Below are 114241 nucleotides of genomic sequence, written 5' to 3'. Positions count from 1 at the left end.
CGCCGCTCGCCGGGCTCGGTCGTCACGTCGAGCAGGCCGAGGCCGTCGTGGTCGACGCCGTCGAGGCCGCGGAACCGCGTGCCGAGCACCTGCAGCCCCGCGCACACCCCGAACACCACCGCGCCGCGCGACAGCGCCCGCCAGTGCTTGCGCAGGTGTGCGGCGGCCAGTGCCTGTGCGCCGTCCTCGCCGCCGCCGAGCAGGTACAAGTCCACTGTGGACGGTACCGGCTCGCCGAGCCCGGCCGGGACCACCTCGGCCTCGTACCCGCGCCACCGCAGCCGCTGGCAGAGCACCTGCGCGTTGCCCGTGTCGCCGTAGGTGCCGAGCACCTCCGGCAGCAGCAGTCCGATGCGGACGACCGAGTCACGCACCGGGCAACCTGCCGACCAGCTCGCGGAACGCCGTGTAGTTGGCGACCAGCTCGACGCCGCCGGGCGGCAGCGCGTCGATCGCCGCCACCGGGTCCGGCTCGGCCCAGTGCGCGACCTCGGCGTAGCAGAGCCGCACGGCCAGGTCGGCACTGCGCTCGCCGGTGACGACCACCTGCCGCCCGCGCAGGCGCTCGAAGTGGACGTCCCAGAGCCAGGACAGGTCGCGGCCGTCGGCCTCCTGGGCGTTGACCGCGACCACGACCGGGGTGTCCTCGTCCAGCACGCGCAGCGTTTCCGCCCAGCCGGCCGGGTTCTTCGCCAGCATCAGCCGCACGGAGTGCCGCGACCGGCGGATCGTCCGGTAGCGGCCGCCGATGTCGGTGATCGTGCGCAGCCGGGCCGCGGCGGTGTGCGGCGGCACGCCGAGCCGGTGCGCCGCCGCCATCGCGAACGCCGCGTTCGCGCGGTTCGCGTCGCCGGGCAGCCGCAGGTCCAGGTCGACCTGGCGGCCGCCCGGCGTGCGGACGAGGTCGCCGTCGAGGGTCCAGCCGGGCTCCGGGCGGGCCAGCCCGCAGCCGCAGTGCCAGCTCCCGCCGCGGGTTTCGACGCGGCCGTCGCAGCGCGGGCACGCCGTCGAGTCGCCGGTCCACCGGCGGCCCGTGCCGACCCACAGCGGCTTCGCGGCCGCGCTCGCCGCGGACGCGACCAGCACGTCGTCGCAGTTCGCGACGACCACCGTGCCGGGCAGCGCGGCGATCGCGGCCCGCAGGTCGCGCTCGGTCGCGCGGACCTCGCCGACGCGGTCGAGCTGGTCGCGGCTGAGGTTGAGCAGCACGAGCACCGCGGGCTGGAGCTGTTCGGCGACCCACGGCACGTACGTTTCGTCCACTTCGAGCACCGCGTACGGCGCGTCCGGGCGGGCGGCCAGCGCGGCGAGGATCCCGTCGGGCATGTTCGCGCCGTCGCTGTTCGCGGCGACCTCGGCCAGCGCCGCCAGCGCCCGGGTGAGCATGAGCGACGTCGTCGTCTTGCCGTTGGTGCCGGTGACGAGCACGACCGTGCGCTCCCGGCCGAGCCGGCGCAGGGCACGCGGGTCGAGCGCCAGCGTGACGCGGCCGCCGATCACGCCGCCGCGGCCGAGACCCGAGCTGCGCGACAGCCAGGCGGTCAGCCGCCCGGCGGCCACGGACGCGCGGGTGCGGAAGGGGTTTCGGGCGGTCATCGGTGCGGATGGTGCCCGCCGGGCGCTGTGAGGACCCTGAGTCCGTGGCCCGCGTCTCGCCCCTGAGCGCTCAGAGCGTGACGACGACCTTGCCGTGGACGTGCCGCGCGGCCTGCAGCGCGACGGCGTCGCGAATCCGCTCGACCGGGAAGACCTCGGCGATCGGCACGGTGAGCTGCCCGGCGACGATCGCGTCGGTGATCTTCTTCAGGGCACCCGGTTCCGCGTCGGCGCCGCCGGTCGCGCGCACGCCGCCCGGCGGGGTCGGGCCCGCGGCGATCGTCGAGATGCGCTCGGGCGGCACGCCGAGGGCCAGCGCGGCCTCGGCCGTCTCGGTGCCGTAGAGGTCCGTCGCCGCGGTGATGCCCCGGACGCGGTCCGCCAGACCGGGACCGTAGGTGACGGGCTCGGCGCCGAGCTTCCGGAGGAACTCGAACGTGCCTTCCGAGGCGGTGCCGATGACGGTGGCTCCGGCGAGCTTCGCGAGCTGGACGGCGAAGATGCCCACGCCCCCGGCGGCCCCGCCGACCAGGAGGGTGTCGCCGGACCGCAGGCCGACGGCGGCCAGCGCGGCGACCGCGGAGGAACCGGCGACCGCCAGCGTGCTCGCGACCTCGTCGCTGATCCCGGACGGCGTCGGGTAGAGCGCGTCGGGTGCCGGGACGGGCACCTTGACGACCACGTGGTCGGCGACGGCCCGGGCTAGCACGCCGCCGAACACGCGGTCGCCCGCGGTGAAGCCGGTGGCACCGGGCCCGACCTCGTCGACGACGCCCGCGAAGTCGTACCCGAACCCGGACGGCAGCGTGATGCCGAACCGCGCCGCCGCCTCGGGCCGCGCGGCGAGGCCCCAGTCCATGGGGTTGAGCCCGGCGGCCGTGACGCGGACGCGCACCTCGCCCGGCCCGGCGTGCGGTTCCGGGACTTCGCGCAGCTCCAGCACTTCGGGACCACCGAACTTCTCGTAGACGACTGCGCGGCTCATGGGACCTCCTGAGGTGAGTGATGAGACTTGGTCCCATCACCGTACACCCATGACGGGACCAAGTGCCGTAAACTGGGTCGCATGGCCCGCTGGCAACCGAACGCGCGAGAGCGGCTGAGCCGAGCCGCCCTCGACCTGTTCGCCGAGCGCGGCTACGAGAACACCACGGTGATCGACATCGCCCAGCGCGCCGGCCTGACGAAGAGCACGTTCTTCCGGCACTTCCAGGACAAGCGCGAAGTGCTCTTCGGCGGCGGCACGATGGCCGAGCTGCTCGCCAAGGCGATCGCCGACGCGCAGGGCGCGGCGAACCCGCTCGAGGCGGTGGGCCACGCCATCGCCGCCGCCGGCCGGGAGATCTTCACGCCGGAGCACCGCGAGTTCAGCGCCCTCCGGCGGTCGGTGATCACCGCCAACCCGGAGCTGCGCGAGCGCGAGGCCCTGAAGGGGCTGGCACTCACGGCCGCGATGACCGACGCGCTCAAGGCGCGCGGCTTCGCCGAGCTGACCGCCTGCGTCGCCGCCGAACTGGGCGCGCTCGCCATGAAAATCGCACTCGAACGGTGGCTGGACACGGCCGGTGCCGACTTCGGCGAAACCGCGCGCCAAGCCCTCGCGGAAGTGCGCACCGCGGCTCGGTATTCGTGACCCGCACCCTCGCCCGACGGCCCACCAGGCGCCGCGAATGACTCATTCGGGACGCCTGAGGTCCCGAATGAGTCATTCGCGACGTCGGGCGGTGCGCACCGCGGCCCGGTATTCGTAATCCTGAGAAACTGTTCAGGTCCGTGAATGCGCATTCACGGACCTGAACGACAACGTTGTCGAACTTGTCGAACGCGCCTGGTCCGCGCCGCGCAACCGCCATTGGTAGGGAACTTAACCATCGGAGGTTGTACCAATTAGCGTGCGCAAGCACTCGCATTGTTCCGAGTTATTCCAAGATCTTCCGAAGATTCATCGGAGGTGTTACCGTCCAACCCCACCCAGCGGAAATGCGTACCGCTGAGCGGACACCGGGACGTCCAACGGAGGGCAACGTGGCACCGGAGCGCGGGCTGGAATCAAGCGGCACTCTCGAACGCGGGCTCGCGGTGCTCGAGCACGTGGGCCGGCACCAGGAGATTTCCACCAATGCGATCGCGCGGCAACTGGGGCTTTCCCGCAGTGCCGCCTACCGCATCGTCGGCACCCTGAAGAACCTCGAGTACCTCGAAGCCGACCAGGTCACCGGCCGCGTGCGGCTGGGGACGCGGCTCGTCGAGCTCGGCGCCCGCGCCATGGCGGCGACCGACCTGCACCGCTGCGCGCCGCGGTACCTCGCGTCGCTCGCGGAACGTTCGGGCGAGACCACCTACCTCGCCGTGCCGGACAACGACACCATGGTCTACGTCGCCACCGAACGCAGCGCCAGCGCCGTGACGCTCGCCTGCCGCCTCGGCACGCGACGGCCGCAGCACGCGACGTCGCTCGGGAAGGCCTGGCTCGCCGCGCTGCCGGAAGCCGACCGCGCCGAGCGCGTCCGGCGGATGAAGCTGGATCCGTTGACGCTCAAGACGATCAGCGACCCGCACCGGCTGCTGGACGAGCTCGCGCGGACCAGCCGTCGTGGCTGGGCGATCGACGAGGTCGAGAACGAGCCGGACGTCGGGTGCGTGGCCGCCGCCGTCCGCGACCACTCGGGACGGCCGATCGCCGCCATCAGCATCGCCGGGCCCGCGCCGCGCGTGCTGCGCCGCCTCGACGAGCTCGGCGCGTCCGTCGCCGGGACGGCCGCCGCCCTTTCGCTGCGCCTCGGCTACGTCCGGGGGCAGCGGGTATGACCTGGCTCCAGGACTACCAGCCGGCGGGCGGGCTGTGGCTGTCCGCGCTGCTCGCCGCGCTGCCGATCGTGGTGCTGCTGGTCGCGCTCGGCGTGGTCCGCTTCTCCGCGCACCTTTCGGCCGCGCTCGCGCTGGTCACCGCGCTCGGCGTCGCGCTGCTGCTGTACCGGATGCCGGCCGCGCTGGCGTTCGACTCCGCGGCGATGGGCGTGCTGTTCGGCGTGTGGTCGGTGGCCTGGATCGCGTTCCACGCGGTGTACTTCCACAACGTCACGGTCGCCACCGGCCGGTTCGACAGCATCAAGCGGGTGCTGGCCGGGTTCAGCGAGGACCGGCGGCTGCAGGCGCTGCTCATCGCGTTCGCGTTCGGCGCGCTGCTCGAAGGCGTCGCGGGTGGCGGGTCGCCGATCGCGATCACCGCGGCGATGATGGCCGCGCTCGGGTTCCCGCCGGTGAAGGCCGTCGTGCTGGCGCTGCTGGCGAACACCGCGCCGGTGGCGTTCGGCGGGCTCGGCAACCCGCTGATCGTGCTGGGCAGGCTGACCGCGCCGATCATGCACCTCAAGCAGGACCAGGCGACCGAGCTGTTCTCGGCGATGGTCGGGCGGCAGGTGCCGGTGCTGGCGCTGATCATCCCGGCGTTCCTGGTCGTGGTGCTGGCGGGCTGGAAGCGCATGCTCGAGGTGTGGCCGGCGGTGCTGACGGCCGGGCTCGCGTTCGCCGCCATGCAGTTCGTGGCGTCGAACTACATCAGCGCCAGCCTGGTCGACGTCCTCGCCGCGCTCACCGCGATGGCCGCGCTGTGGGTCCTGACGCGGTTCTGGCAGCCCGCGACGGTGTGGCGGTTCGACGGCGAAGAAAGCGCTGTCAAGAGTCTCGGAGCGGCGCAGGCCGAGCGTGGCGCGCTGTACGCGTGGATGCCGTACGTCATCCTGATCCTGGCGATCTTCCTGTCCCGGATCGGCACGATCTTCAAGAACCTGCCGGCGTGGCTCGACCTCACGAAGCTGCTGCACAAGGCGGACTGGGTGTTCGCGTGGCCGGGGCTGCACAACCACGTCGTCCAGCACCCGCCGATCACGGCGAAGAACGCGCCCTACGCGGCGACGTTCACGGTGGACTTCCTGTTCTCGCCGGGCACGGTGGCGTTGCTCGCGGCGGTGATCGCCGGGTTCGCGATGGGCGCGCGGCCGGCGTTGCTGCTCAAGACGTACTGGTCGACGCTGGTCCAGATGCGCTGGGCGCTGGCGACGATCTTCATGATCCTGGCGATCGCGTTCGTGATGAACTACTCGGGCGCGACGCAGACGCTGGGCCTGGCCTTGGCGACGACGGGCGCGGTGTTCCCGCTGTTCTCGGCGTACATCGGCTGGCTGGGCGTGTTCCTGACGGGTTCGGACGCGTCGACGAACAGCCTGTTCGGCCCGATGCAGGTGATCTCGGCGCAGCAGCTGAACCTGAACCCGATCCTGGCGGGCGCGACGAACACGTCGGGCGGCGTGATGGGCAAGATGATCTCGCCGCAGAACCTGTCGATCGGCGCGACGGCGATCGGCCAGAGCGGCAAGGAGGGCTCGCTGCTGCGGCAGACGTTCCTGTGGTCCCTGCTGCTGACGGCGGTGGTCGGCGTGATCTCACTCCTGCAGGCGACGATCCTGACGGCGATGATCCCGTCGCCCTAGGCTGGGCGGCATGAGTGCACCTCTGGCGTCGTTCGGGTACGAGCTGGGCCTGCTGAAACGAGTCCGGCGGTCGGGCTGGTGGCACGCGGGCGTCCGCGACCCGGAGTCGGTGGGCGAGCACAGCTTGCGAGCGGCCCAGCTGGCGGCGTTGCTCGCGGTCGAGGAGGGCGCGTCTCCGGAGCGAGCGGCGTTCCTGGCGTTGTGGCACGACACGCAGGAGACGCGCACGGGCGACCTGCCCCTGACGGCTGTCGATTACCTGCGGAAGCCTGAGCCGCGGGAGATCACCGCCGACCAGACGGCTGCGTTGCCTTCGCGGTCACGCGAGCTGGTGCGCGCGGCTGTGGACGAGTACGAGACGCGGGAGTCGGCGGAAGCGTTGTGCGCCAAGGACGCGGACAAGCTGGAGATGCTGCTGCAGGCGTTGGAGTACCGCGACGTCGGGGTGCGGCGGGTGGACGAGTGGATCGAGTCGGCGCGGAAGGGGCTCACGACGGAGACGGCGCGGAAGATCGCAGAGGCGGCCTTGACGCTGTCACCGATGTCCTGGCGGGACCGCTAGCCGCTCACCGCGGTGGCGCGGTTCAGGAGCAGCTCCCGCTCCCGCGCGTTCTCCGTCATCTCCGCCGCGCGCCGGAACTCCTTCTCCGCCTCCGCCAGCCGCCCCAGCTTCTGCAGCAGATCGCCTCGGACGCTCGGCAGCAGGTGGTAGTCCTTCAACGCCGGGTCCCCTGCCACGGCATCGACGACCTCCAACCCGGCAGCGGGCCCGTAAGCCATCGCCACCGCCACCCCGCGGTTCAGCTCGATCACCGGCGACGGCTGGAGCTTGCCCAGCCCCTCGTACAACGCCGCGATCCGCGCCCAGTCCGTCTCCTCCGCCGTCCGGGCGCGCGCGTGGCAAGCCGCGATCGCCGCCTGTGCCGAATACGGCCCGTACGCTCCCTCCGCGATCTGCTCCGACAGCGTCAACGCCGCCAAGCCGTGCTGGATCAGCAGGCGGTCCCAGCGCGATCGGTCCTGGTCCAGCAGCAGCACCGGCTCGCCGTTGGGCTTCGTGCGGGCCTTCGCGCGGGAGGCCTGCAGCTCCATCAACGCGACCAGGCCGTGGACCTCCGACTCGCCCGGCATCAGCCCGGCCAGGACGCGGCCGAGCCGCATCGCCTCCTCGCACAGCGCCGGGCGCATCCAGTCGTCGCCGCGCGTGGCCGAATAACCCTCGTTGAACACCAGGTAGATGACCTCGAGCACGGACGACAACCGGGCGACGCGCTCGTCGCCCTCCGGCACCTCGAACGGGACCTTCGCCGCCGACAACGCCTTCTTCGCCCGGACGATCCGCTGCGCGATCGTCGACTCGCGCACCAGGAACGCGCGCGCGATCTCGTCCGTCGTCAGGCCACCCAGCATGCGCAGCGTCAACGCCACCCGCGCCTGGGTGTTCAGCACCGGGTGGCAGGCGACGAACAGCAGGCGCAGCACGTCGTCTTCGATGTGGTCGTCGAGGCCCGCGTCGAAGTCGGGCAGGACGCCGTCGCCGAGCCGCTGGTCGCGGCCGACCTCCTCGAGCTTCTCCGCGTACCGCTCGTTGCGGCGGAACTGGTCGACCGCGCGGCGCTTGGCGATCGTCATCAGCCACGCGCCGGGGTTGCGCGGCACGCCGGACTCCGGCCACTGCTCCAGCGCCGCGACCAGGGCGTCCTGCGCCAGCTCCTCGGCGAGACCGACGTCGCCGCGAGCCATCCGGGCCAGGCCCGCGATGAGCCGCGGCGACTCGATCCGCCAAACCGCTTCGACCGTGCTCCGGGTGTCCGCAACCGTCACCCGGCCATCAGACAGGGTGCGACGACGCGGTGCAACCCACTACCCGGCGATCGTGCGAATCTCCATCACGCCACCGTTGGCCTCCGGGTTCGGGGCCTGTTTCATCAGCTCCACGATCTCCTCGAGCGACTCGCCGTTGAGCACCCAGAACCCGGCGACGAGCCCTTCGTCTCGGCGAAGGGGCCGTCGATGACCTTCGGCTCGGCTTCGCCTTCGAAGACGACGCGCACCCCTTCGGCGCTCGACGTGAGCCCCTCGGCGAGCACGATCCGGCCCTCGTCCAGCAGCCGCTCGTTGAACTTCGCCATCTCGGCCAGCTCCCGCGCGCTGGGCTGGAACCCCGGCGCCTCGGACTCGGGGCTGGCCTTGACCATCACCAGGAAGCGCATCAGGACTCCTGACCGCTCTGCGCGCGCAGCCGGCCCTCCAGCTCCTCGACCTCGGGCGTCATGTTCTCGAAGTCGGCCGCCTCGGCGACGCGCCGGATCTCGACGACGCCGTGCTCGCCGTCGGTGTTCGGCATCCGCTTGACCCACTCGATGCACTCTTCGCGGTCGCGGCACTGCAGGATCCAGAACCCGCCGACGAGCTCCTTCGACTCGGTGAACGGCCCGTCGACGACCTTCGGGGTCTCCTTGCCGTCGAAGATGACCCGCGCCCCCTCCGCGCTCGGGGTCAGGCCCTCACCGGCGAGGAGGACGCCGGCCTTGACCATCTCCTCGTTGAACTTCCCCATCTCGGCCAGCAGCTCGGCGCTCGGGGCCTTGGCCTCGGAACCTTCGTTGCCCGTGACGATCACCATGAACCGCACAGCGGTCTCCCTTCGCTCGTTTCCTGCCTACGCGTCGAACGGCCGCGCCCCGGATCGACAGCGTCCCCGAAAAAACTCTGGCGCGGGAAAAGTAGCAGCTCAGGGTCGCTCCGGGTGGACAATTCGGACAGGGGAGAATCGACGTCCGTGGCGGTTCTCCCCGACGACCTCTCCTCCGCGCTCGACGACGAGCTGGCCCGGCACCCGGTGCCACGGCTGACGCAGTCCGTCGAGCGGCTCAGCACGCGCTACCGCCAGGGTGACGCGGCTGCTTCGCCGATCCTCAGCTCCGAAGCCGACGTCGCCGCGTACGCGGGCTACCGGATGCCTGCGACCTACGCCGCCGTACACGCTGTGCTCGCCGAAGCCGCTTCGCGCGCTCCGGGCTTCGAGCCGCGTACGCAGGTCGACGTGGGCGGCGGCACCGGTGCGGCGGTCTGGGCCGCGGCGGACGTCTGGCCGTCGCTGGCCCGGTGCACGGTCGTGGAGCAGGTCGCGAGCGCCATCGGGCTCGGCAAGCGGCTCGCCGCGGAGGCGTCACTGCCCGCGGTGCGGGATGCGGAGTGGCGACGCGGGTTCGTCGACCCGGCCGCGCCGCCGCCGGAGGCCGACCTCGTGACGCTGTCGTACGTGCTCGGCGAGCTGCCGGAAGTGACGCGCCCCGACGTCGTGCGCTGGTTGGCGGCGAAGGCCGAAGCGGTCGCGCTGATCGAGCCCGGCACGCCAGCGGGTTACGAGCGGATCCGCGCGGCGCGGGCGCAGCTGATCGAGCTGGGCCTGCACGTCGTGGCGCCGTGCCCGCACGACGGCGCGTGCCCCATCGAGCCCGGCAAGGACTGGTGCCACTTCGCCGCGCGGCTCCCGCGGTCCGGGCTGCACCGCAGGCTGAAGGCGGGCACTCTCGGGTTCGAGGACGAGAAGTTCGCGTACGTCGTCGCGGGCCGGTTCACGCCGGAGCGGCCGGACGCCCGGATCATCCGGCACCCGAAGAAGCACAAGGGCTGGGTCGCGCTCGACCTGTGCACGGCTTCGGACGGGCTGAAGCCTGGCGTCGCGGTCTCGAAGAAGCAGGGCCCGCGCTACAAGGCCGCCCGGGACGCCGAATGGGGCGACGGCTGGTCGAATTCCTGATCCGCTGGCACGCTCGACGTCCATGGGACGCGTGATCGCGGAAATCAGCATGTCGGCGGACGGGATCGTGGCCGGGCCGGACACCGGGCCCGAGCACCGGCTCGGCCGGGACGGCGACCTCCTGCACGAGTGGATGTTCGAGGGCACCGAAGCCGACGCCGAGGTCGCCGCCCGCCTCTTCGCGGGCACCGGCGCGTTCGTGCTCGGCCGCGCGATGTTCGACGTCGGCGTCGACCCGTGGGGCGACGACGGCACCTTCAAGAAACCCTGCTTCGTCGTCACCCACCGGCCCGCCGAGCCGCTGGTGAAGGGCCCGACGACGTTCACCTTCGTCACTGACGGCCTGGAAAGCGCGCTGCGGCAGGCGAAAACCGCCGCCGGGGACGACGACGTGCGGATCATGGGCGGCGGCACGCTGATGCGCGAGTTCCTGCACGCCGGGCTGGTCGACGAGCTGCGCCTGCACGTCGTCCCGGTGCTGTTCGGCGCCGGAGTGCGGCTGTTCGACGGGGCCGTTGGCGAGCACGTGCGGCTGGAGCGCACCGACGTCGAGGAGACGCCGAACGCGACGCACCTGACCTTCCGGGTACTGCGTTAGGGCATGTGCACCGTGCGCAGGAACGCCGCCAGCCGCCACGGCCGGCGGCCGCCGACGCGGACCTTGCCGCTCGCCACCGCCTTCAGCGGGGAGATCCGGCCGAACATCATCGGCACCAGCACGGCCGGGTCGAACGTCAGCCGGACGTCGGCCGTGCCGTCGGGTTCCTCCACCCGCAGGCCGCCGTGCTGCAGGACCATCACCACCGGCGCGGTGTAGTCCGAGCGGAACTCCACCGCGATCCGGCGCGGCGACGGCGTCGCGTAGTCCAGCAGCTTGCCGACGTCGTTGCGGACCATGCCGACGAAGAACAGTTCCAGGAACCGGCCCTCGTTCGCCGGGTCGATGCGCCACGGCCGCCCGCTCGCGCGGGCGATGTCGCTGCCGTGGATTTCGAGCTCGTTGACCAGGTGGGCGAGCATGCCCGCGACCGGGATGCGGCTGCCGCCGAGCCACCAGATCGGCTTCTCCGGGTCGTAGTCGCGGCTCACCTGCAGCACTTCCGCGATGTCCGCGCGCAGCCGTTCGGCCAGGCGGTGCGGGTCGCGTTCGGGGTAGGCGGTCATCGCGACGGCGTTCATCGCCGACACCGTCTCGATGTTCGCCGACGCCATCGGCTCTTCCAGCTCCGGGAGCGGCAGCGGGCCGCCGTCGCCCTTCACCATGGCGGTGTAGACGAGCGCGATCCAGCCGACGTGCGCGGCGGTTTCGACCACCGACCAGTCTCCGACGGCCTTCGCGTGCGGGTCCGGCGCGTTCTCGACGGCGTCCGCGAACCGGTCGCCGGCCTCCGCGAAGGCCGCTCGCACCGCATCCCACTGCGCAGGCTGGATCGTCATGGCTTCGACGGTAAGGCGCCGGTGGCCCGTCCCGGATCTCTTCGGCTGCCTTCTTCGCCGGTATGTTCGCCGCATGGTCCGGCTCCTGCCCCGGTCGACCCGGGTGCGGGTCGCCCTCTTCGCCGCGCTCGCCGCGGCGCTCGTGCTCGGCCTCGGGTCGTACTGGTTCGTGAACGCCCTGCGCGACGGCCTCGAAAACAGCGCCAGGGCACGCGCGAGCGACAAGGTCGACGCCCTGCTCGCGCTGCTGAACGCCGGGGTCGCGCCCGCCGACGTGCCGCGGCGGTACGCCAAGGGCGGCGGGTACATGATCAGCGCGGAAGCGGCGAACCGCTGCTCGACCGGGCTCGAGAAGCAGTTCCCCGAGAGCGAGCCGGTGCAGGTGTACGGGCCGGACTGCGTCATCGTGCTGCCGTTCGGCCTGGCCGGGCAGCAGTACAGCGGCGCGCCGACGGCCGACGGCCGCCACTACGTCGCCGCGGCCGAGCAGCTCGACCCGGTCGGCCTCGACACGATCGACACCGCGCAGCGGCTGCTGTGGGGCGGGGTGCCCGCGGCCGCGCTGCTCGTCGGCGGCGTCGCCTGGCTCGCGGTCCGACGGTCGCTGCGCGCGGTGGGCGCCATCCGCGCCGAAGTCGACGGCGTGCGCGCGGGCGATCTCGGCCGCCGCGTCCCGGTGCCCGACTCCGGCGACGAGATCACCGAACTGGCCGTGACGATGAACCAGATGCTCGCCCGGCTCGACCAGTCCGTGCGGCGGCAGAGCCAGTTCACCGCGGACGCGTCGCACGAGCTGCGGACGCCGCTCGCGTCGATGCGCACGCAGCTCGAGGTGCAGCTGGCCCACCCGGACCGGCTCGACTGGCGCCGCAGCTACGAAAACGCCGTGCTCGACGTGACGCGGATGGAGGCGCTGGCCGCCGACCTGCTGCTGCTCAGCAAGCTGGACGCGGACCAGCCCGTCGGGCGGGAGCCAGTGGCGCTGGCGGACCTGGTGACCGGGCACGTCGCCGCGCGGCTCCCCCGCGACGACGTCGAAGTGCGTACGGAGATCGAGGCCACGCCGGTGGTGCGTGGGCACGCGGGACGGCTGGAGCGGGTGCTGCGCAACCTCGTCGACAACGCCGAGCGGCACGCGAAGAGCCGCGTGACGATCACGCTCACTGACACCGTGCTGGCGGTCGAGGACGACGGCCCCGGCATCCCGGCCGGGCAACGCGAGCGCGTCTTCGACCGGTTCGTGCGGCTCGACGACGACCGCGCGCGCGAAGACGACGGCGGCTCGGGCCTCGGCCTGGCGATCGCCGCCGAGATCGCGCGGACGCACGGCGGCACCCTGCGCGTCGCCGACAGCGTGTCCGGTGCCCGCCTGGAGCTGCGGCTTCCCCTTGCCTGAAGGCTTCTTCAGCTTCCTTAAGCTCCGGTTCAGCGTGGCCGCACGAGCATCCCGCCATGCTGATCGCTCTCGCGCCCGCTCCGGCGCGCACGCGCCTCCGGGCGCCCTACGTCGTCGCGGGGGTCGCCTTCGCCGGGTACGCCGCCTGGTCGCTGCAGCGGCTCCGGACGTTCGACGCGAGCGGCTTCGACCTGGGGATCTTCGAGCAGGCGGTGCGGTCCTACGCGCACGGGCACTGGCCGATGTCGGACCTGCTCGGGCCGGGCGCGCCGACGCTCGGCGACCACTTCCACCCGATCCTCGCGCTGCTCGCGCCGTTCTACTTGCTCTGGCCGTCGCCGGGAACCCTGCTGCTCGCTCAGGCCTTCCTGCTCGCGCTTTCGGCCGTGCCGGTGACGCGCTGCGCGTCGCAGGTGCTCGGGGCTCGCCGCGGCGCGGTCGTGGGTGCCGGGTACGCGCTGTCGTGGGGACTGCTGTCCGCGGTGAACTTCGACTTCCACGAGATCTGCTTCGCCGTGCCGATGCTGGCGTTCACCGCGGAACACCTGCTGCGCGAACGGTGGCGCGCGGCGGTCTGGTGCGCGCTGCCGCTGGTGCTCGTCAAGGAGGATCTGCCGCTGACGCTCGCCGCGGTCGGGCTGGTGCTGGTGCTCAACCGGCAGCGGCGGCTCGGCTGGGCGGTGGTCGGCTTCGGCGTCGCGACGTCGGCGTTGCTGTTCCTGGTCGTGCTGCCCGCGCTGAACCCTTCGGGCGCGTACGCGCACAACGGCGGCTTCAACCCCTTCGGCGGCTCGATCGTGAAGGTGTCGATGCTGCTGGCCTTGGTCACGCCGACGGCGTTCGCGGCGTTGCGTTCGCCGCTGCTCCTCCTGGCGGTGCCGACGCTGCTTTGGCGGCTGGTCTCGGCGAACGACCGCTACTGGGGCATGGGCTACCACTACAGCGCGGTGCTGATGCCGATCGTCTTCATCGCGGGCGTGGCCGGGGCCCGGGGATCGCGGCTCGGACGGCTGCTCCCGGCGTTCGCGCTGGTGGCCGGGCTCGGTTCGGTCGGACTGCAGGCGGCGCACCTGACGGACGGGCTCTGGACGCCGTCGCAGCGAGCGGGCATCGACGCGGTGCTGGCCCGGATCCCGGACGGCGCCACGGTGCTGGCGTCCAACCGGCTGGCCCCGCGGCTGACGTCCCGCTGCACGGTGCTGTTCTTCGACGGCGAGTCGCCGTCGCGGCCGGAGTGGGTGGTGGTCGCGAAGCCGGAAACGTCCTGGCCGACCACGCTGGAGTCGAAGGCTTACGCGGCGGCCGAGCTGGAGCGGACGGGGTACGTGCGCGTCGACGGGACGGACTCCGTCGTGCTGCTCCACCGTGCGTAGAGAACACCGCAGCGGTAACCGGCCAGTCGGGGGGCGTGCCGGCCGGTTACCGCCGCAGTGAGGAAGAGGGGACCCCGCGCCAGGAATGACGCGCGGCCCCACGCTTCACCCGATCGAGTGACGAGCTGCGGTAAGCGGTCGTGAGTGTTTAGGGCGGTTAGAACCGCCCTAAACACTCACGACGAGGTGCGGCAGGGCGGTCAGGACGGGTCGGCGAGGATGCCGTTCACGTACGTGCCCGGGTGCGTTGCCGCGTCCTGGCGCAGCACCGGCAGGTCCGACGGCCAGTCCGCGGTCAGCGCCCGCGTCTGGCCCGGCGGGATCGTGTTCAGCTTGGTCGGCGTCCATGACTTCCCACCCTCGGCCGGGGTGAGCACGGTGATGGTCGCCGTCGCCGTCATGCCCGGCGTGACCTCGTTGTACTTCACGCCGTTGTCGACGCGCGGCAGGTGGTAGACCGGCCCGAACGTCGGGTCGTCCGGGCCGACGAGGTCGACGCCCGGCACGCCGTACAGCCCGCACGTGTGGTTCGAAACGTTCTTGTAGGTCAACGGGACGTCGAACTGGCCCGGCGCGTCGCTCTTCTCGGCCGGTTTGCCCAGCGAGAGCGACAAATCCGCGGTCGTGCAGCGCGGCGTCTTCGCGGCGGCGGGAGCGGCAGCCGCCGGTCGTGGCGCCGCCGCGGCCGATGAACAAGCCGCGAGCGCGAACGCCCCCGCCACCGCCGCGACCCCGATCGTGATGCGTTTGCCGAGCATGACGTTCCTCCCTGCGTCGAAGATCGAACTCACAGGGAAGATGCCCAGCGCCCGCCCGGGGATGCGCCGGAATGGGGTCAGTCACCCGAAAGCAACCCCATCGGGATTCGCACGTCAAAAGAATCAACTGCGGCCGAAACACACGAACGGCATCAAGGGTTCGGCCCGCGCCGCGTCCGCCAGCGCCCGGGCCGGGGACGTTCCCGCGGACAGTGCCCGGTGGTAGGCCAGCATGACCCCGCCCGCCGTCCGGTCGTCGACCCGGGCGACGCTCGAGACGACCGTCCGGCTCCCGCCGTAGAGCAGGGCCGCGGTGAAGCCCAGCACCTCGTCGCCCGCGCGGACCACGGCCTGGCCGACGTCGCACGAGGACAGCACCACGTGCTCCGGCGCCGTCGAAAGCTGTTGCACGTCGTAGGCCATCAGCGGCCCGTCGGCCAGGTTGAGCCGCGAGAACAGCACGTTCTCCTGCTCGTGGTGGCCGTGCGCGGCGAAGTGCGCCAGGCGGCAGCCGTCGAACGCCTTGAGCGTCGCCGAAACCGTCGCGTCCGGGCCGGTCAGTACTTCGGCGTCCGGGTACAGCGGCGCGAGCCGGGCGACCTCGGCGTCCGCGTGCCGCAGGTCCGAACCCGCGACCAGCAGGGGCGCTCCACGCGCGCGGCGGGGACGTCGGCCCGCGGCGAGCCAGGCCGACGACGACGGCGTGACCGTCACCGGGCGGCCCCGCACCGTCGGCAGCAGGCCCCACGGGATGGCCGACAGCGCGCCGGTCGGCACGACGACGACGTCGAGGTCGCCGAGCCGGGACGCCAGCGGGGCCAGCAGGATCGTGTCCAGCGCGGTGACCTGCGTCCGCACCGACCGGCGGATGACCTGGTCGAGCCGGGGCGGCAGCTGGCGACCGCACAAGGCGTCGAGGTCGCTGTGCAGCCGCGCGACCGGCTCCGCGACGGCCGCCGCCGGCCCGAGCTTCCACCAGCGCCACGCGGTGGTCCGCGATCACCTGCGCGCACAGGCTCCCGTGGTCGGCGAGGAAGCACACCATCGCGCTGCCGGTCGCCGCGAGCTCGTCGCCGATCTCGCCGAGCTTCGCCTCCGGGTGGTCTTCGTCGGTGCCTTCGGCCTGCCAGCCTTTCGCGCGGATTTCCCGTTCGAGCGCGGCGCACCGCCGGACGGCCTGGGCGTCCGGCTTCCCGGACAGCTCGCCCGCGCGGATCTGCATCGAGAGGAACCGCAGTTCCGCGACGGCGTCGACGACCTGCGGGTGCGACGGCGGCCGCACCGGCCGGAACCGGAACGCCTGGGCGCGCGACCGGTCGAGCCACCGGAAGACGACGCCGGGCGAGCGCTGGGCGAGCGCCGCGGCGAGGCCCGCGTCGGCGAGTTCCTTGCCGAGCGACGTCGTGCCGGTCTGCAGGTCGATGCTGCCGAACCGGCCGCGGTGCCGCCGCAGCAGCGTCAACCCGGTGCGGGCGTTGGTGAAGGTGACGCGCCGGTTGCCGCTCGCGGCCCCGAGTTCGGCCAGCGCGAGCCGCCGCACGAGGCGGTTTTCCAGCGGCGCGGTCCGGCGGTCGCGGGGCGCGATCCCGGCGCGGGCGGTGTCGAGGTCGCCGAGGGCGATCCGGGCGCGCGCGGCGAGCAGTGCGGCGATTTCGGCGTCGTTGCGCAGGCCGAGCCCGGTGAGCCGGTCGGCGAGCGCGGTCGCTTCGGCGGCGACGCGGGCGATCCGCCGTCCGGCTGCGAAGTCCGCGCGCAGCACGGTCAACTGCGCGACGGCGGCCCAGGTTTCGTTGCCCCGCCGGCGAAACCGGCGTTCGGCGCGCCCGGCCCAGCTGCGCGCGGCCGACGGCTCCCCGCTCGCCAGCGCGGCGAGCGCGCGGGTCAGCTCGGCTTCGGCGTGTTCCTGGTTCATCCGCAGCCGCGGGAACTGTTCGAGCGCGGCATCGAGCTCGGCGGCGGCTTCCTGCGGCAGCCCGGCGGCGAGCAGGGCCCGCGCCTTGTCGACGGCCAGCACGGGCAGCATCCCGACACTCTGCGCGGCGTAGAACCGGCTCGCCGCGTCGAAGTCGCGCAGGGCACCGGGGATGTCGCCGGTGAGGATGCGCGCCTGCCCGCGGCCGTGGGCGGCCTTCGCGAAGATCCGTTCGAGGCCTTCTTCGGAGGCTTGCCCGGCGCTGATTTGCTCGCACTGGTCGAGATCGGCGAGGGCGAGCCGGACGCGCCCGGCGTACTGGTGCAGCATGGCGCGGTTGAGCAGCGTCCTGGCGAGCACGACGAACTCGCCCGCCTGCCGCAGCAGCGGGATGGCCTCGTCGAAGCACCGGAGGGCTTCGTCCATCCGGCCGATCAGGATGAAGACGAGCCCGCGTTGCTGGCGCAGGATCCCGCGCCCGGCGTCCGAGACGAGGGCGTCGGCTTCATCGAGCAACGCGAGCCCGCGGGCGCTGTTGCCGAGCGCGGTTTCGACGGCGGCGTAGGTGCCGAGCACGCGCGTGGCGAGGTCGGGCCAGCCGGGCCATTCGGGCGGCGGCTGTTTCGCGGGCAGGCCGAGCAGTTTCGCGGCGGAGCGGATGAGGCGGCTGCCGACGACGGGCTGGCCGTCGTTGGTCGCCGCGACGGCACGCCGGTGCAGGTCGCGGACCCGGTCTTCGACCTTCGGGGACGCGACCACGGGCTGCCCTCCCGGCCGGAGCCGTCCCCCTCGGCCGAGAAGGACGTCCCGGATCGTACCTCCGGACCGGGCGAATCAGGCACCTCACGTTTTCAGCTCAGCCCGCGCGAGCTGAAGGGGACGTTCCTCTCATGTGACGCGCTGAAGGGCCCTTTCCTCGCATGTGATGCCAGCAAAGTCCCCTTCAGCCCAGCCGGTCAGAGCTCCGATGGCCGGGGTGCTCACCGTCCTCGTCCGGCCCACGGTCCGCACCAGGACCTGCACCATCCCGTGCGGCACTCCGCTCACCGCGAACCGCCCTTCGGCATCCGACGTCGTCGTCAGCGGCCCGGTCGCCGTGCGCACCTCGATCGGGTGCTCGGCGGGCGGCGTCAGCCAGCCGTCCAGCCGCATCGACCCGCCCGGCTCCGGGCTCACGTTCACCATGATCGTCAGGCTCTCGCTGTCGAACGTGATCAACCGACCCTGCTCGGCCGCGCTGCGGGCGACCGGCAGCCCCTCCTGTTCGCGGATCCGCATCACCTCGAGGTCGACGTCCTCCAGCTGGATCGCGAACCGGATCTGGTCCACCAGCGTGGCGGGCATCGGGTCGGCGTCTTCCCACAGTTCGCGCAGTCCGGCCAGCAGCCGGAAGTCGAGCTCGTCCAGCGGCTCGTTCGCGCCGGGTGGTTCGACGGTGGTCACAGCCAATCTCCTTCGCCGTTGGCGAGTAGCTGCTCGCGCAGGCGCGCGAGGCAGCGTCCCCTGGTCGGGCCGATACTCCCCCTCGGCATGCCCAGCCGGGCGCCGACTTCGGCGTAGTCCGGCCGGTGCACGAACGCCACGATCCGCAGCAGGCTGCGGCAGCGTTCGGGCAGGTTGTCCACCGCGCGCCACAACCTCGCGCGCTGGTCGTCGCGCAGCACCCCCTCCTCGGGTGCCGGCGACGCTTCGGCCAGCCGCTCCGGGAAGCTCCGGCAGCGGCCGTTCGACCTGGCGTTTTTCCCCAGTCCGCCAGGCCTCCCGCTTGGTGACGGTGATCAGCCAGCCGGTCAGCGCGACCGGTGAGCGGATCTCCGCGAACGCGCCGAGCAGCCGCAGCCACGCCGTCTGCACGACGTCGCCCGCCTGGTCGGCGTCCAGCCCCTGGTCGCGCGCCACCTGCCAGAGCAGCGGCGTGAGCAGGGCGACGAGCTCGTCCAGCGCCGCGCGGTCGCCCTCCCGCGCGGCGTCGAACAGGGCCGCGACGCGGCCGTGGTCGGTCTTGGCCGCGTTCACAGCAGGCCCAGCGTCGTCCAGGCGCGCTTGACGACCGTCTCGCGGTCGACGGTGCCCAGGTCCCCGGCCTGGGCCAGGTACTTGCCGATTTCCGCAGCGGCCAGCGGCGCCGCGAACGACGTCCCGTCCCAGACCGCGAAGCCGGCGCTGTAGTCGTCCGGGTCGAACGAGCTGCGGCCGTGGTCGGGCACCTCGTGGTCGGCGGCCGCGGTGCCGCGGACGTCGGCCGGGTAGGTGCTGACGACGCCGGCGCCGGTCGCCCAGCAGCGCACCCACGGCCCTTCGTTGGAGAACAGCGCCTTGGTCCCGGTGACGTCGGGGTTGAGCGCGCCGACGCTGATCAGCTGCGGGCCGCTGCCGTCGCCGAGCGGCTGGTCGGCGAACGCGGCCGGGTAGAAGCGGCGGGTGGTGGCGTCGTTGCCCGCGGCCGCGACGACGACCACCCCGAGGCCGAGCAGTTCGGCGATGACCGAGCCGAACAGCCCGGTGTAGGCGAGGTCGGCGGGGTTTTCCTCGTAGTAGCCCAGCGAAAGCGAGACGACGTCGACCATGTCGTCGGGCCGGTTGTCCGCCTGCGCGCGCCGGACGCGGTCGGCGAGCAGGTGCAGCGCGAGCAGGACGTCGCCTTCGTACGCGACGCCGTCGCTGTGCACGACGCGGATCGCGAGCGTGTCGGCTTCGGGGCAGGCCTGCCGGATGATGCCGGCGATGAACAGGCCGTGCCCGGTGTCGGTGTCGACGTCGCCGATCAGCGGCTGCCCGGTCGTCGGCGCGTCCCAGTAGTCGGTGAGCAGCTGGGTCGGCAGGGTGCTGCCGGAGTCGATCTCGGCCTGGAGGATCGCCGCCTGGATGTCCGGGGCGACGGCCAGCCCGACGCCGGCGGGCGGTGGCGCGCTGCGGTCGGTCATCCCGAACCACCGGTGCGGGCCGATCCCGGTGTCGAGCACGGCGATCACCGGACGCCGGTGTTCCGGCTTCTCGCTGCGGTGGGGCGGGTCGGCGGCGAGCGTCACCGGGATCCGGTTGGCGCCGCGCGTACGCCCGTACGAGCTGCCCGCGCCGAAGCCGCTGGTCTCCCAGGGCGTGCCGCCGAGGCCGCTCGTTTCCCACGGCACGCCGCCGAACACCGGCGTCGTGAACAGCAGGTGCTCGACGGAGATCGCGGCGGCGACCTCGCGCTCGAGCTTCGCCCCGCTCACCCGCGGCGCGCAGCAGCTGCAGGGCCTTCCAGCAGTCGACGGCCACCGGGTCGGAGTCTTCCCGGACGTGCAGCACTGCCCGCACGGGCAGGTCGCCGAGCTCCCGGACGCGCTCGGCCTGCTCGCCGCGTTCGGCCGGAGCGGCGTAGATGCCGATGCGCTGGAGGACGTCGTTGATCGAGTTCAGCGTCGCCTGGTCGCGCGCGAACCGGCCGGGGATGAGGAACACGCCCGGCCGGTAGACGGTCGTGCGCGGGACCGGCTGCCCGGCCACGACGACGGCCGTCGCCGGGTCGAGCACGCGCGCGCCGTGCCGGTCGAGCAACTGTCTCGGCGGGGCCGGGAGCTCGTTGAGCGTGCTCGCGTCCTCCGCCGCCACTTCCGCGGTCTCGTCCCGCACGAACCTGACGACCATGGGGTCCACCCTCCTGCTGCCTCAGCCCCCGCGTGATCACTGCTGGCACCCGGGAAAGACCGGGCGGCCGGAACTGGGATACGACACGGACGTCACGAATGCATAACGTCGACGGCAAACGGGTGACGACGTATCTGGCGGCCCCACCTCACCCACTTGGCCGTGAAAAGTCACGAGGGAGATCGCCATGGCTCTGCTCCGGTCGGGCACGCAGGAGGCCGTCTTCACCCCGGACCCCGCGACCGGCGGCGGCAGCCTCACGATGCCCCTCGACCTGCCGCCGGGCCCCGGCGACCGCGCGCCCGCGCTGGCGCTGCGCTACACGACGGGCGCGGCGAACGGCCCGTTCGGCGCCGGGTTCGCGCTGCCGCTGCCGCACGTCCGGTCGGTGGCCGGGCACCCGAAGTCCGGCACTGAAGACAGGCTCGTTCGCCAGGACGACGGCGTCGTGCTGACCACCCGATCGGGGCTCCGGCACTTCTTCGGCCGCGGCGACGGCTGGTACCTCGACCGGACCGAAGACGCGTTCGGCAACACCACGGCGTTCGGCTGGGCGCACCACAGCGGGCAGGCGTACCTGGCGAGCGTGGCCTACGGACCGTACGAAGTGGACTTCGGCTACGAGCCGCGGCCGGACGTGCTGCGCTGGGGCCGCGGCGGCACGCTCGTCACGACGGAGCTGCGGTGCGCCCGGATCGACCTGCGCGTGCCGGGCGACGCGCGCCCGCTCGTCCGGCGGTGGAGCCTCGGCTACGGCACCGACGACGTGACCGGCGCGTCCCTGCTGACGTCCGTCGCGCTCACCGGGTTCGACGCGCACGGCGCCGAAGCGGCCGCGCCAGTGCTGCGGCTGGCCTACGCCCGCACGGAACCCCCGCCCTCGCGCCGGGTCCAGCTGGCCGCGAAGGCGTGTTCGGGCGGCAGTGTGCTGCTGCTCGACGACGGCGCGGTGCCGTACTACTCGCTGGCAGAGCTGCCGCGCACGGGACGGCTGAGCGAGATCGACAACGGGCTCGGGCTGCGCACGTCGATCGAGTACGCAGTGGTCGAGACGGTCACGGTGGTCCGGCGCGTCACGGCGCAGACCGGCGTGACGGAGTTCGAGTACCACGACGGCTTCTCCCGCGTCGTCCAGGACGAGGTGGGCGACGAGCACGCGCCGACGTTGCGGACGGTGCGCTGGTTCGACGACGGCGTCCTGCGACGGGCGGAGACCTACGGCCTCGACGGCTCCCCGGAAGCGGACAGGCCGTACCGCCGGGTCGAACACACGCGTCGTCCACAATGGACACGCACGGTGACGACGGAGTTCGAGCGCCGCGAGACACCCGTGTCGGTCACCACGACCGAGACCGCGTTCGACGCGGCGGGAAACCCGACGCGTGAGGTGGAGACGACGGAGCGGTCGGGGCACGAGCCGGAGGTGCGCGAGACGCGCACGACGTACGCGACCGACCCGGACCACCGGTTCGCGGCGCTGCCCGCGCGGGTCCGCACGGTCGACGGGGCCGGGAAAGTCTTGTCGGACACCCTTTTCCGCTACGACGAACGCCCCGACGGCAGCGCGGGCGCGCACGGCCTGCTGACGGCGCGGGAGGAGCTGGTGCTGACCGACGCGCTCGCCGCGGACGTCTACGGCGCGCACCTGCCGGACTTCCGGCACCACGGGTACCACCGCCGTCCGGGCGAGGACGGCTGGTGGGCGACGACGTTCCACGGCAGGCTCGACACGGTCACCGGGCTGCGCACGACGACGACCGGGCCGCTCGGCCACACGCACGAGGTGCGCTACTCGGCCGACCGCTGTTTCGCCGAGGTGGCCACCGATCCGCTCGGGAACGTGACGGTGACGCGGCACGACGTCCGAACCGGGCGGGTGTGCGAAGTGACCGACCCGGCGGGCGCGGTGACGACGGTGACGCACGATCCGTTGGGGCGTCCGGAAACCGTCGTGCGGCCGGGCGACACGGCGGACCTGCCGACGGTGCGCCACCACTACGGCCCGGCGCGGGTCACCACGGAGCAGCGGGCGGTGTCGGGCGAGTCGGAGGTGCTGGTCACGACCGAGCTGCGCGACGGCGCGGGGCGGTTGCTGGAGAGACGGCACGCGGAACTGCTCGGCGACGTCGTCGAGGAGCAGTACGAGTACTGCGCGCGTGGGTTCGTTTCCCTTGTCCGGCAGGCATTTCGCGCGGGCGGCCCGCGTCCGGCACCCACTGAGTTCCACTACGACGCATTGGGCCGCCCACTTGCGGCGACGGCGACGGACCCGGCGCCGTCCGGGACCTGGGACCTGCTCGGGCGGGAGCTGCGCGAGGTGGGCGGGGTGGTGCACGTCCGGGACGCGGCGGGGAACCCGGTGGAGTCGCGGACGCCGGGCGGGCACACGGTGTTCCGGGTGCACGACGCGCTCGACCGGGTGGTGGCGATCCTGGTCGACGACCCGGGCGGGATGCCGGTGACGACGTTCACCTACCACGACGGCGGGCTCCCGGTGCCGATCGGCGCGGGGCCGCACAGCTGCGGGCGGCTGGTGCGCGTCGCGGACGAGTCGGGGGTGACGCTGTTCGGGTACGACGCGCTGGGCCGCCCGGCGGAGAAGCGCTGGCGGCCCGCACATGTGGCGGTCGAGTACCGCCTCGACGTGGTGCGCCGAGCCGACGGCCAGCTGTCGGAGGTGGTGTACCCGGACGCGGGCGACGGGCGGCTGACGGTCCGGCACCAGTACGACGAGGTGGGGAGGCTGGTGAGCGTGCCGGGCTACGTCGAGGCGGTGCACTACGACGTCCGCGGCCACCGCACGGCGGTCCGCTACGCGAACGGCGTCGTCGAGCACTTCGCACCGGGCCACGGGATCATCGGCCCGCGCGGGCTGCGTCGCGAGATTTCCCCAGGACGGGTCCCGGAAAGGCGATCGGGAAGCGAGATCCGCGACGCGTTCGGGAGGTTGCGAGGGGTCCACGGCGACGACGGGGTCAACGCGCTGTACGGCTACGACCACACCGGCCGCCGGGTCCGAACGCTGGTGACGGAGGGGCCGAGCATCCACGAGGTGCTGACCCCGGACGAGCTGTACGCCATCGAGGACGGCGAGCTGGTGGTCGTGGTGGCTGGTTCGGTCCGGCAGTACGCGGACGGCAGGCGCCGCTACCTCCACTTCGACGACGCGGGTGAGGTGGCTTTGGTGACCGACGAGCAGGGTGAGCTGGTCACCTCTCCCTGACCCGAGCGCCCCAATGTGGCCTTCGGTGCGTGAGACGCAACCAAGGCGGCCTTCGGTGCGTGAGACGCAACCAAGGCCGCCTTGGGGCGCTCGGGTCAGTCCAGGACTGCCAGGTCCAGGCGGCTGAGCCGGTCCGGGTCGGCGAGGATGTCGATCTCCACGATCCGGCCCCCCGCCACCGTGAACCCGAGCACCGAGAACGGGCGCCCCTCGCGCGTCGCGACCACTCCCGCCGCGCCGTTGACCAGCGCCCGCCGCACCACTCCGCCGCCCGCTCCCAGCCGGGAGAACGTCAGTGCCTGGTTCGCCACCGCCGCCGCGCCGCGGACCTCGACCGAGTCGTCCGGGCCGCGGTCCGCGCGCAGCACCACCTCGGGGTCGAGGACCGAGACCAGTGCCTCGAAGTCGCCGCCGCGGGCTGCCGCCAGGAACGCGTCGACCACCTCTCGCTGGCGGGCCAGGTCCGGGTCGGGTGCCACCGGCGCGCCCTGCACTCGCCTTCGCGCGCGGCTCGCCAGCTGCCGCGTCGCCGCTTCCGAGCGGCCGACGATCGGGGCGATCTCCTCGAACGGCATCGCGAACATGTCCCGCAGCACGAACGCCAGCCGCTCGGCCGGGGTGAGCGTGTCGAGCACGACCAGCAGCGCCAGCCCGACCGAGTCCGCCATCAGCGCCTCGTCCTCGGGGCCGGCCTCCTCACGGCTGACGATCGGGTCCGGCACGAAGACGTCCAGCGGCTCCTCGCGCCGGGCCTTGCGCGACCGCAGCATGTCGAGGCACACCCGCCCGACGACGGTCGTCAGCCAGCCCGCCAGGTTCTCGACGGCGCCGGCGTCGCTCCGGCTCAGCCGCAACCACGCCTCCTGCACGGCGTCCTCGGCCTCGGTCAGCGACCCCAGCATCCGGTAGGCGACGCCCCGCAGGTGCTCGCGGTGGTTCTCGAAGCGCAATGCCAGGAAGTCGTCGTCCACGGGGTGCCGTCCTTCGTTCTCGTGCCGTCACCACCTTGACGGATCCCGCGCGGGAGATGTGACACGACCAACGGCGGACCTCACTGGGCCAGTTCGCGCCGCACCCTCGCCGGGTCGATGTCGACGGCGAACCACGTGCCCGGCTGCTCGCTCGGCTCGCTCCACGCCACCGACACCCACAGCTCGGCGTAGTCGCCGCGCTCGACCGCGGGCAGCTGCCACGTGATCGTGGTCCCGGTCAGCTCGACGGCGTCGTCGGCCAGCTGACCGGACCAGTACGGCGGCACGTGCTGCCCGGCCCGCGAGCAGTGGCGCAGCGTTTCGACGTCGGGGCCGCCGACGCTCACCACGGCGTCGGCGTTCTCGACCGTGAAAGCGTCCAGTCGCTCGCCGGTGCTCGGGCCGCCCTCGGCGTCCCCGGGCACGCCGGTCAGTTCGGCCTGGACGACGAACTCGTCCAGCGATTCCCTGGCCAGCACCCGGAAGATGGTGGTTTCGCGGGTGACCGGCGGGAACCCGTCGGGCAGGCGCGGCACGCTGGGCCCGGCGAGGACGTCAAGCCGCACGGCCCGGTGCCGCCACCGGCTGAGCCGCGCGCCGGAGCCGAGACCCCAGGTCAGCTCCGGGCGCGCGGGCACGTCCCAGCCGGCGACCCGCACCGCGAACCGCACTTGCCCGAGCGGGGTGACGACGTCGAGCGCCCGCGGCGGCACCGCCCGCGAAAGCACATCGGTGTCCAGCATGCAGACATCCTTACCCCCGCATTGCGAAGGCGAAAACGCCGCACGCGAACGTCACCCGTCCGTGGACGTCAGAACCCGGCGGTGCCGTTCGGCGTGCCGAGCCCGGTCGGTCCGTCGTACCCGGCACCCGCCGTGCAGAGGTACGTCCCGCCGCAGCTGCCGTTCGAGCCCGACGTGACGTCGTTCAGCCCGTCCGTGTGCGCGTACGGGTAGGACCCCGACGTCACCGAGTTCCCCGCCAGCGCGTAGACGCTCGCCACCACCGGGGAAGACAGGCTCGTGCCGCCGACCTGGATCCAGCCGTCCGCGCCCTGGGCGAGGCCGAGCGACAGCAGCAGGTCGCAGAACGACGAGCTGCCGCAGCTGTTGTACGTGTCGTAGACGCCGAGCCCGGTCGCCGGGTCCGCGACGGCCGAGACGTCCGCGACCGTCCTTTTCGCACACCCGGTGTCGTGCTGCCACGCCGGTTTCGGCTCCAGCGCCGAACACCCGCTGCCGCTGCCCTTCCACGTCGTTTCCGCCCAGCCGCGCGCGGTCCCGGTCGCCTTCTTCAACGTCGTGCCGCCCACCGCCGTGACGTACGGGGACGACGCGGGCCAGCTGACGCCGTAACCGGAGTCGCCGGACGACGCCGTGACCGCGATGCCCGGGTGGTTCAGGTGCGCGTCCGCGGCGAGGATCGTCGAGTCCTCGGTACCGCCGTAGCTGTTGGAGATCGCCGCGACGCCGGGGGTCGCCGCGGCCGTGTCGACCGCCGTCATCAGCGGGTCGGAGTCCGGGGAATTCGCTTCCACCAACAGGATCTTGCAGTCGGGGCAGGTCGCCGACACGGCGTCGAGGTCGAGGCTGATCTCCATCGCCCAGCCGTAGTCCGGCGCGGGCAGCGGGCTCGCCGCGCCGTTCTGGTTGACCTTCTTGAAGCAGCCGTTGGCCGTCGTGCACGGCGGAAGTCCCCGTGCGGCACGGAATTTCGCGAGGTCGGCCTCCGCGGTCGGCGCGTCCATCGCGTCCACGATGGCGACCGTGCGGCCGTTCGCGTGCAGGCCGCCGAGGTGGTAGGCCGCTTGGATTTCGGCCGGCCCGTAGCCGACCGGGGTCGAGGTGAGCAGCGGGCCGGAGCCCTTCGGTGAGCGGACCGCCTTGCCGAGGCAGTGGAACTTGCCGGAGGTGGCACAGCCGAAGTCGGCGAACGCCTTCAGCGGTGCGGCTTCGGCGGGCGCCGCGACGGCCACCGAAAGCGGGGCCGCCACGAGGGAAAGGGTGATGAGGGATCGGAACAGCCGCGAACGCGCCATGCTACTCCTCGGTAGGGGACCGGGTGTGGCACGGGATCGTCGCATGTCACCCGGTCGTGGTCACCCGCTCGAAGGATGTTTCTCGGTTCAGTCATTCGCCCACCGCACGCCAAACCGGATCATCAGTCACAGAACGCCTCACCCGAACGCGTTATTGGTCCAGACAAGTGTTACCGAAAAGTGATCGAAGCACCGCTGACCGGGAGCTACTTTGTTGTGACTCGCAACAAATGCTCGTGGATCCCCAACGGCGGAGGTGTCACGGCGTGAACCGGACCTTGGACAAGCTTCGACGACGCGGCCCGAGGCTCGCGTTCGTCGCGACGGCGCTGCTGGTGGCGGCCGGGCTGAGCGCCCCCGCCGCCCTCGCGGCCGACGACTACACCCAGAGCGTCACCCAGCTCAGCTCGACGCAGGTGCAGCTCAACTTCATCCCGACGACGCCCGCGCTGTACGTGGACGTCCACTACACCGGCGTGCCCGGCCTCGGCCAGCAGAACGTCCGGATGACGAACTCCTCCGGCACCTGGCGCACCACCGTCGGCGGCCTGAGCAGCGGCAACGTGCTCGACTACTGGTTCACCTACGAGAAGAGCGGGCCGCAGTACGACACCCCGCACTTCAGCTACACCGTCGGCGGCGGCTCGACTGCGGTCGCGGCGCCGACGTTCAGCCCGCCCGGCGGCACGTACTCGAGCGCGCAGACGGTGACGATCAGCAGCGCCACCGCGGGCGCGACCATCCGGTACACAGTGGACGGATCGACGCCGACGGCGTCCTCGACGCTCTACAGTGGACCGATCAGCGTGCCGAACTCCCGCACGGTCAACGCGATCGCGCTCAAGTCCGGGATGACGACCTCACCGGTGTCGAGCGCGAGCTACACGATCGGCACCCAGGCGGGCTGCCCGACGCAGTCCGACACGCCGAACTTCGGGCCCAACGTGCGGATCTTCGACCCGAGCATGTCCGCGGCCACGATCCAGGCGCAGCTCGACACGGACTTCACCAACCAGAAGGACACGCTCACCGCGCAGTTCGCCGAGCGCCGCGTCGCCCACCTGTTCAAGCCGGGCACGTACGGCGTGCACGACAACGTGGGCTTCTACACCTCGGTGGCGGGCCTCGGCCAGAACCCCGGCGACGTCGTGATCAACGGCGACATCACCGTGGACGCCTTCAACGCCTCCGACAACGGCGTCGCGCTGCAGAACTTCTGGCGCTCGGCGGAGAACATGGCGGTCAACCCCTCCAGCGGCAACGACCGCTGGGCGGTGGCGCAGGCCGCGCCGTTCCGCCGGATGGACATCCGCGGCGGGCTGCAGCTGTACCCGGCGAGCTACGGCTACGCCAGCGGCGGCTACATCGCCGACTCGAAGGTGTCCGGCCAGGCCGCGTCGGTTTCGCAGCAGCAGTGGTACACCCGCGACTCCGCGCTGGGCAGCTGGAACGGCGGCGTGTGGAACATGGTCTTCTCCGGCACCAGCGGCGCGCCGGCGAACACGTTCCCGAACCCGCCGGAGACGACGCTGGCCACGACGCCGGTCTCCCGCGACGTCCCGTACCTCTACGTCGACGGCACCGGCAAGTACCGCGTGTTCCTGCCTTCGTTGCGCACCAACGCGTCCGGGCCGAGCTGGGCCAGCGGCAGCACGCCCGGAACGTCCGCGCCGATGAGCCAGTTCTACGTCGTCAAGTCCGGTGACACGGCCGCGTCGATCAACAACGCGCTCGCCGCGGGCTGCAACCTGTTCTTCACGCCGGGCATCTACCACCTGAACCAGACGCTCAACGTGACCCGCGCGAACACGACGATCCTCGGCATCGGCTACCCGACGCTGGTGCCCGACAACGGCGTCAACGCGATGCAGGTGTCCGATGTGGACGGAGTGCGGCTCAAGGGCCTGCTCTTCGACGCGGGCACGACGAACTCGCAGGCGCTGCTCACGGTCGGCCAGTCCGGCTCGTCGGCGAACCACGCGGCGAACCCGACGACGGTCCAGGACGTCTTCTTCCGGATCGGCGGCCAGATCGCGGGCAAGGCGACGAACAGCCTGATCGTCAACAGCGCCAACACGATCATCGACCACATCTGGGCGTGGCGGGCCGACCACGGCAACGCGGGCACGGTCGGCTGGACCGTGAACACGGCCGACACGGGTCTCGTGGTGAACGGCGCGAACGTGCTGGCCACCGGCCTGTTCGTCGAGCACTACCAGAAGTACCAGGTGATCTGGAACGGCCAGGGCGGCCGGACGATCTTCTTCCAGAACGAGATGCCCTACGACGTGCCGAACCAGGCGTCGTGGAACGCGCCGTCCGGGGTCGCGGGGTATGCCGCCTACAAGGTCGCGTCGAACGTGACGTCCCACGAAGCGTGGGGCCTCGGGAGCTACTGCTTCTTCGACACGAACCCGGCGGTGTCCAGTTATCACGCGTTCGAGGTGCCGAACACGAGCGGTGTCCGGTTCCACAGCCTGCTGACGGTGTCGCTCAACTACCGCGGCACGATCACGCACGTCATCAACGACACGGGCGGCGTCACGCCTTCGGGCACGGTGCCGGTCAACGTGGTGAACTACCCGTAACGCGGGTACTCGGCGGCCCCGCACCGGACCCGACCCCGGTGCGGGGCCGCCGCGCGTCACGCGATGTGCAACACGGCGTCGGTGCCGCCGAGCAGGTTCTCGTCGAGCGGGAAGTAGCCCTGTTCGGGCCGGGTGTCGGTGCGCTTCCGGCCGGAACCGGGGTCGGGCCCGGTGGTCAGCGCCCAAGTCTTCGTGTCGCGCTGGAGCAGGCCTTCGTAGGTGTCATCGGCGGGTTCGCCGAGCCCGATGGCTTCGCTGTGGCCGAGGCTTCCGGCGATGAAGGCGTAGCGGTCGCCGAGCAGCGACGCGACGATCGCGCCCGCGCTCACCCATTCGAGGTTCGCGTACGGACTTCGCCAGGTGCTCGTGCGCCGCTGCAGGTGGCTGTTGTGCGAGAACACCAGCGTCGGCCCGCGCCGGGCTTCGAGTTCGCGGATCTCCAGGAGGTTCTGGGCCATCAGCGCGTCGCGCGTGCTGGACAGGCGGCTGATCCGCTCGTCGCGCTCGCCGGGCTGGGCCGACTGCTTGTGGTAGCGCAGCAGGTCGAGCCCGGCGGTGAGGTGGATCTTCGCCCGCTGCCACGCGGTGCGGGACGTCGTCGCGATCAGTTCCGGGGCGCGGGCGTAGAGCCGGGTAAGCAGGTCGTCCGCGAGCACGCGCAGCCGGTCGGCCTCCGGCGTGCCGCCCGGCGACTGTGCCGCGTCGAGGACGGCCTCCTGGCGGCTCCAGCGTTCGTCGTCCCCGGCCAGGCCCGCGATGTCGAGGTCGAGCCCGAGGTAGTCGCGGGCGTGCTCGAGGTAGGTCCGCGGGCTCGGCACGGTCATCATCTCCAGCGGCGGGTCGAAGCCGTGGAAGGCCAGCGGTTCGGCGGCGTTCTCGTTGTACTCCCGCATCCAGGCGACGAGCTCCCGGTTGGCGTCCAGGGTGCCGAAGGTGTGCGAGAAGCCGTCGCGCAGCACGTCGTCGAGCTCGCCTGTGCCGTCGCGGACGAAGTCGTCGACCGCGAGGGCGGCGACGCGGTCGGTCTCCAGGGCGATCGACCGGAAGCCGCGCTCGGCGAGTCGCGCGAAGAGGTCGTTCCGGAGCCGGGCGAACGCCGGTTCCAGGTGGGTCGGCTCGCCGAAGGCCAGCAGTTCGGCGGTGAAGTCGGTGATGTCCATGTGGTTGAATCGTATCGTTGAAGACTCGGTTGAGACTTTGCCGAAGTGAGGTCGTCCGTCATGCGCCCCGCCGATCTCGCCCGTGAACACGGTATCTCGACGCAGGCGGTGCGCAACTACGAGCGCGACGGCTTCCTCCCGCCCGCCGCCCGCACCGAGGCCGGCTACCGGGTTTACACCGAGGTGCACGCGGCGGCGCTCCGCGCGTTCCTCGCCTTGGTGGCGGCGTACGGCCACGCGACGGCGGGCGGCGTGATGGTCGCCCTCCACGCCGACGACCTCGACCGCGCACTGACGCTCGTCGACCGCGGCCACGCCCAGCTGCTGCGCGACCGCGAGACCCTGGCGGCGGTCCGCACGGCGATCGGCGACCTGACGTCGGCGCCGGAGTCGCGCCCGGCCGGGCCGGACAGCATCGGCGAGCTGGCCCACCGCCTCGGCGTCACGGCGGCGACGGTCCGGGCGTGGGAGCGCGCCGGAATCCTGGCCCCGGCCCGCGACCCGGCCACGGGCTACCGCGTGTTCTCCGCGGCGGACATCCGCGACGCGGAGCTGACGCACCTGCTGCGCCGCGGCGGCTACCCGCTCGAGCACATCGCGACGGTGGTCGGCCAGGTCCGCACGGCGGGCGGCACTTCGTCGCTGGTCAAGGCATTGGAGACGTGGCGGGAGCGGCTCACGGCGCGCGGCGTGGCGATGCTCGACGCGGCGGGCGTGCTCAGCGAGTACTTGCGAGTGCGGCGTCCACCACCCGCTCGATGAAGGCGTCGTCGAGCGGTTCGCGCGACAGCAACCGGCGGTAGAAGAGCGGGCCGAGGAAGAGGTCGACCGCGAACTCCCGGGTGGTCTCCCCGCGTTCGACGGCCCGCGCGACGGCGTCGTGCACGGGTTTCCGCCGCTGAGCGGTGAATTCGGCGAGCACGGCGGCGAGTTCCGGGTCGCGCTCGGCGGCGTCGATCAGGCCGGGGATGAGCGCGGACGTCGGCGCGGTGTGCAGGATGCGGTCGAGGTCGTGGGCGAAGGCGACGAGGTCACCGCGCAGGCTGCCGGTGTCCGACGGCGCGGCCGGGGGCACGATCGACTCGACGGCCGCCCGGAGCACCGCGTGCTTGTCGGGCCACTGCCGGTAGATCGTCGTCTTCGCCGCGCCCGAGCGGGCGGCGATCGCCTCGACGGTCGCCCCGGCGAACCCGTGCTCGACCAGCAGCTCGACGGCCGCGTCGAGGATCGCCCGCCGCGAGCGGGCCACGCGTGGATCAGCCACCACCGCACCTCCTTGCGAGGAGTCTAGCACTTTCGCTACGCTACGGTAGCGTAGCGAAACTCGTCGGGAAGGGACCTCTCATGAAGTTCGGCATCGAGCTCCCCACCGCCACGTCCGGGATGATGCACCCGGTCCCGTTCGCCGGGCCGCGGGACCTGGTCGACCTCGCGATCGAGGCCGAGCAGCTCGGCTACCACGACGCGGGCGGCAACGACCACCTGTCCACAATGGACTTCGTCCGGCGGGCGTGGCCCGACCCGCCCGACCTCTACGAGCCGTTGATCGTGCTGGCACAGGTGGCGGCGAAGACGTCGGTGCTGCGGCTGACCACCGGCATCATGGTGCTGCCGCTGCGCGACCCGGTGCTGCTGGCGAAGCAGGTGGCCACGCTCGACCAGCTGAGCGGCGGCCGCGTGACGCTGGGTGTCGCGGTGGGCGGCTATCGGGACGAGTTCGAAGCCGTCGCGCCGGACCTCCATCACGCCGACCGCGCGCGGCTCACGCGGGAGCGGATCGAGGCGTTGCGTCTCTTGTGGACCGAGCGGAACGCTTCCTACCACGGCGAATACGTCCACTTCGAGAACGTCGAGTCGTACCCGAAGCCGCTCCAGAGCCCACTGCCGATCTACTCGGGCGGCAATGTGGACGGTTCGCTGCGCCGCGCGGCCGAGCTGGGCGACGGCTGGCTGCCGGCCAAGATGAGCCCGTCGGGCATCGCAGCCGGGCGGGCGAAGCTGGCGGAGTACGCGCGCGCGGCGGGCCGCGACCCGGCGACGATCACGACGGCGCTGCAGTCGGTGGTCTGCCTGGGCCCGACGCGCGAGGCGGCGCGGGAGACGTTCCGGAACTCGTCGTTCGACCTGTTCCGGACGTCGCTGGCGAAGACGATGACCAAGGGCGTCGACCAGGACGCGTACTTCGCGATGAACCTGATCGGCACGCCGGACGAGGTGTGCGAGAAGGTCGCGGCCTACGCGGGCGCGGGGGTCGAGCACCTGACGGCGTTGCTGTTCGTCGGCAACACGGTCGAGGAGATGCGGGCGCAGATCCGGCTGTTCGCGAAGGAGGTGCTGCCCGCGTTCGCGTGATCAGCGTTTGTGCAGCCGGTCGTATTCGAGCGCGGCCGAGTGCTGGGTGCGCACGGGCAGAGATTTTTCCTTGTCCTCGTCGTCTGTTTCGTGCAGCCCGAGCTGCACGGCCAGCCGGATCTGCTCGCGGTTGTCGCGCACGACGGCGGAGAAGAAGTCGTCGATCCGCGGGTCGACGAGGACTTCGAGCAGCACGCGGAACGAGGTGTCCACGACGGTGCGCACGATCTCGTCGTGGAAGGGCAGCCGCTTGAGCTTCCCGAGCTGCGGATCGGCGGCGATCTTCTCGGCGATGATCGTGCGCAGCTCGTCCTTGTTGGCGTCGAGTGACTTGGCCAGGTTTTCCGGGTAGTTCCCGGTTTCCAGGACTTTGACGACCTCGTCGAGCACCGCGATGGTCACCGGCTGCTTGATGGCCTTGACGATGGGCTCGGAGAGCTTGTCGACAAGCCGATAGGTGAACTGCTCCCCGACGGCCCGGTCCGCGGCCCGCCCGACCCGGATGAGCAGCAGGAGAACGGCGATGAACTTGTGCGCGACCATCCCGGGATGGGCGACGGGGATCATGGCGAAGAGCTCATACCAGTTCCGCACGAGGAACCGCTTGGCCCACCGCCGTTTCCGCCACCGCCAGAGGAACTCGAGGAGGAAGACACCGCAGATCCCGCAGTCGACGTAGAAGATGACGAGACCGGCCTCCCGACCGGGCGGACTCAGCAGCATGAACCCCAGCAACCCGACCGACCCGGCGGCGAGCAGCAGCATGACCCAGTCATCGGCCCGCACGTTCCCGGGCAGAATCCCACTGTTCAGCTCCGGCTCGCGAGCATCGCGAAGGGTGACCATGGCCCCAGGATGGCACGCACCGCGCTGATCAGCCGGTTCGCCGCCCCGCGGAGAGCCGCCTCGTCCGGATCGCGAAGAGCGCCGTGCACGTCGCCGCCGAGATCAGCAAGGCTCCTGCCGAGGCGAGCCACCACGGCCAGTCGTGGGTCCACAGATCATCCGGCGGCCCGCTCTGCTGGAGATCCACGGTGGCGGCTCCGGCGGCGTACCCCCACCGAGCCGGGGCCAGCCAGGACAGCTGGGCCAGGACGGGCCGCCCGGCCACCGGGATCATCCCGCCGCACAGCACGAGTTGTGACATCACCGTCACGACGAGCACGGGCGTCGTCTGCTCGGTCGAGCGCACCAGTGCCGAGCCGAGCAGGCTGAACAGGCACGAGGCCAGGGCCGTCAACCAGACCGCGACGCCGAGTTCGACGACCGGGCGCGGCAGCAGGACCGCGGAAGCCGGCCCCGGCTTGACCGTCGTGACGACGCCGACGAGCACCGCGGACTGCACGCCGGCGACCAGCGTGAACACGCCGGCCTTGGCGAGCGCGTATGCGCCGGGTCGGAGGCCGACGGCCCGTTCGCGGAGGAAGATCGCCCGTTCGGTGATGGCTTCCTTCGCCGACGCCGCCGCACCCATGAACGCCGCGCCCACGAAGACCAGCACGAGCATCTGCGCGGCCTCCGCCGGGTGGTCCGGCACGGACCGCCGCAGCCCTTCGTGGCCGGGCACCGCCAGGGCGAGCACCGCCAAGACGACCGGGACGAGCAGGAGGAACAAGGCGTACCCGGGATCGGCCAGGATGAGCCGAAGGTGCCGGGCACCCAGCGTGCCGACCTGGTGCCCCAATCCGGCGTGGACCGGCGGCGGCTCGGTGGCCGCTTCGGGCGCCGACTCCGGCCCCACCGCGGGCGGCTGGTGCGGTGGTGCCTTCCCCGAAACCACCCGGTGGAAGATGTCCGCCCAGTCGGCGGTGCCGAACCGCGCCCGCAGTTCCGCCGGCCGTCCGCTGAACACCGGGACCCCGCCCGGCGCCAGCAACAGCACGAGGTCACAACCGTCGAGGTGGGTGACGTTGTGGGTCACCACCACGACCGTCCGGCCGGCGTCGGCGAGCTCGCGCAACCGGCCCATGATCTGCCGGTCGAGCGCCGGGTCCAAGCCGGAGGTCGGCTCGTCCAGCATCAGCAGCGACGGTGCGGTCAACAGCTCGAGCGCGATCGACACCCGCTTGCGCTGCCCGCCGGACAGCCGGTGGATGGGCGTGCGCTCGTGTCCGGTGAGCCCGACTTCGGTCAGCGTCGCGGCTACCCGGCGACGGCGATCCGCCGCGCCGGTGTCCTCGGGCAGCCGCAACCTCGCCGCGTAAGACAGGGCACTGCGTGCGGTCAAGCGCGTGTGGACGACATCGTCCTGCGGTACGACCCCGACGCGCCGCGCGACGGCCGACCGCTGCCGGTGCATGTCGTAGCCGTCGTAGGTGATGCGCCCGCTCGTCGGCGCGACCTCGCCCGACAGCACCTTGAGCAGGGTCGACTTGCCCGCGCCGGACGGTCCGACGACGGCGACCAGTTGCCCGGGCCGCAGGTCGAGCGAGACACCCGAGAGCAAGGACCGGCCGCCGACCGCGAACCCGACGTCGTCGGCCACGAGCCGGGTCCGCCCGCCGCCGACGGTGACGAGGGTGTCCCCGTCGACCCGGAATTCGGTGGCTCCGATCGTGATCCGGTCGCCGTCGCCGATCGGTGCCCGCCCGGCGACCGGAACGCCGTTGACCAGCGTCGGGTTCCGGCTGCCCAGGTCTCGCGACCATCGGCGAAGATTTCGAGCTGCATCTTCAGGGAAGAGTCGACCGCGTTGTCGTCGATGCCCGCGGTGGCGGTGAACCGGCGGAAACCCTTCGAGATGTTGTACTCGACGCCTTGGGCGCTCGTCCCGTAGTACACGTCGGCGCCCACTGCGTGCAGGTAGTTCTTCCCGGCGATGTTCGTGTTCTGGACGTCGTTGCTCCAGTCACCGGCCGCGACGTGGACGGAGTCGAGGTAGACGACCTGGGCCTGGCGCGCCACGGTGAGCGTCACCGTGTCACCGATCGCGGCCCCGGCCGCCGGGTCCTGCGCGATCACGGTGCCGTCGGCGGCCGTCGCATCGATCTTGTCCACAGTGGTCACCTGGATGCCCGGCAGCGCGTCCTGGGCGTCCGCGAGCTTCTTGCCCACGACCCCGGGCATCACGCTGGGTTTCGCCGTCGCCGTCACGGACGGCGAGTTCGCCGCGGACACGGGTGCGGCGACGGCGGAGGTCGTCGGCGGGGCGATCGCCGACGGCGTGGTGCCGCCGCGCGCCGGCCGGAAGGCGAACCAGCCACCGGCCAACAGGGCCAGGACGACGACCAGGGTCAGCACGACCCGGCCCTTACGGCGGCGTTTGCGCGGAGCCACATCCACTCCGGCGCTCGTGCTCGGAGACGCGGTCACGACGGGCCTGCGCGGCGGAGGCGGCGCAGTGCCGAACACGGTTTCCGCGCCCAGGCCCGTTTCGTTGAGGGGCACCGGGGGTGGCGGCGACGTGAGCGGCAGGACGAGTGGTTGGTTCATCAGCTCCAGGACGAGCCCGTCGAGGATCGTCGCGACCTGCTGGGCGGTCTCGGGCCGTTCGGACGGTCGTTTCGCCATCATCCAGGCGAGCACGTCCCACAGTTGGTCGGGCACGCCGGCCGGTCGGCCCGGCATCGCGCTCTCGTGCGACCGGATCACCGCGAACGTCGACTGCCCGGCGAACGGGGTGACCCCGCAGCACAGCTCGTACAGCAGGATGCCGAGCGAGTACAGGTCCGACGCGGGTGTCGCTTCGAGGCCCTTGCCCAGTTCCGGAGCGAGGTACTGCGGAGTTCCGACCAGCAGCGACCGGCGCCCCAGGTCGGTGGCCGTCGCCAGCCGCGAGATGCCGAAATCCGTCAGCCGCGGCACAGTGCCGTCCATCAGGACGTTCTCGGGCTTGACGTCGCGGTGCACCACCCCGGCCTGGTGGACGGCCGCGAGCGCCGCCGCCACCCCCGCCCCGATGCGCGCGACTTCGGCCGGCAGCAAGGTCTTCTCGGCGTTGAGGCGGGCACGCAGGTCCCCGCCGCCGACCAGATCCATCACGATCGCGACGGTCTCCCCCTCGACGACCAGGTCGTGCACGCCGACGAGGTTCGGGTGGCGCAGTCCGACCAGAATGGACCGTTCCTGCAGGAACCTGGCTACCAGCTCGGGGTCTTCCACGAGCTCGTCCCGCAGCACCTTGAAGGCGTAGGTCCGCCCTTCTTCGTCGGAACCGGCGAAGACCCGCCCCATCGCACCCGTACCGAGCAGGTCGCCCAGCCGGTACCGGCTGCCCAACGGCTTCTCCATGTCCAGACCTCCAAAGATTCAGTCTTCGGGCTTTTTCCCGAAGAATTCGTCGAAACCGGCAAAGAGCCGCCACGCGAACGGCGGGAGGTTCATGAGTGCCCGGGTGACCCCGGCGCGGTTCCGGAGTTCGGCCTGCCAGCCGAGGGATTCACCGATCCGTCGGTCGGCCTCGACGACGAGCGGAACCGCCGTTCGCTTGTGGCCGGTCATCGCGAGGGCGATGCCGAGGTCGAGCTGGGTCCGCATGGTGTCCGGGTGGTGCGGCCCGATCGAGTTCCGCTGGTTTTCCAGCAGGTCGCGCAGGATCGCGACGGCTTCGTCGTACTGCTTGAGCTGACCGTGTGCCTGCGCGGTCGAATAGCGCAGCCAGTGGTGCAAGGGGTGGTGCTCGCCGAAGACGTCGCGGACCGGCTCGTCCAGTTCCGCGAATTCCCGCAAAGCCCGCTTCGGACGGCCGCGGGTGACAGACGTGCGCGCACACCGCACGCCGGCCGCCAGAGCCAGCGGGCTCCTCTTCCCCAGCAGCCCGGCCAAGCTGTCATGAGCGGACCGCAACTGCGCTTCCAGCGCGTCCCAGTTCTCGTCACGCACCTTGAGTTCGATGAGCTCCAGCGACATTTCGGCCTCGGCGTGCACACCGATCGCCTCCAGCCGCAGGGGGTGGCGTTCGTGGTCCGGAGTGTCGTGCTCACGGATGATCGCTTCGGCGATCGTCCGCGCCTGTTTGAGGTCGCCGGTGATGATCCGGAGCCGGGCCAGTTCAAGCCGGGCTCGCGGGTCCGCGTCCCTGGTGCCGAGGAGCTCGATCGCGTCGCGGAAACGTCCGCGCATCCGCTTCGCGACGGCCATGGAGACCCGCGCTTCGGCCTTTTCCCCCTCCGGCAACGATTCCGGGACGACGTCCGGCCACACGGGGTCCGCGTCGGCGTACCGGCCCAGCTGGTCGAGCGCACGAGCGCACACGAGCCGCGCCCGGAACGCGTCCTCCGAATCCACGAGTGGACGGCAGACCTCGACGGCCTTGGCGAAGTCGCCCGCGTCGACCAGTGCCGCGCCGGCGGCCACCAGGTCGGCCGCGGCCACGCCGTCCACCGCGAGGATCCGGTTCGCCGCGTCCCGGGCGGCCACGATGTCGCCCTGACCGCGGAACCAGTCGAGCCCGGCCCGCAGCAACCGGGCTCGCTGGTCCGCGGGCACGCAGTCGTGCCGGGCCAGTGCCGCGGCGTGCTGGTGGAACCGATCGGCGCCGCCTGACAGAGCGAGCACGGCCGACGCGGTCTCGCGGGTCAGGGCGTCGTCGAGGCCCGCGGCCTCGCGAACCAGCGCGTGGACGTCCCACTCCGTGCCGAGGTTCGTCAGCAGCGCACGCCGGCTGAGCTCGGCCACCGCATCAGCGACGTTGTCCTCCGGCAGGACGCGCCGCACCAGATCCGGTGGCACGGGCGCACGGGACAGCGCGGCCGCGATCCGGAGGATCCGCCGCGCGGTCGGCGTGCATTCGCCGATCGCTCGCCGCAGAACGTCCGCGGCGGCGGTCGGCATCGAATCGAGGGCATCGGCGAAGCCGACCGCGCCCCGCCGGTCGCGGTACGCCGTGACCACGCTCGTGAGGACGATCGGGTGACCACCGCACCGTTCGACCAGCCGCCGCACGGCCGCGAGTTCCTCCGGGTCGGCGGACCCGACGATCTCCGTGTACAGCGCGGAAGCTTCGTCTTCGGACAAACCCCCCAGCTCGACGACCGGCGCGGCCCAGTCCGGATTGCCGGACCTCGTGGTGAGCACGGTCCGGACGTACGACGTCGGCATGACGAGCTGGTCCAGCACGTCGGCGGGCAACTCCGACGGCACGTCGTCGATGATCCACAGCTGCGGTTCGCGAGCGGCTTCGATGCGCCGGGCGACGACGGCGCGAACCTGGTCCGGCGGCAGGTCACCGACGTCGGCGCCGAGGTCGTCGGCGATCGCGCGGAGCTGCCCGTGGAACCTCGCGAGAGCCCCGACGGGGTCGTCCTCTCCGAACAGGCCCAGCCACCGCACCCCGCCGGGGAAGGCGTCCCGGAAGAGAAACGCGTACTGCTCGGCCAAGCTGGTCTTCCCGAGACCGGCGAAACCCCGCACGACGGCCAGTGCCGCCGACGTCCTCGGCGTCGTGGCCGGCAGTTCGCGGGCGTGCAAGGCGCTGTGGATCGCCCAGAGCTGCCGGTACCGGCCGACGAACCGCCGCGGCCGCAACAGCCGGGGCAGCAACGGTGCCGTGCTGCGCACCGCGCCCAGCGGAGTGGTCGCGGCCCGGACCATCTCGGCCACCCGCTCGACGGTTTTCGCGCGTTCCCGGTCGTTCCGCGGCCGGCCGGCGTAGGCGGCGTCCTCGAGCTCGATCGGGGCGATGTGGTTGCCATCGGACTCGGGGTTGACGACGAGCACCCGCCGCCGGGGGTCTCCCAGGCGCTGCGCCGCGAGGAACGCCGATGTCAGTTCCCATTGGCACGCGTACCGGGTCGGGAACCGGCGTGAGTAGTAGGCGAGCAGCACTTTCGACCCGGCGAGCGCGGCGTCGAGCTTCTCGGTGATTCCTTCGAACCGCTCGATCTCCCGGTCGCGGAAGACCCGGAGGCCGGCTGCCTCGAGGGCGTCCTGCAGCGCGTTCACCTCGACGCTGTCCGCCCAGGTGAAGCTGAGGAAGATGTCGTAGGACCCGGTCACGCCGCACCTCCCGCGCTGGTGAATTCGTCCAGCCAGCTGATCCGGTGGAAGCCGAACGCGTCGGCGGCCGCCCGAGGTGACGAAAACGCTTCCTCCGGCTCCGCGCGCAGAACCAGCTCCCCGCTGACGTTGTGGATCGAGAGCGGCACCGTCACGCGCGCGCCTCCGGGATTCCCGAGCGGGAGTTCGAGCCTGGCGCCGTCCCATGTGGACACGACGAGGAGTCCGGTCGGCCCGGCTGTCGGGAAATCCGCCATGACGACCAACCGGACGAGCTGCCGGACCTGCCGCAGGTCGGCGGACACCGATCGGCTGCGTACAGCCAGGAGCGGGGTTCGTGTCGCCGACGTTCCGGAGCCGAGGAAGGCGGACCGGTCGTCGGCCAGTTCGTAGGTGCAGGCCAGTGCGGGCGCCGTCGCCGTGCACACCGCCTCGACAGTCAGCGAGCCGATCGCGCTCTGCAGGCGGTCCAGCGTCACCGCCGGAGTCTTCGGCCCCAGCTGCAGGCGGCTGCCGGAGCGGCACCGGACCACTGGTCGCCCCGGGCGGCCGGTGCGGTGGACCGGTGGTGAGGGCCGCGTGTCCGGCACTACCGGCGTAAGGGTGAGGTCCAAGGACACGGCACCGGGCGCCGGGCGCGTCGCCGCGTGGCGCCGTCGGAGGAAGGGCAGGTCGGTGCGCGGTGCTGCCCGGCTGGGCGTGGTGAAGTCGAGTGTCATCGGATGACTCCGTAGTCCTCGGCGAGCGCCGCGATGCCGGACCGGTAGCCCTCGCCGAGCACCTTGAACTTCCAGCCGCCGTTGTGCCGGTAGACCTCGCCCAGCGCCAACGCCGTCTCGCCGTCGAGCGCGGGCGCGAGGTTCTCCGACCGGACCAGTTCGCGGTCGTCCCGGGGATCGAGCCCGCGCAGGGTCAGCGACCGGAGCCGGCCGAGCCCACGGCGCAGGCCGTTGCCTTCGTTGACGTACAGCACCGCGACGATCCGCGAGACTTCGCCGGGTACGTCCGCGAACACGACTTCGACCTGGTCATCGTCGTCTCCGGCCATCGCCACCGATCGGCTCGGCTCGGTCAGCTGGTTGAAGAAGACGAAATGCTCCGCCGACGGGGCCCGGCGTGCGTGGTCACAGAGGATCGCGGCCACGACCAGGCTCTCGGCGAGAGCCGGCTCCGGGCCCACCTCCCAGCGCACACCGAGGACGACGCCGGGCAGATCCGGGATTTCGCGGGTGAGCTCGACGTTCGAGCCACGTTTCAAAGCAGCCATCACAGGTCCAGATCGGAGTTCGAGAACTTCGTGCGGAGGAAGATCTCCTGGGTGCGCAGGGCGTCCGTGGCGTGGACACGCTCGGCGTCCCGCACCGAGATCACCTCGTCGAGCAGCGATTCGAGCTGCTCGATCAGCGACGCGGACGGCCCGACCGCGGTGTCGTCCAGGCGGAGGAAGGTGTCCAAGGTCGTCGGCAAGTGATCGGTCACGATTCCCGCGACCGCCACCCGCGTGCGGATGTCCGACGCCTTGTCCTCGCCGGCCAGTTCGGTCAGCACGTCGGTGATCTCCCGCGCGGTGACCACAGCGGACGGCGGCAGCCGACCCGAGCGCGCGTTCACGAACCGGATCAGCGACGCCAGTTCGGTCCGCAACGCCTCGGGCGTGTAGTCGGGCGGGGACTCGGCGGGCGCCGGGCCGGGCCCCTCCCTGCGCAACCAGGCCATCGGTTCACCCCGCGCCCTCGTGCCGCCGGGTGCGCTCGAGGTACGGCTTGGCCCGGTCGAGCTGGCCCTGCAGCGCCGCCACCGTGTCCGCCATCGAGTCCGTCGCCTGGGCCCGGAACGTGTCCAGCGCGTCCATGGTCGCGAAGACGTTGTCGAACGCCGCTTGCAGTTTCCCGATCTCGATCGTGGCGGAGGCCGCCTGCTGGTTGATCTCGGCGCCCTGCTGCCGGAGCTGCCGGGAGGTCGCCTCGATCAGGTCCGACGTCGTCGCGTTGAGGGCCGTGACCTGCTGCAGGACGAGCTTCTGCCGGGCCAGCGCCTGCGAGACGATGACCGCCGTGCGCAATGCCGAAATGGTGGTCGTCTGCGCCCGGTCGACCCCCTTGATCAGCTCGACGTTGTTGCGGCGGACCAGGTCGAGGGCCATGTACCCCTGCACGGCGACCGCCATCTGGGTCAGGATGTCCTGCCGTCGCTGCCGGACGCCGAACAGCGCGTCGGACTTGAGGGTGTCCGCCTCCTCGGCCCGCCCGAGCGCCTCGAGGTCCGCGACCTTGCGCTCGATCTCGGCGTCGAGCGCACCGGCGAGCTCGTTGTACTCGGTGAGCTTGCCCATCGCGGCCCAGAGGTTTGCCTTCTCCGTGTCGATGCTCGCGTTGTCCTTGCGGAGCCGTCCTGGCCGGAGTCGAGCGACCGGATGATGGCGTCGATGTGCGACTGCGCGGTCTGATACTTGGCGAAGTAGCGGTCGACGCGGTCACCGCCGGGGAGGAACTTCAGCAGCTTGCGCACGCCCTTGAGGTCGGCCCGGTTCGGGTCGAGTTCGGTGATGGTCGCGCGCAGGTCGATGAGCGTCGCGGACACGCGGGTCTGCGCGTCGTCGCGGTGCCCGCCTCGGCCCGGCAGCTTGGCGGCGGGCCGGTCGAGCATCCGGTTCGACATCCCCGCCGTCGCCCGCATGTCCCGGTCGCCCATCGAGGTGATGCCTTGGATCCGCTGGGCGTACGCCGGGGAGTGGAAGTCCAGTTCGGCCAGCTCCGCGACGAACGCGCGGGCCTTCTGCCGCAGCTCCGCGCGTTTCGCGGGGTCCATCGGCACGGCGCCGGCCGCCTCCTGCTGCTCGACGACCCGGACCGGGGCCGGTGGCGCGAGGAACAATCCGCTCCCGGACGGCTGCGCCGCGACCGGCGTCGACGGTGGCCCGCCGAGCTCGAGATCCGACATCGGAACACCTCCTGGGTTCTGGGTCGTCGACGCGTTCAGAGGTGCCGGGACACGGTGGGCAGGAGGTCACGGAAGGTCCGGCCGGTCGCCGCCGCCCCGATGGCGGTCATCGCCCAGCCGTCGGGCTCTCGGGTGAGCTTCGCCATGATCTGCGCGGTGTGCCTGCCCGATCCCGAGAGGTCGTACCGGGCGATCTCGCCCTCGTTGGTTTCGTCCACGAGCCGGCAGTACGCGTTCTCGATCTGGGAGAAGTCCTGACCGGTGAAGGAGTTGACGGTGAAGACGATGGTGGTGACCTGGACGGGTACCCGCCCGAGGTCGACGCGGATCGACTCGTCGTCGCCTTCCCCCTCGCCCGTGAGGTTGTCACCGGTGTGCCGCACCGAGCCGTCGGTGCTGGTCAGCTGCTTGAACCAGACCTGGTCGACGAGCCGGTCACCGGCGTCGAAGAGCAGAGCGGAGGCATCGAGGTCGATGGTCTGCGGCCGGCTGCCGAACAAACCGCGCTTCCGCATCGCGTCCCAGCCGAGCCCCATCCGGACGCGCGTGAGCGTGTGCCCGTTCGATTTGGTCAGCGAGACGCGCTCGCCCTTGCTCAGTGTCACGGTCATTTCAAAGTCCTTTCATCGAGGGAAGAGCGGTGGTCAGTGGGCCGAGGTGAGCCGGGGCGAGCCCGCAGCGAGGTCCGTGGCCGGTGGTTTGCCCCGGGACAGCCGCCGGTTGCGGACGACCGAGGACACCAGCGCCGTGCCGATGAACCCGACGCCGACCAGCCCGGTGACGATCTCCGGCACCTCGTACCGGATGGTGCACAGCAGCAGCACGGCCAGGGCGCCGATCGCCCACTGCGCACCGTGTTCGAGATAGGCGTACTCGTTGAGCGTCCCGTTGCGCACCAGGAACACCGTCATCGCACGGATGTAGGCCGCGCCGATGCCGAGACCGATCGCGATGACGACCGGATCGGACGTGATGGCGAACGCCCCGATGACGCCGTCGAAGCTGAAACTCGCGTCCATCACCTCGAGGTAGAGGAACAGCGCGAAAGCCGCTTTGCCGGCGACGACCACCGCACCGCCGCGCCGGCCACCGCCGTCGCCCGCCACGGGCTGGTCCGGGTCGAATAGCTCGCTCAGCCCGCTCACCAAGAGGTAGGTGATCAAGCCGAGTGCGCCGGAGACGAGCACGCTCACGGGCTTTCCCGCCGGCGCGAGGAAGTCCGCGGCCAGCAAGAGGGCACCGGCCGCGACGACCACGGAAACCTGCTTCAGCCGGCCGATCCGCGCGAGCGGGCGTTCCAGCCACGAAAGCCAGGTGAGTTCTCGCTCCTCGAAGATGTAGTTCAGGAAGAGCATCAGGAGGAAAACGCCGCCGAACGCGGCGATCGCCGGGTGCGCCTCGTGCAGGACGGACGCGTAGGTGCCGGGCGTGTGGATGTCGCCGCCCGCCATGGCGAGCCGGTAGGCCTCACCAGGCGACAGCTTCGCAGTCACGCAGACCACCACGACCGGGAACAGCAGCCGCATCCCGACGACCGCGACGAGGATGCCGACGGTCAGGAACAGCCGCTGCCACTTCCGGCTCATCCGCCCCAGCACGCCGGCGTTCACCACCGCGTTGTCGAAGGAGAGCGAAATTTCCAGGACCGCGAGCACGGCGACGACGGCCAGGCCGAGCGTCCCGCCGTAGAGGAAGGCCAGTACCAGACCGGCCGCCGTGATCGCGAACGAACCACCGAATGTCTTCAGCAACATTTCACATCCGTATCCCGTGCGTTCCATCCGGCGGTTGCGCCGGTCAGGCGGCGTGGATCCCGTAGTCCTTGGCGATACCGGCCAGACCCGAGGTGTAGCCCTGACCGACGGCCCGGAACTTCCAGTCGCCGCCGTTGCGGTAGAGCTCCCCGAAGACCATCGCGGTTTCGGTGGACGCGTCCTCCGAAAGGTCGTACCGCGCCAATTCGGCGCCATCAGCCTGGTTCACGACGCGGATGAACGCGTTGCGCACCTGTCCGAACGCCTGACCGCGGGATTCCGCCTCGTAGATGGAAACCGGGAACACGATCTTGTCGACCTCGGCCGGCAGGCCCGCGAGGTCGACGGTGATCTGCTCGTCGTCCCCGTCGCCGCCGCCCGTGAGGTTGTCACCCGTGTGCCGCACCGCACCGTCCGGCGTGGCCAGGTTGTTGAAGAACACGAAGTGCTTGTCGGACAAGGCGTTTCCGTCCGCTCCGAGCGCGATGGCGCTCGCGTCCAGGTCGAACTCCTCACCGCTGGTGGTGCGCTCGTCCCAGCCGAGGCCGACGGTGACCGCACTCAGGCCGGGCGCCTCCTTGGTCAGCGAAACGTTGCCACCCTTGCTCAGGCTCACGCCCATTTTTCCTCCTCGGTGCCGATGCGCGATGCACTGCTGGTCTCGCGGAAATGCGCGACGACCACCGATGTCGGCAGAAGAATAGTTTCCGTTACCACCGGGAAGAGTGCTGTCTTCTTTCCGGGATCCGCCGATCGGAGACGGACACCAGGCAGTCGCCAGGCGTCGGCGCGGTGTTACCGGCACCGCACCGCTTAACCGGATCGTCACCATTTTCGAATGGTGACCGCAAACCAGACGAGTCCCCTATTCGGTTGCCGCCGGACAGCCGGGCCGAACTGTCGTGTTTTTGTCGCTTATTCGCCGAGACGGTTTCGGCGCCGATGCGGCATCGTGGGAGAAGCGGACCGCGACGAGGAGGAGCATGACGCGCACACCGCACGGCACACCCGCGGCGGCCGCCGACGACGCGGCGACGGGAGGCGGGCGGACCGGCGGTTCACCTCGCCGGCTGCCAGCCCACGCCGTAGGACCGCGCGGGGTGGAGGTCGCGGAACCCCGTGCGCACCTCACCCGAGGCGTCGAGGAAGAGCGGCTTCCGCGCCGGCAGCGGATCCCCGGCGTCCTTGGAGAAGTCGCCGTCGATGCGCCAGACGCGCTGAGGTGGCTCCCGCCGGTCGAACCGGATGTTGAGATCGAAGCTCTCGCAGGGGAATTCCGGCGTGCAGCAGTAGAAGGGGGCAGGCAGCTCGGCCAGCCGGATGCGGAAGAAGAACTCGTGCTGGTCGCCGGCGTCCAGGGGCCGAGGCGGCCGGAGGCTGAACGCGACCCGGCTGGAGCTGACCATCCGCACGGAATGCACTTCGCCACCCGCGACGACATCGATTCCGAGGCCGGAGAGGTCCGCGCGCCCGGTAGTGCTGGCGGGCCGGGCGAGGGAGATGGCGTGCTCGATGTCGGTGAGCCCGGCGACGTGGCTGACGACCTCGCGGGTCTCGAACACCTCGGCGGCGGCGCCGGTGAGGGTCAACCGGACCGCCAGCGCCGACGTGTGCCACGGACCGTCCGCGCCGGCGGCCGACCATCCCCCGAACGGTGCCGGCACCCCGTACGCGGCCTCCGCGATCAGGTAGATGACATCGTCGGCCCGGCGCTGCATCGTGCGAACGTTGCGGTCGGCTCCCGAGCCCAGCAACTCGAGCCGCCGGGTGTAGCGCTCGTTGGCGGCGGTGCCGAAACCCAGGACGATCCGCGCGGTTTCCCGCTGCGATTCAGGCAGCTTTTCGATCAAGCGGCGAAGCGTCTCGACAACCTTGGCACGGACAGTTCCCGGGCTGTCTTCCTCTCGGACACCGCATACTTCGCGCAACTGTTCACCGGCGACGTCGGGGACGCTCTTCGCTTGGACACCCAGCCCCTTCCGAAGCTGTTTCAGCTCCGCTGAGAGCGCTTTGATCTTCGCTTCGGCCGCCTGCCCAGCCAAGCCGCCACCTCCGTCTTGGTCGTTGCCGGGGAAGTCTACTCACCTCTCCTGGCCACCACGACGTCGTCGTCCGTTTCTCCGCCGTTTCCGAAACCGGGAAACAGTGCACGTCGAAGCGCTCGGCGCGGTTTTCCCTTGAGGGGCAACAGGAAACGTCTGCCTTCTTCGAATTTCTCCGGTGATGCTGGTGACGTCGAAATCCTTCGGCGACCAAGGAACTCGCGGCACGGAAATGCCGGCGAGTGCGATCCGGAAAGGTGGACGCGATGCACACGCACCTCATCATCGTGCTCAACCAGCTGGTCTCCCTGCTGGGCTGACCGGAACAGGCCGGCGGGCCCGGGCCGCCGGCCGACCTTCCCACTGTTCCCCCGACACAGGATGATGTACCGATGCCGGACTTCGGAGCGGAATTGAAACGACGACGCACGTCGCTTGGCATGTCTCTGACCGGGCTCGCCGCGGCCGCCCACTTCACCAAGGGCTACTTGAGCAAGGTGGAGAACGGCAAAGCCCGGGTCAACCGCGACCTCGCCAAGGCCTGCGACCTCGCCCTGAACGCCAACGGCGAACTGCTCGCCCTGGTCGCGGAGCCGGTGCGTCGGAACGCCGGTGGCATCGTCGGACTGCCGGACGCCGGCCGGTACTTCGTCGGCCGCGAAGCCGAGCTCGACGCCCTTTCCGCGCGGCTGCTGAGCCTGGACGACGCCCCGGTCGGCGTGGTGCACGGCATGGCCGGCGCCGGTAAGACGGCACTCGCCGTCGCCGCCGCCAGGCGGGTCGCGAACGCCTTTCCCGATGGCTGTCTCTTCTTCGACCTCCGGGGCCACACCCCGGGAGCCGCCGAGCTTTCGCCCGGCGAGGCCCTGCGCCGGCTGCTGCGGCTGCTGGACGTCTCGGCCGACCAGTTCCCCGCCGACGAGGACGGCCTGGGCAACCTCGTCCGCGACCAGCTGCGCGGGCGGCGGATGGTCCTCGTGCTCGACAACGTCCGGTCCGCCCAACAGATCCGCGCGATCGTCCCCGGCGAGACGTCGTCCCGGATCCTGGTGACGAGCCGGGGGCGGCTGCCCGCCCTCGACGACGCCTGGCACTTCCCGGTCGACGTGCTGCCGCTCGGCGACGCCGTGCGCCTGCTCCGGTCCGTCGCCGGTGACCACGCTCCGGCTGACGACGGCGTGGCGACCGAGATCGCCCGGCACTGCGGGCGGCTCCCGCTCGCGGTGCGCATCGTCGCCGCCCGGTTCGTCGCCGGTGGTTGGACAGCGGCCGGGCTGCGCGACCGGCTCGCCGACGAGACGACCCGGCTCGCTGCCCTGGATGACGGCGAACGCAGCGTCGCCACCGCGTTCGCCGTCTCCTACGCGTCACTGCCCGCCGACCAGCGACGGCTCTTGGGGCTGCTCGCGCTCCACCCCGCGACCGCGGCGGAGACGGCGGCGGTCGAGGCACTCGCCGGTCTCGGTCCCGGCGCGGCGGACCGGCTGGTCGATCGGTTGCACGACGCCCACCTGGTCGTCCGCGACGAACGGGGCTACGTGGAGCTCCACGACTTGATGCGCACGTTCGCCGCCGAGCACGCTCTTCCCGAGGTCGAGCCGGATGATCGTGAACCGGCCGTGCACAGGCTCGTGGACCACGTCCTCGCAACGGCGGTGGCCGCCGACGAACTCGCCGAGCCCTACCGATTCCGCCCGGTCACCGGCTTGGCCGCGCCGTCCTCGGTTCCCTTCACGGACGCCGACGGCGCACTCGCCTGGCTGTCCGCCCAGTGGCCGACGCTCGGGGAGATCGTCGATCTGGCGGCCCGGCACCGAATCCACGACCGGTGCTGGCAGCTCGCGTTCGTCCTCCGCGCGTTCTTCTTCCGCGAGAAGCTGTTCGAGCCGTGGATCCGGACGCACGAGCGCGCCCTCGAAGCCGCGCGAGCCGCCGGCGACCTGAGCGCGACCGGGATGATCCTCAACAACCTGGGCATGGCGCACATCGAGGCGGGCCGGAGCGACGACGCGATCCGTTTTCATCAGCAGGCGCAGGAGCAGTTCGCGCTGGCCAGCGACGACCGGGGCGCGATCGACGCACTGTCCAGCCTGGCCTGGGCCCGCCTGTACCGCGGCGAAGCGGAGTCGACGGTGGCCGATCTGACCACGGTGCTGGCGGTCTACCGGCGGACCGGGCGCACCCGGAACGTGGTGATCGCGCTCCGCGGCATCGCCCTCGCCTCGGCGGCGTTGGACCGGTTCGAGGCAGCCATCGCCGCGGCCCGCGAGGCGACGTCCCTCGCTCAGTTGCCGGTCGACCAGGCGATGTCGGTCAACGGTGAGGCGTGGGTGCACTTCCGGGCGGGCCAGTGGGCCGACGCCGAGCGCCGCTACCGCCTCGCGGCGGAGATCGCGGACGACGCAGGGAGCGAGTACGAGCGTGCGCGGGCGTTGACAGGTTTGGGAAACACGGCCGCCGGGCGCGGCGACCGGCAGGCGGCGGCTCACTGGTGGGCGGAGGCCGCCGAGTATCGGGTCACGCTCAACCCCGCCGTCCTCGGCGAGGCCGATTACCGGAACCGGCTGGCGAAGTGAGCCGTCAGGCTTCCAGGTGCTCGACCAGCTTGGCCAGCTGGTCGGCGTACCCCCGCACGAAGTCCGGCGACGCCGGATCCGTCCCGGTCAGCCCTTCGACCACGTGCGGCAACGTCACCGGGGCCATCGCCGCCGCCATCAGCAGGACCGTGAAGGACGGCGGGTCGATCCACTCCGGCAGGCGTCCCTCGGCCTTCAGCGCCTCGATCCGCTCCACCGTCGGCGTCAGGCGCTGCGCTCGCGGGCCGTGGTCCGGGTCCGATTCCGGGCCCTCGTACTCCAGACCGGACCACGCCACCAGGCGCATGCCGTCGCGGTTCGTCGCGCCCTCCAGCGCCAGGCGCCGCAGCTGCTCCGACAGCGGCATCTCCGGGGCGACCAGCTCACGCTGCCGCTCCGCCCACTTCTCCGACATCGCCTTGTACAGGCCCTCTTTGCCGTCGAAGTAGTAGGAAATCAGCTGCTGGTTCACGCCTGCCCGCGCGGCGATCGACGCGATCCGCGCGCCCGCGTACCCCTTCGCCGCGAACTCCGCGCCCGCCGCCTCGAGGATCAGGCGGCGGGTGCGTTCCGGATCCCGTTGCCGCTCTTGGGGCTTCGGCGAACGGCGGGGCTTCGACGCGGTCACGCCGCGACTATACGTCAGCCAACTGGTTGACTCTGCCGCACAGATGGTTGAACCGCCGTCAGCGCGAGGGCCAGCACCAGCACGCCCGAGCTGACCGCGAGCGCCCCCGCCGTCGCCGCCGCGTAGCCGCTTTCCAGGCGGGCGAAGAACACCGTGCCGGACAACGCGATGCCGGTCGCCGTGCCGAGCTGGACCGTCGTGTTCACGACGCCCGACGCCGCTCCGGCCCGCTCCGGTGGGATCGCCGACATCGACGCCGTGAACAGCGCGTTCAGCGCCGCGCCCATGCCGAGCCCGACGGCGATCACCGGTGCCAGCAGCACCCAGCCGGTCAACGCCGGACCCAGCCACGGCACCAGGACCGCGATCGCGGCCAGCCCGGCCAGCAGCACCCCGACCGCCGCCGCGGTAAACGCCCGGCCGAACCGGGCGGCGAGGTTCATGCTCAGGACGTTGCCCGCGACGATGCCGAGCGTCGACGGCGCGAACGTCACGGCCGCCTCCCACGGCGAGAACCCGAGGCCGAGCTGCAGGTGCAGCGTCAGCACGAAGAACACGCCGACCCCGGTGTTCACGCAGAGCAGCACGGCCTGGCTCCCGGCGAGGCACCGCAGCAGGTCCGGCGGGACCAGCGGTTCGCCGCCGCGGCGGAACCGCGCCCGCTGGTGCAGCGCGAACACGCCGAACAGCGGGATCGCCGCCACCAGCAGCGCGAGAGTCCACCACGGCCAGCCCAGCTCGCGGCCCTGCACGAGCGGGTAGAAGACGGCGAACAGCGCGGCGGTCAGCAGGGCGAGCCCGACGGCGTCCATGCGGTGCCGGAAGAAGCCCGGCCGGCTCGGCATGGTGACGAGCGCACCGGCCAGTGCGAGCAGCCCGATGGGCAGGTTCACCAGGAAGATCGCCCGCCAGCCGGTGCCGAAGAGGTCGGCTTCGGTCAGCGCGCCGCCCAGCAGCGGGCCGGCGAGCCCGCCGACCGGGAACGCCGCCGCGTACCAGGTCATCGCCTTCGGCCGCTCGCGCTCGCCGAACTCCGCGTGGATGAACGAGAGGACCTGCGGCACCATCAGCCCGGACCCGACGCCTTGGGCGACCCGCGCGGCGATCAGCACGCCGACGTGCCCGGAGAGGCCCGCGACCAGCGAGGCGGCCGTGAAGACGACCATGCCCGCGACGAACAGCTTCTTCGTCCCGTGGCGGTCGCCGAGGCGCCCGCCGGTGATCAGCGTGACGGCGAACCCCAGCGCGTAGCCCGCCGAAATCCACTGCAGCGCGGCTTCGCCGGTGCCCAGCTCGCGCTGAATGGTCGGCAGCGCCACCGCGACGATCTGGTTGTCGATCATGTCCACGAGCACCGCCAGCACGGCGACCGCCAGCGCCCACCACCTGAGTCTCTCCATGGGCCGATAATCAATCAGTCATACGACTGTGTCAACCACCTGTTTGATTGTGCGCATGCCGAAGCCGCGAGGTGCCTCGAGTCGGCTCAGCCTTCGAGGACCTCGCGCAGCTTCTTCGCGAAGGCTTCGGGCTGCCCGGCGTAGCCGAACTCGCCGCCCATGAAGCCGCCGTGGTGGCTGGGGAACACGACTGCTTCCTGCCCGAGCGCGGCGGCGGTGGCGAGGGCGGTCCGCCCGGTCATGACGTCGAGCGACTCTTCCCCGACGCCGACGACGATCCGTGTCGGCACCTTCGCGAGCGCGTCGACGTCGAGCCGGTAGGCGGTGACGGCCAAGGAGCGTTCGGTCATCAGCGGGTCGTCGCGGCGGCCGTCGTCTTCGGTGGGCATGCCGAACTGGGCGGGGTCGGCCGGAGGCAGCGCGAAGTAGTCGTCGGTGAACTCGCCCTTCCACGACGTCATCGCGATGAAGGCGGCCATCCCGGCGCCGAAACCGTTGGCCTGGTAGGCATCCCGGACGCCTTTCCCGGCGCGTTCGGCGGCCGCGGCATCGGGCAGCAGCCCGACCAGCGGCGGCTCGTGGGCGACGAACGTGCTGACGGACTCGGGGTGCGCGGTGACGAGCGCGAACCCGGCGATGGCGCCGCCGCTGCTGCCGAACACCTCGACGGGCCCGGCACCGAGGGCTTCGATGACGGCGTGGATGTCGCCGGCCTGGACGGTGGGGACGTGGTCCTCGCGCCCGTCTTTGCGGATGCTGCGCCCGAGGCCGCGCGGGTCGTAGGTGACGACGGTGCGTTCGGGGAAGAAGGAAGCGAGGGTGCGGAAGCCGGAGGCGTCCATCGGCTGCCCGATCATGAGCAGGGGCGGCCGCGGGCTGTCGGCGGGGGCCGGGCCGTGGACGTCGTAGACGATGTCGGCCTCGGGTGTTTCGAGGGTGTGCGTGGTGGTCATGGGTCCCTCCCAGGGTTTCCTCGGGAGGGTAGCCCGGGGGACCGACAGTTCCGGGGTGGTCGCGCGCCGTGGTGCCGAGCCACGTCGGCGGGGGTTATGAGGCCCCGCTGGCTGCCGAGCCGCGCGCGTGGGGTGGCCGGCCGGACTCGCACCGGCTTGTCCCGGGGTCACAGCCCGGGGCCTCGTCTCCTTCGGCATCGGCCACAGTGGAAGACGTGGGTGTCGAACCCACCGAGGCGATCGCGCAAGGATCACCCGCGCTCCGGCGCGTCCCCCGTGGTGGTGCGTAGCGCGTCCGGGAGTCGAACCCGGGTCCCCCGGGTGAAAACCGGGGATCCGTACCGCTGGACCAACGCGCCGTGTGCTGCCACGTGCCCCCGGCAGGAGTCGAACCTGCGACCTGCGGCTTCGGAGACCGCCACTCTGTCCACTGAGCTACAAGGGCGCACCCGCGTCGCCCGCATCGAGTGCGGCCGAGACAGGCGCAGGAAAAAAGCATTCACAATGACGAACCCGCTCGCCGCTTTCGTTCGCCTGAAACAGATCTTCCCCGCCACCCACCGACGCCGCAACGCATTTTTCACCTGACCGGGCGAGGGGCGTAACGCCGCGGGTCACAGCGCGATAACGAGGGACAGACCCGGAGCAGGAGCAGGAGAGATCGCGTGGAAACACAGTGCCGAGGCCCGATCGACGTGTCCAAGGTCGCGGGGTTCGCCACGGGCACCGCCGACCCGGACGACCTTCGCCGCGCCGTCGTCGCCTCACCCGGCTTCGCGCGCGCTGACAAGGAAGAACAGGACGCGCTGCTGCGGATCATCCTCAGAGTCGGTACCAGTGCGGAGTGACGCGGTGCGCCGGTGGCTCGTCCGGGCCACCGTGCTCGCCGTGGTGGTTTACGTGCTCTTCCACCTCAAGCAGATCGGGAACCTGGCCGGGCTGTGGCTGAGCGGCAAGACGACGGGCGACACGGTGGTCGCCGGGTTGTCGGCGCGCGCGTGGGGGCGGATCGGCAAGGTCATGCAGTACGTCGCCGGTTTCACGGTGGTCCTCGACATCATCGGCGCGGAGCGGCTGACAGCCAAGAGCGACGCCTTGACCAGGCGACGCCAAGAATTGCTGACACAAGCAGCTAAAACGGTCAAGGCATTTCCCGTCGCCACCCTTCGGAAAAAGCTCAGCGACAGCATCGTTTTCGAGCAAAGAAACTACGTTCCCCAGGCAGCCGAAACCATGCTTCCTTCCGAGGTGAAGGTCGCCCAGAGCCGCCCACCTCGGCTGGCGGCGCCGTTCCGGCAGCCCGAAGTCGACGCCTGGCACGCGTCGACCCTGGCCGAGCTGCCGAACGTCCACCAGTGCGCGAAAAGCCGCGGAAAACCGGGCGACCCGGCGTGCGGCGAGCACCGGGATTTCGTCTCCGCCGCGGTGGACGAGTTCCTGCGGGAACGTCTCCCGGCTGAGGAGTGGTCGAAGACCGCCGAACGCAAGAGCCTCGACGTTCGCCGGGGGCTCCTCTGGTTCTTGGCCTTCCTCCTGCTGGTCCCGCCGGTGTACGTGGGGTTTCTCGGCTTGACGGACCAAGCGGCGAAGGCCTCCGGCTTCCTCCTGCTCGGCGCCATCGCGTCCGGCCTGATCGCCATCGGCACCGCCAATGCGGCGGAGGAGACACCTGGCGGGAGCGGCTTCTTCCGAGCGGGCCTGTGGCTTCGGACGGCACCGATCGCGGGCCTGCTCCGGCTGTTCGCGAAAGGGCTGGCGAAGGCACCCGGCAGCCAGGTGAAGTGGTTCGCGGTGCGCTTGGCGCTGGTGGGATTCGGCCTGGACCTGCTCGCGTCCTAGTCCTCGCCGAGCTGCAGCACCACGACGAACCGTTCCCGATCCCGCCCGGCGACAACCCCGTCGAACGTGCACCGCGTGACGGGCCACCACGAGTCCTCTTCACCAGGGTCCTGGTTGGCCCACCACTCCGCGTCGTCCGCGAGCAGGGAGACCACCTCCCGGGCCACCTGCCGGGCCCGCTCGTCGCCGAGCAGGTCGTAGCTGTAGACGAGACTGCCCGCCGTCAGCCTGGCGAGCTTCCGCTCCGCGACCTCGCGCGGAACGGGCCGAAGCCCCTCCTCGACTTCGGCGAGCGAGACGGCCCGAGAGCGCGGGTCGATGTGTTCCGCCCACGCCTGCTCACCGACGGCCGCCAGCGCGTGGACGTGCTCCGCCAAGGTCGTCGAGGTGTGCTCGCCGGAAACGGCGAACACCTCCGGCGGGTGGTTCAGCTCGGCGACGTCGTTCATCCGATGAGGGCCTCCGTGATCTGGCGGGTGGTCTGCGCGGCGACGCGCGGGTTGACGGCGGCATAGCAGGTATAGGCGGTCAACCCGGTGGCCAAGGCCCAGCCGCGGCCGCGAGTCCAGGTGGCGTCGTCCACATCGAGCGCGGCGCGGAAGGTGGCTCGCGTGCCGGGTGACAGGAGGGTGTAGGCGACGATCAGGTCGCACGCCGGGTCGCCGACCCCGAACTCGCCGAAGTCGATGACGGCGCTGAGGTGGCCGGCGGTGGTCAGCAGGTTGCCGGTGTGGAAGTCGCCGTGGCACCAGCGCGACGGACCGTCCGGGGCGGCGAGGGCCGCGTCCCACAGAGCGGTCAACGCGGCGGTGTCGAACGCGTCGCCGGTCTTCGCGATGGCGGACCGCGTCGCCGCGTCACGGGCGGCCAGCGGGCGGCCGATGAGGTCCGCGGCCGGTTCGGCGTCGAACGCGTGGAGCGCGGTCAGGAACTCGGCGAGCGTCTCGGCGGCCTCGTGCGAGCCGGACAGGGCGTCGACGGTCGCCACTTCGCCGTCCAGCCAGCGCGACACCGCCCACGGCCACGGGTAGCCGAAGTCCGGTTCCCCCACCCCGACGAGTTCGGGAACGGCCAGCGGCAGACGCGGAGCCAGGCGTGGCAACCACTCCGCTTCTTTCGCCGCTTGCGCGATCGCACCGGCGTGCCGCGGCAGCCGGACGGCCAGCTGCTCGCCCAGTCGGAAGATGACGTGGTCCGAGCCCGCCGGGCTGTGCGGACGCAGCGGCAGCCCGGCCCACTGCGGGAACTGGGTGTCGACCAGACGCCTCGCCAGCGCGGCATCGATCGCCGGGCTGGTGTCGACGGTCAATGCGGCTCCCGCGGATCGGGGTGACGAGCTCATGCTGTCGGCAACGTGCCACGGCAGCCGCGGTTCGATCAACCGGATTACCGGCCGGGACCCGGGTACACCCTTGAAGAGCCGCCAAGGGGGCTCGAACCCCTGACCTTCTGTTTACAAGACAGATGCTCTACCAGCTGAGCTATAGCGGCCTGGCACCGAAGCGCCGCTCACAGTGTATCGGGCCCGCCTCAAACCAGCGGTCCAGGCCACTATGGAGCAACGTGGTGGACGCCACTCCATGATCCGTGCAACGGTCGGAGTACCCGCGTCGATGGTCCGGGCGAGAGAGCGAGGAGGTGGATGGATCATGAAGATCAACGAGCGCACCAACGGGGGCAAGTCGACCAGATGGCCCCTCCTCGAACCTCCCGCGCAACGACCTCGCACGCACCGCCCGAATCTCCTCAAGCGACGTCCGTGGCACGTTCTCGAAGCTCCGACCGGTGAGCTGCCCGCCGTCGACGCCGAGGAGGCCATGGGGCCTCAGCTGCCCGATGAGGCCACCGTCAACTTCGTGCTGGACCTGAGCCTGCGCATCGGTGAGGTGCAGATGGCCAGCGGTGCCGGCGCCTCGGACGTCACCGCGACCATCCTCGCCATCGCGTCCGCGCTCGGGTTGCCGCACTGCGAGGTCGACGTCATCTTCACCTCGATCACCGTCACCTGTCACCGGGGCACCGACCTCTCGCCCGTCACCGCTCTTCGGGTCGTGCGGAGCCGGAGTCTCGACTACACCCGGCTCACCGAGACCGAAAAGCTCGTGCGGAAGATCGTGCGCGGGCACATGGGGGCCGAGCAGGCGCAGACCGAACTGGAGCGGATCACCTCCGCGCCGCACCCCTATCCCCGCTGGGTCGCGACGCTGTCCTGGGGCGGGGTCGCCGCCTTCATCACCATCCTGCTCGGCGGCGGCATCGATATCGCGCTCGTCGCCTTCGTCATCAGCGGGGTCATCGACCGGATCGGGCGCTGGGTCAACCGGTACTCGCTGCCGTTCTTCTTCCAGCAGGTCATCGGGGGCCTGGTCGCGACGCTCTCCGCGATGGCCATCGTCAGCAGCGACATGCTGACCACCAACAAACCGACGCTCGTGGTCGCCGCCGCCGTCACCGTGCTGCTGTCCGGGCTCTCCACCGTCTCCGCCGTTCAAGACGCCATCACCGGTTACAACGTCACCGCCGCCGGGCGCACCATGGAAACCGTCCTCATGTCGGCCGGGCTGATCTCCGGGGTCGTGCTCGCCCTGCGGATCGCCGTCATGCTCGGCCTGCCGCGGACGCCGCTGCCCGAGGCGCCGACGTCGACCGCGCTGCAGCTGCCGATGGTCGTGCTCGGCGGGGCCGGCGCCTCCGCCTGCTTCGCCCTCGCCAGCTACTCCAAGATGCGGGCGATGCTGGTCGCGGCGGCCGCCGGGGGCATCGGCGCCGCCGTCTACGGGTCGCTCATGCTCGCCCGGCTCGACGGCGTCAGCTCGTCCGCCATCGCCGCGACGCTCGTCGGGTTCTGCGGTGGTGTGCTCGCCCGACGACTCGGCGTTACTCCACTGGTGGTCGCCGTGTCCGGGATCACTCCGCTGCTTCCGGGCCTCTCGACCTACCGTGGTCTGTATCAGATCGGGGTCGAGCCCAGCGGGAACATCTCGACGCTCATGACGGCCGTCGCGATCGGGCTTGCGCTGGCAGCGGGCGTGGTACTCGGGGAATGGCTCGCCCAGCCGGTGCGGACCGGCCTGGGCAGGCTCGAGCGGCGGTTCGCCGGACCGCGCATGGCTGGTCCGCTCGAACCGACCGAACGAAGCTTGGAGTAACCCGACGGTCACCGGCTGTTCATCGCTCACGCGATAGGGTTTCACTCTGGGGCCGCGACCCAGGACGCGAGGAGCAGCAGCTGTGAGTGACCAGAAGGAGAACGGAAGCCAGGCCGACTTCGTCGTGGTGGCGAACCGGCTACCGGTGGACCTCGAACGCACGGCCGACGGCGAGCGCCGCTGGACGGCCAGCCCGGGCGGGCTCGTCTCCGCGCTCGAGCCGTTCCTGCGCTCCCGCAAGGGCGCCTGGGTGGGCTGGCCGGGCGTCCCGGACGTCGACGTCGACGAGTTCGACGACGACGGCTTGGTCCTGCACCCCGTCTCGCTGAGCGCCGACGAGGTCCGCGACTACTACGAGGGCTTCTCCAACGCGACGCTCTGGCCGCTCTACCACGACGTCGTCGAGCGCCCGGTGTTCGACCGGGCGTGGTGGAACAGCTACGTCAAGGTGAACCGCCGCTTCGCGCAGGCCAGCGCGGACGTCGCCGCGCACGGCGCGACCGTGTGGATCCAGGACTACCAGCTGCAGCTGGTGCCGGCGATGCTGCGCGAGCTGAGACCGGACCTCCGCATCGGCTTCTTCCTGCACATCCCCTTCCCGCCGGTCGAGCTGTTCATGCAGATGCCGTGGCGGGCCGCGATCATCCGCGGCCTGACCGGCGCGGACCTGGTCGGCTTCCACCGCCCCGGCGGGGCGCAGAACTTCCTCTGGCTGTGCCGCCAGCTGATCGGCCTCGAGTCGACGCGCGGCGCGGTCGGTGTCCGGTCGCGGCCGGGCACCATGCAGGTCGGTGACCGGACCGTCCGGGTCGGCGCGTTCCCCATCTCGATCGACGCCGCCGGGCTCGACAACCTCGCCCGCACGAAGGGCGTCCAGGAGCGCGCCGCGCAGCTGCGGCGCGACCTCGGCAACCCCAAGACGGTCCTGCTCGGCGTCGACCGGCTGGACTACACGAAGGGCATCGACCTGCGGCTGCAGGCGCTGCACGAGCTGCTGCACGAGGGCCGCCTCCAGCCGGACGACGTCACGTTCGTCCAGCTCGCCACCCCCAGCCGTGAGCGCGTCGAGCACTACCAGCGGATGCGCGGCGAGATCGAGCAGATGGTCGGCCGGATCAACGGCGAGTTCTCCCGCGTCGGCCACCCGGTCGTGCACTATTTGCACCAATCGGTGGACCGCACCGAGCTGGCCGCCTTCTTCTCGGCTGCCGACGTCATGGTCGTGACGCCGCTGCGTGACGGCATGAACCTCGTCTGCAAGGAATACGTCGCCGCGCGGCACGACCTGGGCGGGGCGCTGGTGCTGTCGGAGTTCGCCGGCGCGGCCGCCGAGCTCTCTAGCGCATTCCTCGTCAACCCCCACGACCTGGACGGGGTGAAGGATGCTCTAGTGGCTGCCATTACCCTCGACCCGGCAGAGGGCCGTCGCCGGATGCGCGCCATGCGTCGCCAGGTCCTCACTCATGACGTCGATCGATGGGCGCGCTCGTTCCTCCAAGCTCTGGGTGCCGAAGCGGTCGACTGACATAGTCCCCGACCCATGCACGAGCTCCTGAGGAGGAGTGTTGACTGCCGAGGCCCTGCCCGCCGAGCTACGGCGCGCGATCGTGCAGATCGCCCGTACTCCGCGTCTGCTGGTCGCCTGCGATTACGACGGCACGCTGGCACCCATCACGCTCAACCCGGACGAGGCACGCCCGCTGCCCGAGTCCGTCGGGGCCCTCAGATCGCTCGCCGGTCTGCACGAGACCACCACCGCGGTCATCTCCGGCCGCGCGCTTCGGGACCTCGCCACGCTCTCGCGGCTGCCGTCCGAGGTGAACCTCGTCGGCAGCCACGGCTCGGAGTTCGACATCGGCTTCATCCACGCCCTCGACGAGAAGGCGCGGGACCTGCACCGGCGCCTCGAGTCGGAGCTGGAGCAGCTCGTGCTCGACGTCCCGGGCGTGTCGCTGGAGGTCAAGCCGGCCAGCATCGCGGTGCACGTGCGCCGCGCCGAGCACGAGGCCGGGCGCCGCGTGCTCGCGGCCGTCCACTCCGGACCGTCCAAATGGGAGGGCGTGTCGACGACCGACGGCAAGGAGGTCGTCGAGCTCGCGGTCGTCCAGACGGACAAGGGCCGCGCGCTGGACATCCTGCGCCACCAGGTCGGGGCCACCGCGGCGATCTTCCTCGGCGACGACGTCACCGACGAGAAGGCCTTCGCCCGCCTCTCCGGCCCGGACCTGGGCATCAAGGTCGGTGACGGCGAGACGCTCGCGGGCTTCCGCGTGCCGGACACCGTCGACGTCGCGCTCGTGCTGGGCTTCCTGCTGGAGGAGCGGCGCAACTGGCTGTACGGCGAGTCCGCGCCGCCGATCGAGCGGTTGTCGATGCTGGCCAACGAGCGCTCGGTCGCGCTGCTGACGCCGGACGCCAAGCTGACCTGGCTCTGCCACCCCGGGCCAGACGCGCCCGCGGTGTTCGCCGACCTGCTCGGCGGCGAGGGCGCGGGCCACTTCTCGATCAAGCCGCACCGCAACGGCCTCCCGCTCGGCCAGCGCTACCTGCCGAACACGATGACGGTCGAGACGCGCTGGTCGCGCCTGCTCGTCACCGACTACCTCGAGCCGGAGAGCCCGCAGCACCGCACCGACCTGGTCCGCGTCGTCTCCGGCGAGGCGATGGCCGACGTCACGTTCGCGCCGCGCCCCGAGTTCGGCGGCGTCCCGGTGAAGCTGGAGGTCACCGAGGGCGGCCTGAAGGTGCTCGGCACGTCGGAGCCGTTCGTGCTGTACTCGCCGGGCGTCGAGTGGACCATCACCTCCGACGGCCTGCACGACACCGCGACGGCGCTGGTCCAGCCGACGCCCACCCAGCCGGTCGTGCTGGAGCTGCGCTGCGGCACGACGGACCTCGGCGAACACGAACTGTCCGAAGTGGAACGTCGCGACCGCGCGGGCCGCTACTGGAGCGAGTGGACGTCGAAGCTGCAGCTGCCGAAGGTGCAGACCGACCTGGTGCTGCGCTCGGCGCTGACCCTGCGCGGCCTGGTCAACACCGACACCGGCGGTGTGCTGGCGGCGGCGACGTCGTCGCTGCCGGAGGAGATCGGCGGCGTCCGCAACTGGGACTACCGCTACTGCTGGATCCGCGACGCGGCGATGACGGTGCGGGAGCTCGTGCACCTCGGCTCGCTCGAGGAGGCCGAGGGGTACCTCAAGTGGCTGCACGGCGTGCTCGCCACGCTGGCCGGCCCGGAGCGCCTGCACCCGCTGTACACGCTCGCGGGCAGCGTCATCGGCGCCGAGGCGGTCATCGAGTCGCTGCCCGGCTACGCCGGTTCGCGCCCGGTCCGCGTCGGCAACCTGGCGAACCACCAGGTGCAGCTGGACGTCTTCGGCCCGGTCGTCGAGCTGGTCGGCACCCTCGCCGCGGCCCGCCACGATCTGCGCGACGAGGACTGGCAGCTGGTCCGCGCGATGGCCGAAGCCGTCACGCGGCGCTGGAACGAGCCGGACCACGGGATCTGGGAGGAGCGGCACGTGCCGCGCCACCGGGTCTACTCGCGGGTCATGTGCTGGGTGACGATCGACCGCGCGATCAAGCTGGGCGAGCAGTACGGCCGCGAGATCCCTGGCAACTGGCCGGGCCTGCGCGACGAGATCAAGCACGACGTCCTCACGCACGGCTGGAACGACGAGGTCCAGGCCTTCACCACGGCCTACGACGGCACGGACCTGGACGCGGCGTCGTTGTTCGTCGGGCTCACCGGGCTGATCGACCCGGCCGACGAGCGCTTCCAGCAGACGGTGACCGCGATCGAGGCGGAGCTGCGCAGTGGGTCCACTGTGTACCGTTACCGCCGCGACGACGGGCTGCCCGGTGGCGAGGGCGGGTTCCACATCTGCGCGGCGTGGCTGATCGAGGCGTACCTGCTCACCGGGCGGCGCACCGAGGCGCAGGAGCTGTTCGACCAGATCGTCGCGGCCGCGGGCCCGACGGGGCTGCTGCCCGAGCAGTACGACCCCATCGCCGAACGGTCGCTGGGCAATCATCCGCAGGCCTATTCGCACATCGGGCTGATCCGGTGCGCCAACTTGCTGGCGGCCAGTTAGCCCTTTCGGTCCGAAAGTCCGTGAATGCCACATTGAGGGACCTAGCGTCCCTTAATGTGGCATTCACGGACTTCGGACACCCTGGTCGGCAAGGCCGCGGCCGTGCTGCCGCCGCTGGGCGTGCTGGCGATCGCCGTGCTGGTGCTTTCGTCACGCCGGTGCCTGCGCGGTGACTACCTCGTGGTCGCGAGCGCGGCTGCGGCCGGACCTGCTCACCACGCTGACGACGTTCGCCTTCGCCACACTGGGGTACGTGGCGGGGATGTTCTCCGTGCGGCCGACGGTGCAGACGCTCCGGAAGTTCAGCGATCACCCGATTTGGTGAGGAACGCCGTCCACGCGGCCGGGCTCAGGCGGAGTTCCCCTTCGGGCGCCTTGGAATCCCGCACGGAAACGGGCGCACCGAAGGAAACCTCGACGCAGTCACTGCCCTGGCCATCGCCGCTGTAGCTGCTCTTGAACCACCGTTCGTCTACAGTGGACACCCGCAGCCTCCCGCTCAGAGCCGTTCGATCAGCGCGATCGAATCCTCCTCGTCCAGGGCCCGATCGGCGAAATCCTTGAAGGCCAGCCTAGCAGCGGACACCTCGCCCTCCTTCTCAACGTGAACCGAGCCGAAGATGTGCTCGACGTACGCGATGTCGGGCTCCTCCGGGTCGTCGAAGCTCGCGACGATCAGGTTGCCGAACTGACCGGGGTAGGCGCCGACGTCCTCGGGCACCACCTGCAGCGTGACGTTCGGCAGCCGCGCCCGCTCGATCAGGTGCCGCAGCTGTTCCGCGCGCTCCGCCCGGCCGAGGATGGGCCGCCGGAGCGCGTGCTCGTCGATGATCGCGTGGTACTTCAGGATCGGCTCCACGGTGAGCCGCAGCTGCCGCCGCAACCGCACCGCCACCTCGTTCTCCAGCACCTTCGGCTTCATCGGCACCCGCGCCGCCGCGAAGACCTCGCGCATGTACGCCTCGGTCTGCAGCAGCCCGGGGATGTAGCCGAACTGGAAGACCTTCACCACGCTGGCCTCGGCTTCGATCGGCAGGAAGCCGCGATTGCCGATCCCGTAGTTGCGCCACCAGCCCTTCTCGCGGGCGCGGTCGTAGGCCTCGATGTACTCGTCCCAGTCGGAGACGACCACGTTGTACCGGTCGAGCAGCGCGCGGAAGTCGTGGTAGGGCGGCAGGTACCCCACCTCGATGCGCGACATCTTGCTCGTCGACATGCGCAGCGGCGCCCCCGCCTCCTCCTGGGTCATGCCCAGTCGCTCGCGCATCCGCTTCAGCTGACGGCCCAGCTGCCGGGCGGGCAGGCTCGGCTCACTCACGTCCACTAACCCCTCGGGACCACATGGGCACGGATAGTAAGGCCCGGGTCCGACAATCTGGGATTCTTACGTGCACAGGTTCCTTTGCACAATTTCCTTTGCACGGCTACAGTGGCGTCATGACCAGCGCTCCACCACCGGAAGAGCTCGACCCGGACGCCCTCAAGGCCGTCACGCACCCGCTGCGCCGCCGGATACTCGGCGTGTTGTCCGCGGGCCCGGCGACGGCCACGAAGCTCGCCCAGGCGCTGGGCGAGAACACCGGCGCGACCAGCTACCACCTGCGGGAGCTGGCCCGGTTCGGGTTCGTCGAAGACGTCCCGGAGCTCGCGCGGGGCAAGGAACGGTGGTGGCGGACACGGCCGCGGGACATCCGCTGGCCGCGCCGCAGCGAGCAGAGCGCCGAATCCCGGGTGCTGTTCGACGACATGCGGCGCCAGGGGTTCGAGGACGACCTCGAAAAGCTCAACCGGTTCGCGGAACAGCGCGACGAACTGCCCGGCGACTGGCCGGACGCGCTGCTCTTCTCGCGCGGCGCCACCTGGCTCACCGCCGAGGAGCTGCACCAGCTCTGGACCGACTACATGGAGCTGCTGCGCCGGTACTGGCGCACCGAGGAGGACCGGTCACCGGAGGCGCGGCGCGTGCTCGTGCGCTGGCTCGCGTTCCCGGATCCAGGGGAATGACATGACACCAGGGGGTTTCACGTGCGAAGAGGGGTTCTACTGGCCGGGGTGATCCTGGCGGTGACGGCGCTGGCCCCACCGGCTTCGGCCGCGGACGGCGACGTCACGTTCGAAAACGACGGGGTGACGTTGCACGGCACGGTCGTCGCGCCGCCCGGCGGGACGAAGCTGCCGGGCATCGTGATGGTCCACGGCTCGGGGGAGCACAGCCGCGAGGACTACCGCGACCAGGCGGAAGCCTTTGCCCGCCAAGGGATCGCGACGCTCATCTACGACAAGCGCACCGAGGGTTATTCGCAGTTCTCGCGGTCGTACTCGACGCTGGCGGACGACGCGCTGGCCGCCGTCGAAGCGTTGCGGAAGCGTCCCGAGGTCGATCCGGCCCGGGTGGGCGTCTGGGGGTTGAGCGAAGGCGGCTGGGTCGCGCCGCTCGCGGCTTCGCGGTCTTCGGACGTCGCTTTCGTGGTGACGCTCGGCGCGAACGGCGTCGAGCCGTCGCGGCAGCAGGCGTGGGCGATCGAAAACCAGCTGCGGCGGCTGGGGATGACGGGCTCGATCGTCGGGATGGCGTCGTCGACGATGATGCGCCAGCTCGTCGGCGGCGGCGTGTTCCCCGAGGCGCACTACGACCCGGTGCCGGTGCTGAAGAGCCTGCGGCAGCCGGTGCTCGGGCTGTGGGGCGCGAAGGACGTCCTGACGCCGCCGGGCGAGGCCGTCCGGATCTTCCAGGAGTCGGTGGCGCACCACACGCTCCGGGTGTTCCCGGACGCGCAGCACCAGCTGCGCCGCACCACGGACGGGTTCGACAAGCTGGACGGCTACGCGCCGGGGTACGTGGAGCTGGTGGGCTCGTGGGTGAACCACCCGCCCACGGCGTCGAGCGCCGACGCACCGCCGTCGCAGGACCGGCCGAGCGTTTCGGTGACGCCGTTGCGCTGGTACGAGTCGACGTGGCTGCAGCTGGCGGTGCTGGTCGTGCTGCTGGTGGCGTTCGCCTTCGGGTTGTTCCGCCGCCCACGCTGGCTTTCGGTGACGGGGCTGCTCACGGTGCTCGGCTTCCTGGTCGTCGACGTGCTGCTCCAGACGACGATGGGCAAGGGACTGGGCCCGGTCGTCGCGGGGCGCCCGCTGCCGTGGCTGGCGCTGCAGCTGCTGTCGCTGGGCGTGGTGGCGGCGACGATCGCCACGGGGGTGGCGTGGTGGCGGCAGCGGTCGATCCGCCTGGGAATCGCCGTCGCGGGCGGAGTGGTGTTCATCCCCTGGGCGATCTACTGGGGCCTGCTGGCGATCTAGCGGCGCGGCTCGTCGTGAGTGTTTAGGGCGGTTCTAACCGCCTGTCCCAGTTCAGGACATCGTGAACAGGTGATGTTTCAGGACATCGTGGACACTGACCGGCCTGTCAGTGTGGTGACCAGTAGTTGTGTGGTGATCATGCGGCGATGGGCAGAGCAGGGTTTTCGATGGATCCTGAGTTCGTCGCCGCGGTCGCGCAGGCCGCGTCGGGTGAGAAAATCAACATCGCACGGTTCTGCCGCGAGCACGGCGTGTCCCGCACGGTGTTCCACAAGTACCTGAACCGGTTCCGCGCCGAAGGCGCCGAAGGGTTCACCCGCCGCAGCACCGCCCCGCACCACCACCCGGCCGCGCTCGGGCCGACGGTGGCGGAGGCGGTGCTGCGGGCCCGCAAAGAACTCGCCGACGAAGGGCTCGACAACGGGCCGATCTCGATCCGCTGGCGGCTGGAAGCCCAGGGCCACGACCGGGTGCCATCGCAGTCGGCGGTCTACCGGATCCTGCGCGAACACGGCCAGATCGTCCCGCAACCCCGCAAGAAACCCCGCACCCGGCGCCGGTTCGAATACGCCGACCCCAACGGCTGCTGGCAGATCGACGGCATGGAACACTACCTCGCCGACGGCACCAAGGTCTGCATCATCCAGCTCCTCGACGACCACTCCCGCCTCGACGTCGGCACCTACGCCGCGGACAGCGAGAACACCACCAACGCCTGGGCCGCGCTGCAACACGCCTTCGCCGGCTACGGCCTGCCCGTCAAACTCCTCTCCGACAACGGGCTGGCCTTCTCCGGCAAACACCGCGGCCGGATGGTCGAACTCGAACGCCACCTCGCCCAGCTCGGCGTCACCACCATCGCCTCCACCCCGCACCACCCGCAAACCTGCGGCAAGGACGAACGCAGCCACCAGACCCTGCAGAAATGGCTCGCCGCCCGACCACCCGCCGACAACCTCGCAACCCTGCAACGGCTTCTCGACGAATACCGCACGATCTACAACAACCGCCGCCACCAAAGCCTCAACGGCCTCACCCCACAGCAGCGCTACGACGCCCGACCGAAAGCCACCCCCGCCACCGGCCCTCGCCGGCCCAGCGGCGTCACCACCCGACCTGTCTCAGCCACCGGCGTGATCGCCTTCTCCGGCTGCTCCATCGTCCTGGGACGCACCTGGGCCGGTCACACCGCCACCATCTACTGGCAAGGCGACCGCGTCACAGTCATGATCAACGACACGGTCGCCCGCCAGCTCACCCTAGACCGATCGGTACGCTACCAACGCCTCACCAACCCCAAACTGTCCGCGAAGTCCTGAAACACATCTGTTCACGAAGTCCTGAAACATGACAGGCGGTTCTAACCGCCCTAAACACTCACGACCCCGGAGGCGAGCGGACGGCGGTAGGTTCGCCCGTGAACGCTCGCGGGTGCTGCGGGCAACTGGGGGCATGCAGGTGATCCACGAGGGGTCGGAGATCTGGGGGCACGACCGCCCCGACCTGGGCGGAGCCGAGCCCGGGCCGGCGTTCGGCCGGCTCTTCGACGCCCACGCCGCCCAGTTGCGCCGGTACCTCGCCCGGCGGGTCGGGGCCGAACCGGCGAACGACCTCGTCGCCGAGACCTTCCTCGTCGCGTTGCGCCGCCGCGAGAGCTACCGGCCGGAGCTGGGCACCGCCCGGTCGTGGCTCTACGGCATCGCGACCAACCTGCTGCGCCACCACGTGCGGTCCGAGCTGCGCGGGCTGCAGGCCACCGCGCGGCTCGCCCGCACCGGCGACCACAGCCACGCGGGGCACGACGGGCGCGTCGCCGAGCAGGTCGACGCCCAGGTCCGCGCTGCCCAGCTCGCCGGCGCGCTGGCCAAGCTCAGCCCGGCCGACCGCGACACGCTGCTGCTCGTGTCGTGGGCCGGGCTGGAGCCGACGGAGGTCGCCGAGGCCCTCGGGGTCCCACCCGGTACCGTCCGGTCCCGGCTGCACCGGATCAGACGCTGGCTCAGGACGAACGCCCCGGCTCAAGAGGAGGTGCAGGACCTTGCGTGAAGACAACGTCCGGAAGATCTGGTCCGACGCCGAACTCGACGCCGCCCTGGCCGACCTGCACAGCGACGTCGACGAGGAAGACGGGCTGGCGTTCGCCCGCGCGTCCCTCCTGGCGGCGGCCGGGGTGTCGGAAGCACCGCCGCCGGAGCGTCGACGGCCGTGGCGGTGGATCGCGGTCGCGGCGGCCGTGATCACCCTGGTGGGCGGGCTCGTGGTCGTCACGTCGCTGAAGACGAGCGCACCGGAGCCGGCGCAGCCCGCCGCGTCGCTCGCCGACCTCGACCGGCCGCTCACGCCCGGCGAGTTCCGCTACGCGCAGCGGCTCAGCTGGCGGCCCGAAATCATCGAAGGCCGCCCGGTCCAGTTCCAGGAGAAGACGGAGCTGTGGATCCCGGCCGACCCGGCGGGCGTCTGGCACCGGCGCACGATGTGGACGGGCGCGGTGCGCGGGCTCACCGCGGACGAGCAGAAGAACCTGCGCTACCAGCCGGTGAAGAAGCCCGTCGACGAGCGCGGCCCGGGCGGCGTGTTCCCGGGCGACCTGACGCCGACCGGGCAGAGCAAGCCGCACTGGAACACGCCGTTCGCGAACTGGCTGACCCCCGACGCGGCCCTGGTCGCCTCCCTGGTCCCCGACCGGGGGACGCTGGCCAAGCGCCTGAACTTCGACACGATCGACATCAAGGCCGACGGCCGGGCCCACAGTGCGACGGAGGCACTCGCCATGGTGCGGAGCGTGCTGGAGCTGGGCCTGCTGCGCAAGGACGTCCGGTTCGCGCTGCGCGACGCGTTCAACGAGGTGACGGGCGCGTACACGACGCAGGGCCAGACCCCGGACGGCAGGCCCGCGACGATCCTGCTGGCCAAGGACTCGGGCCAGACGCTGTACCTCGACCCGGCGACGGCCCAGCTCCTGGCCTGGGACACGACCCTGATCTGGCCGTCGGTCACCCGCAGCAGCGAGGTGGCGTTGAACACGGTCCAAGCCCCACCCCCCAGCTCCCAGCCCCCGCCGACCACGACGATGAGGACGGAGATCCCCCGCGCCCCCTCGCCAGTGGGCGACCCCGAAACGGTCTACTCGTTCGCGATCACCCGCGGCGACGGGTGATCAGCGAGCGTGGCTGGCCGCGTTCAGCGCGTCGGCGACGTTCGACACCTCCAGCACCCGGATCCCCGCCGGTGGCTTCCCCGAGTCCGGCGGCACCAGCGCGTGCGTGAACCCGAGCCGGGCCGCCTCCGCCAGGCGGCGGCCCACGCTCGGCACGCGCCGGATCTCGCCCGCCAGCCCCACCTCGCCGACCGACACCAGCCTCGGCGACAGCGCGACGTCCTCGAAACTCGACGTCAGCGCCAGCACCAGCGCCAGGTCGATGCCCGGCTCGGTGATCTTCATGCCGCCGACCGTCGCCGCGTACACGTCCTTGTCGCCCAGCTTCAGCCCGCCGCGCTTCTCCAGCACCGCCAGGACCATCGCCACCCGTGCGGAGTCGAGGCCGCTGACCGCGCGCCTCGGCTGCGGCGCCGACGTCGCCGACACCAGCGCCTGCACCTCGCCCAGCAGCGGCCGCTTGCCCTCCAGCGACACCGTGATCGCCGTGCCCGACACCGCCTCCTCCGTGCGGCTGATGAACAGCCCGGACGGGTCCGGCACCCCGACGATGCCCTCTTCCTGCAGCTCGAAGCAGCCGATCTCGTCGGCCGCGCCGAAGCGGTTCTTGATGCCGCGGACCATCCGCAGCGTCGAGTGCTTGTCGCCCTCGAACTGCAGCACGACGTCCACCAGGTGTTCCAGCACGCGCGGGCCGGCCACCGAGCCGTCTTTCGTGACGTGCCCCACCAGGACCACCGGCAGCCCGCGCTCCTTGGCCAGCGCGACCAGCCCGGACGTCACCGCGCGGACCTGCGTCACCCCGCCGGGTGAGCCGTCGACCTGCGGGGACGCCATCGTCTGCACCGAGTCGACGATCAGCACGCCGGGTTTGACGTCGTCGACGTGCCCGAGGATCGCCGACAGGTCGCTCTCGGCGGCGAGGTACATGCGCTCGTGGACGTTGCCCGTTCGCTCCGCGCGCAACCGGACCTGGCCCGCGGACTCCTCGCCCGTGACGTACAAGGACCGGTCGACCGTCTTGGCCCACTGGTAGGCGACCTCGAGCAGCAGGGTCGACTTGCCGACGCCCGGCTCACCCGCGAGCAGCACCACCGCGCCCGGCACCAGGCCGCCGCCCAGCACGCGGTCGAGCTCGGAAACCCCGGTGCGGCGGGCACGCGCCGCCTCGACGTCGACCTCGCCGATGGGCCGCGCGGGCGCGCTCGGCGCCCCGGCCGCGACGCGCTGGATGGCGGGCTTGACCGGTGCGCCGCGCTCCTCGAAGGAGCCCCATTCCTGGCACTCCGGACACCGGCCCAGCCACTTGGCCGCTTCGTACCCGCAGCTGCCGCAGCGGTAGGTGGTCCCTTTCTTCACCCCGCGAGGCTATCGGCGACCACCGACAAAACCGGGGACCTACTCCTTGACGTGCGCCGGCGCCGCGACCGGCAGCTCGACGGTGACCGGCCCGGCGTTCTTGAAGACGAACGTGACCTTGATGACCTGGCCCGGCCAGAGCGGCTGCTTCAGCGCGGGCAGCGTCACGGTGGCCTTGCCGACGGTCGCCGGCGCCGCGGTCGGCGTCACGCTCGACGACGGGGCCTCCGCCGACGAAGACGACGTCGCCGAGCTGGTGCCCGTGGAGCTGGTCGGGGCCTGCGACGAGGACGTCGGCGCGCCGGAGGACGTGGGCTCCACCTCGTTGGTGGACTCGACCGCGTCGTCCGGGCCGATCACCAGGGAGTGCCCGGCGACGACGTCCTTCGAGCCGCCGACGGTCGCCTGCGCGCCGTCCTCGGTGGTCACCGAGACGAGCGTGTCGTCCTGGGCGCCCTGGTTCACGATCGTCAGCGTCAGCGCCGGGGTCGCGCCCGCGGCGTAGCCCGCCCCGGACGTCGGGTACTGCACCGCGGCGTCACGCAGGACAATCGTCTTGACCTGGGCGTACGTGCCGTTGACGGCGGGCTGCTGCGTGTCGGTCTGGGTGATCTGGCCGGCCCCGCACCCGGCGAGCACGAGCGCGGCACCGAGCGCCAGCACGCCCGCACCGAGCACGCGACGGTTCTGCAGCCTCACGTCGCAGTCCTTCCCTTTTCACGGCCTCGTCGCCCCGAAGACTAGCCGGGCGCGATCTCCCCCACCGAACCGGTCCGCGTTGCGCCCAAGATCAACCGTCCACAAAGGATTTCTTGACACCCCGGGAAACCCGGTCCGGTCACCTGCATGAGCACGGGGGTCGGACGTTTGTCAACCCCCGCCCAGGCCGCTGACCTGCGAGGACGAGTCCGGCCCGCTAGGTGGGCACTGGCGGACCGTGCTAGGATGGAGTCAGCGAAAGGGGCAGAGGACACATGGTTTTCAAGGTCGGAGAGACCGTCGTCTACCCGCACCACGGTGCCGCACTCATCGAAGCCATCGAGACCCGCGTGATCAAGGGCGAGGAGAAGAAGTACCTCGTCCTCAAGGTCGCGCAAGGGGATCTCACGGTTCGCGTGCCCGCTGACAACGCCGAGATCGTCGGCGTTCGCGATGTCGTCGGGCAAGAAGGACTGGACAAGGTCTTCGACGTTCTGCGTGCTCCGCACACCGAGGAGCCAACCAACTGGTCTCGTCGGTACAAGGCCAACCTCGAGAAGCTCGCCTCCGGCGATGTGAACAAGGTGGCCGAAGTGGTGCGCGACCTCTGGCGGCGAGAGAAGGACCGCGGACTTTCAGCCGGCGAGAAGCGCATGCTGGCGAAGGCGCGGCAAATTCTGGTCAGCGAGCTCGCGCTCGCGGAGGGCACCGACGAGGACAAGGCGGAAGTCCTCCTCGACGAAGTTCTGGAAACCGCGACGGTCTGACGCCCAGGCACCCACGGGTGCCTCTACGATCGCGAACCGATGAACGTCGTCGCGATCGTGACCGTCGCACATCATGCCTCCGACGGGGAGCTTGCTCTCACGCCGGTCCATGGTGAGGCGCTACTCACGCACACCGTGCGGGGGCTGCTCGGCGTACCGGAAATCGATCTGGTGCTCTTGGCGGCCCCCCAGCGGTGTGCGTCGTCGTTTTCGGCGGCCCTCGGTGGGCTGCCGTGCCGGGTCGTGCCCGGTTCGCTCCGGGAGGCTTTCGCCGCCGTAGAGCCCGAGCTGGCCCGTGATTCAGTTGTACTCCTCCACGACGCGCTGCGGGCCTTCATTCCTGCGCAGACGGTCCGTGACGTCATCGAAGCGGTGCGTAGTTCCGGTGTGGTCGTCCCGGTGCTGCCGATGGCCGACACGGTGAAGGTGACAGAAGCCTCGTTCATCGTCGGCACGGAGGACCGCTCGCGGCTGCGCACGCTGCAGACCCCGGTGGGCTACCCGCTGGCGGAGTTCCGCCCCGAGCTGTCCCCGGCGGGCGCGGCGACGGTGCCCGGCCACCCGGACGCGATGCGCGTCACGACGGAGTTCGAGCTGACCCTGGCCGAGGCGATCGCGGCGGCACCGAAGGACGAGGAGACGCTGTGAGGATCGGCAACGGGGTGGACGTCCACCCGATCGAACCGGGCCGAGAGTGCTGGATGGCGGGGCTGTCGTGGCCGGGAGTGGACGGCTGCGCGGGCCATTCGGACGGCGACGTGGCAGCGCACGCCCTGTGCGACGCGCTGCTGTCGGCGGCTGGGCTGGGCGACCTCGGGGCAGTGTTCGGCACCGGCGATCCCCGGATGGACGGCGCCCATGGGGCCGACATGCTGGCGGAGGTCCGCGTCCTGATCGAGGCGGCCGGGTGGCGGGTCGGGAACGCATCGGTGCAGGTAGTGGGCAATGCGCCACGGATCGGGAAGCGGCGCGAAGAGGCGCAGAAGGTGCTTTCGGAGGCGGTCGGGGGGCCGGTGAGCGTGTCGGGAACGACGTCGGACGGCTTGGGGCTGACCGGCCGCGGCGAGGGAATCGCGGCGTTCGCGACGGCGCTGCTGCTCGCGGCTGACTAGCGCCCCAAGGCGGCCTTGGTTGCGTCTCACGCACCGAAGGCCGCCTTGGTTGCGTCTGACGCACCGAAGGCCACATTGGGGCGCTTGGGCCCGGCCGGACCGGCGGTGGAATAGCCCCGCAGGCGGGCCCGTTCGGCGTGATATGGCCCTCACTCTGCCGGATGCCGTCCGCGCGCTGATCGACGGGAAGAACTTCGCCACCGTCGCCACCCTCGATCCCGATGGCGGGCCGCAGACCTCCGTCGTCTGGGTCGGCCTCGACGACGGTGACCTCGTCTTCAGCGCGACCGAAGACCGCCGGAAGGTCCGCAACCTCCGCCGCGACCCTCGCCTCAGCGTCTCCATCACCGACGCCGCCGATCCCTACCGCCACACCCAGCTGCGCGGCACCGCGATCATCACTCCCGACCCCGGCAAGACCCTCCCGAAGACCCTCAGCCACAAGTACCTCGCCCAGGACCCGCCGCCCGAAGGCCCCGAAACCGAACGCGTCGTCGTCCGGCTGAAGGTCACCAAGATCGCCGGGAACGTGAAATAGGGTCCAGACCATGGGTGTGACATTCAACGAGGCCACCAAGGCCCTCCTCGACGGCCGCAACTACCCCGTCGTCGCCACCACCAACGCCGACGGCTCGCCGCAGAGCTCCGTCGTCTGGGCGCGCCGGGACGGCGACACCGTGGTCTTCGCCACCGTCCAGGGCCGCCGGAAGGAGCGCAATATCCGGCGTGATCCTCGCGTTTCCGTCTCCGTCTTCGACCTCGCCGATCCCGAGAACTACGTCGAGATCCGCGGCCGCGCCGAGGTCACCGTCAAAGGCGGGCGGGAACTGATCGACGAGCTGTCGCGCAAGTACGTCGGCAAGGACTTCCCCGCCGAGCCGCCGGAGGTCGTGCGCGTGCTCGTGCGCGTTGTGCCCGAACACATCACAGGGCACTCGGCCTGATGATCCCGTTAGGCTGAATCCCATGACGATCAGGGCGGTGTTGTTCGACTACTCCGGCACGCTCTTCCGGCTCGAGCAGGACGAATCCTGGCTGGCCGAGCTGACCGACCACGAGGGCACTCCGCTCGACATCGAGGCGCAGGCCGAGCTCATGCGCCGGATGACCGCGCCCGTCGGGCAGGTCGTCGAGCTCGACGCCGAGCACCTGCACGCCTGGCAGCACCGCGACCGCGACCCCGTGCTGCACCGGAAGGTCTACCTCGAGGTGCTCAAGAAGTCCGGTGTCCCGCACGCCGAACAGGCGGAGGCCCTCTACAACCGGCTGATCGATCCCAGCCAGTGGACGCCGTACCCGGACACCGAGGCCGCGCTGAAGGCCGCCGCCGAGCGGGGGCTCAAGGTGGGCGTGCTCAGCAACATCGCCTTCGACATCCGGCCCGCCTTCACCGCCCGCGGGTGGGACGCCTACGTCGACGAGTTCGTGCTGTCCTTCGAGGTCGGCGCCATCAAGCCGGAGCTGGAGATCTTCCGCAAGGCCGTCCAGGCGCTCGGCGTGCCGGCCACCGACACGCTGATGGTCGGCGACAGCGAGGAGGCCGACGGCGGTGCCCGCGCCCTCGGCTGCGAGTTCGCGCTGGTCGACCCGCTGCCCACGGCCGAGCGCCCGGACGCCCTGCTCACGGCCCTGCGCGGCTTCGGCGTGGCCTGACCGCCTGCGACGTCGCTCACGCCGACCCCGTACCCTTTCAGGGTGGCCCTACACCTATTCGACACAGCGACCCGGAGCGTGCGGGAGTTCCACCCCGTCCGTAGCGGAACGGCGTCGATCTACGTGTGTGGTGCCACCGTGCAGGGCACTCCGCACATCGGGCACGTCCGCGGCGCGCTGAACTACGACGTCCTGCGCCGCTGGCTCGTCCACAGTGGACTGGACGTGCTGCTGGTCCGCAACGTCACCGACATCGACGACAAGATCCTGACCAAGGCCGCCGACGCCGGCCGGCCGTGGTGGGAGTGGGCGGCGACGCACGAGCGCGCCTTCGAAGAGGCGTACGACCAGCTGGGCTGCCTGCCGCCGTCGGTCACCCCGCGCGCGACCGGGCACATCACCCAGATGGTCGAGCTGATGGAACGGCTCATCAAGAGCGGCCACGGTTACGCCGCGGACGGCGACGTCTACTTCTCCGTCAAGTCGTTCGACGAGTACGGCAAGCTCTCCGGCCGGGTCCTCGACGACGTCCAGCAGGGCGAGACGCCGACCCGCGGCAAGCGCGACCCACGCGACTTCACCATGTGGAAGAGCGCGAAGCCGGGCGAGCCGTCGTGGCCGACGCCGTGGGGGCCCGGGCGGCCGGGCTGGCACCTGGAGTGCTCGGCGATGGCGACGAACTACCTCGGCGCGGAGTTCGACATCCACGGCGGCGGCATCGACCTCGTCTTCCCGCACCACGAGAACGAGCGCGCCCAGTCCAATGCGGCGGGCGACGCGTTCGCGCGGCTCTGGCTGCACAACGCCTGGGTGACCATGTCGGGCGAGAAGATGTCGAAGTCGCTCGGCAACACCGTGTCGATCCCGGCGATGCTGGAGCGCTACCGGGCGCCGGAACTGCGCTACTACCTGGTGCAGCCGCACTACCGGTCGGTGATCGAGTACTCCGACGCCGCGGTCTCCGAGGCCGCGCAGGGCTACCGGCGGATCGAGACGTTCCTGCGTCGCGCGGCCGGGTCCGGCGAGGTCACCATCGGCACGCTGCCCGCGGAGTTCGCGAACGCGCTCGACGACGACCTCGCCACCCCGCAGGCGTTCGCCGTGGTGCACAACACGGTGCGGGACGGTAACGCCGCCCTCGACGCGGGCGACACCCCCAAGGCACTCGAACTCGCCGCGGCCGTCCGCGCGATGACCGACGTACTCGGCCTCGACCCGCTGTCCGCGCGCTGGTCCGAGGCGGGCGGTTCCGACACGCCCACCAAGGACGCGCTGTCCCGGATCGTCGAAGGGCTGCTGGCCGAGCGCCAGCAGGCCCGCGCCGAGAAGGACTTCGCCCGCGCGGACGCCGCCCGTGACCGCCTCCAGCAGGCGGGCATCGTGGTGGAGGACACCCCCAACGGTCCGCAGTGGACAGTCAAGTCCGACTGAGCCGTTCCAACGCAAGGAATTTTCGAACATGGCAGGCAACTCGCGGCGCCAGGGCGCGATCCGCAAGGCGGGCACCAAGAAGGGCGCCGTCGTCGGCTCGGGCGGCCAGCGCCGCAAGGCCCTCGAAGGCAAGGGCCCGACCCCGAAGGCGGAAGACCGTCCCGGGCACAAGGCCTACCGCCAGGCGAACGCCCAGACGAAGCGCGACCAGGCCCGGCAGAAGAAGGCCGACAAGCCGGAGCTGATCGCCGGGCGCAACCCGGTGGTCGAGGCGCTGCGCGCGGACGTGCCGGCGACGGCGTTGTACGTGGCGCTGAACATCGACATCGACGACCGCGTCAACGAGGCCGTCCGGCTGGCCGGTGACAAGGGCATCTCGATCCTGGAGATCCCGCGCGAGGAGCTGGACCGCAAGACGAACCGGGCGATGCACCAGGGCCTGGGCCTGCAGGTCCCGCCGTTCGAGTACGCCCACCCGGACGACCTGATGGCGGCGGCCCGCAACTCGGGCGAGGTGCCGCTGTTCGTCGCGCTCGACGGCGTCACGGACCCGCGCAACCTGGGCGCGGTGATCCGCTCGGCGGCGGCGTTCGGCGCGCACGGCGTGCTGCTGCCGGAGCGGCGCAGCGCGGGCATGACGGCGGTGGCGTGGCGCACGAGCGCGGGCACGGCGGCGAAGCTGCCGATCGCGGTGGCGACGAACCTGACGCGGCAGCTCAAGGCGTGGGCGAACGAGGGCCTGATGCTGGTGGGCCTGGACGCGGACGGCTCGGTCGACATCGACGAGCTCGAGCTGGCGGCGGACCCGCTGGTGATCGTGCTGGGCTCGGAGGGCCGCGGGCTGTCGCGCCTGGTGCGCGAGTCGTGCGACGCGACGGTGTCGATCCCGATGGCGGCGGGCGTGGAGAGCTTGAACGCGTCCGTGGCGGCGGGGGTGCTGCTGGCCGAGGTGGCGCGGCGACGTCGTCTCGCCGGTCGGGTCTGACCCGACCACCCAGTCGGGTTAAGGTCACCATCGGATAAACCGAGGGGACCCGATGTCGTTCGTTTCGCCACTGTTCTTGTGGTACTTCATGCCGGCGGTACTGATCGCCGTTCTGGTGTGCCCGCGGAGCTGGCGCAACGGCATCATCGCGGTGGGCAGCCTGCTGTTCTACACGATCGGCGCGGGCGCGTTCGTGTTCCTGCTGCTGGGCTGCATGGTGGTCAACTTCCTGGCGGGTCCGCTGCTGGCGCCGAACCCGTGGGACGTGAACGGCACCCGCCGCCGCAAGATCCTGATCGGCGTGGTGGCGCTCGACGTCGCGGTGCTGGTGGTCTGGAAGTACGCGGGGTTCGCGACGCAGCAGATCGCGGCGGTGGCGCACTGGTTCGGCGGCAGCGTGCCGGTGGCGAGCCTGGTGGTCCCGATCGGGATTTCGTTCTACACGTTCCACCACATTTCGTACGTGGTCGACATCTACCGGGGAGAGCGCCAAGCGCTCCGGAACCCGGTGTCGTTCGCGGCGTACATCGCGATGTTCCCGCAGCTGGTGGCGGGCCCGATCGTCAGGTATCGCGAGATCGCGGACCAGCTGCCCCAGCAGCGGTCCCACCGCCTGGACGACATCGCGGCGGGCTTCCCGAGGTTCGCGCTGGGCCTGTGCAAGAAGACGATCATCGCGGACTCCCTGAGCCCGTTGGTGGAGGCGTGCTTCAAGGTCCCACCGGACGAGATGACGTTCGCGACGGCCTGGCTGGGCGCGATCGGCTACACGCTCCAGCTGTTCTTCGACTTCTCGGGTTACTCGGACATGGCGATCGGCTTGGGCCGCATGCTGGGGTTCCGGCTGCCGGAGAACTTCGCGAGGCCGTATTCATCGGTGACGATCACGGAGTTCTGGCGCCGCTGGCACATGAGCCTGAGCCGCTGGTTCCGCGACTACGTGTATATCCCCCTAGGCGGAAACCGCAACGGAGCGGCGAAGACGTACCGAAACCTGTGCATCGTGTTCGTGTTGACGGGTTTCTGGCACGGAGCGCAGTGGACGTTCCTGGTGTGGGGCTGTTACCACGGGGCACTGCTGGTGATCGAGCGCCGGTTCGGCTTCGACCTGGACCCCTCGGTGCGCTGGCAGCGGTACGCCCGAAGGGCTTTGACGATGCTGCTGGTGGTGTTCGGCTGGGTGTTCTTCAGGTCCCAGGACCTGGGCCACGCGCTGTCGATGATCGGCCACATGCTGATCCCCGACTTCGACGGCTTGGGGTCGAGTGTCACGGAGGCGTTCACGAACCAGAGGCTGGTGCTGTTGCTGGCGGCTTTGGCGGTGTTCCTGCTCCCGGCTCACCCGGTGACGGGACCACTGCTGGAGTCGTCCCGAAGCCGCCCGGCGACGGCGTTGCGCATCGGCGTGATGACGGTGGGCCTGATCTACGCGGCGATCCTGATCGCGACGGGAACGTTCAGCCCATTCCTGTACTACCAGTTCTAGGGAACCGGATGACCGAGCCGACAGATCTGTCCCAGGTCCCAGGGGTGATCCCGTACGTGGACCACCACGACGGCCCCCGCCGTCTCCTGACCGTCGAAATCCCGCACCTGGGCCACACAGTCCGGGCGTACGCGCCGATCGCGAGCATCGACGGCCGCCAGTACGTCGTGACCTGGGGTTTCGTCACGTTCGAGATCCCCGCGGACCGCAACGTCCACGTGAGCGTCCACCTGCAGACGAACAGCGGCCGAGACCTCACGATCACGCCGTTCGCGTCGACGATCCTCGCCCCCAACCCGGCTCCGCTGCGGTTGGTGGCCCAATTCGTCCCCAGCCAAGGCCCCGAAGGAACCCTGATCGCAGTCGGTTGAACCAAGTGCTCGCAACCCGATACCTCTTCCTGACCCGCCACGGAGAAGCCGACAGCACCGGCAACCTGACCGAGGCAGGAAGACGCCAGGCGGTTCTCCTCGGACGGCGCCTGCGCGACATCCCGGTGACGTCGATCCACCACGGCCCGCTCCCACGCGCGGCCCAAACGGCGGCCTTGATGGCGACCCAGCTCCCACCGGTCCCCGTCCAAGCCGACAGGGCGGCGGACGACTTCGTCCCGTACACGCCGACGAGGGAGGAACTCCCCGAGACGACCGGCGCGCTCCTCCACGCGCTGGCCCGCAAACTCCCGCTCCCGAACGAGGAACTGGCGGCCGAGGCGGAGCGGAGGTACACGGGCCCGATACCGGGAACGGAACCGCGGTACGAGGTACTCGTCACGCACAACTACCTCACCGGCTGGCTGATCCGAGCAGCACAGGACGCCCCGAAGTGGCGCTGGCTGACGTACAACCACGCGAACACGGCCCTGACGGTGATCCAGTACTCCCCGGGCCGCCCGGCCGCGCTCCTGACCTACAACGACCTGAGCCACCTCCCGGCCGAACTCCGCTGGACGGGCTTCCCGCCCGACTTTTACGTTCCGTAGCCACGGAACGCGAAGCGTGACCAGGCCGAAAAAGCGCTCTCGCCCGAATGGCCGCACCTGTCACGATGCCCGGATGAGCCTCACCCCAACGCCGACGTCCGATCGGCTGACCGACTACCTGGCCGCCGACGCCGTGATCGACCACGAACACCCGTCGATCCGCGACCGCGTCGAAGCCCTCCGGCCGAAGACCGACAACCCCGTCGAGCGCGCGAAAGCCGCGTACCTGTTCGTCCGGGACGAGATCGACCACGTGATCGACGCCTGCGACCCGAGGGTGACGTGGCGAGCGTCGGACGTCCTCCGCGAACGAGTCGGCATCTGCCACGCGAAGTCCCACCTCCTGGCCGCTTTGCTGCGCGCACAAGGGATCCCGGCCGGATTCTGCTATCAGGAGCTCTCCGCGCTGCACGGGCTGAATGCCGTGTACTTGCACGGCAAGTGGTCCCGCCTCGACGCGCGGGGCAACCGCACGGGCGCGCGCGGCGAGTTTTCGCTCGCGGAAGAAAAACTCGCCTGGCCCGTCGACCCGGCGAATGGTGAACGCGATCTCCCGGAGATCCACCCGGCCCCGGCGAAGACGGTCGTCGATTTCCTGATCATGGCCGAACCCGGCCCCGGCTGGTACGAAAACGGCCTCCCGGCGGCACTTTGACCATGGTTTCCCGGCCTTTTCGGAAAACCGGGAGAGCCGGTTAATTATTGCCGAGAGTGACGTCTGTCCGTCAGTCCTGTCCCCCGAACTTCTTATTTCGCACTCCCCGCCAGGCGCGTAAAGTGACTCCCCGCGCTCGAACAGACACTTTACGCATTCGCCCGTTCGGGTGGCCCGAGGGAGGTGAAGCACGTGGCCGCGGCTGGCGGACGCCTCCGCCGTACTCCACTGCAGGAGATCTTCTGGACCAGGACGAGCTTGCTCCTCACGGTGCTCGTCGTGGTCGCCGGCCTGAGCCTGTGGCTGGCCGGGTTGATGGACCCCGGCACCGGGAAGAACCTGGTGACGTCGCTGGGCACCGGCACCCTGATCTCCGCGATCGTCGGGTTCGGCACCACGCTGATCACCGCCAGCGCGTCGCAAAAAGCGTTGGTGACCCCGGTGATCGAGGAGAGCAGGCGCGCGCTGGAGGACCTGAGCGCCGAATACCGCGCGCTGAACAAGGAGTTCTTCCCCACCGACGTGTTCGAGGCGACCACCGATCCCGACCCCGCGTTCAACCGCGCGCTGATGGCCGACCTCGACGCGACCCGGCAGTACTTCTTCCGCGGTTTCTCCGGACGGCACGCGGCGGCGCGGCTGCTGTTGTCCCGCACGGAACGGGAACTGCGGGCCGTCATCGCCGACCCGCGCGACGCGAGCTCGATCAGCGGGCGCGCCCGCTACCTGCTGCGGCGCGAGGCGGGCGACGTCGACTACGACCACATCCAGACCCGGCTCGACGAAGAGATCCGGATCGGGCTCGTCGGCCTCTTCCTTGCGCGCAGCCGCTGCGCGCAGGTCGACATCACCGTCGTCGCCGACCCGCCGCTGGACCGGCTCGAAATGTTCGACGACAGCGTGTGGGTGTCGCTCTACAGCGACGTCCGCGGCGCCACGAAGCTGTACCCGCGGTCCCTGCGGTTCACCGAGGGTTCCTTCCTCTACAACATGGAGCGCGCCGAGTTCGTGCGCGTTTCGCAGTCCCGGACCGGCCGCCACTTCCGCATCACGTCCGCCACGACGCGGACGGATTTCCTGGCGCTGTTCGAAAAGATCACCGGATCACCGCTGTCCGAGGAGCAGTTCCGCGAGCTGGAGGGCAAGTTCCACGCCTTCCGCGCGGAGTTCTCCGAAGTCGCCGAGCTAGGGAGCTGACCTTGCTCACCCGCCTGTCCCCGCTCACCGAACTGGCCGCGCGCCTGCGCACGGCCGGGTCCCCGCTTTCCGCGGACTGGCGCGCCGTCGACGGCTGGTTCCGGCCGTGGGCCGCCCAGCCGGGCCTGCGTGAGGAGCTGCGCGCGCAGCTCCTCACGCTGTCCACCGCGCAGACCGCGAAGGTGCTGCGCGCGTCCCGGGAAACGACGACGCATTTCGCGTGGTGCCTGCTCGATTCGCCGCACGACCCGTTTTCCTTCTGGCTGCACGAATACAAGGACCAGGAGGACTGGCGGGAAGGGTACGCGGATTCCGTGCACAACCACAGGTACCACTTCTGCACCACCATTCTCCGCGGCAACTACCTCCACGAAAGGTACGAAACGACGATCGACGCCGGCACCGGCCTGATCGGTTCGGCGCGACGGCGCCGCAGCACGCTGTGCCAGGCCGGCGCGTGCATCACCATGCTCGCCGACGAATTCCACCGCATCCCCGCGGCGGCCAGCGGGACGATGACGTTCCTCGTGAAATCACGCCCGGTGAGCACGTACAGCCTTTCTTTCGACCCGGCCCGGGGAATCGGCCATCGTCACGTTCCGGTCGAGGTCCGATTGGGGGAATTGGCCGACCGCATCTAGCTACACACCGGCGTCAAAGGCGCTTACCATTACTCCACCCGTCTGAACACAACGGCCGGGATCGGAGAGGTGTATGCGCACGCAGGAAAGCACGATCGACCACGTGACCGTCGGCGCCGTCGAAAACCGGGTCCACCGGCTTTGCCGCGAGTACGCCGAAAAACTGCAGTTCCACGGCTGGCACCACGTGAGTTTCGTCCGCGCGAAAGCGGTCGGCTTCGCCGAGCACAACGGAGCCGACCGCACGGTCGTCGAGGTGGCGGCGCTGGTGCACGACGTCAACTACCTGGTGCTCCGCAACTCCCCCGCGGCGGCGGGCCGGAGCCTGCGCCTGGAGATCCTCGCGGAGTGCGGGGTGGCGCCGGGAGTGGCGCGCTGGATCGACGAGATCGTCGACGAGGCCGAGATGGCCACCCGCGGCCGGGACATCTCACTGGAAGCGCAGGCACTGAGCGACGCGGACACGTTGTTCAAGGCGCTGCCGGTGACGCCGGTGGTGCTCGCGCACCGGTACCTGAGGGAGAACGGGCTGAGCTTGCGCGAGCTGGCGCACAAGATCGTCGGCGAGCAGTGCGACGTCCACGACGAGGGCTACTACTTCTACAACCCGGAGGCGGCGGCGACGTATTCACGCTGGGCGACGGCGAACCTCCAGCTGTGGCAGTGCATCAAGGAGGCGGTCGACGACCCGACGGTCGCGGAGCTGCTGGACGCGGTGCACGCGGTCGACGCGCTGGCGTCCTGATGTGGGCCGTCGCCGAGGTCGGCGCCGAGGCGGGCCACTAGCCCTGGCCGTAGCCCCGCAGCCGTTCGACGACGTTCGCCACCTCGGCCGGCGGCAGGAGGCTGGGCCGCCCGGCGCTCTGCGCGAGCAGCCAGACGCGGCAGGCCCACTCGAGCTGCTGGGCCCGGTGGTAGGCGGCTTCGAGACCGTTGCCGTAGGTGAGGGTGCCGTGGTTCGCCATGAGACAGCCCCGGCGGCCATCGAGCGCTTCGAGCACGGCGGCGGCGAGCTCGGGAGTGCCGTAGGTGGCGTAGCGCGCCACGCGCACGGAGGGCCCGATGGTGGCGACGATGTAGTGGATGGGCGGCAGCTCCCGCACCAGAGTGGAGGCGGCGGTGGCGTGCGGCGAGTGCGTGTGGACGACGGCGGTCACCGGCTCGGCGTCCGGGTCGCGGACGTCCCAGTAGACGGACAGGTGCACGGGGAGTTCGCTGGTGGGTTTCAGCGAGCCGTCGACGACTTGGCCGCCGAGGTCGACGACCGGGATGTCGGCGGGGGTGAGGGCGGAGTAGCCGACTCCGGTCGGCGTGACGGCGACCAGGTCACCGGCCCGGACGGACACGTTCCCGGACGTGCCGACGACGAGGCCGTCACCCACCATCCGGCGCGCGTAGGCGCAGACCGCGGCCCGCTCGGTTTCGAGGATCATGCCCACCACTCTGGCGCAGCCGCCGCCGAGACTCATCCGGAGGTCGCGAATGACTCATTCGAGACGTCCGAGGTCCCCAATGAGTCATTCGCGACCAGGACTTAAGCCTTGGCGGGAGCGGGCTTGGCCGGAGCCGGAGCGGGCTTCCGGTCCGCGTTCGCGGCCGGGGCCTCCTCGATGGGGGCCAGCAACCGCATGGCTTCCTGCACCGCGACGTCCGTGGCGGCGATCCGCTCGGCCACCTTGGCCCGCAGGTCCAAAGCCAGCTTCCGGTTCCGCTCAGCCTCGGACTGCTGCGACCGAGCCGAAGCCAAAGCCGCCTCGGTCTCGCGCTGCTTCCGCGAAACCTCGTCGTCGAAGGCCGCCTTCTTCCGGGCGTACTCCTCCTCGAAGGCCTTCTTCTTCGCCGCGAGTTCCTCCGACGCGACCCGATCCGCCTCGGCCCGAGCAGCCGCCGCCTCGGCTTCGGCCTTCGCGTCCGCCTCCTTGCGCGCCCGCTCCGCCGCCGCCGCCAGCTCGACCCGCTTGGCGCCCGCCGCCGCGTTCAGCTTCTCGATCTCGTCCTTCGCCTCCTGCAGCAGGCGCGCTCGTTCCTCCTCCGCGTCCTTCGCCAGCTTGTCGGCCGTGCGGCGGGTCTCGTGCGCGTACTTGTCCGCCTGGTCGCGGGTCGACGCCGCGTCGGCTTCGGCGGCCGCGCGCAGGTCCGCTATCTCCTCCTCCGCCAGCTGCATCATCATCCGGACGCGCTCGGCCATCGCGCCGGCTCCGGACGGGCTCGAGCTCATCCTGGCCAACGCGGCCTTCGTCTCGGACAGCTCCTTCTGCGCGTACGCGAGGGCCTTCGAGAGATCCGCGGACGTCGCGACGGCTTCGTCGCGGCTGCGGGACGCCTCCCGGATCTCCTTCGTCAGCTCGGCGAGGCGTTCGTCGACCTGGCGCTGGTTGTAGCCGCGGACACCCACGGCGAACTGGGCGGTCTTCGGGGCGGACTGGGGCTTCTCAGGCGCGACCATCGCGCCACCTTAATGAGCCGGGGCCCATCCGGACGTACCGCCAAACGGATGCATCACGTATTTGGGAACCCCCGGTAACGCATGGCATCCTGACCCGGGTTGACCAGCGCGAGGAGGCCACTGTGGACATACACGCCGTCCTCGCGGACATCGGCGAGCACTGGCACGTCTACGCCACCATGCCGCTCATCGCCGCGCTCATCGGGTACCTCACCAAGCGCGTCGCCATCGAGATGATGTTCCGGCCCCTCGAGTTCGTCGGGATCAGGCCGTTCCTCGGCTGGCAGGGCGTCATCCCGGCGAACGCGCGGCGGATGGCCACCACCGCCGTCGATCTGCTGACCCGCAACCTCGTCGACCCGCGGGAGATCTTCGCTCGCCTAGACCCCGAAGAAATGGTCAAAGAGCTCGAAACGCCCCTGCTCAAGGCCGTCGAGGACGTCACGCGCGAGGTCATGGAGACCTACCAGCCGCGGCTCTGGGAAATGCTGCCGTCGCGCGCGCAACGGCTGCTGCTCGACCAGGTCCGCGCGCAGGCGCCCGGCACCGTCAAGCGGCTGCTGCGGGAGGTCTCGACCAACATCGACGACGTCCTCGACGTCAACGACATGCTCATCGGCGCCATGGTCCGCGACAAGTCGCTGACCTGCCGGCTGATCCGCGACGTCGCCGCGCCCGAGTTCAAGTTCATCGCGCGCTCGGGCATCTGGTTCGGGTTCGTCATCGGGCTCGTCCAGTTCGTCGCCTGGGCACTGACGAAACAGCCGCTGATCATGCCGATCTTCGGTTTCGTCACGGGCTTCGTCACGGACTGGCTGGCCCTCAAGATGATCTTCTACCCGCGGGAGCCGCGCGGGTTCGGCTTCTTCCGCTGGCAGGGCATGTTCCAGAAACGGCGCCAGGAGGTCGCCGCCGACTACGGCGCGCTGATCGCCGACGAGGTGCTCACCGTGCGGAACGTCATGGAAGCCGTGCTCACCGGGCCGCGCGCGGACAAGCTGTTCGCCATGGTCACCCGCGAGGTCCAGCGCACGATCGACGCGCAGGCGAGCATCGCCAAGCCGCTCGTCGCGCTCACCATCGGCGGGCGGCAGTACCAGGAGATGAAGCGCGCGGCAGCCGCCAAAGCGATCGAATACCTCCCCGAAACGGTGAAACACGCCGAGAGCTACGCCACCGGCGCGCTCGACGTCCGCAACACGATCGTCACGAAGATGCGGCAGCTGACGCCGCTGGAGTTCGAAGGCATCCTGCGTCCGGCCTTCAAGCAGGACGAATGGAAGCTCATCGCGGTCGGCGCGGTGATCGGCGGGCTGGTGGGTGAACTCCAGGTGCTGCTCCTGCTGCACTGACGCCGAGCGGATAGCGTGCGCGGCGTGGACTTCGGCACGCACTGGCAGGTGTACGTCACCATGCCGTTCATCGCGGCGCTGATCGGGTACGTCACCAAGCGCGTCGCCATCGAGATGATGTTCCGGCCGCTGGAGTTCGTCGGGATCAAGCCCGTCTTCGGCTGGCAGGGCGTGCTGCCGGCCAACGCCGAGCGCATGGCGGCGACGGCCACCGAGATGCTGACGACCAACCTCGTCGACCCGAAGGAGATCTTCGCCCGGCTCGACCCGGCGCAGGTCGCGAAGGAGATCGAGCAGCCGCTGCTGCGGGTCGTCGAGGACGTCACCCGCGAGGTGATGGAGACCTACCAGCCGCGACTGTGGGAGGTGCTGCCGAACGGCGCGCAGCAGCTGCTGCTCAAGCGCGTCCAGGCCGAGGCGCCGAAGGCGATCACCAAGATCATGCGGGAGATCGCCGACAACATCGAGGACGTCCTCGACCTCAAGCACATGGTCGTGACGAACCTGGTGCGCGACAAAGCCCTGCTCAACCGGCTGATCCGGGACATCTCGCGGCCGGAGATGCGGTTCATCGCCCGCTCCGGCATCTGGTTCGGGTTCGTCCTCGGGTGCGTCCAGCTCGTGGTGTGGGCGCTGACGAAGTCGCCGATCGTGCTGCCGCTGTTCGGCCTCGGCATCGGCTGGTTCACCGACTGGCTGGCCCTGAAGATGATCTTCCTGCCGCGCGAGCCGCGCCGGTTCTTCGGCCTCTACACCTGGCAGGGCATCTTCCAGAAGCGCCGCGACCAGGTCGCCGCCGACTACGGCGACATGATCGCGCGCGAGATCATCACCATTCCCCACCTGCTGGAAGCGGTGCTGCGCGGGCCGAAGTCCGACAAGCTGTTCGCGATGATCACCCGCGAGGTGCAGAAGACGATCGACGCGCAGGCGAGCGTCGTCAAGCCGTTCGTCGCCATCGCCGTCGGGACGAAGAAGTTCCAGGAGATGAAGCAGACGGCGGCGGCGAAGGCGGCCGAGCGCGTCCCGGAGACGATCCGGTACGCCGAGAACTACGCGATCAACGCGCTCGATGTGCGCAACACGATCGTCGACCGGATGCGGAAGCTGACCGCGCTGGAGTTCGAGCAGCTGCTGCGGCCGGCGTTCCGGCAGGACGAGTGGAAGCTGATCGCCGTCGGCGCGGTGATCGGCGGGCTCGTCGGGGAACTGCAGGTGCTCGCCCTGCTCGGGTAGCCGGTACGGTTTCGCTCTCGGGAGCGCGAGGGAGGTCGGGGTGGACGCTGTCCTGCACGACCTCGCGCTGCACTGGCCGCTGTACGCGGCGATGCCGTTCGTCGCGGCCCTGATCGGGTACGTCACCAAGCGCGTCGCCATCGAGATGATGTTCCGCCCGCTCGAGTTCATCGGGGTTCCGCCGTTGCTCGGCTGGCAGGGCGTCGTCCCGAAGCACGGCGGGCGGATGGCCGCGGTCGCCACCGAACTGCTCACCGAGAACCTCCTCGACCTGCGCGAGGTCGTCGCGCGGATCGACCCGGTGATCATCACGCACGAGCTGGAGCAGCCGCTGCTGCGCGCGGTCGACCACATTGCGCGCGAAGTGCTGGCCGAGCACCACCCGCGGCTGTGGGAGGTGATGCCGACGCTGGCGCAGGAGATGCTGGTCAAGCAGGTCCAGGCGACGGCGCCGCGGCTGGTGCGGGAATTCCTCGACGACGTCCGCGAGCGCCTCGACGACGTCCTCGACGTCCAGCACATGACGGTCCAGCGGCTGACGCGGGACAAAGCGCTGCTGGTCCGGCTGATCCGCGAGACGTCCCGCCCGGAGATGGCGTTCATCGCGCGGATGGGCATCTACTTCGGCTTCGGGCTCGGCCTGGTCCAGACGCTGGTGTGGGCGTTGACGCGCGAGCCGTGGGTGCTCCCGATCTTCGGCGGCGCGATCGGGCTGTTCACGGACTGGCTGGCGATCAAGCTGATCTTCGTCCCCCGCGAGCCGGTCCGCGTGGGCCGGGTGATCTTCCAGGGCAAGTTCCAGCGGCGGCGCGCCGAGGTCGCGCGGCAGTACGGCGAGCTGATCGCGAACGAGGTCCTGACGGTGCAGAACCTCCTGGACGCGGTCCTGCGCGGCCCCCGAGCCGACCGGCTGGCGGCGTTGGTGGAGCAGATGGTGTCCTCGGCGGTGGACGCGCAGATGCCGTTGGCCTGGACGGTCGGCGGCACGCGGCTGCGGGAGATGAAGCGCGCGGCGGCGCGGAAGGCCCTGGAGCAGCTACCGGACACGGCCCGGTACGCCGAGGGGTACCTGACCGAGGCGATGGACGTCGCGAAGGTGATCGAGCAGCGGATGCTGGCGTTGACGCCGTTGGAGTTCGAGGGCTTGCTGCGGCCGGCGTTCCGGCAGGACGAGTGGAAGCTGATCGCGGTCGGCGGCGTGATCGGCTTCGTAGTGGGCGAACTGCAAGTCCTGCTGATGCTGGGCTGAAGGGGACGTTCATCGCATCTGATGCGAGGAAAGCGCCCTTCAGCTCATCTGATGCGAGGAAAGTCCCCTTCAGCCCACCGGGGCCAGTTCGGCGGGTGACTCCACCGCGCGGACCCTCGTGCGGCGGTCGCGCTGCCAGGCGATCGCCCGGCACACCACGTAGATCAAGAACGAAATCGCCGTCACGAACGCGCTCACCGGCAACCCCGGTGCCAGCGACAGCACGATCCCGCCCAGCGCCGACACCTCGGCGAAGATGATCGCCAAGACCGTCGCCCGCAACGGAGACGCCGTCACGCGCGCGGCCGCCGCCGCAGGCGTCACCATCAGCGCCACCACCAGCAGCGAGCCGACCACCTTCACGCTCAACGCCGTCGAAACGCCCACCAGCAGGGCGAACACCACGGTCAGCGTCTTCACCGGCACCCCGCGGGCCACCGCCACGTTCCGGTCCACCGACGCGAACAGCAACGGCCGGTACACCAGCCCCAGCACCACCAGCACCACCACCGACGACACCACGAACAACGTCAGGTTCGTCGAATCGATCGTGATGATCTGGCCGGTGAGGATCCCGAACTTGTTCCCGGACCGTCCTTTGTAGAACGACAGGAACAGCACGCCCATGCCGAGGCCGAACGACAGGATCACGCCGATCACCGAGTCGCGGTCCGCGTCGCGCGCGCCGAGGATGCCCAGCAGCAGCGCCGCCACCACCGCGCCGATCAGCGCCCCGTACTCGACGCCGATGCCGAGCAGCAACGCCGCCGCGCCGCCGGTGAACGCCAGTTCCGACGTCCCGTGCACCGCGAACGACATCCGGCGCATCACGATCAGCGGGCCCAGCGCCCCCGCCACCAGGCCGAGGATCGCCGACGCCAGCAGCGCCGTCTGGACGCCTTCCAACCCGACGATCAGGTCCCAGGTCTTGCCGAAGTCGAACAGGTCCAAGACTCAGCCCACTTGCTCTTCTACGTCGTGTTCGTGGTGGTGCGGCTCCTCCTCGCACAACGCGCTCTGCGCGCCCGCGATGTGGATCTGCCCGCCGACCTTGAGCACCTCGACGCGGGTGCCGTACAGCTCGGTCAGCGTCTCCGAGGTCATCACCTCGTCCGGCTTGCCGATCCGGAACTGGCCGTTGACCAGGTACAACACCCGGTCGACGAACGGCAGCACGGGGTTGATCTCGTGCGTCACGAACAGCACCGCGGTGCCGGCGTCGCGCCGCCGGGAGTCGATCAGCTCGCTGATCGCGCGCTGGTGCGCCAGGTCCAGCGACAGCAGCGGCTCGTCGCACAGCAGCACTTCGGGGTTGCCGACCAGGGCCTGCGCCACCCGCAGCCGCTGCTGCTCGCCGCCGGACAGGCGGCCCACCGGCTGCCTCGCGTAACGCGTGCCGCCGACCGCCTCGATCGCTTCCGTGACGCGGCGGCGCCGGGCCGCCATGCCGAACAAGCCCGTGCCCCAGCGGTGACCGTCGAGGCCCAGCCCGACCAGGTCGACCCCGCGCAGCGTCAGCGACTCGTCGATCGCGCGCTGCTGCGGGATGTAGCCGACCTTGCGGTTCGCGCCGCCGGGGCGGCCGCCCGCGATCTCGACCGTGCCCGCCGACAGGCCCTGCATGCCGAGCAGCGCCTTGAGGAGGCTGCTCTTGCCGGAACCGTTCGGGCCGAGCACGGCGAGGAACTCCCCCGGCTCGACGACGAGGTCCAGCCCCGACCAGAGGGTGCGGGGGCCGAACGCCAGGCCCGCCCCGCGGACCCGGACCGCGGGGCGTACGTCGTCGGAGACAAGAGGCATGGCTACTTCAACGCCCCCGCCAGCTCGTCGACTTCCCCGGTCATCCAGACAATGTAGTCCGTCACACCCTGCGGCAGCGTCTCGGTCACGCCGACCACGCCGATGCCCGCGTCCTTCGCCTGCTTGACGACGTCCTGGGTCAACGGCGTCACCGTCTGCTCGTTGTTGACCAGCGCCTTGACCTGCTTGGTCGCGATGAGCTGCTTGTACTCGCTGACCGCGCCGGCCGGGACGTCCGTGTCGTTCTCCACCGCGTCGGAGAAGGCCTTCGGCGTCGCGTCCGTGATCTTCGCGCTCTCCAGCAGGTAGTGCGCGACCGGCTCGGTGACGACGACCTTCGTGCCCGGGTGGCCGGTGCCCAGCTCTTCGAGCCGCTTCTCGAGCGCGTCGACCTTCGCCTTGAACGCGTTCGCGTTGTCGGTGAACTGCTGCTTCGACGCCGGCTGCAGCTCGCCCAGCTGCGCGGCGACCTGGTCGGCGACCTTGTCGACGCCCGGCAGGTCGTACCAGACGTGCTCGTTCTCGTCGCCGGTCGCGGCGATGTCGTAGGCGACGAGCTTCTTCGCGTCGCCCGCCTGCTCGGTGAGCTTGCCGAAGAACTCGTCGTAGCCGCCGCCGTTGGACAGCAGCAGCTTCGCGTCCTTCGCCGCGAGCGCGTCGTCCGCCGTCGTCTCGTACGAGTGCGGGTCGGCCGACGGGTCGTGGATGATCGATTTGACGTCGACCTTGTCGCCGCCGACGGCGCTGACCACGCTGCCCCAGACGTCGGTCGAGGCGACGACCTTGATCTTGCCGTCGCCGCCGGACTGCCCGCCGCCGTCGGAGCCGGAGGACCCGCTGGAGCACGCGGCCAGCGCGAAGACGGAAAGGGCCGAAGCGGCGGCGAGCACGCTCCTGGTGCGGCGGGAACTCATCGAGGGACTCCTGGAGACGCTAATGGAAACCGTTGTCAGATTCACCTTACCCCATCCGGATGACTTCCTGGCCCGTCGACCCCGTTTTGGTGTATGCGTCTTCATGCATGCGGATCGAGACATCGACCACGCGGGGTGTCTCTTCAGGAAAACGATCTGAACCGTTACGGTTTGCTGATGGGCCGTCCTATTCGCACCCGGAGGCAGGCGACGCTGGCGTCGCTCGCGGCGGAGCTCGGTGTGTCCAGGACCACGGTGTCCAACGCCTACAACCGGCCGGACCAGCTGTCCCCGGAACTGCGCCGCCGAGTCCTCGAGACCGCGCGGCGCCTCGGCTACCCGGGCCCCGACCCCGTCGCCCGCTCCCTGCGCACGCGCAAGGCGGGCGCGGTCGGGCTGCTGCTCACCGAGAACCTCTCCTACGCCTTCCGCGACCCCGCCGCCGTCGGCGTGCTCGAAGGACTGGCGCTGGCCTGTGAGGACGCCGGCGTCGGCCTGCACCTCGTGCCGGCCAGCCCGGGCCGCGAGGACGTCGCCGCGGTGCACCGCGCGGGCGTCGACGGCTTCGTCGTCTACTCCGTGCCGGACGACGACCCGCACCTGGCCGCCGTGCTGGAGCGGCCGGTGCCGACGGTGATCATCGACCAGCCGAGCCTCGAAGGCATCGACCGCGTCGGCCCGGACGACGCGGCGGCGGTCGGCAAGATCGCCGAGCACCTGGTGACGCTGGGGCACCGGCAGGTCGGCGTCATCTGCATGCGCCTCGCGCGCGAGCGCAACGACGACTTCGTCTCGGCCGCCCGCCAGAGCGGCGCGCACTTCCACGTCCAGCGCACCCGGCTGGAGGCCCTCGCCGTCGCGTTCTCGGCGGCCGGGGTCGACTGGGCGGGCGTCCCGGTCGTCGAGCGGTTCGACCACACGGTGGACGACGGCGCCTCCGCGGCCCGGCAGCTCCTGGACGCGTATCCGCAGATCACGGCCGTGATCTGCACGTCGGACATCCTCGCGCTCGGCGCCATGGCCGAAGCCGAGCGGCGGGGCCTGCGCGTGCCCCAGGACCTCACGGTCACCGGCTTCGACGGCATCGCCGAAGCCGAGCGGATCGGGCTCACCACGGTCCACCAGCCGGTGCTCGAAAAGGGCAAGACGGCCGGGCGGCTGCTGCTCGGCTCGGCCGAGCGCAGTGCCCCGAAGGTGATCACGCTGCCGACCGAGCTGCGCATCGGACGGACGTCGGCGCCGCCGCGAACGGTCGAGGAGCCCTGGTTCGGCGGCTGAACCCGCCGTGACATAGCTCGTAGTGCATTGCCCGCCGGGGTACTCACCGGGTCAAATGGAGTGGCCCGCCCGCGCCGCGGGGCCACTGGCCGGAAGGTGACCGATGACCTCGATCGACGTACTGCTCAAGCGCAACCAGGAAATCGGCGACATCACGCCCGGTGACCGGTCGACGCCGCGGCCGTCCCTCCAGGTGGCCGTCCTGACCTGCATGGACGCCCGGATCCGGGTGTTCGAGATCTTCGGGCTCCTGCAGGGCGAGTCGCACGTCCTCCGCAACGCGGGCGGCGTGGTGACCGACGACGTGATCCGCTCGCTGGCGCTTTCGCAGCGCAAGCTGGGCACCCGCGAGGTGCTGATCGTCCAGCACACGGAGTGCGGCCTGTCGATGGTCACCGAGGACGACTTCAAGGACGAGCTGGAAGAGGCCACCGGCCTGCGCCCGACGTGGGCGGTCGAGGCGTTCCGCAACGTCGAGAACAGCGTCCGGACGTCGATGGAGCGGGTGCGGCGCAGCGCGTACCTGCCGCACACGGAGAACGTCCGCGGCTTCGTCTACGACGTCAAAATCGGGCGGCTCACCGAGGTGAAGTAGGCGCGGCTCAAGCTGTCGTGAGTGTTTAGGGCGGTTCTAACCGCCCTAAACACTCACGACCACCCGGCCACCTGCCTGGGCCGGTGGGCGCCTGGGGTTCAATGGGCGCGTGGCTGTGGACGCTGACGTACTGCTCGACTGGTTCTCCGCGCACGGCCGGGACCTGCCGTGGCGCGAACCGGACTGCTCGGCGTGGGGCGTGCTGGTCAGCGAGATCATGCTGCAGCAGACGCCCGTCGCCCGGGTGCAGCCGATCTGGCACGAGTGGATGGCGCGCTGGCCGGTGCCCTCGGCGCTGGCCGCGTCGTCGCAAGGCGAGGTCGTGCGTGCCTGGGGCAAGCTCGGCTACCCGCGTCGCGCCCTGCGGCTCCACGAGGCCGCCGGGGTCATCGCCGCCGAGCACGGCGACGTCGTCCCGTCCGATGTGGACACCCTGCTCGCGCTTCCCGGGATCGGCGCCTACACCGCGCGGGCCGTCGCCGCGTTCGCCTACGGGCGGCGCGCGCCCGTCGTCGACACCAACGTGCGGCGGGTCGTCGCGCGGGCCGTGCACGGGGCCGGGGACGCCGGGCCCGCGTCGAACACCCGGGACATGGCCGACGTCGAGGCGCTGCTGCCCGCCGACGACGCCCCCGCGGCGAAGTTCTCCGCCGCGATCATGGAGCTCGGCGCCTTGATCTGCACCGCGCGTGCGCCGAAGTGCGCCGACTGCCCGATCCACGACGAATGCGCGTGGCAGCTCGCCGGCCGCCCGGAGTACACCGGCCCGGCCAAGCCCGTGCAGAAGTTCGCCGGCACCGACCGGCAGGTCCGCGGGCGGCTGCTCGACGTCCTGCGCGGCAGCGAGGGCCCGGTCGAGAAGGCTCGCCTCGACCTGGTGTGGCACGACGGCGGCCAGCGCGACCGCTGCCTCGACTCGCTGCTGGTCGACGGCCTGCTCGAACAAACCCGCGACGGTCTCTTCGCTCTCCCGGGTGAACACTGACGCACTACGACCAAAGTTGGTCAATAGTTGTCATCGACGCGATCCGGAGTTACCTTTCTCCGCATGGTCACTGTTGACCGCCGGACCCTGCTCAAGGCGGGGGTGACCGCGACCGCGGCCGGCGCACTGGGGATGACGACCACGGGGACGGCCGCGGCGGCCGTGCCGACACCGACGATCCACTCGACGTCCGAGTGGGGCGCCCGCCCCGCCACCGGCACGATCGTGGTCGAAGACCACAAGCCGACCTACATCGTCGTGCACCACACGGTGGATCCCGGCAACAACACCGACTACTCGCTCGCCCACGCGTTCCAGATCTCGCGCGACATCCAGAACTTCCACATGGACACGCGCGGCTGGATCGACACCGGCCAGCAGTTCACGAACAGCCGCGGCGGCTTCATCACCGAAGGACGCCACCGCAGCCTGGAGATCCTGCGCGGCGGCACCCGGCACGTCCAGGGCGCCAACGTCGGCAACCACAACAGCGAGTGCATCGGCATCGAGAACGAAGGCCTGTACTCCACCGTCGACGTCACGCCGGCGCTGTGGGACTCGCTCGTCGGCCTGGTCGCCTACGTCGCGCACCAGTACTCGATCACGCCCGAGTTCATCAAGGGCCACCGCGACTTCAACTCGACCGAGTGCTGCGGCCAGGTGCTCTACGACCGGCTGCCGGAGCTGCGGACCGCGGTCGGCCGCGTCCTCGGCGTCTCGGTCGCGCGCACCGAAGCCGAGTGGCCGCTGCTGAAGCCGGGCGATACGGGCAAAAAGGTCCAGCTGGCGCAGCAGTTCCTCCGCGACGCCGGGTTCGGCGTCCCCACCGACGGCGTCTTCGGGAAGTCCACAAAGGACGCCGTGGCCGCGCTCTCGGCGCGGGCCGGGCTGGCGAAGGACACCTGCACGGCGGCCAAGGCGGCCGACGAAACCGGCTTCCTCGGCGCCGACGTCTGGCCGCTCATCGTGCCCTCGGACCGCTCCACGGCGGCCTGGCGAGCCGACCTCTCCCGCGCGTGACCCGGCGGCACTTTCACGTGAAAGTGCCGCCCCAGGTCCGAGCTTTCACGTGAAAGCTCCGGCAGGGCGGTCGGTGCGCCGTGCTCAACGGCGCGTGCGGTGCACCGTCCCCCCTGCCGGGCCCGTCAGCGGCCCAGCACCTGGCTGAGGAACGCCTCGACAGCGCCGCGGTAGGTCTCCGGGGCCTCGTCGTGGGGCAGGTGGGCCGAACCCGGGACCACCAGGTGCTTCGCGCCGGGGACCCGTTCGGCGACGAGCGCCTGCTGCCCCGGCGGCATCGCCGTGTGCTCGCCTTCGACCAGCAGCAGCGGGCAGCGGATGGCGTCCACAATGGACCAGTAGTCGCGGCGGCCCCACTCGGCGGCGATGACGTACAGGTCCTCGAGGTCGGCGACCAGGTGGAACCCGTCGTCGCGCTCCTCGACGCAGTCGGCGAAGTACTCGCCCGCGTCGCCGAAGAACGCGCGGACGTGGTCGAGCGAGGAAAATGGCACCGGCCAGCTCTCGAAGTACCCGCGCCACGTCTCGACGGTCCGGCCGCGCTGGTCCGGCGCGAAGTCTTCCGAGACGACCGCGCGCACCAGCTCCGGGTGCTTCGCGGCGGTCGACCACGCGTGCAGGCCGCCCATCGAATGGCCGATGAGCACCGCCGGGCCCGCGTCGAGCGTCCGGAGCGCGTCGGCGACGTCCTCGGTGAACCGCTCGGTGGTCCACGGGCCCACGCGGGGCGCGCTGCCGTGGCCGCGCGCGTCGAGGCCGTACACCGCGCCGTAGGGCCGGAGCCACTCCGCGACCCGCCACCACGTCCGTGCGCGGCCCATCAGGCCGTGGAGCAGCACGATCGGCACGCCGGTGCCGCCGAAACAGAGCACGCGGTCACCATAATGCCTGGTGCGGAACGTGACCGAGTGATCGCTTTCCATCACCTATGGTGGTCTCATGCGCCGCCGACTCGCCGCCCTCGCCGTCTGCGCCGCGGTGGTCCTCGCCGCGGCCTGCAGCGGTGACGCCGTCTCGGCGCCGCCACCGCCCCCGCCGATGCACCCGACGCCCGGCGCGTCCGGCGCCGGTGATCCGTATTACCCGGACGACGGCAACGGCGGCTACGACGCGCTCGGCTACCAGGTGGGCGTCACGTACGACCCGCCGAGCGGCCACCTCGACGGCGACACGACGGTCACCGCGAAGGCCACCCAGGACCTCAGCCGGTTCGACCTGGACCTGCGCGGGCTCGACGTGCGCAGCGTCGAAGTCGACGGCAAACCGGCGACGTTCACCCGCGAGAAGGCGTTCGAGCTGGTCGTCACCCCGGCGTCACCGATCCGCGCCGGGACGACGTTCCGCACGCGGGTGCGCTACGGCGGCGACCCGGCGAAGACCCCGCACGACGGCGGCAGCGAGAACGGCTGGCAGCACTCGGCCGACGGCGGCGCGTACATGGTCGGCGAGCCGCACTCGGCGGCGTTCTGGTTCCCGGTGAACGAGACCCCGCGCGACAAGGCGACGTTCACGCTGACCGCGCACGTCCCGGCCGGGTGGACGGTGATTTCGAACGGCCGCGAGGGCCCGCCGGGCACGTGGACCGAGCCGAACCCGGTGGCGAGCTACCTGACGACGATCGCGATCGGCAAGTTCAGTGTCGACAGGTCGACACTCCCGGACGGCACCCCGGTGGTCTCGGCGTACGCGCCGGGCGCGGAGGCCCGCCGCGCGACCGGCGGCAGGCTCCCCGAGGTCCTCGGCTTCCTGAGCGGCAAGTTCGGCCCGTACCCGCAGTCGGCGGCGGGCGGGATCTACCTGGACGAGGACATCCACTTCTCGCTGGAGACGCAGACGCGGCCGACGTACGCGAAGTGGGCGGAGCTGACGACGCTGGTGCACGAGAGCGCGCACCAGTGGTTCGGCGACTCGGTGTCGCTCGACAACTGGTCCGACATCTGCCTGAACGAGTGCTTCGCGTCGTACGCGCAGTGGCTCTGGGCCGAGCGCGAGGGCCAGAACCTCGACGACCGCTACCGCACGGCCATCGAAATCACCCACGCCAGCACGGACTTCTGGGCGCAGAAGCTGGTCGGCATGGGCCAGGGCCACGAGTTCGAGGGCGTGTACAACAAGGGAATCCTGGCCATGCACGCGCTGCGCCGCGAGATGGGCGACCCGGCGTTCGACCGCCTGCTGCACGAGTGGCCGTCGCGGTATCGCCACGGCAACGCGACGTGGGCCGACTTCGAGGCGATGGCGGCGCAGGTCAGCGGGAAGGACCTGCGGAAGTTCTTCGACGCGTGGTTCCGCGGCACGACACTGCCCGCGGACACCGACCTCTACCCCGGCTCACTGCGCAGCTGAGCTGCCCAGCAACGAACGGGTCAACGCACTCCGCGCATCCTGCATCTCCCGCAACGCCGTCGCCAGCTCCTCATCGCCCACCACGATCTCCTCGTCCGGCCGAAGCGCCAGCGACCGCAACGACGCCCGCCGCAGCAACTCCTTCACGAACGATGCCGTCACGCCCTCCGTCGCCGCCACGATCGGGGCCAGGTCCGCCGTCAGCTTCAACCCCCGCGCGTACAGGTGCAGCAGCGCTTCCCGGCCCGCCGCGTCCGGGAGCGGGATCTCGACCGCCAAGTCCACCCGGCCCGGGCGGTCCGCCAGCGCCTTCTCCAGCTCGCTCGCCCGGTTCGTGGTGAGCAGGAACGTCACGTCCGCGTCGCCGCCCACGCCGTCCATCGCGTCCAGCAGCGTGAACAACAACGGGTGCGCTCCCGGGCCGTAACTGCGGTCCTGGGCGATCAGGTCGACGTCCTCCACCACGACCACGCTCGGCTGCAGCCGCCGGGCGAGCTCGGCCGCCTTCGCCACGAACCGCATCGCCATGCCCGTCAGGATGATCACCGTGTTCTGCGGCATGCGGCCCATCAGGTAGCGGACCGTGTGCGTCTTGCCCGTGCCCGGCGGGCCGTGCAGCAGCAAGCCTCGCTTGAGGTGCTGCCCCGCCGCCAGCAGCCGCTCGCCGTGCTCCGCGATGCCCACCGTGTGGCGCTCGATCGCCTCCAGCACGCCGTCCGGCAGCACCACCTCCTCGCCACCCAGCGTGGGCCGCGGCAGGAACGTCAGCAGGTCGTTGCCGCGGTTCTCGCTCGTCCCGAAGGCCAGCACCTGCCCGCGCAGCACGTCGTGCTCGGCCATCAGCCGCTCGACGCGGTCGCGGACCTCCGTCGCCGTCGCCCGCGACGTCGCCAGCACCTCCAGGCGGCACTCCAGCTGCCCCCACTGCGGGTTCGCGCCGCGGATCGCCAGCAGCACCGGCTCGCCACCCGGCGCGCTCGTGCCGACGAGCCCGAGCTGCACCGCCTCCGTCGCGTCGTCCGGGCCGATCGCCGTCGTCGTGAAGTCCACCGAGCCCAGCTCGAACGTGCCCTGCTTGCGCGCGGTCACGAGCATCCCGATCAGGTCCTCGTGGCTGCGCTGGCCGCCCGCGATGCCGAACCAGCCGACGCTCGTGCCGTGCTCGGCGAGGTAGGCGTCGACGCCGCGCTGGATGTTCGCGTGCTCCCACATCGGCCAGCTGCGGGTCACGACCATCACCCCCGGCAACGGCCCCAAGTGCGCGGTCACCCGGTCGATCAGCTCGTTGGCCGGGCTCCCCGCGACTGCGTCTGCGGTCGCCCGGAAAATCCGCTGCAGATCGGCCGCCAGCTCCTCTTCCCTGGTCCCCATGTGATCCACAGTGGCACGGATCACAGCGCGCGGCCAACTAGGCTGGAGCCATGAGTGTCGTGAAGATCAACGCGATCGAGGTACCCGAAGGCGCCGGGCCCGAGCTGGAGAAGCGGTTCGCGGCGCGGATGCACGCCGTCGACCAGCAGCCGGGCTTCCTCGGCTTCGAGCTGCTGCGCCCGGTCTCCGGCGAGACGCGCTACTTCGTCTACACGAAGTGGGAGACCGAGGAGCACTACAAGGCGTGGGCCACGGGCGGCCCGGCCGCGGCGGCGCACTCCGGCGAGCGCGCCAAGCCCGTGTCGACCGGAGCGAACCTGCTGGAGTTCGAGGTCGTCCTCGGCTCGAAGCCGGGTGAGTGACGCCCTCGACCGGGCCGCGGAGCTGCTCGACGGCGCCGGCGCGCTGCTGATCTGCGCCGGCGCCGGAATGGGCGTCGACTCCGGGCTGCCGGACTTCCGCGGCGGCGAAGGGTTCTGGCGCGCGTACCCGCCGTACGCGCGGCTCGGGCTGCGGTTCGAGGAGCTCGCCGACCCGCGCCACTTCGCCGACGACCCCGAGCTGGCCTGGGGTTTCTACGGCCACCGGCTCGACCTGTACCGGAAAACCGTGCCGCACGACGGCTTCCGGCTGCTGCTTTCCTTCGGGTCGCGGCTGCCCGGCGGCGTCCGCGTGTTCACGTCCAATGTGGACGGCCAGTTCCAGGCCGCGGGCTTCGAGCACGTCGCCGAGGCGCACGGCTCGATCCACCACCTGCAGTGCCTGGACCGCTGTTCCGATGACATCCGGCCCGCCGACGTCGATGTCGAGATCGACCCCGAAACCATGCGCGCGGTACCGCCGCTGCCGTCGTGCCCGCGGTGCGGCGGGCTCGCGCGGCCCAACATCCTGATGTTCGGGGACTACGACTGGGTCCCGGACCGCAGCCAGGCCCAGCTCGACGAGCTGACGGCGTGGCGCCGGACGGCGCGCGACCTCGTCGTGGTGGAACTGGGCGCGGGCCGAGCGGTCCCGACGGTCCGCCGCTACAGCGAACTGGCGAGCGCGGCGACCGGCGCGTTGATCCGGATCAACCCGCGCGAACCGGAGATCCGCCACAACCGCGGCGTCTCGATCCCGGCCGGCGCGCTGGAGACGTTGACCGCGCTGCTGGCCTAAGGCAGGCGCACTTCGGCGAACACCGCCCGGTGGTCGCTGCCCGCGACGTCGAACACGCGGTAGTCCAGCACCGCCGCGCGGTTGTCCACCACCACGTGGTCGATCGTCACCACTGGCGACGACGACGGCCACGTCGGCGTCAGCCCCGAGCCGTGCTCCTCCGCCGCGTCGTTGTAGCCGCGCGAGAGCACCGTCCGGAACGCCGCGTGGTCCAGCGTCGCGTTGAAGTCGCCCGCCAGGATGCGCAGGCCGTGCTCGCCCGCTGCCCGCGAGAGGTCCTTCATCTCGCGCTCCCACAACGGCGTGTCGACGTCCGGGGAAATCGGGTGCACCGCCACGATCTCCGCCACCACGCCGTCGCCCAGGTCGGCCTGCGCGCCCGGCTGCTTGGCCGCCGAGTCGCCGGTCAGGTTGACCTCCGTCAGGGGGAAGCGCGACACGATCCCCGAGCCGAACGCACCCGGCGCCGGGTGCAGCACCCGGTGCGGCAGCAGCTGGAACAGCCCGGCCGCGGTCAGGCCGTCGACCGCGCGGGGCGTCAGCTCGACGAGGTTCAGCACGTCGATCCGCTGCGAACGCACCAGGTCGACGACGGCTTTCGGGTCGGCCTGGCCGTAGAGCAGGTTCGACGCGAGCACGCGCAGTGTCTTGCCGTGCACATCGCGTTGGTCACTCGCCGACAGCCGCGGGAGCACCAGCACCGCCAGCGCGACCGCCAGCACCAGCGCGAGCCCGCCGACCCACCAGCGCCGCAGCGCCAGCGCCAGGACGGCGAGCAGCAGGCCCGCGGCCGCCGCGTACGGCGTGAGCGACAGCGCGACGAGCGTGTACCAGCCGCCGTCGAAGCCGACCAGGCGCAGGGCGGCCAGCACCGCCAGAGGCACCACCGGCACCACCAGCAGGGCCGTGACCAGCGGGTTCTTCCGCCGCGACCGCGTCTCTTCCGCAACCACCATGCTGCCGAGTATGCCGAGACCGCCGCCGGACGGCCCGGCTGCCGACAACTCCTCCACAAGATCTCCACCAGCGGCTGCCAGCCCGTGCCAGCGCGCTGTGCGTGAGCTGCCAGCGCGGCCGTCCACAGTGTCACTCGAAGCGACAGCGAAGGAGGACGCCCATGTCGCACGCGATCCAGGCCGAGGGCCTGGTCAAACACTTCGGGGACACCAAGGCGCTGGACGGGGTGGACCTCGAGGTCCCGTTCGGCCAGGTGGTCGGCGTGCTCGGCCCGAACGGCGCGGGCAAGACGACCGCCGTCCGGATCCTGGCGACCCTGATGAAACCCGACGCCGGCAGAGCCACGGTCGGCGGCTACGACGTCGTCGCCGACCCCGTGCGGGTCCGCAGCCTGATCGGGCTGACCGGGCAGTACGCCTCGGTCGACGAGGACCTCAACGGGATCGAGAACCTCGTCCTCATCGGACGGTTGTACGGCTACCCGCGGGCCCACGCCAAGGCCCGGGCCGCCGAGCTGATCGAGCGGTTCGAGCTGACCGGCGCGGCCAAACGGCCGATCCGGACGTACTCCGGCGGCATGCGGCGACGGCTCGACCTGGCCGCCAGCCTCGTCGGCGGCCCCGAGGTGCTCTACCTCGACGAGCCGACCACCGGGCTCGACCCGCACGCCCGCAACGAGGTCTGGGACGTCGTCCGCGGCCTCGTCGCCGAGGGCGCGACCGTGCTGCTGACCACGCAGTACCTGGAGGAGGCCGACCAGCTGGCCGACAAGATCACCGTGTTCGACCACGGCCGCGTCGTCGCCGACGGCCGGGCCGACGAGCTCAAGCGCCGCGTCGGCGGGCAGACGCTGCAGGTGCGGCCGACGCGACTGTCCGACATGGACGCCGTGCACCGGATCCTCGGCGACCTCTCGGGTGTCGTACCGACCCGCGACAACGCGAGCGGACTGCTGACCGCGCCCGTCGACGACCCGGTGCTGCTGTCCACTTTGGTCCGCAAGCTCGACGAAGCCGGGATCACCGCGGACGAGCTGGCGCTGCGGCTGCCCAGCCTCGACGAGGTGTTCCTCGCCCTCACCGGGCACAAAGCCGAAGAGTCCACTGAGGACAAGACCCTCGAAGGGAGCCTGGCATGACGACGCTGGCCCTCGACCGCCCGGCCCCGCCGCGGCACATCAGCCCGGCCAAGGGCGTCCAGCACGCGCTTTCGCTGGCCTGGCGCGGCATCCTGAAGATCCGCAAGAACCCCGAACAGCTCGCCGACGTCACGTTGATGCCGATCGTCTTCCTGGTCATCTTCGTCTACCTGTTCGGCGGCGCACTGTCCGGCTCGACCGACGCCTACCTGCAGATGGTCGTGCCCGGCATCATCGTGATGAACATCCTGCAGGCGTGCCTGACCGTCGGCGTGCAGCTCAACACCGACGTCACCAAGGGCGTGTTCGACCGGTTCCGCAGCATGCCGATCGCCCGCTCGGCCCCGCTGATCGGCGCGGTGCTCGCCGACGTCGTGCGGTACGTCGTGTGCCTGGCGGTGCTGATGGTCGTCGCGACGCTGATGGGCTACCGGATCGCGACCAGCCCCGGTGAGTTCGCCGTGGCCATCCTGCTCGCCCTGGCGTTCGGGCTGAGCTTCTGCTGGGGCTCGGTGTTCGTCGGCATGCTGATGAAGACGCCGGGCTCGGCGCAGGCACTGATGTTCGTCTTCATCATGCCGCTGACCTTCGGCAGCAACGTGTTCGTCCAGACGTCCACGATGCCGGGCTGGCTGCGGGCGTGGGCGGACATCAGCCCGGTCAGCCTGATGGCGAACGCGTTGCGCGGCCTGATGAACGGCGGCGCCGTCGCCGGTCCGCTGGCCGGGGCGCTGGCCTGGATGGCGGGCGCCGTGGTCGTGTTCTTCCCGCTGGCCACCTGGGCATACCGCCGGCGGGTCTGATGGGGGACGGCGCGGACGCACGGGGGTGACCCGCGCCAACCGGTCGTGAGCGTTCAGGGCGGTTAGAACCGCCCTAAACACTCACGACCGGGTCAGGACACCTCGGCCAGGACTCGGGCCAGGGTGTCCTTTTTGGACATCGCACGGCAGCGCTCGTACAGCCCGTCGTAGTCGGGGACGTGCTCGCGCAGCGTCTCGATGAGCGCTCGGACCTCGGGGCTGCCGCGGTCCAAGCGGCCGCGGATGACGGCCGACGCCGCGAGGACCTCGGCCGCCGTTTCGTACCGGCCCTGACTCGCGCGGATCATCGCCAGGAGCTCCACCGCCCCGGCCATGTCCGGCATGTCGCCGCGGCGGCTCGTCGCCTCGATCGAGGCCGCGACGTGCGGTTCTGCCTCGTCGGCGCGGTTCTCGGCCAGCAGGATCCGCGCCTCGAAGGCGTGGATGAACTCGTCGCCGATCCCGCCGGGGAACCAGTCGTCGCCGCCCATCGCGGTGACGCGGTTCAGCAGCGCCCGCGCCTCGGCCAGCTCGCCCGTGCGCAGCAGCAGCTCGAGCCGCCCGAACATCAGGATCGCGCGGTGCTGCAGGTTCGTGATGCCTTCGCCGTAGCGCTCGGCGGCCTCCTGGTCGCGCCACGCCCCTTCGAAGTCGCCGGTGCGCGCCCGCTCGACGGCCAGCCGCCACCAGTGCTGCACGGCGTCCTCGTGCGAGCGCAGCTCCATCGACAGCGCCAGGCCCTCTTGGTAGATCTCGATGGCCTTCGCGCTTTCGCCGTCCTGGGACAGCGCGTACGCCTGGAAGCTCAACGTCATCGCGATGCCCCAGCGGTCCCCGGCCTCGGCGAACCCGGCGTGGGCCAGGTCCCGCGCGCGGTCCGCGCCCTCGACGTCGCCCGCGTCGTCGAGCAGGAAGCTCTCCACCCAGTGGCCGCCCGCGCGGGTCCAAACGTCCGGGCTCGACTGGGCCCGGTGGACCTCACGGACGGCGATTTCCCGGTCACCGCCGAGGAAAGCCAGCATCGGCAGCGCCACCGCGAGGCCGGGGTAGCGGTCCACCGCCTTCGTGTCCACGCACTCGTCGACCAGCCGGAGGATCTCGGCCTGGTCGGACCGCACCGGGATCGCGTCCATGAGGTAGACGAGCGCCCGGTAGGCCGCCGCGACCGGGCGCGGCAGCCGGTCGCCGAACTCGAGCGTCTCCCGGATCAGGCCGCCGGCCCAGCCGCCCTGGCCGAGGATGGTGAGGTACCAGATCATCCCGTCCAGCAACGCGACCGCGTTGTCCACATCGGACATCGCGATCGCGCCGCGCAGGGCCGCGATCATGTTCGGGCTCTCGGCCTCGTACTGGTCGATCGCCCGCAGCTGGTCGCCGGTGCGCAGCGTCGGCTCCAGCCGCTGGGCGAGCTCGGCGTAGTACGTCGCCATCGCGCGGCGCGTCCGGTCCTGCTCACCCGACTCCACGAGCCGCTCGGTCGCGTACGCGCGCAGCGTCTCCAGCATCCGGTACCGCGGCTCGCCCCCGGCATCCAGCGTGTCCACTATGGACTTCTCGACCAGGCTGCCCAGCACGTAGGGGATGTCCGCGGCGGGCAGCAGCTCGTCCGCGCAGACCGCCTCCACCGGGCCCAGTTCGGTGCCGCCGGTGAAGACGGCGAGCCGCCGCGCCAGCACCAGCTCGGGCTCGGTCAGCAGGTCCCAGCTCCACTCGACGACCGCGCGCAGCGTCCGCTGCCGCGGCAACGCCGTGCGGCTGCCCGAGGTGAGCAGCCGGAACCGGTCGCCGAGCCGCCCGGCGATCTGGGCGACGGTCATCGACCGCAGCCGTGCCGCGGCCAGCTCCAGTGCCAGCGGCATGCCGTCGAGGCGGCGGCAGATCTCGCCGACGTGGTCCACAGTGGACTCGTCGAGGACGAAGTCGGGGCGAACCGCGGCCGCCCGGTCGAGGAACAACCGCGTCGAGTCGAGCTCGGCGGCTTCGGCGGGCGCGGCGCGTTCGGCGGGCACCGGCAGCGGCCCGAGCGGGCAGAGCGCCTCGCCGGTGATGGCCAGCGGCTCGCGGCTGGTGGCCAGGATCCGCAGCCGCGGCGCCCGCTGCAGCAGCTCGTCGGCCAGCCGGGCGGCGGCGTCGACGACGTGCTCGCAGTTGTCCAGCACCAGCAGCGCTTCCGCGCCGCCGAGCACCTCGACGGCCAGTTCCACGGGCTCCGGCTGGCGGCGGTGGACCTCGGTCTCCGTGCGGATCTCGCGGACTTCCAGCGCACCGAGCAGCGCGCCCGGGACGTCGTCGGGGTCGCGGACGCCGGCCAGTGCGACGAACCAGACGCGGCCCTGCTGGTGCGCCGGGTGCCGCGACGCGGCTTCGGTGGCCAGCCGGGTCTTGCCCGCCCCGCCCGGCCCGGTCAGCGTGACCAGCCGGGCGCCACCGAGCAACTCGGCCAGCAGCTTGAGCTCGTCGTCGCGGCCGACGAACGTCGTCAGCCGGGTCGGCAGCCGGTCGGCCACCGGCGACGGCGGCGCGAACTCCCCGCGCAGCGCGGCGAGGTGGATCTCCTGCAGCTCGGCCGACGGGTCGACGCCGAGCTGATCGGCCAGCGTGCGGCGCAGCGCGGTGTAGACCGCCAGCGCCTCGGACTGCCGCCCGGCCGCGCACAGCGCGCGGATCCGCAGGCCGGCGAGCCGTTCGCGCAACGGGTCGGCGTCGGCCGCCGCGGCCAGGTCGGCCAGCACGCTCGCGTGCTCACCCAGCCGGATCAGCGCCTCGAACCGGTCTTCGGCCGCCTCGGCGCGCAGGTCGGCGAGCCGCCGCGCGGGCGCCGGGGCGAACGGCGCGTCGAGGACGTCGGCGAGCGCGTCGCCCTGCCACAGCGCGAGCGCCTCGGTGAGCAGCTCGGCGGCGTGGGTGTCGCGGCCCGCGGCCAGCTCGCGACGGGCTTCGGCGGCGAGCCGTTCGAACCGCTCGACGTCGACGTCCCCGGCCGCCACCGCGAGCCGGTAGCCGCCCGGGCCGGACTCGACCGCCACCGGCAGCGCTTTCCGCAGCCGCGAGACCAGCGACTGCAGGGCGTTGGCCGCGTCGGACGGCGGTTCGCCGCCCCAGAGCCCGTCGACGAGCGCGTCGGCCGGGACCGCCCGCCCGGCGTCCAGCGCCAGCCTGGCCAAGAGCATGCGAAGGCGGGCACCGCCGATGTCGATCGGCGTGCCGTCGTCCTCGGTCGCCCGCAGGGGCCCCAGCAGCGCGATGCGCATGCGTCCAGCTTTCCAGACGACCCGATCGGGCCGGGGCGGGCCGACGGAAGTGCTGATTATCCGGACATACCCGACGATCTTCGGTGACGCACGCAGTGGCGGCGATACGTTGCCGAACGAGGTCGAACCGACACGGACAGGAGCGTTCATGAGGGGACAGAAACCAGCCGTGGTCGCGGCCGCGGTGGTCGCCGCCCTGTGCCTGGGCACCGGCGTCGCCGCGGCGGGCGACGGCTGGGGCGCGCCGAAACCCGGCAGCGACGGCGCCGGGGACAGCTACTACCCGCAGGACGGCAACGGCGGCTACGACGTCGCCGACTACAACCTGAAGGTGACCTACGACCCCGCGTCGCACCAGCTCACCGGCGTCCAGGACATCACGGCGCGGGCGACGCAGGCGCTCAGCTCGTTCGACCTGGACCTGCACGGCCTGACCGTCGACTCGGTCACCGTCGCGGGTCGCGCCGCGAAGTTCGCCCGGACCGGTGACCACGAGCTCGTCATCACGCCGTCGCGGCCGCTGCGGCGCGGCGAGCGGTTCGCCGTCAAGATCGGCTACCACGGTGTCCCGGCGCCGATCGAGGACCCGGCGCTCGGTGCCAACGGCTGGCAGTTCGCGAAGGCGGGTGGCGCGTTCGTCGCGGGCGAGCCGAAGTCGGCGACCACCTGGTACCCGGTCAACGACACCCCGCTCGACAAGGCCACGTTCCACCTCGCGATCACCGTCCCCGACGAGTGGGGCGTGATCGCGAACGGCCGCGAGAAGCCGTCGGTCAAAGCCCCGGGCGGCACCACGCACGTCTGGGCCGAAGAGACGCCGATCGTGCCGTACATGACGACGGTCGCGATCGACAAGTGGACCTTCGACCGCACGACGCGGGCCGACGGCACCCCGGTCGTCAGCGCGTTCGCCCCCGGCGTCCCCGACTCGACGAAGCAGGCCGAAGCACGGCTGCCGGAGATCCTCGACTTCCTCGAGTCGAAGTTCGGCCCGTACCCCATCGACGCGGCGGGCGGCATCTTCCTCAACGAGGAGATCGGCTTCTCGCTGGAGACGATGAGCCGCCCGATCTACTCCGCGGGCTGGGCGGGCGACGTCCCGACGATCGTCCACGAGAACGCCCACCAGTGGTACGGCGACTCGGTGGCCGTGTCGCATTGGCGGGACGTCTGCCTGAACGAGTGCTTCGCGTCGTACGCGACGTGGCTCTGGGACGAGGCCAAGGAAGGCGTCGACCTGAACAAGCAGTACGCGGACGACGTCAAGAAGGCGTCGGCGACGTTCTGGAACGGCAAGCTCTACGACATGGGCGCGGGCCGCGAGTTCACCTACGTGTACTCGAAGGGCCCGATGATGCTGCACGCGCTGCGCAACTACATCGGTGAGCAGGCGTTTTCCCGGGTGCTGAAGACCTGGCCGTCACTGCACCGCGACGGGAACGCGAGCGTGCCGGAGTTCCAGCGGTACACCGAGGTCGTCGCGCACAAGGATCTGAAGGGGTTCTTCGACGCGTGGGTGTACGGCACCGGCAAGCCCGCCGACCAGTACCTCTTCCCGGGCGGCCTCAAGCCCGCCGCCTGAAGTCCGTGAATGCCCCATCGAGGGCCTTAGAGTCTCTCGAAGGGGCATTCACGGCTTTCGGAGGTGGCATGGCCAGGGTGTTGATGACCGGGTTCGCGCCGTTCGGCGGCGAGTCCGTCAACCCGTCGTGGCAGGCGGTTTCGGTGGTCGGGGCACGCCGGGACGACGTCGCGGCGGTCGAGCTGCCGTGCGAGTTCGCGGCGTCGCTGCCCGCGTTGCGGCGCGCGGTGGAGGAGCACCGGCCGTCGCTGGTGGTGTGCGTCGGCCAAGCGGGCGGGCGGGCCGACGTGACGCCGGAGCGGGTCGCGATCAACCTCGTCGACGCCCGCATCCCGGACAACGCGGGCGCGCAGCCGATCGACGTCCCGGTGGTCCCGGACGGCCCGGCCGCGTACTTCACGACGTTGCCGGTGAAGGCCTGCGTCGCGGCGATCCGGGCCGCGGGCGTGCCGTCGTCGGTGTCCCACACCGCCGGGACGTACGTGTGCAACCAGGTCTTCTACGGCCTGATGCACTTGCTGGCCACGGAGTTCCCCGGCGTGCGCGGCGGTTTCGTGCACGTGCCGTTCAGCCCCGAGCAGGTCGCGGCGTCCGGCAAGGCCGCGCCTTCGCTGGGCGTCGACCGGATCGCCGACGCGCTCGAAGCATTGGCGGACACGGCTTTGACGGCCACCGGCGACCTGGCGGTCAGCGCGGGCGCGGAGCATTGACCACCCCGAGAGCCGAGCCGCGAGCCCTCGGCGCGGTGGGGTCGATCGCCGCGCTCACCGGCGCCGCGACGGGCGCCTTCTGGGTCGCGATGTCCGGCCGCTACGACCGGTTGTGCGCCCCGGACGCCGAACTCTGCGTCCTCGGTCAGGCGTTCCTCGGCCTGGTGGTGCTGGTCGCGACCATCGCCGGGACGTCGCTGCTCACGCTGCTCTTCCTGAGCACGACTCGGCTGCGGCCGAAGCCGCCGATCGCGCTGGCCGCGTCGCTGGCGCCGCTCGTGCTCCTGGTCCCCTACAACCTCACCGGGGCACTCGGCGCGTACCGGATCGCCTTGCTGGCCGCGGTTTCCGCGGCTCTGCAGGTCGGCGTCGCCTGGGCCGCCCGGACCGGCGTCCGCTAGCCGCCGCGGCCGGTCAGCTCCACGAACGCCGCCGGGCCCGGGACGTTGTGGTGGACCGTCAGGTCCGCGACCCGGTCACCCGTCCACGACGGCGTGAAGCGGACCACCAGCGTGCACCGCCTGCCCGGCGCGATGTCCTGGCCGAGGCACGCGTGCGCGTCCACCGCGAAGTCCGCGCTGTCCAGCTCGATCCCGCTGACCCGCAGCACGCTCGCCCCGACGCTGCGGACCGCCACCGCGCAGGTCGTCGTCGTGCGCACCGGCGTCGTGCCGCACGCGACCGACTCCGGGACGATCACCTTCGGTTCCGCGGCCGCGTCCGGCACCACCGGGAACGTCGCCGGCTTGCCGCGCACCAGGTCCAGCACGGTCACCCCGGTCACCGTCAGCACCAGCGCGCCCGCGGCCAGCAGCACGATCGCGATCGCCTTGATGCCGCGCGCGGCGCCGTCCTTGGCGGTGAACCCGCCCGCCGCCAGCACGGTGACCACCAGCGTCGAAACCAGCGTCGCCGTCGGGCCGGCGCCGATCGCCGACGGCACCAGCGTGCCGAGCAGGGACGCCGCGACCGTGACGGCGAACCCGGTCCAGGAAAAGCGTTTCGCCTCGCGCAGCTGCCTCCGCACGGTCGGCGGCCGCGGCTTCGTGGTGGTGCTCATGCAGGTAAGAGCGCCGAGGGTCGCGCGCACGGACGACATTCCCCCGTTCGGCGGTACGGCGACGCGTCCGTGATCTGAGGCACACCACCGGCAAACCTCCCTTTCGGGCGAACGAACGGTGTTTACATGTCCGGAACGCAGCCCCCAGAAGAGGTGAGTGATGATCGGATTCGAGACCGACCTGCAGGACCTGCGGGACTCGGCCGGAGCCCTGCAGGAGGCGGCCGACGCCGCGGAAGCCGCGTCGAACGGGTTGCGCGGCACCGACGTTCCCCTCACTTCCGACGGCGGCGGCGGGTTCTTCGGCGGAATCGGCGCGATGCTCCCCGCGGACAACGCTTTCGGCCGCACGCTGGGCATGCCGGTCGTCGCCGCGGCCTACAACGACCACCTGGCGAAGATCCAGAAGCTGGTCGCCCAGTTGCACCAGACCACGGCCGACACGAGCCACGCGCTCATGCGCGTCGCCGAGCTGTACGAAAAGGCCGACGAGGACTCGAAGCAGCGCGTCAACCGCGCGGCCGCCGGGCTGGAGGGGAACTGACGTGGACGGCTACTTCGACTCCGGGCTCGACGCCCAGCCGATGTCCTCGGGCGACGACCGCCGCGCCGAGCTGCTCGAAGGCGTCTCCGAGGACCTGAAGGAGGGTGCGACCGACGCGCTCGACGCCCTCGAGATCCTCAAGTACACCGACTGGATCTTCGGCATCGGCCCCGACGAAGGCGGCTTCGCGAAGATGCAGGACGACATCGCGGCGATCTACCGCGAGTTCTCCGACGCCGACATCGACCACGAGTCGACGTCCGGCCTGCAGAACCTGATCATGAAGCACGACGCCGTCTGGAAGGCGCTGCAGCGCGACTCGAAGCCGAAGCTCGACGACGCCCGGCAGTTCCTCGACGTCTGGCGCGGCTCCGCGGCCAACGCCGTCAAGGCCTACCTGAACGAGCTCGCGGACGCCTTCACCGAGGTCGAAACCAAGATCACGGTGCTGGAGAGCGACCTCGTCGCGGCGCGCGAGGCCGTCGCGTCGGCCCGGCAGGACCTGAACAACCTCGGCTCGACCTTCAAGAAGACGGCCGAGGACTACCAGAAGTCGCAGGAGCGCAAGCGCGAAGCGGCGTTCTCGAAGGTGCTCGCGGCGACGTTCGCGGGCGCGGTCACCGGGCTGCTCACCGTGGCCACCGCGGGCGCGGGCGCAGCGGCGGGCGCGACGATCTTCACCGCGGCCAACGGCGCGCTCATCGCGGGCAACGCCGCCGGCGGCGCGATCACCGCCGTGGTGGCCAACCAGGCGGAGATCGAGGGCGACAACGGGTTCGACCTGTACCAGAGCTTCCTCGACAACGCGGGCAAGATCCGCGACGCCGCCGCCGACGCGGCGCAGACGCTGGCGAACCGCATCGGCGACGAAGCCGTCGACCTGCCGAAGATCCCCGACGCGCCGGACGTCAGCCCCGGCTCGAGCTTCGACCCGGACAACTTCGAAACCGACAACACGTCACGGCAGACCGAGAAGAACGTCCGCGACGCGAACGTCGACATCGCCCCGGACGGCGAAGTGTCCAGCGGCGCGTCCCACCTGGGGCGGCTGGATGGCTGACGCCCCGGACCGCGAAGCCCTCCTGGCCGAGCTGGCCGCGCTGTCGGCGACGGCGACGTCCGCCGACGGCGCGGTGTCGCTGGCGGTCAACACCGACGGCGTCATGACGCGGCTGCGGCTCTCCGACGCCGTCTCGCGGATGTCGCCCGCCGAGATCGCGGACGCCGTGCTGCGGACGTACATCGAGGCGCAGCGGGAGTCGGCGAAGCGGACCGGGCAGCTGCTGGCGCCGCTGGGCACCGGCGGTTACCTGATGGACCGGCTGCGCTGGCGGGTCCAGTTCGAGCCCACGCCCCTGCCCGTCGTTCCTTCCGCTTCGCCGACTCCGCGTGCGGAACCGGACGGCAAGGTCCTGAAGGACCGGTCGGAAGACGCGCCGGCCGCACCGCCGCCGTCCGGGCCCGTGCCCGACGACGACTGGTACGGCAAGGGCATGCGATTCGAACAGGCCTGGTGACTCAGGCCGGTTTGACCTCGCGGGTGAAGCCGGCGATCAGCTCCTCGAGGCGGCTGGGCTCGTCCGTGACGTAGATCGCGGCCACCCGGCGCTCTTCCACGCCGAAGAGCAGGATCGACGATTTCTCGCCGGCCCCGGCGGCGTACTCGCCGTGCAGCCCGCCGCCGTCCCAGGTGCCGCGGCCGACGGCGCCGTCGTCGGGCGGCAGCTTCGCGTTCACCTCGAAGTCCTTGGTGGTCAAGCCCTGGTAGTAGGTGACACGGCCGCCCGTGACGTCGCAGCCGACCACGACCTGGGCGCCCAGCAGCTGGGCGAGGTGGTCGTCTTCCTTGCAGGTGCCCCGGTCCGGGACGGACCCGGCCAGTGCGCGCAGGCACGGGGTGAACCCGGCCCGGTCGCGCTGGGCCGTCTGCGTGCAGTCCGCCGCCGCCTGCGCGGCCTGGCCGCGGATGACGAACACGACGACGGTGGCCACGACCGCGGCGACCAGGAGCACGGCGAGCGCGAGGAACCAGCGCTTGGGTTTCCGGCGCGGTTCCGGCGGAGGCGGCGGGTACCGCGGGACCTGCTGCCACGGCTGCGGCCGCGGCGGCGTCGCTGGTGGGCGAACCGGCGCGAAGGCGGGCACGGTGAGGTCGCCGCTGGTGCCCAGTGGGACGTGGTGCAGTCCGAACGCGACGGCCGTCTCAGGCTGGTCCTGCGTGGTCGGGGTGACGCCGAGCTGGCGGCCGAGGAGCGTCGCCAGCAGCGGCATCCGGCTCGGCCCGCCGACGAGGTAGACGCCGGCGAGCTGCCCGGGGGCCAGCCCGGCCCGGCGGATGGTCGCGCCGAGCAGCTCGGCGCTGCGCAGCAGGCTCGGCCGCACGAGGGCCTCGAGCTCGTCGCGGCTGACGAGGACGTCGCCGAACGGCTCGGGCATCGGCACGTGGGTCTGGGGGTGCCGCGAGAGGCTTTCCTTGGCGTCGCGGACGTCCTGCAGCAGTGCGCGGCGGGTGCGGCGGTCGGCGGTGGACTGCGGGCGCAGAAGACGTTGCCACTGCGCCGGATCGGCGTGCGAGACCTCGCGGCCGATGTGCACGAGCAAGGCCTGGTCGATGTCGAGGCTGCCGAGATCGGGCAGCCCGTCCTCGGCGAGCACGGCGAAACCTTGGCGGGTCACCCCGACGACGGCGCAGTCGAAGGTGCCGGCCCCGAGGTCGTAGACACCGATCGGCCGGGCATCCCGGTTCCCGAGACTGACATAGTGCGCGGCGGCGGCCACGGGCTCCGGAATGAGCCGGACATCCCCGAACCCGGCTTTCGCGGCGGCGGTCCGCAGAACGTCCTGCCGGTCGGCGCCCCACCCGGCGGGGTGCGAGATCCGCGTCTGCGCGGGCGGACGGCCGAGCTGCCGTTCGGCCTCCTCACCCATCCGGCGCAGGATGGCGGCGAAGGCGTCGGTGATCTCGACATCGGTGTCACCGAGCCGGATGCGGCCTTCATCGATGCGCCGCTTGGGATTGGGTTCGAAGCGGCTGGGATCGAGCCGCGCCCGACGTTCGGCATCCTGGCCGACGACGAGCAGGCCGTCATCGTTGACGAAGACGGCGGAGGACATGGTGACGGAGCCGTCGACCTCGATGGCACGTGGACCGCGGCCGAAGGCGGAGAGCACCCCGACCGTGCTGGAAGTCCCGAAGTCGATCGCCAGCACGTCCACGCGGATCCCCCTCCCAAGCCCGCGGGCATCGTCTCACGCGCCCCAATGTGGCCTTGGTTGCGTCCCACGCACCGAAGGCGGCCTTGGTTGCGTCTGACGCACCGAAGGCCACATTGGGGCGCTCGGGCGCTCGGGTCCGGACAGCGAGAAGGGCGGCTCCCGCTCGGGGAACCGCCCTGCTCACGTGCTACTCAGCCGTTCACTCGCCTTCGGCTTCGCCGCCCTGCTCCTCGTGACCGGCGCCGATGCTGACCGGCGGGGCGTCCGGGACCGACGACGGCTTGCGCTCACCGCGGAAGGTGAACCGGGCCTGGTCGTCCTTGTCCTCGGGGTTGCCGCTCCAGCCCTCGACGTCGACCAGGATGATCTGGCCGGGCTCGACCTCGCCGAAGAGGATCTTCTCCGACAGCTGGTCCTCGATCTCGCGCTGGATCGTGCGGCGCAGCGGCCGCGCGCCCAGCACGGGGTCGAAGCCGCGCTTGGCCAGCAGGGCCTTCGCCTTCGCCGTGAGCCTCCAGCTCCATGTCCTTGGCCTTGAGCTGCGTCTCGACCCGGCCGATCATCAGGTCGACCATCTGGATGATCTGTTCCTGCGTCAGCTGGTGGAACACGATGATGTCATCGATCCGGTTCAGGAACTCCGGGCGGAAATGCTTCTTCATTTCCTCGTTGACCTTCTGCTTCATCTTCTCGTACCGGGTGCCGGTGTCGTTGGACCCGGCGAACCCGAGCGAGACGGACTTCGAGATGTCCGACGTGCCCAGGTTGGACGTGAAGATGAGGACCGTGTTCTTGAAGTCGACCGTGCGGCCCTGACCGTCGGTCAGGCGGCCGTCCTCCAGCACCTGCAGGAGCGTGTTGTAGATCTCCTGGTGCGCCTTCTCGATCTCGTCGAACAGCACCACCGAGAACGGCTTGCGCCGCACCTTCTCGGTCAGCTGCCCGCCCTCTTCGTAGCCGACGTAGCCCGGAGGGGCACCGAAGAGCCGCGAAGCGGTGTAGCGGTCGTGGAACTCACCCATGTCGATCTGGATGAGCGCGTCGTCCTCGCCGAACAGGAACGAGGCCAGCGCCTTCGACAGCTCGGTCTTACCGACACCGGACGGGCCGGCGAAGATGAACGAGCCCGACGGGCGCTTCGGGTCCTTCAGGCCGGCACGCGTACGGCGGATCGCCTGCGAGACGGCCTTGACCGCGTCCTCCTGGCCGATGATGCGCTTGTGGAGCTCGTCCTCCATGCGCAGCAGCCGGGTGGTCTCCTCCTCGGTCAGCTTGAACACCGGGATGCCGGTCCAGTTGGCCAGCACCTCCGCGATCTGCTCGTCGTCGACCTCGGCGACGACGTCGAGGTCGCCGTCCTTCCACTGCTTCTCCCGCTCGCCCTTCTGGCCGAGGAGCGTCTTCTCCTCGTCGCGCAGGCGGGCGGCCCGCTCGAAGTCCTGCGCGTCGATCGCGGACTCCTTGTCGCGGCGGACGTTCGCGATCTTCTCGTCGAACTCGCGCAGGTCCGGCGGCGCGGTCATCCGGCGGATGCGCATCCGGGCGCCGGCCTCGTCGATCAGGTCGATCGCCTTGTCCGGGAGGAACCGGTCGTTGATGTACCGGTCCGCCAGGGTCGCGGCGGCGACCAGCGCCGAGTCGGTGATCGAGACGCGGTGGTGCGCCTCGTACCGGTCGCGCAGGCCCTTGAGGATCTCGATCGTGTGCTCCAGCGACGGCTCGCCGACCTGGATCGGCTGGAACCGGCGCTCGAGGGCGGCGTCCTTCTCGATGTACTTGCGGTACTCCTCGAGCGTGGTCGCGCCGATCGTCTGCAGCTCACCGCGGGCGAGCATCGGCTTCAGGATCGAAGCCGCGTCGATCGCGCCCTCGGCGGCACCCGCCCCGACCAGCGTGTGCAGCTCGTCGATGAACAGGATGATGTCGCCGCGGGTCTTGATCTCCTTGAGCACCTTCTTCAGGCGCTCTTCGAAGTCACCGCGGTAGCGGGAGCCGGCGACCAGGGAGCCAAGGTCCAGCGTGTAGAGCTGCTTGTCCTTGAGCGTCTCGGGCACCTCGCCCTTGACGATGCTCTGCGCGAGGCCCTCGACGACGGCGGTCTTGCCGACGCCCGGCTCGCCGATGAGCACCGGGTTGTTCTTGGTCCGGCGGGACAGCACCTGCATGACCCGCTCGATCTCCTTGCCGCGCCCGATGACCGGGTCGAGCTTGCCCTCGCGGGCGAGCACGGTCATGTTGCGGCCGAACTGGTCCAGCACCAGCGACGACGACGGGGTGCCCTCACCACGGCCGCCGGAACCGGTTTCGGTGGACTCCTTGCCCTGGTAGCCCGAGAGCAGCTGGAGCACCTGCTGCCGGACGCGGTTCAGGTCCGCACCGAGCTTGACCAGCACCTGCGCGGCGACGCCCTCGCCCTCGCGGATCAGGCCCAGCAGGATGTGCTCGGTGCCGATGTAGTTGTGGCCGAGCTGCAGCGCTTCGCGCAGCGACAGCTCAAGCACCTTCTTCGCCCGCGGCGTGAACGGGATGTGCCCGCTCGGCGCCTGCTGGCCCTGGCCGATGATCTCTTCGACCTGCTGGCGCACGCCCTCCAGGGCGATGCCCAGCGACTCCAGCGCCTTGGCGGCGACACCCTCACCCTCGTGGATCAGACCCAGGAGGATGTGCTCGGTGCCGATGTAGTTGTGGTTGAGCATCCTGGCCTCTTCTTGAGCCAGGACGACCACCCGCCTCGCGCGGTCGGTGAACCTCTCAAACATGTGCACTCCCTCGACTGCTGCGCCGGCGGCCCGTTTCCATCGTGCT

103 protein-coding genes, 4 tRNA genes and 4 pseudogenes (1 of these 111 cut by a window edge) are annotated in these 114241 nt (G+C 71.0%); 58 read left to right on the top strand and 53 right to left on the bottom strand.

Annotated elements, in window-relative coordinates; translation table 11 throughout:
* The 3 genes from QP939_RS17705 to QP939_RS17695 all read right to left on the bottom strand — a co-directional run.
* Positions 1-374 carry the 5' portion of a type 1 glutamine amidotransferase gene (locus QP939_RS17705; protein WP_285457883.1) on the bottom strand. It extends 337 nt beyond the left edge of the window, so only the first 374 of its 711 coding nucleotides appear in the window; the start codon lies at positions 372-374; the stop codon falls past the left edge of the window.
* Positions 367-1596: a MurT ligase domain-containing protein gene (locus tag QP939_RS17700; protein ID WP_285457881.1), complete on the bottom strand. Its 1230-nt coding sequence runs from the start codon at positions 1594-1596 to the stop codon at positions 367-369. Before QP939_RS17700 ends, QP939_RS17705 begins: the two co-directional genes overlap by 8 nt.
* Before the next feature lie 70 nt (positions 1597-1666).
* Complete coding sequence (locus QP939_RS17695; RefSeq protein WP_285457880.1) at positions 1667-2581, bottom strand: NADP-dependent oxidoreductase; 915 nt, start codon at positions 2579-2581, stop codon at positions 1667-1669.
* Between the two features lie 81 nt (positions 2582-2662).
* Here QP939_RS17695 and QP939_RS17690 point away from each other — a divergent pair, with 81 nt between their 5' ends.
* From QP939_RS17690 to QP939_RS17675, 4 genes are all read left to right on the top strand, one after another.
* Positions 2663-3229, top strand: coding sequence for a TetR/AcrR family transcriptional regulator (locus tag QP939_RS17690; protein WP_285457879.1), 567 nt, complete (start codon positions 2663-2665; stop codon positions 3227-3229).
* 347 nt (positions 3230-3576) lie between these two features.
* Complete coding sequence (locus QP939_RS17685) at positions 3577-4404, top strand: IclR family transcriptional regulator (RefSeq protein ID WP_285457878.1); 828 nt, start codon at positions 3577-3579, stop codon at positions 4402-4404.
* Entirely contained in the window at positions 4401-6086 is a 1686-nt protein-coding gene (locus QP939_RS17680) for an L-lactate permease (protein ID WP_285457876.1), read from the top strand. The genes QP939_RS17685 and QP939_RS17680 overlap by 4 nt, the downstream gene beginning before the upstream one ends.
* A 10-nt stretch (positions 6087-6096) precedes the next feature.
* Positions 6097-6648: an HD domain-containing protein gene (locus tag QP939_RS17675; protein WP_285457875.1), complete on the top strand. Its 552-nt coding sequence runs from the start codon at positions 6097-6099 to the stop codon at positions 6646-6648.
* Here the strand turns inward: QP939_RS17675 and QP939_RS17670 are convergent.
* The 3 genes from QP939_RS17670 to QP939_RS17660 all read right to left on the bottom strand — a co-directional run bounded on the left by QP939_RS17670 (position 6645) and on the right by QP939_RS17660 (position 8721).
* A complete protein-coding gene (locus tag QP939_RS17670; protein ID WP_285457873.1) occupies positions 6645-7910 on the bottom strand; it encodes an RNA polymerase sigma factor in 1266 nt (421 codons plus the stop codon). The genes QP939_RS17675 and QP939_RS17670 overlap by 4 nt on opposite strands.
* Before the next feature lie 104 nt (positions 7911-8014).
* Positions 8015-8299 carry a YciI family protein gene (locus tag QP939_RS17665; RefSeq protein ID WP_285457872.1) on the bottom strand — a complete coding sequence of 95 codons (285 nt, stop codon included), beginning with the start codon at positions 8297-8299 and terminating at the stop codon, positions 8015-8017.
* Entirely contained in the window at positions 8299-8721 is a 423-nt protein-coding gene (locus QP939_RS17660) for a YciI family protein (RefSeq protein WP_285457870.1), read from the bottom strand. The genes QP939_RS17665 and QP939_RS17660 overlap by 1 nt, the downstream gene beginning before the upstream one ends.
* 147 nt (positions 8722-8868) lie before the next feature.
* Between QP939_RS17660 and QP939_RS17655 the strand changes: the two genes are divergently transcribed.
* Both QP939_RS17655 and QP939_RS17650 read left to right on the top strand, forming a co-directional pair.
* Positions 8869-9852 carry a small ribosomal subunit Rsm22 family protein gene (locus QP939_RS17655; protein WP_285457868.1) on the top strand — a complete coding sequence of 328 codons (984 nt, stop codon included), beginning with the start codon at positions 8869-8871 and terminating at the stop codon, positions 9850-9852.
* A gap of 22 nt (positions 9853-9874) precedes the next feature.
* Entirely contained in the window at positions 9875-10450 is a 576-nt protein-coding gene (locus tag QP939_RS17650; protein ID WP_285457867.1) for a dihydrofolate reductase family protein, read from the top strand.
* Here the strand turns inward: QP939_RS17650 and QP939_RS17645 are convergent.
* On the bottom strand, positions 10447-11289 hold the full coding sequence (locus QP939_RS17645; protein ID WP_285457866.1) for a maleylpyruvate isomerase N-terminal domain-containing protein: 843 nt from the start codon (positions 11287-11289) through the stop codon (positions 10447-10449). The two genes, QP939_RS17650 and QP939_RS17645, sit on opposite strands and share 4 nt — an antisense overlap.
* 73 nt (positions 11290-11362) lie before the next feature.
* On the opposite strand from QP939_RS17645, the gene QP939_RS17640 reads away from it, so the two are divergent.
* Positions 11363-12685, top strand: coding sequence for a sensor histidine kinase (locus tag QP939_RS17640; RefSeq protein ID WP_285457865.1), 1323 nt, complete (start codon positions 11363-11365; stop codon positions 12683-12685).
* A 56-nt stretch (positions 12686-12741) separates the two neighbouring features.
* The gene (locus QP939_RS17635) at positions 12742-14058 is read left to right on the top strand and encodes a DUF2079 domain-containing protein (protein ID WP_285457864.1); all 1317 of its coding nucleotides are present in this window, start codon (positions 12742-12744) and stop codon (positions 14056-14058) included.
* Positions 14059-14258: 200 nt separating this feature from the next.
* Here the strand turns inward: QP939_RS17635 and QP939_RS17630 are convergent, their stop codons facing one another.
* Positions 14259-14816 (bottom strand): DUF4232 domain-containing protein, encoded by a 558-nt coding sequence (locus tag QP939_RS17630; protein ID WP_285457863.1) that lies wholly within the window; start codon positions 14814-14816, stop codon positions 14259-14261.
* A gap of 123 nt (positions 14817-14939) precedes the next feature.
* On the bottom strand, positions 14940-15674 hold the full coding sequence (locus QP939_RS17625; protein WP_285459776.1) for a CHAT domain-containing protein: 735 nt from the start codon (positions 15672-15674) through the stop codon (positions 14940-14942).
* Between QP939_RS17625 and QP939_RS17620 the strand changes: the two genes are divergently transcribed.
* Complete coding sequence (locus tag QP939_RS17620; RefSeq protein WP_285460056.1) at positions 15646-18288, top strand: hypothetical protein; 2643 nt, start codon at positions 15646-15648, stop codon at positions 18286-18288. The genes QP939_RS17625 and QP939_RS17620 overlap by 29 nt on opposite strands.
* A 255-nt stretch (positions 18289-18543) precedes the next feature.
* Here the strand turns inward: QP939_RS17620 and QP939_RS17615 are convergent.
* Together QP939_RS17615 and QP939_RS17610 are read right to left on the bottom strand one after the other, a co-directional pair.
* A pseudogene (locus QP939_RS17615) lies at positions 18544-18627 on the bottom strand (RNA polymerase sigma factor); the annotation flags it as partial.
* Positions 18628-18740: 113 nt separating this feature from the next.
* Positions 18741-19943 (bottom strand): S8 family serine peptidase, encoded by a 1203-nt coding sequence (locus QP939_RS17610; protein ID WP_285457862.1) that lies wholly within the window; start codon positions 19941-19943, stop codon positions 18741-18743.
* A gap of 602 nt (positions 19944-20545) precedes the next feature.
* Between QP939_RS17610 and QP939_RS17605 the strand changes: the two genes are divergently transcribed.
* Positions 20546-23581: an RHS repeat domain-containing protein gene (locus QP939_RS17605; protein WP_285457861.1), complete on the top strand. Its 3036-nt coding sequence runs from the start codon at positions 20546-20548 to the stop codon at positions 23579-23581.
* A gap of 95 nt (positions 23582-23676) precedes the next feature.
* On the opposite strand, the gene QP939_RS17600 is transcribed toward QP939_RS17605, so the two are convergent.
* The 3 genes from QP939_RS17600 to QP939_RS17590 form a co-directional block, all read right to left on the bottom strand.
* The gene (locus tag QP939_RS17600) at positions 23677-24552 is read right to left on the bottom strand and encodes a sigma-70 family RNA polymerase sigma factor (protein ID WP_285457860.1); all 876 of its coding nucleotides are present in this window, start codon (positions 24550-24552) and stop codon (positions 23677-23679) included.
* An 80-nt stretch (positions 24553-24632) separates the two neighbouring features.
* Complete coding sequence (locus tag QP939_RS17595; RefSeq protein ID WP_285457859.1) at positions 24633-25295, bottom strand: hypothetical protein; 663 nt, start codon at positions 25293-25295, stop codon at positions 24633-24635.
* Positions 25296-25363: 68 nt separating this feature from the next.
* A complete protein-coding gene (locus tag QP939_RS17590) occupies positions 25364-26590 on the bottom strand; it encodes a S53 family peptidase (RefSeq protein WP_285457858.1) in 1227 nt (408 codons plus the stop codon).
* Between the two features lie 266 nt (positions 26591-26856).
* Here QP939_RS17590 and QP939_RS17585 point away from each other — a divergent pair, with 266 nt between their 5' ends.
* On the top strand, positions 26857-29178 hold the full coding sequence (locus QP939_RS17585; RefSeq protein WP_285457857.1) for a chitobiase/beta-hexosaminidase C-terminal domain-containing protein: 2322 nt from the start codon (positions 26857-26859) through the stop codon (positions 29176-29178).
* 56 nt (positions 29179-29234) lie between these two features.
* On the opposite strand, the gene QP939_RS17580 is transcribed toward QP939_RS17585, so the two are convergent.
* Entirely contained in the window at positions 29235-30338 is a 1104-nt protein-coding gene (locus QP939_RS17580) for an erythromycin esterase family protein (protein ID WP_285457856.1), read from the bottom strand.
* Positions 30339-30398: 60 nt separating this feature from the next.
* On the opposite strand from QP939_RS17580, the gene QP939_RS17575 reads away from it, so the two are divergent.
* The gene (locus tag QP939_RS17575) at positions 30399-31100 is read left to right on the top strand and encodes a TioE family transcriptional regulator (protein WP_285457855.1); all 702 of its coding nucleotides are present in this window, start codon (positions 30399-30401) and stop codon (positions 31098-31100) included.
* Here QP939_RS17575 and QP939_RS17570 read toward each other — a convergent pair.
* On the bottom strand, positions 31057-31602 hold the full coding sequence (locus QP939_RS17570) for a TetR/AcrR family transcriptional regulator (RefSeq protein ID WP_285457854.1): 546 nt from the start codon (positions 31600-31602) through the stop codon (positions 31057-31059). The two genes, QP939_RS17575 and QP939_RS17570, sit on opposite strands and share 44 nt — an antisense overlap.
* 80 nt (positions 31603-31682) lie before the next feature.
* On the opposite strand from QP939_RS17570, the gene QP939_RS17565 reads away from it, so the two are divergent.
* Complete coding sequence (locus tag QP939_RS17565) at positions 31683-32690, top strand: LLM class flavin-dependent oxidoreductase (RefSeq protein ID WP_285457853.1); 1008 nt, start codon at positions 31683-31685, stop codon at positions 32688-32690.
* Here the strand turns inward: QP939_RS17565 and QP939_RS17560 are convergent, their stop codons facing one another.
* From QP939_RS17560 to QP939_RS17505, 12 genes and pseudogenes are all read right to left on the bottom strand, one after another.
* The gene (locus QP939_RS17560; RefSeq protein ID WP_285457852.1) at positions 32691-33536 is read right to left on the bottom strand and encodes an ion transporter; all 846 of its coding nucleotides are present in this window, start codon (positions 33534-33536) and stop codon (positions 32691-32693) included.
* 28 nt (positions 33537-33564) lie between these two features.
* On the bottom strand, positions 33565-35304 hold the full coding sequence (locus tag QP939_RS17555; protein ID WP_352252656.1) for an ATP-binding cassette domain-containing protein: 1740 nt from the start codon (positions 35302-35304) through the stop codon (positions 33565-33567).
* Positions 35304-36920: pseudogene (locus tag QP939_RS17550) on the bottom strand (protein kinase domain-containing protein); the annotation flags it as partial. The gene QP939_RS17555 and the pseudogene QP939_RS17550, both read right to left, overlap by 1 nt.
* An 18-nt stretch (positions 36921-36938) precedes the next feature.
* Complete coding sequence (locus tag QP939_RS17545) at positions 36939-39626, bottom strand: tetratricopeptide repeat protein (RefSeq protein ID WP_285457850.1); 2688 nt, start codon at positions 39624-39626, stop codon at positions 36939-36941.
* Positions 39623-40345: a hypothetical protein gene (locus tag QP939_RS17540; RefSeq protein ID WP_285457849.1), complete on the bottom strand. Its 723-nt coding sequence runs from the start codon at positions 40343-40345 to the stop codon at positions 39623-39625. Before QP939_RS17540 ends, QP939_RS17545 begins: the two co-directional genes overlap by 4 nt.
* A complete protein-coding gene (locus tag QP939_RS17535) occupies positions 40342-40893 on the bottom strand; it encodes a TerD family protein (protein WP_285457848.1) in 552 nt (183 codons plus the stop codon). Before QP939_RS17535 ends, QP939_RS17540 begins: the two co-directional genes overlap by 4 nt.
* Positions 40893-41342: a hypothetical protein gene (locus QP939_RS17530; protein WP_285457847.1), complete on the bottom strand. Its 450-nt coding sequence runs from the start codon at positions 41340-41342 to the stop codon at positions 40893-40895. Before QP939_RS17530 ends, QP939_RS17535 begins: the two co-directional genes overlap by 1 nt.
* 4 nt (positions 41343-41346) lie before the next feature.
* Positions 41347-42284 (bottom strand): annotated as a pseudogene (locus QP939_RS17525) (toxic anion resistance protein).
* A gap of 317 nt (positions 42285-42601) precedes the next feature.
* Entirely contained in the window at positions 42602-43177 is a 576-nt protein-coding gene (locus QP939_RS17520) for a TerD family protein (RefSeq protein ID WP_285457845.1), read from the bottom strand.
* Between the two features lie 33 nt (positions 43178-43210).
* Complete coding sequence (locus tag QP939_RS17515) at positions 43211-44320, bottom strand: DUF475 domain-containing protein (RefSeq protein ID WP_285457844.1); 1110 nt, start codon at positions 44318-44320, stop codon at positions 43211-43213.
* Between the two features lie 43 nt (positions 44321-44363).
* Positions 44364-45152: a TerD family protein gene (locus QP939_RS17510; protein WP_285457842.1), complete on the bottom strand. Its 789-nt coding sequence runs from the start codon at positions 45150-45152 to the stop codon at positions 44364-44366.
* 226 nt (positions 45153-45378) lie between these two features.
* Positions 45379-46170 (bottom strand): hypothetical protein, encoded by a 792-nt coding sequence (locus QP939_RS17505; protein ID WP_285457841.1) that lies wholly within the window; start codon positions 46168-46170, stop codon positions 45379-45381.
* A gap of 584 nt (positions 46171-46754) precedes the next feature.
* On the opposite strand from QP939_RS17505, the gene QP939_RS17500 reads away from it, so the two are divergent.
* Positions 46755-48938, top strand: a complete 2184-nt coding sequence (locus tag QP939_RS17500; RefSeq protein WP_285457840.1) for a helix-turn-helix domain-containing protein — start codon at positions 46755-46757, stop codon at positions 48936-48938.
* Positions 48939-48942: 4 nt separating this feature from the next.
* Here the strand turns inward: QP939_RS17500 and QP939_RS17495 are convergent, their stop codons facing one another.
* The 6 genes from QP939_RS17495 to QP939_RS17470 form a co-directional block, all read right to left on the bottom strand.
* Positions 48943-49566: a TetR/AcrR family transcriptional regulator gene (locus QP939_RS17495; RefSeq protein WP_285457839.1), complete on the bottom strand. Its 624-nt coding sequence runs from the start codon at positions 49564-49566 to the stop codon at positions 48943-48945.
* A gap of 14 nt (positions 49567-49580) precedes the next feature.
* Positions 49581-50966, bottom strand: coding sequence for an MFS transporter (locus QP939_RS17490; RefSeq protein ID WP_285457838.1), 1386 nt, complete (start codon positions 50964-50966; stop codon positions 49581-49583).
* 86 nt (positions 50967-51052) lie between these two features.
* The gene (locus tag QP939_RS17485) at positions 51053-51919 is read right to left on the bottom strand and encodes an alpha/beta fold hydrolase (protein WP_285457837.1); all 867 of its coding nucleotides are present in this window, start codon (positions 51917-51919) and stop codon (positions 51053-51055) included.
* A 128-nt stretch (positions 51920-52047) separates the two neighbouring features.
* Positions 52048-52124 (bottom strand) — tRNA-His (locus tag QP939_RS17480).
* Positions 52125-52206: 82 nt separating this feature from the next.
* Positions 52207-52278: transfer RNA gene (locus QP939_RS17475), tRNA-Glu, on the bottom strand.
* A 13-nt stretch (positions 52279-52291) separates the two neighbouring features.
* Positions 52292-52364, bottom strand: a tRNA-Arg gene (locus QP939_RS17470).
* 220 nt (positions 52365-52584) lie between these two features.
* On the opposite strand from QP939_RS17470, the gene QP939_RS17465 reads away from it, so the two are divergent.
* Positions 52585-52767: a hypothetical protein gene (locus QP939_RS17465; RefSeq protein ID WP_285457836.1), complete on the top strand. Its 183-nt coding sequence runs from the start codon at positions 52585-52587 to the stop codon at positions 52765-52767.
* 4 nt (positions 52768-52771) lie between these two features.
* The gene (locus QP939_RS17460) at positions 52772-53758 is read left to right on the top strand and encodes a hypothetical protein (protein ID WP_285457835.1); all 987 of its coding nucleotides are present in this window, start codon (positions 52772-52774) and stop codon (positions 53756-53758) included.
* Here the strand turns inward: QP939_RS17460 and QP939_RS17455 are convergent.
* The 3 genes from QP939_RS17455 to QP939_RS17445 form a co-directional block, all read right to left on the bottom strand.
* Positions 53755-54207 (bottom strand): hypothetical protein, encoded by a 453-nt coding sequence (locus tag QP939_RS17455; protein WP_285457834.1) that lies wholly within the window; start codon positions 54205-54207, stop codon positions 53755-53757. The genes QP939_RS17460 and QP939_RS17455 overlap by 4 nt on opposite strands.
* A complete protein-coding gene (locus QP939_RS17450; protein WP_285457833.1) occupies positions 54204-55067 on the bottom strand; it encodes an aminoglycoside phosphotransferase family protein in 864 nt (287 codons plus the stop codon). Before QP939_RS17450 ends, QP939_RS17455 begins: the two co-directional genes overlap by 4 nt.
* A gap of 109 nt (positions 55068-55176) precedes the next feature.
* Positions 55177-55249, bottom strand: a tRNA-Thr gene (locus QP939_RS17445).
* A 158-nt stretch (positions 55250-55407) separates the two neighbouring features.
* Here QP939_RS17445 and QP939_RS17440 point away from each other — a divergent pair.
* The 4 genes from QP939_RS17440 (at position 55408) to QP939_RS17425 (ending at position 61329) form a co-directional block, all read left to right on the top strand.
* The gene (locus QP939_RS17440; protein ID WP_285457832.1) at positions 55408-56907 is read left to right on the top strand and encodes a threonine/serine exporter family protein; all 1500 of its coding nucleotides are present in this window, start codon (positions 55408-55410) and stop codon (positions 56905-56907) included.
* Between the two features lie 82 nt (positions 56908-56989).
* Complete coding sequence (locus QP939_RS17435) at positions 56990-58432, top strand: alpha,alpha-trehalose-phosphate synthase (UDP-forming) (protein WP_285457831.1); 1443 nt, start codon at positions 56990-56992, stop codon at positions 58430-58432.
* A 40-nt stretch (positions 58433-58472) separates the two neighbouring features.
* Positions 58473-61004, top strand: coding sequence for a trehalose-phosphatase (gene otsB / locus QP939_RS17430; protein WP_434219651.1), 2532 nt, complete (start codon positions 58473-58475; stop codon positions 61002-61004).
* A 169-nt stretch (positions 61005-61173) separates the two neighbouring features.
* Positions 61174-61329: a hypothetical protein gene (locus QP939_RS17425; protein ID WP_285457829.1), complete on the top strand. Its 156-nt coding sequence runs from the start codon at positions 61174-61176 to the stop codon at positions 61327-61329.
* Here the strand turns inward: QP939_RS17425 and QP939_RS17420 are convergent.
* Both QP939_RS17420 and QP939_RS17415 read right to left on the bottom strand, forming a co-directional pair.
* The gene (locus tag QP939_RS17420; RefSeq protein WP_285457828.1) at positions 61307-61489 is read right to left on the bottom strand and encodes a DUF397 domain-containing protein; all 183 of its coding nucleotides are present in this window, start codon (positions 61487-61489) and stop codon (positions 61307-61309) included. The two genes, QP939_RS17425 and QP939_RS17420, sit on opposite strands and share 23 nt — an antisense overlap.
* A gap of 14 nt (positions 61490-61503) precedes the next feature.
* Positions 61504-62322: a helix-turn-helix domain-containing protein gene (locus tag QP939_RS17415; RefSeq protein WP_285457827.1), complete on the bottom strand. Its 819-nt coding sequence runs from the start codon at positions 62320-62322 to the stop codon at positions 61504-61506.
* A gap of 119 nt (positions 62323-62441) precedes the next feature.
* Here QP939_RS17415 and QP939_RS17410 point away from each other — a divergent pair, with 119 nt between their 5' ends.
* The 5 genes from QP939_RS17410 to QP939_RS17390 all read left to right on the top strand — a co-directional run bounded on the left by QP939_RS17410 (position 62442) and on the right by QP939_RS17390 (position 67458).
* Positions 62442-63008 (top strand): ArsR/SmtB family transcription factor, encoded by a 567-nt coding sequence (locus QP939_RS17410; protein ID WP_285457825.1) that lies wholly within the window; start codon positions 62442-62444, stop codon positions 63006-63008.
* Positions 63009-63056: 48 nt separating this feature from the next.
* Positions 63057-64301 (top strand): alpha/beta hydrolase family protein, encoded by a 1245-nt coding sequence (locus QP939_RS17405; protein ID WP_285459775.1) that lies wholly within the window; start codon positions 63057-63059, stop codon positions 64299-64301.
* A 167-nt stretch (positions 64302-64468) separates the two neighbouring features.
* Complete coding sequence (locus tag QP939_RS17400; RefSeq protein ID WP_285457824.1) at positions 64469-65620, top strand: IS481 family transposase; 1152 nt, start codon at positions 64469-64471, stop codon at positions 65618-65620.
* A gap of 133 nt (positions 65621-65753) precedes the next feature.
* On the top strand, positions 65754-66347 hold the full coding sequence (locus QP939_RS17395; protein ID WP_285457823.1) for an RNA polymerase sigma factor: 594 nt from the start codon (positions 65754-65756) through the stop codon (positions 66345-66347).
* Positions 66340-67458: a hypothetical protein gene (locus QP939_RS17390; protein WP_285457822.1), complete on the top strand. Its 1119-nt coding sequence runs from the start codon at positions 66340-66342 to the stop codon at positions 67456-67458. The genes QP939_RS17395 and QP939_RS17390 overlap by 8 nt, the downstream gene beginning before the upstream one ends.
* Here the strand turns inward: QP939_RS17390 and radA are convergent, their stop codons facing one another.
* Entirely contained in the window at positions 67459-68817 is a 1359-nt protein-coding gene (gene radA / locus QP939_RS17385; RefSeq protein ID WP_285457821.1) for a DNA repair protein RadA, read from the bottom strand.
* 39 nt (positions 68818-68856) lie between these two features.
* Positions 68857-69516, bottom strand: a complete 660-nt coding sequence (locus tag QP939_RS17380) for a copper chaperone PCu(A)C (RefSeq protein WP_285457820.1) — start codon at positions 69514-69516, stop codon at positions 68857-68859.
* Positions 69517-69791: 275 nt separating this feature from the next.
* Here QP939_RS17380 and QP939_RS17375 point away from each other — a divergent pair, with 275 nt between their 5' ends.
* The 15 genes from QP939_RS17375 (at position 69792) to QP939_RS17305 (ending at position 81170) form a co-directional block, all read left to right on the top strand.
* Positions 69792-70283 (top strand): CarD family transcriptional regulator, encoded by a 492-nt coding sequence (locus tag QP939_RS17375; RefSeq protein WP_004559016.1) that lies wholly within the window; start codon positions 69792-69794, stop codon positions 70281-70283.
* 39 nt (positions 70284-70322) lie between these two features.
* The gene (locus tag QP939_RS17370; RefSeq protein WP_285457819.1) at positions 70323-70931 is read left to right on the top strand and encodes an IspD/TarI family cytidylyltransferase; all 609 of its coding nucleotides are present in this window, start codon (positions 70323-70325) and stop codon (positions 70929-70931) included.
* Positions 70928-71395, top strand: coding sequence for a 2-C-methyl-D-erythritol 2,4-cyclodiphosphate synthase (gene ispF, locus QP939_RS17365; protein ID WP_285457818.1), 468 nt, complete (start codon positions 70928-70930; stop codon positions 71393-71395). The genes QP939_RS17370 and ispF overlap by 4 nt, the downstream gene beginning before the upstream one ends.
* 142 nt (positions 71396-71537) lie before the next feature.
* Positions 71538-71933: a PPOX class F420-dependent oxidoreductase gene (locus QP939_RS17360; protein WP_285457817.1), complete on the top strand. Its 396-nt coding sequence runs from the start codon at positions 71538-71540 to the stop codon at positions 71931-71933.
* A gap of 10 nt (positions 71934-71943) precedes the next feature.
* A complete protein-coding gene (locus QP939_RS17355) occupies positions 71944-72339 on the top strand; it encodes a PPOX class F420-dependent oxidoreductase (protein ID WP_285457816.1) in 396 nt (131 codons plus the stop codon).
* Between the two features lie 22 nt (positions 72340-72361).
* Positions 72362-73048 carry an HAD family hydrolase gene (locus QP939_RS17350; RefSeq protein WP_285457815.1) on the top strand — a complete coding sequence of 229 codons (687 nt, stop codon included), beginning with the start codon at positions 72362-72364 and terminating at the stop codon, positions 73046-73048.
* 42 nt (positions 73049-73090) lie between these two features.
* A complete protein-coding gene (gene cysS / locus QP939_RS17345; protein ID WP_285457814.1) occupies positions 73091-74479 on the top strand; it encodes a cysteine--tRNA ligase in 1389 nt (462 codons plus the stop codon).
* Positions 74480-74507: 28 nt separating this feature from the next.
* Positions 74508-75464, top strand: coding sequence for a 23S rRNA (guanosine(2251)-2'-O)-methyltransferase RlmB (rlmB, locus tag QP939_RS17340; RefSeq protein WP_285457813.1), 957 nt, complete (start codon positions 74508-74510; stop codon positions 75462-75464).
* Between the two features lie 52 nt (positions 75465-75516).
* Positions 75517-76950, top strand: a complete 1434-nt coding sequence (locus QP939_RS17335) for an MBOAT family O-acyltransferase (protein ID WP_285457812.1) — start codon at positions 75517-75519, stop codon at positions 76948-76950.
* An 8-nt stretch (positions 76951-76958) separates the two neighbouring features.
* Entirely contained in the window at positions 76959-77321 is a 363-nt protein-coding gene (locus tag QP939_RS17330; RefSeq protein ID WP_285457811.1) for a hypothetical protein, read from the top strand.
* Positions 77322-77326: 5 nt separating this feature from the next.
* Positions 77327-77932, top strand: a complete 606-nt coding sequence (locus QP939_RS17325; protein WP_285457810.1) for a histidine phosphatase family protein — start codon at positions 77327-77329, stop codon at positions 77930-77932.
* A gap of 73 nt (positions 77933-78005) precedes the next feature.
* Complete coding sequence (locus QP939_RS17320) at positions 78006-78587, top strand: transglutaminase-like domain-containing protein (protein WP_285457809.1); 582 nt, start codon at positions 78006-78008, stop codon at positions 78585-78587.
* A gap of 183 nt (positions 78588-78770) precedes the next feature.
* Complete coding sequence (locus QP939_RS17315; protein ID WP_285457808.1) at positions 78771-79784, top strand: hypothetical protein; 1014 nt, start codon at positions 78771-78773, stop codon at positions 79782-79784.
* Positions 79785-79786: 2 nt separating this feature from the next.
* The gene (locus QP939_RS17310) at positions 79787-80425 is read left to right on the top strand and encodes a hypothetical protein (RefSeq protein ID WP_285457807.1); all 639 of its coding nucleotides are present in this window, start codon (positions 79787-79789) and stop codon (positions 80423-80425) included.
* A gap of 73 nt (positions 80426-80498) precedes the next feature.
* The gene (locus QP939_RS17305) at positions 80499-81170 is read left to right on the top strand and encodes an HD domain-containing protein (protein WP_285457806.1); all 672 of its coding nucleotides are present in this window, start codon (positions 80499-80501) and stop codon (positions 81168-81170) included.
* A 37-nt stretch (positions 81171-81207) separates the two neighbouring features.
* Here QP939_RS17305 and QP939_RS17300 read toward each other — a convergent pair whose 3' ends face one another.
* On the bottom strand, positions 81208-81858 hold the full coding sequence (locus QP939_RS17300; RefSeq protein WP_285457805.1) for a class II aldolase/adducin family protein: 651 nt from the start codon (positions 81856-81858) through the stop codon (positions 81208-81210).
* Positions 81859-81959: 101 nt separating this feature from the next.
* Positions 81960-82871, bottom strand: a complete 912-nt coding sequence (locus QP939_RS17295) for a coiled-coil domain-containing protein (RefSeq protein WP_285457804.1) — start codon at positions 82869-82871, stop codon at positions 81960-81962.
* Between the two features lie 122 nt (positions 82872-82993).
* Here QP939_RS17295 and QP939_RS17290 point away from each other — a divergent pair, with 122 nt between their 5' ends.
* The 3 genes from QP939_RS17290 to QP939_RS17280 are packed head-to-tail and all read left to right on the top strand — an operon-like array spanning position 82994 to position 86708.
* Positions 82994-84223 carry a DUF445 family protein gene (locus tag QP939_RS17290; RefSeq protein WP_285457803.1) on the top strand — a complete coding sequence of 410 codons (1230 nt, stop codon included), beginning with the start codon at positions 82994-82996 and terminating at the stop codon, positions 84221-84223.
* 60 nt (positions 84224-84283) lie between these two features.
* Positions 84284-85459 carry a DUF445 domain-containing protein gene (locus QP939_RS17285; RefSeq protein WP_285459774.1) on the top strand — a complete coding sequence of 392 codons (1176 nt, stop codon included), beginning with the start codon at positions 84284-84286 and terminating at the stop codon, positions 85457-85459.
* A 40-nt stretch (positions 85460-85499) separates the two neighbouring features.
* Positions 85500-86708, top strand: a complete 1209-nt coding sequence (locus QP939_RS17280) for a DUF445 domain-containing protein (RefSeq protein WP_285457802.1) — start codon at positions 85500-85502, stop codon at positions 86706-86708.
* Positions 86709-86777: 69 nt separating this feature from the next.
* Here QP939_RS17280 and QP939_RS17275 read toward each other — a convergent pair whose 3' ends face one another.
* From QP939_RS17275 to QP939_RS17265, 3 genes are read right to left on the bottom strand one after another with little or no spacing between them, the layout of a single operon-like run.
* Positions 86778-87659, bottom strand: coding sequence for a metal ABC transporter permease (locus QP939_RS17275; RefSeq protein ID WP_285457801.1), 882 nt, complete (start codon positions 87657-87659; stop codon positions 86778-86780).
* A 3-nt stretch (positions 87660-87662) separates the two neighbouring features.
* Positions 87663-88508 carry a metal ABC transporter ATP-binding protein gene (locus QP939_RS17270; RefSeq protein WP_285457800.1) on the bottom strand — a complete coding sequence of 282 codons (846 nt, stop codon included), beginning with the start codon at positions 88506-88508 and terminating at the stop codon, positions 87663-87665.
* Between the two features lie 2 nt (positions 88509-88510).
* The gene (locus tag QP939_RS17265; RefSeq protein ID WP_285457799.1) at positions 88511-89422 is read right to left on the bottom strand and encodes a metal ABC transporter solute-binding protein, Zn/Mn family; all 912 of its coding nucleotides are present in this window, start codon (positions 89420-89422) and stop codon (positions 88511-88513) included.
* Positions 89423-89599: 177 nt separating this feature from the next.
* On the opposite strand from QP939_RS17265, the gene QP939_RS17260 reads away from it, so the two are divergent.
* The 4 genes from QP939_RS17260 to QP939_RS17245 all read left to right on the top strand — a co-directional run bounded on the left by QP939_RS17260 (position 89600) and on the right by QP939_RS17245 (position 93300).
* Entirely contained in the window at positions 89600-90700 is a 1101-nt protein-coding gene (locus QP939_RS17260) for a LacI family DNA-binding transcriptional regulator (RefSeq protein ID WP_285457798.1), read from the top strand.
* Positions 90701-90803: 103 nt separating this feature from the next.
* Positions 90804-91295, top strand: a complete 492-nt coding sequence (locus QP939_RS17255) for a beta-class carbonic anhydrase (protein ID WP_285457797.1) — start codon at positions 90804-90806, stop codon at positions 91293-91295.
* Positions 91296-91404: 109 nt separating this feature from the next.
* Positions 91405-92280: an HhH-GPD family protein gene (locus tag QP939_RS17250; protein WP_285457796.1), complete on the top strand. Its 876-nt coding sequence runs from the start codon at positions 91405-91407 to the stop codon at positions 92278-92280.
* Between the two features lie 63 nt (positions 92281-92343).
* Positions 92344-93300 (top strand): peptidoglycan recognition protein family protein, encoded by a 957-nt coding sequence (locus tag QP939_RS17245; protein ID WP_285457795.1) that lies wholly within the window; start codon positions 92344-92346, stop codon positions 93298-93300.
* A 125-nt stretch (positions 93301-93425) separates the two neighbouring features.
* On the opposite strand, the gene QP939_RS17240 is transcribed toward QP939_RS17245, so the two are convergent.
* Entirely contained in the window at positions 93426-94172 is a 747-nt protein-coding gene (locus QP939_RS17240) for an alpha/beta fold hydrolase (protein ID WP_285457793.1), read from the bottom strand.
* A gap of 67 nt (positions 94173-94239) precedes the next feature.
* Between QP939_RS17240 and QP939_RS17235 the strand changes: the two genes are divergently transcribed.
* Complete coding sequence (locus QP939_RS17235; RefSeq protein ID WP_285457792.1) at positions 94240-95646, top strand: M1 family metallopeptidase; 1407 nt, start codon at positions 94240-94242, stop codon at positions 95644-95646.
* Here the strand turns inward: QP939_RS17235 and QP939_RS17230 are convergent.
* Positions 95632-97017 carry an AAA family ATPase gene (locus QP939_RS17230; RefSeq protein ID WP_285457790.1) on the bottom strand — a complete coding sequence of 462 codons (1386 nt, stop codon included), beginning with the start codon at positions 97015-97017 and terminating at the stop codon, positions 95632-95634. The genes QP939_RS17235 and QP939_RS17230 overlap by 15 nt on opposite strands.
* A gap of 50 nt (positions 97018-97067) precedes the next feature.
* On the opposite strand from QP939_RS17230, the gene QP939_RS17225 reads away from it, so the two are divergent.
* On the top strand, positions 97068-97379 hold the full coding sequence (locus QP939_RS17225) for an antibiotic biosynthesis monooxygenase family protein (RefSeq protein WP_285457789.1): 312 nt from the start codon (positions 97068-97070) through the stop codon (positions 97377-97379).
* The gene (locus QP939_RS17220; RefSeq protein ID WP_285457788.1) at positions 97372-98175 is read left to right on the top strand and encodes an SIR2 family NAD-dependent protein deacylase; all 804 of its coding nucleotides are present in this window, start codon (positions 97372-97374) and stop codon (positions 98173-98175) included. The genes QP939_RS17225 and QP939_RS17220 overlap by 8 nt, the downstream gene beginning before the upstream one ends.
* On the opposite strand, the gene QP939_RS17215 is transcribed toward QP939_RS17220, so the two are convergent.
* Positions 98172-99188: an endonuclease/exonuclease/phosphatase family protein gene (locus QP939_RS17215; protein ID WP_285457786.1), complete on the bottom strand. Its 1017-nt coding sequence runs from the start codon at positions 99186-99188 to the stop codon at positions 98172-98174. The genes QP939_RS17220 and QP939_RS17215 overlap by 4 nt on opposite strands.
* Before the next feature lie 104 nt (positions 99189-99292).
* Here QP939_RS17215 and QP939_RS17210 point away from each other — a divergent pair, with 104 nt between their 5' ends.
* Positions 99293-100270 carry an ATP-binding cassette domain-containing protein gene (locus tag QP939_RS17210; protein WP_285457785.1) on the top strand — a complete coding sequence of 326 codons (978 nt, stop codon included), beginning with the start codon at positions 99293-99295 and terminating at the stop codon, positions 100268-100270.
* On the top strand, positions 100267-101073 hold the full coding sequence (locus tag QP939_RS17205) for an ABC transporter permease (protein ID WP_285457784.1): 807 nt from the start codon (positions 100267-100269) through the stop codon (positions 101071-101073). Before QP939_RS17210 ends, QP939_RS17205 begins: the two co-directional genes overlap by 4 nt.
* A 92-nt stretch (positions 101074-101165) precedes the next feature.
* Here the strand turns inward: QP939_RS17205 and QP939_RS17200 are convergent, their stop codons facing one another.
* Complete coding sequence (locus QP939_RS17200; RefSeq protein WP_285457783.1) at positions 101166-104324, bottom strand: AfsR/SARP family transcriptional regulator; 3159 nt, start codon at positions 104322-104324, stop codon at positions 101166-101168.
* A gap of 148 nt (positions 104325-104472) precedes the next feature.
* Here QP939_RS17200 and QP939_RS17195 point away from each other — a divergent pair, with 148 nt between their 5' ends.
* The 3 genes from QP939_RS17195 (at position 104473) to QP939_RS17185 (ending at position 107017) form a co-directional block, all read left to right on the top strand.
* Positions 104473-105906: a M1 family metallopeptidase gene (locus QP939_RS17195; protein WP_285457782.1), complete on the top strand. Its 1434-nt coding sequence runs from the start codon at positions 104473-104475 to the stop codon at positions 105904-105906.
* A 68-nt stretch (positions 105907-105974) separates the two neighbouring features.
* On the top strand, positions 105975-106616 hold the full coding sequence (gene pcp / locus QP939_RS17190; RefSeq protein WP_285457781.1) for a pyroglutamyl-peptidase I: 642 nt from the start codon (positions 105975-105977) through the stop codon (positions 106614-106616).
* Positions 106613-107017, top strand: coding sequence for a hypothetical protein (locus QP939_RS17185; RefSeq protein WP_285457780.1), 405 nt, complete (start codon positions 106613-106615; stop codon positions 107015-107017). Before pcp ends, QP939_RS17185 begins: the two co-directional genes overlap by 4 nt.
* On the opposite strand, the gene QP939_RS17180 is transcribed toward QP939_RS17185, so the two are convergent.
* On the bottom strand, positions 107014-107676 hold the full coding sequence (locus tag QP939_RS17180) for an Ig-like domain-containing protein (RefSeq protein WP_285457779.1): 663 nt from the start codon (positions 107674-107676) through the stop codon (positions 107014-107016). The two genes, QP939_RS17185 and QP939_RS17180, sit on opposite strands and share 4 nt — an antisense overlap.
* A gap of 160 nt (positions 107677-107836) precedes the next feature.
* On the opposite strand from QP939_RS17180, the gene QP939_RS17175 reads away from it, so the two are divergent.
* From QP939_RS17175 to QP939_RS17165, 3 genes are read left to right on the top strand one after another with little or no spacing between them, the layout of a single operon-like run.
* On the top strand, positions 107837-108220 hold the full coding sequence (locus QP939_RS17175) for a hypothetical protein (protein WP_285457778.1): 384 nt from the start codon (positions 107837-107839) through the stop codon (positions 108218-108220).
* Position 108221: 1 nt separating this feature from the next.
* The gene (locus QP939_RS17170) at positions 108222-109280 is read left to right on the top strand and encodes a hypothetical protein (RefSeq protein WP_285457777.1); all 1059 of its coding nucleotides are present in this window, start codon (positions 108222-108224) and stop codon (positions 109278-109280) included.
* Positions 109273-109737, top strand: coding sequence for a YbaB/EbfC family nucleoid-associated protein (locus QP939_RS17165; RefSeq protein WP_285457776.1), 465 nt, complete (start codon positions 109273-109275; stop codon positions 109735-109737). Before QP939_RS17170 ends, QP939_RS17165 begins: the two co-directional genes overlap by 8 nt.
* A gap of 1 nt (position 109738) precedes the next feature.
* On the opposite strand, the gene QP939_RS17160 is transcribed toward QP939_RS17165, so the two are convergent.
* Both QP939_RS17160 and QP939_RS17155 read right to left on the bottom strand, forming a co-directional pair.
* A complete protein-coding gene (locus QP939_RS17160) occupies positions 109739-111436 on the bottom strand; it encodes an Hsp70 family protein (protein ID WP_285457775.1) in 1698 nt (565 codons plus the stop codon).
* Between the two features lie 199 nt (positions 111437-111635).
* Positions 111636-114195, bottom strand: a pseudogene (locus tag QP939_RS17155) (ATP-dependent Clp protease ATP-binding subunit).
* Positions 114196-114241: the final 46 nt, after the last annotated feature.

The sequence above is a fragment of the Amycolatopsis nalaikhensis genome, assembly GCF_030264295.1.
Lineage (GTDB): Bacteria > Actinomycetota > Actinomycetes > Mycobacteriales > Pseudonocardiaceae > Amycolatopsis > Amycolatopsis nalaikhensis.
Note: the sequence above shows the minus strand (reverse complement) of the source record. Positions and strands in the feature narration are given on the sequence as shown.

Coding starts and splice junctions, on each gene's coding strand:
- QP939_RS17700 (WP_285457881.1), bottom strand. CDS start 1,596: ATGACCGCCCGAAACCCCTTCCGCACCCGCGCGTCCGTGGCCGCCGGG.
- QP939_RS17695 (WP_285457880.1), bottom strand. CDS start 2,581: ATGAGCCGCGCAGTCGTCTACGAGAAGTTCGGTGGTCCCGAAGTGCTG.
- QP939_RS17690 (WP_285457879.1), top strand. CDS start 2,663: ATGGCCCGCTGGCAACCGAACGCGCGAGAGCGGCTGAGCCGAGCCGCC.
- QP939_RS17685 (WP_285457878.1), top strand. CDS start 3,577: ATGCGTACCGCTGAGCGGACACCGGGACGTCCAACGGAGGGCAACGTG.
- QP939_RS17680 (WP_285457876.1), top strand. CDS start 4,401: ATGACCTGGCTCCAGGACTACCAGCCGGCGGGCGGGCTGTGGCTGTCC.
- QP939_RS17675 (WP_285457875.1), top strand. CDS start 6,097: ATGAGTGCACCTCTGGCGTCGTTCGGGTACGAGCTGGGCCTGCTGAAA.
- QP939_RS17665 (WP_285457872.1), bottom strand. CDS start 8,299: ATGCGCTTCCTGGTGATGGTCAAGGCCAGCCCCGAGTCCGAGGCGCCG.
- QP939_RS17650 (WP_285457867.1), top strand. CDS start 9,875: ATGGGACGCGTGATCGCGGAAATCAGCATGTCGGCGGACGGGATCGTG.
- QP939_RS17645 (WP_285457866.1), bottom strand. CDS start 11,289: ATGACGATCCAGCCTGCGCAGTGGGATGCGGTGCGAGCGGCCTTCGCG.
- QP939_RS17640 (WP_285457865.1), top strand. CDS start 11,363: ATGGTCCGGCTCCTGCCCCGGTCGACCCGGGTGCGGGTCGCCCTCTTC.
- QP939_RS17635 (WP_285457864.1), top strand. CDS start 12,742: ATGCTGATCGCTCTCGCGCCCGCTCCGGCGCGCACGCGCCTCCGGGCG.
- QP939_RS17630 (WP_285457863.1), bottom strand. CDS start 14,816: ATGCTCGGCAAACGCATCACGATCGGGGTCGCGGCGGTGGCGGGGGCG.
- QP939_RS17605 (WP_285457861.1), top strand. CDS start 20,546: ATGGCTCTGCTCCGGTCGGGCACGCAGGAGGCCGTCTTCACCCCGGAC.
- QP939_RS17595 (WP_285457859.1), bottom strand. CDS start 25,295: ATGCTGGACACCGATGTGCTTTCGCGGGCGGTGCCGCCGCGGGCGCTC.
- QP939_RS17590 (WP_285457858.1), bottom strand. CDS start 26,590: ATGGCGCGTTCGCGGCTGTTCCGATCCCTCATCACCCTTTCCCTCGTG.
- QP939_RS17580 (WP_285457856.1), bottom strand. CDS start 30,338: ATGGACATCACCGACTTCACCGCCGAACTGCTGGCCTTCGGCGAGCCG.
- QP939_RS17575 (WP_285457855.1), top strand. CDS start 30,399: ATGCGCCCCGCCGATCTCGCCCGTGAACACGGTATCTCGACGCAGGCG.
- QP939_RS17565 (WP_285457853.1), top strand. CDS start 31,683: ATGAAGTTCGGCATCGAGCTCCCCACCGCCACGTCCGGGATGATGCAC.
- QP939_RS17560 (WP_285457852.1), bottom strand. CDS start 33,536: ATGGTCACCCTTCGCGATGCTCGCGAGCCGGAGCTGAACAGTGGGATT.
- QP939_RS17540 (WP_285457849.1), bottom strand. CDS start 40,345: ATGACACTCGACTTCACCACGCCCAGCCGGGCAGCACCGCGCACCGAC.
- QP939_RS17535 (WP_285457848.1), bottom strand. CDS start 40,893: ATGGCTGCTTTGAAACGTGGCTCGAACGTCGAGCTCACCCGCGAAATC.
- QP939_RS17530 (WP_285457847.1), bottom strand. CDS start 41,342: ATGGCCTGGTTGCGCAGGGAGGGGCCCGGCCCGGCGCCCGCCGAGTCC.
- QP939_RS17520 (WP_285457845.1), bottom strand. CDS start 43,177: ATGACCGTGACACTGAGCAAGGGCGAGCGCGTCTCGCTGACCAAATCG.
- QP939_RS17515 (WP_285457844.1), bottom strand. CDS start 44,320: ATGTTGCTGAAGACATTCGGTGGTTCGTTCGCGATCACGGCGGCCGGT.
- QP939_RS17510 (WP_285457842.1), bottom strand. CDS start 45,152: ATGGTGACGATCCGGTTAAGCGGTGCGGTGCCGGTAACACCGCGCCGA.
- QP939_RS17500 (WP_285457840.1), top strand. CDS start 46,755: ATGCCGGACTTCGGAGCGGAATTGAAACGACGACGCACGTCGCTTGGC.
- QP939_RS17490 (WP_285457838.1), bottom strand. CDS start 50,966: ATGGAGAGACTCAGGTGGTGGGCGCTGGCGGTCGCCGTGCTGGCGGTG.
- QP939_RS17485 (WP_285457837.1), bottom strand. CDS start 51,919: ATGACCACCACGCACACCCTCGAAACACCCGAGGCCGACATCGTCTAC.
- QP939_RS17455 (WP_285457834.1), bottom strand. CDS start 54,207: ATGAACGACGTCGCCGAGCTGAACCACCCGCCGGAGGTGTTCGCCGTT.
- QP939_RS17440 (WP_285457832.1), top strand. CDS start 55,408: ATGAAGATCAACGAGCGCACCAACGGGGGCAAGTCGACCAGATGGCCC.
- QP939_RS17410 (WP_285457825.1), top strand. CDS start 62,442: ATGACCAGCGCTCCACCACCGGAAGAGCTCGACCCGGACGCCCTCAAG.
- QP939_RS17400 (WP_285457824.1), top strand. CDS start 64,469: ATGGATCCTGAGTTCGTCGCCGCGGTCGCGCAGGCCGCGTCGGGTGAG.
- QP939_RS17395 (WP_285457823.1), top strand. CDS start 65,754: ATGCAGGTGATCCACGAGGGGTCGGAGATCTGGGGGCACGACCGCCCC.
- QP939_RS17375 (WP_004559016.1), top strand. CDS start 69,792: ATGGTTTTCAAGGTCGGAGAGACCGTCGTCTACCCGCACCACGGTGCC.
- QP939_RS17370 (WP_285457819.1), top strand. CDS start 70,323: ATGAACGTCGTCGCGATCGTGACCGTCGCACATCATGCCTCCGACGGG.
- QP939_RS17360 (WP_285457817.1), top strand. CDS start 71,538: ATGGCCCTCACTCTGCCGGATGCCGTCCGCGCGCTGATCGACGGGAAG.
- QP939_RS17355 (WP_285457816.1), top strand. CDS start 71,944: ATGGGTGTGACATTCAACGAGGCCACCAAGGCCCTCCTCGACGGCCGC.
- QP939_RS17350 (WP_285457815.1), top strand. CDS start 72,362: ATGACGATCAGGGCGGTGTTGTTCGACTACTCCGGCACGCTCTTCCGG.
- rlmB (WP_285457813.1), top strand. CDS start 74,508: ATGGCAGGCAACTCGCGGCGCCAGGGCGCGATCCGCAAGGCGGGCACC.
- QP939_RS17335 (WP_285457812.1), top strand. CDS start 75,517: ATGTCGTTCGTTTCGCCACTGTTCTTGTGGTACTTCATGCCGGCGGTA.
- QP939_RS17330 (WP_285457811.1), top strand. CDS start 76,959: ATGACCGAGCCGACAGATCTGTCCCAGGTCCCAGGGGTGATCCCGTAC.
- QP939_RS17320 (WP_285457809.1), top strand. CDS start 78,006: ATGAGCCTCACCCCAACGCCGACGTCCGATCGGCTGACCGACTACCTG.
- QP939_RS17305 (WP_285457806.1), top strand. CDS start 80,499: ATGCGCACGCAGGAAAGCACGATCGACCACGTGACCGTCGGCGCCGTC.
- QP939_RS17300 (WP_285457805.1), bottom strand. CDS start 81,858: ATGATCCTCGAAACCGAGCGGGCCGCGGTCTGCGCCTACGCGCGCCGG.
- QP939_RS17295 (WP_285457804.1), bottom strand. CDS start 82,871: ATGGTCGCGCCTGAGAAGCCCCAGTCCGCCCCGAAGACCGCCCAGTTC.
- QP939_RS17285 (WP_285459774.1), top strand. CDS start 84,284: ATGCCGTTCATCGCGGCGCTGATCGGGTACGTCACCAAGCGCGTCGCC.
- QP939_RS17270 (WP_285457800.1), bottom strand. CDS start 88,508: ATGCCTCTTGTCTCCGACGACGTACGCCCCGCGGTCCGGGTCCGCGGG.
- QP939_RS17265 (WP_285457799.1), bottom strand. CDS start 89,422: ATGAGTTCCCGCCGCACCAGGAGCGTGCTCGCCGCCGCTTCGGCCCTT.
- QP939_RS17260 (WP_285457798.1), top strand. CDS start 89,600: ATGGGCCGTCCTATTCGCACCCGGAGGCAGGCGACGCTGGCGTCGCTC.
- QP939_RS17255 (WP_285457797.1), top strand. CDS start 90,804: ATGACCTCGATCGACGTACTGCTCAAGCGCAACCAGGAAATCGGCGAC.
- QP939_RS17245 (WP_285457795.1), top strand. CDS start 92,344: ATGGTCACTGTTGACCGCCGGACCCTGCTCAAGGCGGGGGTGACCGCG.
- QP939_RS17235 (WP_285457792.1), top strand. CDS start 94,240: ATGCGCCGCCGACTCGCCGCCCTCGCCGTCTGCGCCGCGGTGGTCCTC.
- QP939_RS17230 (WP_285457790.1), bottom strand. CDS start 97,017: ATGGGGACCAGGGAAGAGGAGCTGGCGGCCGATCTGCAGCGGATTTTC.
- QP939_RS17225 (WP_285457789.1), top strand. CDS start 97,068: ATGAGTGTCGTGAAGATCAACGCGATCGAGGTACCCGAAGGCGCCGGG.
- QP939_RS17210 (WP_285457785.1), top strand. CDS start 99,293: ATGTCGCACGCGATCCAGGCCGAGGGCCTGGTCAAACACTTCGGGGAC.
- QP939_RS17205 (WP_285457784.1), top strand. CDS start 100,267: ATGACGACGCTGGCCCTCGACCGCCCGGCCCCGCCGCGGCACATCAGC.
- QP939_RS17200 (WP_285457783.1), bottom strand. CDS start 104,324: ATGCGCATCGCGCTGCTGGGGCCCCTGCGGGCGACCGAGGACGACGGC.
- QP939_RS17195 (WP_285457782.1), top strand. CDS start 104,473: ATGAGGGGACAGAAACCAGCCGTGGTCGCGGCCGCGGTGGTCGCCGCC.
- pcp (WP_285457781.1), top strand. CDS start 105,975: ATGGCCAGGGTGTTGATGACCGGGTTCGCGCCGTTCGGCGGCGAGTCC.
- QP939_RS17180 (WP_285457779.1), bottom strand. CDS start 107,676: ATGAGCACCACCACGAAGCCGCGGCCGCCGACCGTGCGGAGGCAGCTG.
- QP939_RS17175 (WP_285457778.1), top strand. CDS start 107,837: ATGATCGGATTCGAGACCGACCTGCAGGACCTGCGGGACTCGGCCGGA.
- QP939_RS17165 (WP_285457776.1), top strand. CDS start 109,273: ATGGCTGACGCCCCGGACCGCGAAGCCCTCCTGGCCGAGCTGGCCGCG.